The following is a 115,056-nucleotide window of genomic DNA, read 5'->3' on the forward strand; positions in this document are numbered from 1 at the left end:
GGCCCAGCCCGGACGATCAGGCGCGGTGAGAGCGCGCCGTGACCGGGACTCGCGTCACCTCCGATGCCGAGCCGGTCGGGCCGGGTGCCCGACCCGGAACGACACCGGACCGCACGCCGGGACGACGCACACCGGTCACGAGAACGAACGCGGGGGCGTGGACGCCACCCGTGACAACCACAGAATTCCCGCCGTCCGACAGGACGTGAGTGGGGCCGAGGAGTGCACCAGATCCATGGTGGAGCAGAACACCGACAACCCGAACAACGAAGAAGTCGCACCGAAGCGCCGAGGCCGCCTGTTCGGCAGCCGTCGCGCCCGGTCCACCGGCCTGGAGGCCCGTGGTGACGTCGACACCGACACCACGGACGTCGAGACGGTCGCGCTGACCGGCGACGCTCCGGTCACCGACGCCGATGCGGCCGACGAGACGGCCGCGCAGGGCACCGCTCCGGCGAGCGACGGGCCAGCGGCCCCCGAGGCGGCGGAGCACGGGTCGACCGACGACGCGGTGGCGGTCGCGGTCGAGCAGGTCCCCGCCGCAGCAGCGGAGCCCCAGGACGTCTCGACGGTCACGGGCAGCCAGCCCGTCGTCGAGGCCCCGGCGGACGACGCTGCGGCAGCCGCCGCACCCACCGCGACCGACCAGGTCGAGGCGGCCAGCGCGCCCGAGGCCCCCAGCGCGATGGCGACGGACGCCGACGACGTGAGCGGTGCCTCCCGGCCGGAGCCCGCCTCCGCTCCCGAGGCTGAGGAGCCCTTCGTGCCGAAGGCGACCAGCACCCTCAGCCTGATCTTCCACGCGCCGGTCCTGCCGGTCCTGCCGGTCCGCGCCGCACGCGACGAGGACGACGACGACGAGGACGACGAGCAGGGCGGCGGCCGCCGTCGCTCGCGCCGTCGGGGCAGCAGCGCGGACCGCCAGGAGCGCGGCGTCCGCGAACCGCGCGACCACCAGGAGCCGCGTCGCCGTGAGCCGGAGCTCATCACCGAGCCGCAGCGCATCAAGGGGTCGACCCGACTCGAGGCGAAGAAGCAGCGTCGCCGCGACGGCCGTGACGCCGGTCGTCGTCGCACGGTGATCACCGAGGACGAGTTCCTCGCCCGCCGCGAGAGCGTCGACCGCCAGATGATCGTCCGCTCAAGCTCGTCGAAGATCGAGATCGGGGTGCTCGAGGACAACGTCCTCGCGGAGCACTACGTCACCAAGTCGCACAACGTCTCGCTCATCGGGAACGTCTACCTCGGCAAGGTGCAGAACGTGCTGCCCTCGATGGAGGCGGCGTTCGTCGACATCGGTCGCGGTCGGAACGCGGTGCTCTACGCGGGTGAGGTCGACTGGAACTCGGTCGACACCGGGAACCACGGTCGCCGCATCGAGGCCGCGCTCAAGCCGGGCGACAAGGTCCTCGTGCAGGTCACGAAGGACCCGGTCGGGCACAAGGGTGCGCGTCTGACCTCGCAGGTCTCGCTGCCGGGCCGCTACCTGGTCTACGTGCCGAACGGCTCGATGAACGGCATCTCGCGCAAGCTGCCCGACACCGAGCGCGCCCGCCTCAAGAAGATCCTCAAGGAGGTCCTGCCGGAGCACGCGGGCGTCATCGTCCGCACCGCGGCCGAGGGCGCGACCGAGGAGCAGCTCACCCGCGACGTGCAGCGCCTGACCAACCAGTGGGAGGCGATCCAGAAGAAGGTGCAGAACGGGCACGCCCCGGTCATGCTGCACTCGGAGCCGGACCTCCTGGTCAAGATCGTGCGTGACGTCTTCAACGAGGACTTCACGAAGCTCATCATCGACGGCGAGGCCGCGCGCGGGACCATCGAGGACTACCTCGACGCCGTCGCACCCGACCTCAAGGACCGCGTGGCGATCTACGACGGCCCGGACTCGTTCGAGGAGTACCGCCTCAACGAGCAGATCGAGAAGGCGCTCGACCGCAAGGTCTGGCTGCCGTCCGGTGGGTCGCTCGTGATCGACCGCACCGAGGCCATGACGGTCGTCGACGTCAACACGGGCAAGTTCGTCGGGTCTGGTGGCAACCTCGAGGAGACCGTCACCAAGAACAACCTCGAGGCAGCCGAGGAGATCGTCCGGCAGCTCCGCCTGCGGGACATCGGCGGCATCATCGTCATCGACTTCATCGACATGGTGCTCGAGTCGAACCGCGACCTGGTGCTCCGTCGTCTCGTCGAGTGCCTGAGCCGCGACCGCACGAAGCACCAGGTGGCCGAGGTCACCTCGCTCGGCCTCGTGCAGATGACCCGCAAGAAGATCGGTGTCGGCCTGCGCGAGTCGCTCGACGAGGTCAACGCCAAGGTCAACGACAACAACGCGGACTCCGGCCCCTCGAAGGGCCGGCGCAAGGGCCGCAGCGGCAACGGCTCGACCGGTGGCAACGGCAACGGCAACGGCAACGGCCAGGGAGGCAACGGGCACGCTGGCAACGGCGGCTCCGGCAACGGGTCCTCCAGCCAGTCGTCGCAGGCGCACCAGATCACGGAGGACGTCAAGAACGCGCTGTCCCGGATCGCGGCGTCGACGCTGCCCCACGACGAGGCGTCGTCCGGTACGCCGGTGACCGGTGTGGCATCGCCCCGTGGGGGCGCCGCGACCCCGGACGCCGAGGCCGGGGTGTCGTCGGCTGCCGACGCACCCGCGTCGAGCGCTTCGCCGGTCTCCGCCCCCGAGCGCGGGTCGGAGCAGTCCGCCGGCGGGGGAGACCGTGACGGCGAGCAGTCGTCCGGCTCGAAGCGCCGCCGTCGTCGAGGCGGTCGTGGCGCCGGCAGTGCCGCACCCGAGCAGCGCGGTGGCGAGGAGGGCGGTCGCGAGGAGCGTGCGTCCGAGCGCGGTGCCGACGAGGCTCGCGCCGAGGCCCCCGTGCCCGAGTCGGCCCCCGCGCAGAGCACCGCTCCCGAGTCGCCCGTGCAGGAGTCGGCGCCGGCGAAGAGCGCACCGACCCGTCGTCGCGTGAGCTCGAGCGCTCCCGTCACCCCGACCGAGAACACCGTCGCGATCCTCGACATCCCGGTGGCCGTCACCAAGCGTGAGCCGCGCCCGACCCGGGACGACGCCGAGTCGCTGCTCGACTCCGTGCTCCAGGCGCTCCCGGAGCCGAAGCAGCCGGGGCAGGGCCGTTCGCGGTCGCGTCGGGTCTCGTCGCCGAGCATCAGTGCGCCCGCGTCGGCGGACGGCGACGGGCAGGACGACGGCTCCGTGATCGTGGGGAACTGACGTGACCGACGCGGGGGACCCGCACGGTCGGCAGCAGGACCGCGGGTACTACGGTGCGGGCTGGTCGCAGCCCGCACCGCCCGCGGCCGGGCCGTCCGGTGGTCAGGCCTGGTCCGGCCAGCCGGCGCCCGGTCAGCCGGGTGCGCAGGCGTGGTCAGGGCATCCGGGCGTGCAGGCGCCCGGTCAGCCGTGGCCCGGGCAGCCGGGCGGGCAGGCGTGGCCCGGGCAGCAGCCGCAGTACGGCCAGCAGCAGCCCCACGGGCAGCGGGGTCGGGCACGGGCGTCGCGGACGTCCGACCCGCGTCGGGCCTTCGCGCCGGGGGCGTCGGTCGCCAACACCACCGGTGCCCTCATCGCCGTCGTGTCGATCGTGCTCGTCGAGGTGGTCTCCGGCGTCCTCGGGCTGCTCGGCACGTCACTCGTGGTGCACCCCTTCTCGTCCTACGGCACGGGCGCGAGCCTGCTCGGCAGCTTCGTGTCCGGCGTGTTCGCCTCGCCCTTCCCGTTCTACGCGGGGGCGTTCCTGGCCCTGGCGTTCCTCACGCCGATCGCGCGGCGCAGCCCGCTGCCGACGGTGCTCCTCCGTGCCGTGCTCGCCGGTGCCGCCGGGACGGTCGCCCTGGCGCTCGTCGGGGTCTTCACGGGGTCCTACGCGGCGGTCCGGACCGGCTCGGGGGCGCGACTCGTGATCGACGTGCTCACCGGGCCCCTGCAGAACGGGATCCCGTTCACGCTCATGCTCCTCGCGACGTCGACCGTCGCATGGCTCTGGCTCGGGCGCCCGCGTGGTGGGCGTACTGCACAGGGGGCGGCCGGCGGTCGTCTGGGGGCGGTCCGTCCGGCGGACGCCGTGCCCCCGTCGACCGTGCAGCCCGCTCAGCAGCCGTACGGTGCGCAGCAGCAGCAGCAGCAGCAGCAGCAGCAGCAGCAGCAGCCGTACGGTCAGCGCCCCGACGACCGCTGGACGCCGCCGACGCGCTGACGCCGCTGCGGCCGGTGCGGTGCCGCAGCTGTGGCGCGTGCGCTGGCGCAGGTCCTGCTGACCACTGGTCGGCGATCGTGCAGCGCGACTCGCCGCCGACCAACCCGGAGCACGTCGCGCCACGACTCGACGTGGTTCGACGTGCTCGCGGTCGTGCGGACGCCGCGAGGCCCACGGGAGCAGCGCGCCCTGCTGGTACTGCCGAACCTCGCCGACCCGGCTGGCACGGCCGGCGACAGGCCGGCGGTGCGAGGCGTGGCGGTGGCGGGCCGCGCCTCCCGACCGATCACGCCGGACGGCTCCGTCACCGAGCGGTGGGGCGGGGCGTGGCGGCGGTGGGCCGTGCCTCCCGATCGGCCAGCCGGACCGGTCAGCCACACGGCGGGCGTGCGAGGCGTTGCGGGGGCGGACCGTGCCTCCCGGCCGACGCGCCCGGTCGACGCGCCCGGCCGACGCGCCGCCCGACGCGCCCGGCCTCACCCCGCCGTCGCTCCCGTTCGTCGCCCCACGGGGGAACGGCCCGGCGCGGTGCAGTCGGCACGAGCCCTGCGCCCCTGCTCCACGCGCACGTTCAGTGCGCGCGTCGGGCCTGCCCGCGCTTGTCGCGTTGCGGCACGCGCAGACCGCTCGCGATGAGCCGGAGCACCAGCTCGCGCCCGGTGACCGCCGTCGCGCCCGCAGCGACGAGTTCGTCGTAGCGCGACCGCGGCACGTCGTAGTGGTCGTGGTCGAACGCGCGGCGGGGGATCCCGGCGCGTTCGGCGAAGGCGTGGAGCTCGTCGTAGGATGCATCACTGACGAGGTGCGACCAGACGGTGTCGTGGGCGGGCCACGTCGGCGGGTCGATCAACACGGTCACGCGAGTCATCGTACGTGTGTCGCCGTTTGACCGGACCCGGGGGGATCGAGTATTCTCGATCCCTGGTGTCAGCGGGCCGTTCTGCCTGCGTCGCCGATCGGGCCCGGCCTCCGGGAGCCGCTCGTGCAGAAGTGGGCACCCGAGACTTCCCTCAAGCAGAGTACGTAAGGAATTCCACGTGGTTTACGCAGTAGTGCGCGCCGGCGGCCGTCAGGAGAAGGTCGAGGTCGGCACGATCCTCACGATCGACCGTGCCAAGGCCGACGACAAGGGCAACATCGACCTCGCCCCGGTGCTCCTCGTGGACGGTGACAAGATCACGTCGGCGGCTTCCGAGCTCGCGAACGTGACCGTCACCGCCCAGGTGCTCGAGGACCTCCGCGGCCCCAAGGTCGTCATCCAGAAGTTCAAGAACAAGACCGGGTACAAGAAGCGCCAGGGCTTCCGCGCTGAGCTCACCCGCGTCAAGATCACCTCGATCGCGTAAGGCGGGAGTAGAAGATGGCACACAAGAAGGGTGCGAGCTCCACTCGCAACGGTCGTGACTCGAACGCACAGCGCCTCGGCGTGAAGCGCTTCGGTGGCGAGGTCGTCAACGCCGGCGAGATCATCCTCCGCCAGCGTGGCACCCACTTCCACCCGGGCGCCAACGTCGGCCGTGGTGGCGACGACACGCTGTTCGCCCTCTCGGCCGGTTCGGTCGAGTTCGGCACCAAGGGCGGCCGCAAGGTCGTCAACATCGTCAACGCGTAACACCAGCGACGACAGACTCTGCGGGAGGGGCGGGCCACGTGCCCGCCCCTCCCGTTCTTTCGTGCACGACCAGCCGGCACCGCTGCGACACGTCGCGGTCCTGCTGCAACACCTAGGAGTGGACCCATGGCGACCTTCGTCGACCGCGTGACCCTGCACCTCACCGCGGGGAACGGCGGCAACGGCTGCGTGTCGGTCCGCCGTGAGAAGTTCAAGCCCCTCGCCGGCCCCGACGGCGGCAACGGCGGTGACGGCGGTGACATCGTGCTCGTCGCCGACCCGCAGGTGACGACCCTGCTCGGCTACCACCGGTCGCCCCACCGCTCGTCGCGGAACGGCCAGCCGGGCATGGGCGACATGCGCAGCGGTGTGAGCGGCGAGACCCTCGAGCTCCCCGTCCCGATCGGCACCGTCGTGCACGACGAGGACGGCGAGGTCCTGGCCGACATGACCGAGCCCGGCATGCGCGTCGTCGTGGCCCCGGGCGGTCAGGGCGGTCTCGGCAACGCGGCCCTCGCGACCACGAAGCGCAAGGCTCCCGGGTTCGCGCTGCTCGGCACCCCGGGGTGGACCGGTGACGTCAGCCTCGAGCTGAAGACGATCGCCGACGTCGCCCTGGTCGGGTTCCCGAGCGCCGGCAAGTCCTCGCTCATCGCCGCGATCTCCGCTGCGAAGCCGAAGATCGCCGACTACCCGTTCACGACCCTGACGCCGAACCTCGGTGTCGTCGAGTCGGGCGAGGTCCGCTTCACCGTCGCCGACGTCCCGGGCCTGATCGAGGGCGCGTCGGAGGGCAAGGGCCTCGGCCTCGAGTTCCTCCGCCACGTCGAGCGCTGCGAGGCGCTCCTGCACGTCATCGACTGCGCGACGCTCGACCCCGGCCGCGACCCGATCAGCGACCTCGACGTCATCCTGGGCGAGCTCGAGCGCTACCCGGTGCCGGAGGGGCAGACCCCGCTGCTCGAGCGTCCGCAGCTCGTCGCGCTCAACAAGGTCGACGTGCCCGAGGCAGCCGAGCTCGCCGACTTCGTCACCGCCGAGCTCGAGGAGCGCGGCTACCGCGTGTTCCCGATCTCGACCGCGTCCCGCAAGGGCCTGCGCGAGCTGACGTTCGCCCTGGCCGAGGTCGTCGAACAGGCCCGCGCCGCCCGTCCCGCCGCCCCCGAGCAGGAGCGCATCGTCCTCCGTCCGAAGGCGGTCAACGAGAAGCCCTTCACCGTGCGTGCCGAGGGCGGCGAGGAGCACCGCTTCTACCGTGTGCGGGGCGACAAGCCGGAGCGCTGGGTCACGCAGACCGACTTCACCAACGAAGAGGCCATCGGCTACCTGGCCGACCGGCTCGCGAAGCTCGGCGTCGAGGACGGCCTGTTCAAGGCCGGAGCCGTCGCCGGGTCCACCGTCGTCATCGGTGGCGACGGCGGCATGGTGTTCGACTGGGAGCCCACCCTGACCTCGACCGCCGAGCTCATCACGAGCGCCCGCGGCACGGACGCCCGCGTCGGCGGCTCGTCGCGCCCGACGCGCAACGAGCGCCGCGAGGAGTACTTCGAGCGCATGGACGCCAAGGCCGCAGCGCGCGCCGAGCTCGAGCAGGAGCGCGTGTCCGGGCTGTGGGCCGACGACGACAGCGACGAGCAGGACTGATCGAGGCATGACCGACACGCGCGCGCGCACCGACCTCGGCCCCGTCAGCCGGCGGCAGGACGTCCCGCGTGCGCGTCGGCTCGTCGTGAAGGTCGGTTCGTCGTCGGTCAGCGGCGACAACACCGGGCAGATCGCCGCGCTCGTGGACGCCCTGGCCGCGGCCCACGCGCGGGGCACCGAGGTCGTCCTCGTGTCCTCCGGTGCCATCGCGACGGGCTTCCCGTTCCTCGGGCTCGAAGGACGTCCGGACGACCTGGCGACCCAACAGGCAGCTGCGGCGACCGGGCAGAACGTGCTCATGTTCCGGTACCAGAAGGAACTCGACCGCCACGGCATCGTCGCGGCGCAGGTCCTGCTCACCGCAGGCGACATGCAGAACCCCACGCACCGGGTCAACGCGCAGCGGGCGGTCGACCGGTTGCTCGCGCTGCGGGTGCTCCCCATCGTCAACGAGAACGACACGGTCGCCACCCACGAGATCCGCTTCGGCGACAACGACCGACTCGCGGCGCTCGTCGCGCGGCTCCTCGGCGCCGACGCGCTCGTGCTGCTGTCCGACGTCGAGTCGCTCTACACCCGGCCGCCGGAGCACCCGGACGCCGAACCCATCGACGAGGTCCCGTTCGGCGACGAGCTCGCCGGTGTCACCTTCGGTTCGGCCGGCTCGGCCGGCGTCGGCACCGGGGGCGCGGGGACGAAGGTCGCCGCGGCGCGGCTCGCGGCCGAGGCGGGGACGTCGGTGCTCGTCACCGGCACCGCACTCGTGGACCGGGCACTGGCAGGGGAGCACGTGGGCACCTGGTTCCGCGCGGCGCCGCGGGGCTGATCGCGGGATCGTCGGCCGGGAGGCACGGTGCCGGTCCGGCAGGCCGGCCTCCCGGCCGTCTCCACAGGTGTGCCGTGGCCAGCGTCACGAGGCCGACAGCCGACCTAGTATCGGACCATGTCGCCGACCGCCACCGCCCTCACCCTCACCGACAAGCTGGTCGCGTCGCGTGCTGCCTCGACGGCGCTCGCCACGGCCACCACGGCGGTCAAGGACCAGGCGCTGCGCGCCGTCGCGGCCGCCCTGCGCTCCGGGACGGACGCGATCGTCGCAGCGAACCACGGGGACCTCGTCGCGGGCGAGGACGGCGGGCTGTCCTCGGGGCTCCTCGACCGCCTGCGACTGGACGCCGCGCGGATCGACGCCCTCGCGGCGGCGGTCGAGCACGTGGTCGGGCTCCCGGATCCGGTCGGCGACCTCGTGCGCGGGTCGCGCCTGCCGAACGGGCTGCAGCTCACCCAGGTCCGCGTGCCGTTCGGGGTCGTCGGTGCGATCTACGAGGCACGCCCGAACGTCACCGTCGACATCGCCGCGCTCGCGCTGAAGAGCGGGAACGCCGTCGTGCTGCGGGGCGGGTCGGCGGCGCAGCGCACGAACGCCGAACTCGTCGAGCGCATCCGCGGCGCGGTCGCCTCGGTGGGGCTGCCCGCGGACGTCGTGCAGACCATCGACGAGTTCGGTCGCCAGGGTGCGACCGAGCTGATGCGCGCGCGTGGACTCGTCGACGTCCTGGTGCCGCGGGGGAGCGCCTCGCTGATCCAGACCGTCGTGACCGAGTCCCAGGTGCCCGTGATCGAGACGGGCGCCGGTGTGGTGCACGTGTACCTCGACGCGACGGCGCCGCTCGAGCGTGCGATCGACATCGTGCTGAACAGCAAGGTGCAGCGGCCGAGCGTGTGCAACGCCCTCGAGACGCTCCTCGTGCACGAAGGGGCGGCCGAGCGGCTGCTGCCGGTGCTGGCGGACCGCCTCCGTGCCGCCGGGGTGACCCTGCGCGGCGACGACGCCACCCGGACGATCGTCCCCGGCGTGCTCCGTGCGACCGAGGCGGACTGGGCGACGGAGTCGATGGACCTCGACCTGTCGATCCGCGTGGTGCCGGACGTCGATGCCGCGATGGCGCACATCGCGCGGTGGTCGACACACCACACCGAGTCCATCGTGACGGACGACGTCGACACCGCCGAGCGCTTCCTGGCCGAGGTCGACTCGGCGGTCGTCATGGCGAACGCCTCGACCCGGTTCACCGACGGCGGCGAGTTCGGCTTCGGGGCCGAGGTCGGCATCTCGACGCAGAAGCTGCACGCCCGTGGGCCGATGGGGCTCCCCGAACTGACCAGTACCAAGTGGATCGTGCGCGGGCACGGACAGATCCGCGGCTAGACTGGGCGGCGACTTCCCACCCGATCGAACGGAGCACCGGACCGATGACCTTCCTCGCTGAAGCCGCTGAGCACGCCTCCGGGGTGCCCGCGTTCGTCTTCCCGATGTGCGGCGCGCTGTTCTTCACCTTCCTCGGGTTCGTGACCTGGAGCTTCCGCGACGTCGCGTACCGTCACTCGCACAAGTTCGAGGCCACCCGCCACCACGAGACGGGTGTCGACGAGTTCGGTCACACCAAGCTCTGACACGCCGCTCGATGCTGGAGAGCACGGGGCGCCCGCGCATCGGCGTGATGGGCGGCACGTTCGACCCGATCCACCACGGGCACCTCGTGGCGGCATCGGAGGTCGCCCGTGCGTTCGACCTGGACGAGGTCGTCTTCGTCCCGACCGGTCAGCCGTACATGAAGTCGGACGTCTCCGACGCTGAGCACCGGTACCTGATGACGGTCATCGCGACCGCGTCGAACCCGATGTTCACGGTCAGCCGCGTCGACATCGACCGTCCGGGGCCGACGTACACGGTCGACACGCTCCGCGACCTCCACGACCAGCGACCGGATGCGCAGCTCGTGTTCATCTCGGGCGCGGACGCCGTCCAGCAGATCCTCGACTGGAAGGATCATGATGGTCTCTGGGACCTCGCGCACTTCGTCGCGGTCACCCGTCCGGGCCACGACCTGAGCATCACCGGACTGCCCGAACGCGACGTGAGCTTGCTCGAAGTCCCAGCACTGGCGATATCCTCGACAGATTGCCGCGACCGGGTCAGGCGCGGCCACCCCGTGTGGTACTTGGTCCCGGACGGGGTCGTCCAGTACATCTCCAAGCACCACCTGTATCGGAGCGTTGCATGAGTTCGTCCGACGCGCAGCCGCCTCTCTCGCGGCGTGAGGCGCGCGAGCGGGAGCGTGCCGCAGCAGCGGGCGGTCAGCCCGTCACCCCGCCACCGACCGTCGCGGCACCGTCCGACCAACCCGAGTCCCGTCGACGGCCGGGGTCACACGTCGCGCCCTCGCCGAGCGGCCCGGCGCGGCCGGCCGTCCGACCCGCCTCGGGCAGCATCGACCCGGCGCCGCAGCAGGGCCCGGTCTTCCCCCTCGCTCCGGCACCGGCCTCGGCGACCGAGATCGTGCCGGGGACCGGCGGTCTCACCCGCCGTCAGCTCCGGCTGATGCGCGAGGCCGAGGGGCAGGTCGTGCAGCCCGTGCCGCTGCAGGCACCGACCCCGCAGTCGTCCGACCGCACCGTCCAGGACGTCATCGGGTCGGTCGACCACCTCGAGCAGGACGCCGAGCGTCCGCGGCCCGCCTCGGCCGACAGGGCGACGTCGGCGCGTTCCGCTCAGGTCCCGCTCGCCGCCACGCCGGTGATCGAGGCGTCCGCGGCCGCTGGTGCGTCCGGTGACGCTGCCCCCGCCGCGCGTGACACGTCCGCCGACGACACTGCCGCCGCCGACACCACCGCCGCCGACGCCCCCGAGCAGGACCCGGCCGAGGCCGACGTGCTCGACCCCGCGGCCGTGGCCCAGGCGACCGAGGCCGACGGGTCCCCGGACGCGATCGAACCCCTGAGCGAGGCCGCTGCGCACGCCGAGGAGCCCCGACGCCACAGGACGACCTGGGCCCCGCCGGAGAACGACGACACGGGTGCCGACGACACGGAGGCGCCCGACGCGGACGACGACGCTGCCCAGGAGTCGGCCCCGGCGCCGACGGCGTCGACCCCGGTCGTGTTCCCGCTGTCGCTCGACGACGACACGAACGAGGTGCCGGTCCAGCGTCCGACGCCCGGGACCGCGCGGCGGTCCGACGACGGCACCGACAGCAGGGGTGACGGTGCCGGCAGCGGAGGCGACGCGGACACCGATGCGCCGCGCGTCCCCGCGGCGTTCCGGCGGAGCCCCGAGCCGAAGCCGGTGACCACGGCCTTCGAGCCGCCGGCCGGCCACTGGACCCAGCAGGCCAGGGACACCGACGACGCCGAGGTGCACGACGTGACGGGCACCCGCCGCGTCGCCGTCCAGGACACCAACTCGATCGTGCTGCCGAGCTCCGCGCTGGCGGACCCCACCGGTGCGTTGAACGCCACCGGTGAGGTCATCCTGACCGGGTCGATCGACCTGCCGGCCTCGCTGTCGTCCACCGGTTCGCACCGTCCCATAGACGGGGCCGAGGTCGACCGTCTGCTCGAGCAGCACGACGAGCAGCCGGAGACCGACGCGAGCCCCGTCCGAGCGAGCCGCGCGATCTCGAGCCACACCTCGACCCGGCAGGTCGTGCTCGCCGCCGCGAAGCCGAAGGAGTCCCGGACGCCGGTCATCCTCGGTGTCACCGTCGGGGCCGTCGGCCTCGCTGCAGCGGGCGTCATCATCGTCGCCCTGCTCACCACCCACTTCGGCGGCTGACCGCCCGCCGGACCCCTCGTCGAACGTCACCCCGTCGCCCTGACCCGGCCCACCGGCCTGGTCGCTGTCGGCGGGGTGGCCTATGATCAGGACCCACCACACGGACCCGCAGAGCGCGGTGCCGACGACCGGAAGGACTCCGTGACCGCCTCCTCACGCGCACTGGAACTCGTGCAGATCGCCGCCCAGGCGGCCGACGCGAAGCAGGCCGAAGACCTCGTCGCCCTCGACGTGACCGGGCCGCTGCAGCTCACCGACGTGTTCCTGCTCGCGACCGGCCGGAACGAGCGCAACGTGCTCGCCATCGCGGACGAGGTCGAGGACCGCCTGATCGCCGCCGGCGCCAAGCCGCTCCGGCGCGAGGGCCGGACCGAGGGCCGCTGGGTCCTCATCGACTTCGGCGACATCGTGGTGCACGTCTTCCACGAGGAAGACCGCCAGTACTACTCGCTCGAGCGCCTCTGGTCGGACTGCCCGACGATCCCGCTCGAGCTGCCCGTCGACCACACCGCGTAGGCGCGACGCGCCCGGGTGACGGAGTCGATTTCGTCACCCGGCGTTCGCGTGGTGTACGCTTCCATGGTGCCGCCGGGAACGGTGAGCACAGCAAAGAAGTGAACATGGGTCTGTGGCGCAGCTGGTAGCGCACCTGCATGGCATGCAGGGGGTCAGGGGTTCGAGTCCCCTCAGATCCACCCAGACACGAAACCCCCGCCGGACATCCGGCGGGGGTTTCGTCGTTCCGAGGGGCTGGCAGTCGGCAGCTGCCAGCTGCCAGCTGGCAGTCAGCAGCCGGCCCGCCGGCGTCCGTCCGGGCCTCCCGGTCCCACTACGCTGTTGCGCATGAGCAACGACGCGCCCCTGGCCGGAGCCCCGCTGTCCGGATCCGCCCTGACGATCACCGCCGGCGGGTACACCGCCGAGATCGCCTCGGTCGGTGCGTCGCTCCGGACCCTCCGCGCCGACGGACGCGACCTGGTCGTGCCGTTCTCCGCCGACGAGGTCCGTCCGGCCTTCCGCGGCGCCGTCCTCGCGCCGTGGCCGAACCGGGTCGTCGACGGCCGCTACTCGTTCGGCGGGCAGGACCACGAACTCGCGCTGACCGAGCCGAAGCGGCACCACGCGCTGCACGGGCTCGTCGCGTGGACCGACTTCCGCACCGTGGCCCACGAGCCCGACCGTGCCGTGCTCGCCACGACGGTCCCGGCGCAGGAGGGGTACCCGTACCGTGTCGAGGTGCTCGTCGAGTACCGCGTCGACGCCGACGGCCTGCACACGACCGTCACCGGCACCAACACCGGTGGGGACGCGGCTCCGTGGGGGACCGGCCCGCACCCGTACCTCGTCGCCGGCGAGGGCCGTGTCGACGACTGGACCCTGACCCTGCCCGCCGCCGAGGTGCTCGAGGTCACCGAGGACCGTCTCGTGCCGACCGGCCTGACCCCCGTGCACGACGAGTTCGACCTGCGGACGGCGACCCCGATCGGCGAGCGGTTCGTCGACCACGCGTTCACCGGCTTCGACCGCGACGCCGAGGGACTGGCGACGATCGCGCTCACCGCGGCGGACGGCCACGGCGTCCGGGTGTCCTTCGGGCCGGAGTGCGGCTGGGCGCAGGTGCACACCGCCGACCACGTCGTGCCGGAGTACCACCGCGTCGGCCTCGCGGTCGAGCCGATGACCTGCGCACCGGACGCCTTCAACGCGGGCGAGGAGGCCGGGCTCGTCGTGCTGGCTCCCGGCGCCGCGCACGCCGCCTCGTGGACGATCGCCGCGGTCTGACCCGAGTGCGGGTCCTCGCGCGGCGGCTCGACGTCGCGCCGGACCTCGGTGCGCTGGCGGCCGCCACCACGTCCGACGTCGTCTGGCTCGACTCCGGGCTGCCGGAGGGTGCTCCGGAGGCCGCTCGCGGTCGCGCCCGGTGGTCGCTCCTCGCCCACACGGACGGGCCGTTCGCGACGCGGTTCCGGCACGAGGACCGACGCGCGGTGCTCGACGTCCCGCCCGCGGCACGGCGGTGGTTCGGGACGTCCCGGTCCGAGGACCGTCCGGCGTTCGCCGTGCTCGACGACCTGCTGACGCGGACACCGCTGCTCGACGCGCCGGTGCCCGGCTGCGGCTTCGCGCTCGGTTGGGTCGGGTTCCTCGGGTACGAGCTCGGCCGGGAGTCCGGTGGGCCCGACCGCACCGCGGCGCACGCGGACGCCGACCTGCGCTTCGCGGACCGGGCGCTCGTCGTGCACGCCGACGGTCGCGCCTGGGCGCTCGCCCTGGTGGCCGACGACGAACCGACGGCCAGTGCGGCGAACCGTGCGTGGCTGGCTGGGCCGCACACGGGACGGCCGCCGGCCGACGCGCCGGACGGTGCTCCGGGCCTCCAGACCGTCGCCGACGGACGCGTGTCCCGCGACGCGTACGAGGCCGCGGTCGAGGCGTGCCGCGCCGAGATCCGCGAGGGGAACGCGTTCCAGGTGTGCCTCACGACCGCCTTCGCGGTCGGCGCGTCCGGACGGGAGGCCCCGCTCGCGCCCGCCACCGACCCGCACCTGGTCGAGTACCTGCGACTGCGCCGTGCGGACCCCGTCCCGTTCGGTGCCTGGCTGCGACTCGGCCCGCTGCGGGTCGCCAGCCGGTCCCCGGAGCGGTTCCTGCGGGTGGACGCCGACGGCACGGTGGTCGCGGAGCCGATCAAGGGCACGCGGCCCCGCGACCCGGACCGGGGACGCGACGCCGCGGCGCGCGCGGCGCTCGCGGCGAGCGCGAAGGACCGCGCCGAGAACGTCATGATCGTCGACCTGCTGCGGAACGACCTGCTCCGCACGGCGGTGCCCGGGTCGGTGCACGTGGAGCGGCTCTGCGACGTCGAGACCTACGCGACCGTGCACCAGCTCGTGTCGACGGTCTCGGCCGTGCTGCCGGCAGGGGCGTCCCGTGCGGCCCTCGTGCGCGCTGCGTTCCCGCCCGGATCGATGACGGGGGCACCGAAGACCAGCGCGATGGCGATCGCCGACCGGCTCGAGGGGGCGCCGAGGGGCGTGTACTCGGGGGTCGTCGGGTACTTCTCGGCGGACGGCTCGGTCGACCTGTCGGTGGCCATCCGCACACTGGTGACGGTGCTGGACGACCGAGGTGCGGAACGGTCGCGGACGTTCGGGGCCGGGGGTGCGGTGACGTGGTCCTCGGTCGCGTCGGACGAGGCGGACGAGGTCGAGACGAAGACGCGGTCGGTGTTCGGGGCCCTGGGGATCACCGCCTCCTGGTGATGCCGGGCGTGTCGAACGGGTGTTCGACCACGGTGTCCACCGGATGTCGGACCCGGTTGACATCATCGAACACATGTTCGAATATGAGGGCATGCAGACGGCGGCCGCACTCCTGTCGCCCGGGCCCGAGGGGGCGACCGGGCCGGACGCCCCTGCTCGCCCGGACGCCCCTGCTCGCCCCGGGGGCCGGTCGGGGGCGGCCCGCCCGACCCGGCGCGTCGACCACCTGGGGGACGCCCGTGCTGCGCTCGAACGCATCACGGCGCTGCGCTCCCGGGTGTCCGAGATGGAAGCGCCCCGCGTCGACGTCCAGGGGCTCCCCACCGCCGACGCCCTGCAGCCGCTGCTGCCCGGCGGTGCGATCCGGGTCGGGGGCTCCTACGCCGTGCAGGAGTCCGTGCTGCTCGCCATGACCATGCTGCAGGCGGCCTCGGCCGAGGGGGCCTGGTGCGCCGTGGTCGGGGTGCCGTCCTTCGGGGTCGAGGCAGCGGCGGCGATGGGCATCGACCTCGAGCGGCTCGTGCTCGTGCCCGACCCGGGCGACCAGTGGCTCACGGTGACCGCGGCGCTCGCCGACGTGGCGCAGATCGTCCTGACCCGACCGCTCGGCCGGGTCGTGCCCGGCGACGTCTCCCGGCTGTCCGCGCGGTTGCGACAGCGCGGCGGAGCGCTCGTCGCCCTCGGGGCCTGGCCGGGTGCCGACGTCACGCTGCGGGTGAGCGGCTCGGTGTGGACCGGCATCGGCGACGGCCACGGGTACCTGGCGGAGCGGCGGGCCACGGTGACGGCGTCCGGTCGCGCGGGGGCCGGGCGTCCCGTCAGCGCCGACCTGCTGCTGCCGGCGGCGGACGGTGCGGTGCGACCCGCCGCACCCCTCGTCGCCCGGGCCGGTGGGACGGACACGGGCGCTCCGGGCAGCGTCGGCAGCGCGGTCGCCGACGGCGCAGGGGCGTCGCGGGTGCTCCGCCCGGTCGCGGTGGCCTCGTGAGCCCGCGGGGACGGGCCCGTGCCGCCTCGCCGCGCGGCACGACCCGGGGGACCGCCGGCGCCGGGGTGCCGGGGCGGGGAACCGTGCGCGCCGACGCCCTGGCGCGTGGCGGGGCCCTGCCGGAACCGCCGCCCGCGCGCACGATCGTGCTCTGGTGCCCGGACTGGCCGGTGATCGCGGCCGCCCGGGCTGCGGGGTCACCGCCCGAGCACCCCTTCGCGCTGGTGGCCAAGGGGCTGGTGTTCGCCAGCTCGGCCAGTGCACGGCAGCAGGGGGTGGTCCGCGGCCTCCGCGTGCGCGAGGCCCAGGCCCGCTGCCCGGAACTCGTGGTCGAGCCGTACGACGACGCGCTCGACCACCGTGCGTTCGAACCCGTCATCCGTGCGATCGAGGCGGCGGTCCCCGGGGTCGAGGTCCTGCGTCCCGGCACGATCGCCCTGCGCTCCCGGGGGCCGGCGCGCTACTACGGCGGCGAGCGGGCGGCTGCGGCGACGCTGGCCGGCATCGCCGCCGACCACGGTGCCCCGGGTGTGCGCGCCGGTGTGGCGGACACCCCGTTCGCGGCGGAGCAGGCAGCGCGGGCGCGCCCGGTGCGCCCGGGGGAGCGGGTGCGCATCGTGCCGGTGGGCGGTTCGGCCGCGTTCCTGGCGGACCTGCCGCTCGGGGTGCTCGGCGACCCCGACCTGGCGATGGTGCTCGGGCGGCTCGGCATCGCCACGCTCGGCGACTTCGCCGCGCTCGGCGACGAGCAGGTGCGCGACCGGTTCGGTGTCGCGGGGGCCTTCCTGCACCGGCTGGCGGGCGGCCGCGACCCGCGCGAGGTCGCCGCGCGGACGGTCCCGCCGGAGCTCCGGGTCGAGGCGTCCTTCGAACCACCGCTCGACCGCGCCGACCAGGTGGCGTTCGCCTTCCGTCGATCGGCCGACGACTTCGCCGCACGGCTGCGTGCGGCGGGACTCGTCGCGACCACGATCCGGGTGGGCATCGTCGACGAACGCGACCTGCTGCTCGAACGGACCTGGGTGCACCCGCGATGGTTCGACGCCGCCGACGTGGTCGACCGCGTGCGGTGGCAGCTCGCCGGCGGCGTGGACCCCTCCGGGCTCGAGGCACCCGTGGTCCAGGTGGTGCTCGAGCCGGTGGCGGTCGACGACGCGTCGAACCACGAGCGTGGGCTCTGGGGGACCGGGCCCGACGAGCGGGTGCACCATGCCCTCGCCCGGGTGCAGGGGCTCGTGGGGCACGAGGGCGTGGTCACCCCGCGGATCGGCGGGGGCCGCACGCTGGCCGAGCGGGTCGTGCTCGTGCCCTGGGGTGACGCCCCGGTGGGTGGCGAGCGGGCGCTGGCGACCGTCCGCGACCGACCGTGGCCGGGCAGGCTCCCGGGCCCGCCGCCCGCGACCGTGCTCGAGCGACCTCGTCCGGTGGACGTCGTGGCGGCGGGCGGCGACACCGTCGACGTCGACGTCCGTGGCGCGCTGACCGGGGTGCCGGAACGGTTCCGGGCCGAGGGCGAGCGCGGCGGCCGGTTCACGTCCGTGACCGCGTGGGCGGGGCCGTGGCCGCTCGTGGTGCGCTGGTGGGAGGCAGGCGGGCGGCGACTGCACCGGCTGCAGCTCGTCGACGACGACGGTCGGGCCTGGTACCTGGTGCTCGCCGACCACCGGTGGTGGGCCGAGGCGGTCGCGACGTGAAGGAGACCTGATGGGCTACAGCAACCCACCGATCCCGTGGTCGCAGTTCGAGCGCGCCCTGTCCGACAAGCGACCGGACAGCGCGCACGCCGGCGACGGCGGGGACAGCCCGGCGTGGTCGCGCAAGCGGTCCCGGTACGTTCCGCCGACACCCACGGCCGACGACGACGCCCCGGTCGTGCCGTACGCCGAGCTGCACGCGCACTCGACCTTCAGCTTCCTCGACGGTGCCAGCGGTCCGGAGCACCTGGTCGAGGAGGCTGCGCGGCTGCACCTGCACGGCCTGGCGCTGACCGACCACGACGGGTTCTACGGTGCTGCCCGGATGGCCGAGGTGGCCGAGGCGTACCCGACGGTGACGACCGTGTACGGCACCGAGCTGTCCCTCGGCCTGACCGAACCGCAGAACGGCGTCCCCGACCCGGAGGGCACGCACCTGCTGCTCCTCGCCGACGGGCAGGTCGGCTACCACCGGCTCGCGGCAGCCGTCACGCGGGCGAACCTGGCCGCCGGCGCCGAGAAGGGGCGGCCGCAGTACGACCTCGACGAGCTCGCGGCGCAGGCCGACGGGCACTGGCGGGTCCTCACGGGGTGTCGGAAGGGCACCGTCCGCCAGGCCCTCGAGCGCGGGGGCGAGTCGGCGGCGGACGAAGCCCTGCGGGCACTGCTCGACCGGTTCGGCACGGCCGGGGTGGTCGTCGAGCTGACCGACCACGGCGAACCGCTCGACACCGCCAGGAACGACGTCCTCGCGACGCTCGCGGCACGGCACGGACTGCCCGTCGTGGCGACCGGGAACGTGCACTACGCGACCCCGGACCGCTTCCCGGTGGCGACCGCGCTGGCGGCCGTGCGGGCTCGGCGCAGCCTCGACGAGATCGACGGCTGGCTCCCGGCAGCCCCGACCGCCCACCTGCGGTCCGGCGCCGAGATGGCCAGGCGCTTCGTCCGCTGGCCCGGGGCGGTCGAGACGAGCGTCGACCTGGCCGACGAGCTCGGCTTCCGCCTGCGGACCGCCAAGCCCGGGCTGCCGGACGTCGAGGTCCCCGAGGGGCACACCACGATGTCGTGGCTGCGCGAGCTCACCTGGCAGGGCGCCCGACGGTTCTACCCGGGCAGCGCCGACGGGGTCGACCCGGAGAAGCGCGAACGCATCGAGCGGGAGCTGTCCGTCATCGCGGACAAGGACTTCCCGGGGTACTTCCTGATCGTGCGGGACATGGTGCAGTACGCCCGACAGCGCGGCATCCTGTGCCAGGGGCGTGGCTCGGCAGCGAACTCGGCCGTCTGCTACCTGCTCGAGATCACCGCGGTCGACTCGATCCGGTACGGGCTGCCGTTCGAGCGGTTCCTGTCGGCGATGCGCGACGAGGAGCCCGACATCGACGTCGACTTCGACTCGGACCGTCGCGAAGAGGTGATCCAGTACGTCTACGAGAAGTACGGTCGGTTCAACGCGGCACAGGTCGCGAACGTCATCACCTACCGGCCGAAGGGCGCCGTGCGGGACATGGCGAAGGCGCTCGGGCACAGCCCCGGGCAGCAGGACGCCTGGTCGAAGCAGGTCGAGCGGTGGGGGTCGGTCACCGAGAGCCAGGACCACGACATCCCGGACACCGTGGTCGACATGGCCCAGCAGGTGCTCGGCTTCCCGCGGCACCTCGGCATCCACTCCGGGGGCATGGTGCTCACCGACCGGCCCGTGGGCGAGGTCGTGCCGATCGAGCACGCCCGGATGGACGGCCGCACCGTGCTGCAGTGGGACAAGGACGACTGCGCCTACATGGGGCTCGTGAAGTTCGACATGCTCGGGCTCGGGATGCTCGCGGCGCTGCAGTACTCGTTCGACCTGGCCGACGAGCACTGCGGGGAGCGCTGGGACATGCACTCGATCCCGAAGGAGGAACAGGGCGTCTACGACCAGCTCTGCCGCGCGGACACGATCGGGGTGTTCCAGGTGGAGTCCCGCGCGCAGATGGGCACCCTCCCGCGGCTGCTGCCCCGACGGTTCTACGACCTGGTGATCGAGGTCGCGCTGGTCCGCCCGGGGCCGATCCAGGGCGGCGCCGTGCACCCGTACATCCGGCGCCGGACGGGCGAGGAACCGATCACGTACATCCACCCGTCGCTCGAGCCGGTGCTCGAGCGGACGCTCGGGGTGCCGCTGTTCCAGGAACAGCTCATGCAGATGGCCATCGCGGTCGGCGGCTGCTCGGGGGACGACGCGGACCTGCTCCGGCGGGCGATGGGGTCGAAGCGCGGCCTCGAGAAGATCGAGCGGTTGCGCGAGAAGCTCTACGCGGGGATGGCGGCGAACGACATCCACGGTGCGGACGCCGACGCGATCTACGCCAAGATCCAGGCGTTCGCGAACTTCGGGTTCGCGGAGAGCCACTCGATCAGCTTCGCGCTCATCGTCTACGCGAGCGCCTGGATGCGGCTGCACTACCCGGGAGCGTTCCTGGCGGCGCTGCTCCGGGCGCAGCCGATGGGGTTCTACTCGCCGCAGACCCTCGTCGCCGACGCCCGGCGGCACGGGGTGCGGGTGTTGCGACCGGACGTCCTGTGCTCGGCGGTCGACGCGTCGCTGGAGCCCCTGCCCGACGGCGAGGGCGGTCCGACGGGGGCCGACGCGTGCCTGGCCGAGGAACAGCCACCCGTGCTGCCGTTCGACGGCTCGCTGCCCGACGACACCGCGGAGCACCGTCGCGACGGCGCCTTCGCCGTCCGCCTGGGGCTCGTCGAGGTCGCCTCGCTCGGCCGGCGGAGCGCCGAGGCGATCGTCGCGGAGCGCGAGGCGCACGGACCCTTCACCGACATGTCCGACCTCGCCCGCCGGGTCCGGCTGACGACGGCGCAGCTCGAGGCACTGGCCGCGGCGGATGCCTTCGCCGGGCTCGGCATCGACCGGCGCAGCGGCATGTGGTCGGCGGCGCAGGCGGCTGCGGAACGCCCCGACCAGCTGCCCGACACGCAGGTCACCGTGCAGCCGCCGCTGTTCGGGCAGATGACGAGCGGGGACGTCCTGATCGCGGACATGTGGTCGACGGGCATGTCGACCGACGACCACCCCGTGCACCACGTCCGACCACGACTGCGTGCCCGCGGGGTGCTCAGCGTGCAGGACACCGCGACGGCGGAGACCGGACGGCGGGTCGAGGTGGGTGGCATCGTGACGCACCGGCAGCGTCCGGCGACGGCGTCGGGCATCACGTTCCTGAACGTCGAGGACGAGACCGGGCTGGTGAACGTCATCTGCAGCGTCGGCGTGTGGGGGCGGTACCGGCGGGTGGCACGGGAGTCGCCGGCCGTGGTGGTGCGGGGGATCCTGGAGCGGTCGCCGGACGGCGTGGTGAACCTGGTGGCGGACCGGATCGAGCACCTGCCGCTGGCGGTGCGGACCCGGTCGCGGGACTTCCAGTGACCGGTCAGGACCCGGTCTGCTCGCGCACCACGGGGATGCGCACGGTGACCTCGAGGCCACCGGACCGGACGTTGCGGAGGGCAGCCGTGCCTCCCGACCGTTCCGCGATCGCGCGCACGATCGCGAGCCCGAGGCCCGAGCCGCCCGGCACCGGCACCCCGCCCGTCGCGGGGTCCGGGTCGCGACGCGAGGTCCGGGCCTCGTCCGGTCGGGTGAACCGGTCGAACGCGACGGGGATGAACGACTCGGGGACACCGGGGCCGTCGTCCGTGACCTGCAGGACGCCCTCGTCGCCCTCGACCCGCCACGACACGAAGACGCCGCCGCCGCGGGGGAGCGCCGCGACCGCGTTGCTCGCCGTGTTCGTGACGAGCTGCGCCATGCCGCCGGTGTCGAGGCGGAAGCGCGGTTCCGCGGTTCCGGCGGGGTCCGGGGTGCGCTCGAGGTCGAAGTCGACCGTGATGTCCTTCGTCGACGCGATGAGGCGCACCCGGTCGACGGCGGCCATGACCTCGTCGCCCAGGTCGCTCCAGGTGGTGGTCGGCTGCGCGCCGTCCTGTTCGCGTTCCTCGGCGTCCTCGATGCGTGACAGCGTGAGCAGGTCGTTCGCGAGCCGCGAGAGCCGGGCGACGCTCCGCTTGGCACGGTCGATGTGCGCCGCGAGCGCCGCCGCGTCGTCGCCGTCGAGCGAGGCGAGGTCGAGCTGGGTGGTGAGGATCGCGAGGGGCGTCCGCAGCTCGTGGCTGGCGTCCGAGACCATCTGGCGCTCGCGCTCCGTCACCTGGCGGGTGCGGGCGAGGAACGCGTTCAGCGTGGTGGCGAGCGAGGCCAGTTCGTCCTGTGCCGGACCGACCGGCAGCTCGGCGCGCTCGGGGGCGACGGAGAGCCGTTCGGCTTCGCGGCGCATCCGGTTCACGGGGCGGAGCGCGGCGGTCGCGAGGGCCCAGGACGCGATGCCGAAGGCGATGAGGATCGCGAGGCCGGTGAGCGACAGGGTCGTGGTGAGGTCGTCGACCACGATCGCCTCGGCCTGCGAGTTCCGTGCGGCGACGACGGTCCAGCGTCCGGCGGCGTTGACCGGGTGCTCGATGACGACCCGGTACTCCGACCCGGAGACGGTGATGAGCGACGTGCCCGACTCGGTCGACGTCAGGCTGCCGAGTGCCCGTTCGACCCGGGGCGGCATGGTGGACAGCCGGATCTGGCCGGAAGGTGCCACGACGGCGACGAGCTGGGCATTGCCCGGCGCGGACAGGTCGGGGTCGCTGTCGACCTCGAGCGTCGCCACGTACGGGTCGACGTCGGCGTCGAGCAGGGTCCGGGTGGCGCTCGCGACCACGCTGACGACCTGGAAGCGCATGACGAGCACGAGCAGCAGGATCACGACCGCGGCGATGGCCGTCGAGCCGATGGTGATGCGCGCGCGGAGCGAGAGCACCCGGAGCGGCCGGGGCAGCCCGCGACCGCCGCGCGCCGTCCCGGTGGTGGGTGCCGACCCGGTCACGCCCCGAGCAGGTCGAGCCGGTAGCCGCGGCCCCGGACCGTCGCGATGGCGACCGTCGCCTCGTGCGAGGTCAGCTTCTTGCGGAGGTACGAGATGTACTGCTCGACGACGTTCGGGTCGACGTGCTGCGAGCCGTCCCAGACCTCCTCGAGGATCTTCGGGCGGTCGACGACCGTGCCGACCGACCGCGCGAGCAGCCGGAGCAGGGCGAACTCGGTCGGGCTGACGGCGACGCGCTGGCCCTTGATCGAGACCCGTCGGGCCTCGGAGTCGATGGCGACGTCGCCGACCTCGATGACCCGCTGCCCGGCGGCCGACTCGCGGCGACCGAGCGCGCGGAGGCGGGCGGTCAGCTCGGCGAACGCGAAGGGCTTCGTGAGGTAGTCGTCTGCACCCGCGTCGAGTCCGAAGACCCGGTCGTCGACGGCGTCACGCGCGGTGACGAGCAGGATGCGCACGGGGTCCTCCCGCTCGCGGATCCGGCGGGCGAGCTCGAAGCCGGACATGCCCGGCATCATGACGTCGACGACCGCGAGGTCGAAGGCCTGCTCGCCGAGGGCGATGAGCGCCTCGACACCGTTCTCGACCGCCGTGACGCGGTACCCCTCTGCCGCGAGCCCACGCTCCATGAGCGCGCGCATCTCGTCGTCGTCCTCGACCACCAACAGGCGCATGATCGACCTCCTCGGCCCCCATCGTGGCAGGGAACGGGCACCAGTGGGCGGTTCCGGGTGGGAAGTCGCTGAATCTCGTCACAGTGACCCCGGTCCGTCGGCCGAGCGCACGGTGCCGCCGGCGCGTCACTCGGACGAGGGTAGGACGCTCCGTCCCGCAGAGTGGGGTATCGGCCCCTCGGGCGCCGCGTTGGTAGGCTCCGCACCGGACACGGCGTACCCGACGCAGTGTCCCGAGGGGGCACCGTGCAGGATCAGGAGAACCGTCCGTACCGTCCGGACGACAGCGTCCACCCGGCGATCGTCCGGTTGCACGTCGAGCTGGAGGCGGCACGGCACGGCATCGGCGTGCTGGGCGAACTGGACGACGCCGGGCGCGAGCGGGTCGTCGCCGAACTGCTGAGCGCGGTGCCGGACGTCGCGAGCCGCGCGGCCCACGAGGCCGGCGCCGAGCGAGCGGTCGCGACCATCCAGGGCTTCGGCGGGACGGGGTCCGAGGACCACGAGCCGACGACGGCGCTGTGGGACCGACTGGTGCTCACCGCCGTCGAGGCAGCCGTCGCCGTCGACGCTCCCGCTGCCGTCGACGCTCCCGCTGCCGTCGACGCTTCCGCTGCCGTCGACACGGACGCTGTCGCAACGGCGGCAGTGTCCGACCACGCAGCGCACCACGCCACGGCCTGACGGCGCCCCGCGCGCAGGCCTGGCCCGCGGCGGGCCTCAGTCGTCCTCGCCGAGCAGCTCCTCGCGCACGCGCCTGATGTCCTCGAGCAGGGCGCCGATCAGCACCCAGTGGCGCGAGTTCGGCCGGACGACCTCGAGCGGCGCCGTCAACGCGGGCTCGGTCGCCGTCGTGTCGTCCCCACCGGTGCCGGTGAAGCCGTCTCGCTCCGCGTGGTGCAGCCGCGTCGCCTCGACCCGTGCGCTGAGGGCCCGGACGTCCGCCCCGACGCGGGCGACCTCGGTCGCGATGCTCCCCACCACCGGGTCCGACCGGAGGTCCGGCGCGGTGTTGTCGCGGATCGCCCGGGTCATCCCGGTGACGCGCGTGACGAGCACGCGCAGGTGCTCGGCGATCGCCGTGTCGCGCTGCAGGATCGTCCGGTGCCGGCCGCCGCGCGGGTTCATCGTCAGCGACTCGCCCGCAGCGGTGAGCGATGCCTCGGCCCGCGCGTGCTGCTGTCGGAGCGCCCGCGCCTGCCGCAGGGCGTCGTCCCACCGGGCGGCGTCCCAGCCCTCGGTGAGACCGATCGCGATCCGCTCGAACGCGGCGGCGGTGTCGCGCGCGAGTCGGGCGACCGCGAGGTGCGCCGGCTCGAGCAGGACCGGCGGCACGATCACGGCGTTCACCGCCAGCGCGACGACCGCACCGATGACGGTCTCGAGGATCCGGTCGGCCGAGTAGTTCGGCGTGACGACCCCGGCGGTGAGCACGAGCATGCCGCTGATGCCGACCTGGGTGGCGGAGGTCGGGGTCAACCGGAGCGCCCAGCTCAGCAGGATCGCGAGCACGATGACGACGAGCACGACCCAGACCGAGTCGCCGAGCAGCAGGTGGAACGCGGTCGCGAGCACGACACCGAGCACCACGCCGGCGCTGCGCTCGAGCCCCTTGACGAAGGACTGGTTGATGCTCGGCTGCACGACGAGCAGCGCGGCGATCGCGGCGAAGGTCGGGAACGGTCCGTCGATGAGGACACGGCACAGCAGCACCGCGGCGACCACCGCGACCGCGGTCTTGACGACCTGCAGGAACGGCGTTCGGCTGGAACTGCGGAGACGCGCGACCGGGTTCACGTCGACCACGGTAGCCACCAGCCGCACGCCGAGCCGTGCACGATGGCGACGAATCCGCCGTGGCACGGTTGACTGGTCCCGTGTGGCCCAACCACGAGCGCGTCATCCCGCAGGCCTTCGCCGGCTCCGGGACCTCCGTCGTGGCCGCACGCGCGCACTCGGTCGAGCCGTCGGGCAACGGGTACCTCTACGGCTACGAGGTCGACACCGTGGACCGGGCCGGGCAGCGCGCCACCGTCCTGACCTACGTCGACACCGGTGGCGCTCACGACCAGAACAGCGCCATCGTCACCGACCCCGCAACCGGTGAGCCCGTCTCGGTCTGGGCCTACCCGAACGACCCGGGGTTGCCGGTGCTGCCGCAGGTGACGTACCGCGACGCCGTCGCCGAGCTCCTCGCGGGCCTCGGCATGCCGGTGACCGATCCGGTGCTGTCGGTCGCCGCCTACCGCCCGGGCAAGCGCGCGGTGGTGCGTGTCGACGCTCCGGAGCGCGTGCTCTTCCTGAAGATCGTCCGCCCGCACCGCGTCGCGCCGATCGTCGAGACCCACGAACAGTTCGTCGCGGCCGGGCTGCCGGTCCCGCGCGTGCTGTCGAGCCGGGGTGACGGGCTGCTCGTGCTCGAGCGCATCCGCGGCGTGCCCGCGGGGAGCCGGATCACCGAGATCGCCGACGACCCGCGGTTCGTCGCGTCCCTCGCCGCCCTGACCGGCCGCATCGCGACGGTCCCGATGACGCAGCAGGCGCGAGCCGACGCGATGGACCACGCGGACTGGCACCGCCGGACGCTCGTCGCCGCACTGCCGCAGGACGCCGCCGAGGTCGACGAGCTCTACGACGCCATCGGTCGCCGGTCCATCGGCTGGGGCGCCGCCACGAAGCAGGTCGTGCACGGCGACCTGCACCTCGAGCAGGTCTTCGTCGACGACGACGAGCCGTGGCGCATCTCCGGTCTGCTCGACATCGACACCGCCGGCTGGGGCTTCCCGGTCCGCGACGTCGGGGCGGTCGTCGCCCACCTGGTCGTCACCGGGCTGTGGCACCGGTCCCGCGGGGACGCGGAGCGCGGGGCCGCGGCCGAGCGGCTCGCCGACGCCGTCGCCCGCGACTGGGTCGCCCGGAACCCCGGGGAGGCCGACCGCATCGGTCCGGCGATCGGCGCGCAGCTCCTCGCCCACGCGGGCGGGCAGGCCACGACCGGGTCGGAGAACGGGATCCGGACGGCCCAGCAGCTGTTGGCGGCGACCCGCGCCGCGCTCGCCGAGGCGACGCCGACCGTGCCGTCGGACGGTGTGTTCCGTCCGCGGTCCGCACCGCAGGTCTGACCGGGCCGTCTGCCGGACGCGGCCGGGCAGGTGGCGGGGAGTCGCGCCTCCCGACCGACGTCGGTCCCGGCCACGTCGGGTCGGACGGGAGGCACGACGCGCGCGGGTCCCGTCGAGTCGCCTCCGTCGGGGGTGCGGGAGTAAACTGTGCGCAGCACGCACCGTGTCGTCGCGTGCCGCGTCGATTCCGGACGCGGCTGTCGGTCACAGAACCGACGCGGGGACCGGATCCGTGGGCGTCCGACGGGCACCACGTGCGTGCGACGGCGCCGGCTCCCGGCGCGGATCGTCGTGTCGAGCACCCGCGGGGTGCCGGCCGCACGAGCCGCAGGGGTCCACCGGACGTCCCACGACGGGACCGGCGCACGAGCGGGCCAGGGTGGCCCGTGGACCGGGGTCGCACCAGACGCCGGTCGAGGACTTCCCGCCACGACGGCGGCTCGCCCGTGCGGAACGGGCGCGAGAAGGAGGAGCGTTGGCTCGATCAGGCACCCGGCGAGCAGCCGGCGGGACGCGGACCGCGTCGCGCCGCACCCGGCCGCTGGACAACGACGGTGTCATCCCGGTGCTCGCCCGCGCGGTGCGCGAGGTCGAGGCCGCGGCGCAGCGCGGACCGCTCAAGGCGTCCAACCGGTCGAAGTTCCAGGCGGTGGCCCTGCTGATGCGCGAGGAGCGTGCGCGGGTCAAGGCCGACCCGGAGCTCACCGACGCGCAGCGTGCCGAGCAGCTCAAGCGTCTCGACGGTGTCGCCACGATCCTGGCGAAGACCGCGGCGCGCGACACCAGCGTGATCCAGCTGCTGACCGAGGAGGCCTCGGTGAGCGAGGCGACGCGGACGGTCAAGCGCGACATGATGATCGCCGGCGGGATGGAGCTGCAGCCCGAGGAACTCGTCATCGCGGCGGAGCCCTCGCCGGTCGTCGAGTCGCCCGTGCGCGCCGTCGTGCCGCAGGCGGTCGTGCAGCGGCAGCTCGCCAACCCGTTCCTGCCGCCGGACTTCGCCCTCGCCGACCAGCCCGTCGCGCACCCGCGTCGCCTGGCGAACTGGGAGCTGTTCGGTCCGCTGTTCAAGTCGTTCGAGTACGGCGCGGGCGGGGGAGCTGCGTCGATGCAGCTGCCCGAGCCGACGTCGCTGCACTCGCGCTCCGGCACCACCCTGATGAAGCACCAGGCGGAGCTCGTCGCCGCCGCGTCGCACGGGCACCGGACCTTCCTGCTCGCCGACGAGCCCGGCCTCGGCAAGACCGCGCAGTCGCTGCTCGCCGCCGACGCCGCGAACGCCTTCCCGCTGCTGGTCGTCGTGCCGAACGTCGTCAAGACGAACTGGGCGCGTGAGGCCGAGCGCTGGGTGCCGAACCGCACCGCCACCGTCATCCACGGCGACGGCGACGACCTGGACGGCTTCGCCGACATCGTCATCGTGAACTACGAGATCCTCGACCGGCACGCCGGGTGGCTCGGGTCCTTCGGGTTCAAGGGCATGGTCGTCGACGAGGCCCACTTCATCAAGAACAAGGAGTCGCAGCGCTCCCGGTTCGTGCTGCAGCTCGCCGAGCAGATCCGTTCGCGGGTGTCGTCGCCGCTGTTCATGGCGCTGACCGGTACCCCGCTGATCAACTCGGTCGAGGACTTCCGGACCATCTGGGAGTTCCTCGGCTGGATCGACGACAAGAAGCCCCGCGCGACGCTCATGAACGAGCTCGAGGACATCGGGCTCACCCCGGCCGACCCCGGCTTCTTCGTCGAGGCGCGCAAGGCCGTCATCGACCAGGGCATCGTCCGACGCCGCAAGGTCGACGTCGCCGCCGACATCCCCGCCCGACGCATCGCCGACATCCCGGTCGAGCTCGACGGTGACGAGGGCCGCTCGATCCGCGACGCCGAGCGGGAGCTCACTGCGAAGCTCGTCCGCCGCTACCACCAGGCGCTCGACGCCCGCACCGGGCAGGACCCGGTCGTCGGCATCGACCACAAGCTCGTCCGCCAGGTCGCGCGGTGGGAGCTCGAGGACCAGGACGCCTCGTCGACCGGCGAGAACGTGTTCTCGATGGTGCGGCGCATCGGTCGCGCCAAGGCGCAGCTCGCGGCGGACTACGCGGCGCAGCTCGCGTCGAACGTCGGCAAGGTCGTGTTCTTCGCCAAGCACCTCGACGTGATGGACCAGGCGGAGGAGGTCTTCGCCCGTCGGCACCTGAAGACCGCGACCGTCCGCGGCGACCAGACGCCCGCGCAGCGCACGGCCGAGATCGACGCGTTCGTGAACGACCCCGACGTGGCCGTGATCGTCTGCTCGCTCACCGCCGCCGGCGTCGGCCTGAACCTGCAGGTGGCGTCGAACGTCGTGCTCGCCGAGCTGTCGTGGACGTCGGCCGAGCAGACCCAGGCGATCGACCGCGTGCACCGCATCGGACAGGAAGAGCCCGTCACCGCGTGGCGCATCATCGCGGCGCAGACGATCGACACCAAGATCGCCGAGCTCATCGACTCGAAGGCGTCCCTGGCCGCCCGCGCGCTCGACGGCTCCGACGAGGAGATCGCCGACTCGGGCGACATCCAGCTCGACGCGATGGTGGCGCTGCTGACGGAGGCGCTCGGGGGCTGAGTGCTCGGGTGGGCGTGCTCGTGCGGGGTGCCATGTCGTACGCTGGCGCGAAGTGCTCCCGCACAACCAGAAGCGGCTCGAACCACGGAATTCCGTGGTTCGAGCCGCTTTCGGTTGTGCCGGGCGCCGGGTGCCGGGTGCCGCGTGCAGCGTGCCGCCTCAGATGCGCGACTGCACCTCGGCCAGGGACGGGTTCGTCGCCGTGCTGCCGTCCGGGAAGACCAGCGTCGGCACGGTCTGGTTGCCGCCGTTGACCTCGGCGACGAGCTCGGCCGTGCCCGGGGTGTGCTCGATGTCGACCTCGCGGAAGGGCACACCAGCCTTGGTCATCTGGTTCTTCAGCCGGGCGCAGTAGCCGCACCAGGTCGTCGTGAACATCGTGACGCCGCCGGCCTCGGGCACGAACGCGTCGCGGGTGACTGTCTCGCTCATGAGGCCCAGGCTAACCCCGTCGGTTCGGGGAACCCCGGTGACCCCTGGTAGACAGGAGCGCGTGACGGACACCCACCTCGAGATCGAGCGTACGTACGACATGCCCGAGGGCGACGCCCTACCGGACCTCGTCGGCGTCGGCAGCATCGCCCGGACGGAGCACCAGGAGCAGTTCGAGCTCGACGCCACCTACTGGGACACCGAGCGGTACGACCTCGTCGCGTCGCGCGTGACCGTCCGACGGCGCACCGGTGGCCCGGACGCCGGCTGGCACATCAAGCGCGCCGCGTCGGACACCGTCCGGCACGAGCAGCACTTCCCCCTGACCGAGGACGCCGACACGGTGCCAGACGAGGTCCTCGCCGCACTCTTCACCGAGCGCCGTGGTCGCGGCCTGCGCCCCGTCGTCCGCATCACCACCACCCGGGCGGTCACCCGGCTGCTCGACGAGGACGACGACCAGGTCGCCGAGCTCGCCGACGACCGCGTCGTCGCCCGACGCCTGGACGACCGGGCACCCGCGACCCCGCACACCTGGCGCGAGGTCGAGGTCGAGGTGGTCGAGGGCGTCGACGAGCAGGTGGCGCACGAGCTGTTCGCCTCGCTCGACGGGCGCTTCGCCGACATCGGCGCGCACCCCGCGGCGGTCACCTCGAAGCTCGCGCGGGGCCTCGAGGGTGCCCCCGCTGCGCGGCTCCGGACGGCGGAGAAGCCCGAGAAGCACACCGCCGCACGGGCACTCACCAAGCGCCTGCGCAAGCTGCGTGGGGCCCTGCTCACCCTGGAGGCACAGCTCCGGTCCGGCGCGGACGCCGACCTCCGCGAGACGGCCCGGACAGCCCTGGACATCGCCGCCGTGCTCGGCTCGTACCGTCCGGCCTTCCCCGCCACCTCGGCCGCCGACCGCGCCGCCGAGGCCGCTGCCTCCCTGGCCGCCGTGACGGCACGAGCCGCGTTGGCCGACTACCTCGTGGAGCGCCTCCCGTACGCGTCCACGCCGGCGCAGGACCTGCTCGTGGACGCGATGACCCGGGAGCGGGTGCTCGCCGCCACCCGTGAGCGCCGCGCCGTCGCGGTCGGCGAGGTCACGGCGTTCCTCCACTCGGAGCCGTACCTCGAACTCCTCGACGCCCTCGACGACGCGGTCGAGCGGCCGGCCCCGACCCCGTGGGCGCTGCGGTCACCGAAGCACGTCGCGCAGGACGTCTCGGCGATCGAGAAGCCCCGTGTCCGCGAACTCGTCCGGAACGCCGTCGGGGACGACGACGAGAGCGTCGGGCTCGTCGACCGCGAGGCCGCCGAGCGTGCCGCGACGGAAGAGGCCTGGCGGGCCGCGACGCGCGCCCGGGCGGCGATGGACGTCCTCGGTGACGACGCCTTCCCGCACGCGCTGTGGAAGCGGATCGGGGACGCCGCGGACGTGCTCACCGAGCGGGTGCGCTCGCTCCACGCCCTCGACGTGCTCCGCGTGCACTCCGGCATCGCCGAGCGTGGCGGCGAGGGCACGTTCGGCTACGGCGTGCTCGCGGGGGACCGTGTGCGGCTCGCCGAGGACTCCTACGACCAGGCGGTGCACGCGCTCAACCGGGTCTGAGCCCGGCAGCGCGCTACCGGCTGCCGGCCCCGCTCAGCCGGCGGCGATCGGCTCCGCGGAGGCCGCCGCAGCGTTCACGTCGGCCAGGCCGAGCACGTCGAGCAGCCAGGCGAGCTCGAACGCCCGCTCACGCCAGGAGTCGTACCGGCCGCTCACCCCGCCGTGCCCCGCGGCCATCTCGGTCTTCAGCAGCACCGGAGCACCGACTTCGCGGAGCTTCGCGGTCCACTTCGCCGGCTCCACGTAGAGCACACGCGTGTCGTTGATCGACGTCACGGCGAGGATCTGCGGGTACTGCACGTCCTCGCGCACGTTCTCGTACGGCGAGTACTCGCTCATGTACTGGTAGACCTCGGCGTCGTGCAGCGGGTCGCCCCACTCGTCCCACTCGATCACGGTGAGCGGCAGGTCCGGGTCGAGGATGCTGGTCAGCGCGTCGACGAACGGCACGGCGGCCAGGATGCCCGCGAAGCGCTCGGGCGCCAGGTTCGCGACGGCACCCATCAGCAGACCACCGGCGCTGCCGCCCTCGGCCACGAGACGGTCGGCGCTCGTCCGGCCGCTCTCGATGAGGTGCTCCGCGACCGCGACGAAGTCGGTGAAGGTGTTCTTCTTCGTCAGTGTCTTGCCGTCCTCGTACCAGTGCCGACCCATCTCGCCGCCACCCCGCACGTGGGCGACCGCGAAGACGACCCCACGGTCGAGCATCGACAGGCGCATGACGCTGAAGCCCGGGTCGATCGAGTGCTCGTACGAGCCGTACCCGTACAGGTGCAGCGGCGCCGGGGTGTCGGCATCGACCGCGTCGCGGCGCCAGACGAGCGAGATCGGTACCTTCGTGCCGTCCGGGGCGGTCGCCCAGTCACGCTCCTGCACGTAGTCGGCCGGGTCGTAGCCGCCGAGGACGGGCTGTCGCTTGAGCACCGTGACCTCGCCGGTCGCCAGGTCGAGGTCGCTGACCTCGGACGGGGTCACGAAGGACGTGTAGCCGATGCGCAGGGTCGGTTGCTCCCACTCCGGGTTGCCGCCGAGCCCCGCCGAGAACAGCGCTTCGTCGAAGGGGACCTCGTGCGCGTCGCCGTACCCGTCGCTCTCGATCGGGATGACCGCGACGCGGGGGAGCGCCTCGGCCCGGTACTCGAGCGCCAGGTGACCGGCGAAGGCGTCCACGGACTCGATTCGGCGCTCGGAGTGGTGCGCGACGACGACACGACGGTCGTGCTCCGAGGTCGGGTCGTCCGCGGGGACGTCGACGAGCTCGAAGTTCTCGGCACCGTCGTTGTGCAGTACCAGGAAGCGGTCGCTCCCACCGACGATGGCGTGCTCGATCTCGTACTCGACGCCGTCACGCCGCGGCCAGACGACCCGGAACTCGCCGGTCGGGTCGGCCGCGTCGAGCACCAGCGCCTCGGACGTGATCTTCGACCCGAGCTCGATGACGATGTACTGCGACGAGCGGGTGACGCCGACGCCGACCCAGTAGCGGTCGTCGGGCTCCTCGAACACCACGACGTCGTCGCCGGTGGCGCTGCCGACCGCGTGCCGCCAGATGCGGTCCGGACGCCAGGACTCGTCGACCGTCGGGTAGAACACGTACTGCCCGGACGGGTCGAAGGTGGCGCCCGATCCGGTGTCCGGGATCTCGTCGCCGAGGTCGGTGCCCGTCGTGAGGTCGCGCACGTGCAGCGTGTAGCGCTCGTCGCCCTCGACGTCCACGCCGTAGAGCAGGCGGGTGCCGTCGTCGCTGATGTCGTAGCTGCCGAGCGAGAAGAAGTCGTGCCCCTCGGCCAGGGCGTTGCCGTCGAGGACGACCTGCTCACCGGGCAGGGCCGCAGCGCCCTCGTCGACCCTGGGCGGCGTCCAGTCGTCCGGGCCGCTGATCGGCGCGCGGCACTGCACGCCGTACTGGCTGCCCTCGGCCGTGCGCGTGAAGTACCACCAGTCGCCCATGCGCACCGGCACGGAGAGGTCGGTCTCCTGCACGCGGTTCTTCACCTCGGCGAAGATGCGGTCGCGGAGGCTCGCGAGGTGCGCCGTCCGTGCCTCGGTCCACGCGTTCTCGGCCTCGAGGTGGGCGAGGGTCTCCGGTGACTCCTTGTCCCGCAGCCACTCGTAGTCGTCGACGAAGTCGATGCCGTGGTGGGTCCGCGTGACGGGCCGCTTGGCGGCGGTCGGCGGGGTGGCCTGGGCGTGCTCGCTGCTCACCACGCCACCCTATGCGCCCGGGCCTCGACACCTGCTCGCACGCGCTCGGTGAACGCGTCGAGCTCGGCCACCACCGCCGGCGCGATCCACGCTCGGCGCCGACGACGGTCGGTCACCGGTCGCAGGACCCCGGCCCGGCAGAGGTCGGCGACCGTGGTCTCGAGCAGCGGCTCGACCGGCCCCCTGGCGACGCCCTGCGCGACCGAGCGGCGGAGGAGGTCCTCGGCGTGGTCCTCGGTCAGGACGGCATCCTGCTCGAGTGCCCGCCCGAGCACCGCGTGCGGGCCGGAGGCGCAGGTCGTCGCCGCGCGGTCCTGCGCCACCTCGTCGAGCAGCAGACCCGTCACGAGCGCCTCGTCCGAACCGGTGCCCACGGCGATCGCCACCTCGCGGACCCACTCGTCGACGTGCCCGTCGCGGTACTGCGTCAGGTGACGGAAGTACCTGCCGCGCTCGGCGACCAGGACGGACGAGACCGGTGGGCTCGCCCGTCGCGTCGCTCCCCGACGGCGCAGCACCGCGGCGACGAGCGCGCGGCCCGTCCGACCGTTGCCGTCGGTGAACGGGTGGACCGACTCGAACTGCGCGTGTGCGATCGCCGCATGGGCCACCGGGTGCAGGTCGTCCCGCTCGAGGAACGCGAAGAGATCGCCCATGAGCGCGGGGACGAGGTCGGGCGGCGGCGGGACGTGGTCGGCGTCACGCGGTATGCGTTCGCCGCCGATCCAGTTCTGCACGGTGCGGTAGCGGCCGGCGTGCGGACCGTCCACGGGGTCACCGCGCAGCAGCCCGCGGTGCGCGTCGAGGAGCGCGCCCTCGTCGAGGTGGCCGGCCCCGGCTGCCCGGACCAGGCGCTCGAGGGCGTCCCCGGCCTGCACCATCGCCGAGGCGCTCGTGTTCGCCCGCACACCCACCATGGCCCGTGCGACGTCCTCGGCCGTGGCGTCCTCGTGCTCGATGCGCGAGGTCGCGGCCGCCTCGGTACGGGTGAGCAGCCGGTGCAGGGGATCGGGACCACCGTCGTCGTCGAGGGCTCGGAGCGCATCGAGGCTCCGGTCGAGCAGCGCCGCGGTCGCGTCGTCGGGCTCCCAGCAGGCGTCGGCGATGCGCGGTGGGACGGAGGCCGTGACGGTCGAGGTCGTCCGGACGTCGCGGTCGCCGCGGAGGGCGCTGCGCCACGGGCGGACGACGGTGCCGTGCGCGGGCCAGGTCGGTCGGGGTCGGGACACGGCGCCTCCTGGGGACTCGTCGATCGTGGGTGACGAGACGGTAGGACAGCCCAGCTCGCCGACACCAGGAATCCGGATTTCGCGGGCGAGGACGGTGGGCCGCCGTACCGTGGTGGCATGCGCAACTCGTTCGTCGTCACCGGGGCCCACGTCGTCCCCGTCACCGCTCCGCCCTTCGACGGGGGTGCCGTCGTCGTCGAGGACGGCCGCATCACCGCGGTCGGCCCCGACGTCGCGCCGCCGCCCGGCCTGCCCGTGTTCGACGCAGCCGGCGCCTGGCTCGTCCCCGGCTTCGTCGAGTCGCACGGCCACGTCGGCATCCACGAGGAGGCGAACGGCTGGGCCGGTAACGACACGAACGAGATGACCGACCCGAACCAGGCCGCGGTCCGGGCGATCGACGCGGTCGACATCGACGACGAGGGGTTCCGCGACGCGCTGTGCGGCGGCATCACGAGCATCGTCGTGAAGCCCGGGTCGGGCAACCCGATCGGCGGGCAGACCGTCGCCATCAAGACCTGGGGCGGGCGGACGATCGACGAGCAGCTCGTCTCCGACGCCGTGAGCGTGAAGAGCGCCCTCGGCGAGAACCCGAAGCGGGTGTACGGCGAGAAGGGGAAGACGCCGTCGACGCGGCTCGGCGTCGCCAAGGTCATCCGCGAGGCCTTCGTCGCCGCCCAGGACTACCGCACCGCGCGCGACGCAGCCGCGGCGAAGGGGGAGCCGTTCACCCGCGACCTGACGAAGGAGACGCTCGTCCGGGTGCTCGACGGCGAGCTCGCCTGGGACCAGCACGTGCACCGGCACGACGACCTCGCGACCGCACTCCGCCTGGCGGACGAGTTCGGCTACCGACTGGTCGTGAACCACGGCACCGAGGCCCACAAGATCGCGGGCCTGCTCGCCGAGCGCGACGTCCCGGTCATCTACGGCCCGTTGTTCACGAGTCGCTCGAAGGTCGAGCTCCGCGACCGCGGCATCCCGAACGTCGTGGCGCTCGCCGCCGCCGGCGTCCGGGTTGCGATCACGACGGACGCGCCGGTCGTACCGATCGCGATGCTGGTCGACCAGGCCACCGCGGCCGTGAAGGAGGGCCTGCCCTGGCAGACCGCGCTCGAGGCCCTCACGACGAACCCCGCGGACTTCCTCGGATTCGGCGACCGAGTCGGCCGCATCGCGCCGGGCTTCGACGCCGACCTCGTCCTGTGGGACGGCGACCCGCTCGCCGCGACCAGCCGCGCGACGCGCGTCTGGATCGAGGGCGCGTCCGTCTACGAGTGGGCCGACGGGACCGGCGTCACCACGCCGCGCTGGTGACCCGGTGACCGACTGGAGGCCCGTGGCGGCCCCGCCACGGGCCTCCAGTCCATCGGGGTCGGCTACTGCTCCCGGGACAGCAGGAAGTCGTTGATGCGCTCGGTCATCCGCAGGTCCATCGACCGCGCGACGCCGTTCAGCGACCGGATCGGCGCCGCCTGACGCACGCTCGACAGCAGCCAGAGGGCGTCGGCGGCCTCGAGGTCGGCCAGGGTGAGCAGCTCGTACGACGTCGCGATGCCCTCGCCCTCGGCGAAGCGGAAGACGTCGGCCTGCGTCGTCCCGGCCAGGATCCCGATGTCGGTCCGCGGTGTGACGAACCGCCCGTCGACCGACGCCACGAGGTTCGCGCGGGTGCCCTCGAGCACGTAGCCGTCGGTCGACACGAAGAGCGCGTCGTCGGCGCCGCGACGCTCGGCCTCGCGGAGCGCCGCCATGTTCACCGCGTAGGACAGCGTCTTCGCGCCCTGCAGCAGCCACGGCGAGGTCCGCTCGACGTCGTGCCGGTAGCCGCGGTCGAGCGTCACGACGGCGATGCCCTCGGTGCGTGCGGCGGACTGGTCGCCGGACGGCGCCGCGTAGACCCACCCGGTCGGACGTCCCGAGCCCTCGACGCCGCGGGTCATCACGGTCTTCGCGAACGCCTCGCGCACCGGGTCGAGCCGGGCGCACGCCGCCTCGATCGCCTGGCGCCACGCGTCGAGGTCCGGCGTCGGGAGGTCGAGCATCGCGGCGGACCGGACGAACCGAGCCAGGTGCGGTTCGAGTGCCTGCGGCCGACCGTCCACCACGGTGATGGTCTCGAACACCCCGTCGCCGCGGATCGCACCGAGGTCCTGCACCTGCAGGTGCTCCTCGAGCGGCTTCGCCCACGTGTACGCGTCGGCCTCGGGGTCGTGCGGGGCGGCGTCGCGCGAGGGCTGGTTGAGGACGGCGAGGACGGTGTCGGTCATGGCACCATCCAACCGCAGCGCCGGGCCGGGGGCGTCAGTCGCGGCCGGGGAGCGCGCCCATGAGCTTCCACACGGCGGGCGTCAGCTCGGGGTGCTGCAGGGCGATGCGGCGGAGCCGGTGGTACTCCTCACCGAGCTCGGTGCCCTGCCCGGAGGCCGGGTGACCCGCCCAGTGCGCGCTGCGCTGCCCGATCGCCGCGTCGAGCTCGACCGCGTCCGCCCGGAGGATGAGCACGACCTGCTCGTCGACGGTCGGGAGCGTGGGCATGAACTCCCACGGGTCCTCGCCCGCGCGGCTGCGGTGCTCGACGATCATCGAGATCTCCTCGGCGGCCTCGGCGCGCAGCACTTCGAGGCTGCGCCCGGTCCTGCGGGGCTCAGCCATGGTGCCCCCGCAGCCCGCCTGCCATGCCAGCGATCGTACGCCAGCACGGAGCGTCCACCGGACACGTCCGCCAGACTGGGGACCGTGACCGAACGCGACGAGACGAAGTCCCAGCACGCCCCGGTCGTGGTCGTCTACCTGCTCCGCGACGGCGCCGACGGCCCAGAGGTGCTGCTCGGCGAGAAGCGCCGCGGGCTCGGTTCGGGACGGCTGGTCGGGCCGGGCGGCAAGCGGGAGCCGGGGGAGCCGCCGGTGGCGGCAGCGGTCCGCGAGGTGGCGGAGGAGGTCGGCCTGCGCCTCGAGACGGCCGACCTGGAGGCGCGTGGCACGTTGGACTACCGGTTCCCGTTCCGTCCGTCCTGGTCCCAGGTCTCGGACGTCTACGTGTGCCGCCGCTGGCAGGGAGAGCCCTCGGGCAGCGACGAGCTGGAGCCGCGGTGGGTCCCGGTCGACGCGGTGCCGTACGACGCGATGTGGGACGACGCGCGCTACTGGCTGCCGGGGGTGCTGGCCGGCGGGAGCGTCCGGGCGCGCTTCACCTTCGCGGAGGACAACGCGACCGTCTCGGGCTTCAGCGGCGCAGGCGTCTGACGGGCGGCGCGGCCCACTGACAGGCGGCGCTGCCCACTCGCTATCTGCGCGGGGGTCTAGCGGGCGCCGGCGCGGCCCTGCTGCACGCGGGTGCTGCCGGTGCGCGCCTCCTCGGCGGCTGCCATGACGTCGGCGTCCCCGCTGCGGCCACCGAGCGGGCGGACGAAGAAGTCGACGATCCCGGCCGCGATCGCCCCGAGGACGGCGAACATCGCCCAGCCGACGAACAGTCCGGCGGTGTTCCGGCCGTCGGCGGGCGCGAGGAACACGCTCGCCGCGTAGAGCGCGGCCGCGATCACGAGGAACGCGACGACGGCGGTGACGAGGACGCGGTGCCAGGCGGTGCGCGGGTGCATGCCGATCAGGATACGCGCGGTCCGGGGAACGACCGAGCGGGGGACGGAGTCGCTCAGCGCTCGGCGTGCCGTCCGTGCTGGCGCTCCTCGGGCGCGGCGGTCCGCGTCGTGCGGGATCCTGCCGGGGACGGGCGGCGACCGGACGCGTCCACGCGGGGGACGGGACGGGTGCGCGGGCCGCTGGACGAGCCTGCCGGCCGACCCGGGCCGGACCGGTCCGCCTGCCGCACCACGGGGATGCGTCCGGTCGGGGTGGCCTCCTGTTCGAGCCCGTCCCGGCCGCCGGTGAAGACGTCGCCGGAGACGCGGTCGTCCTCCCAGTCGTCGCGCAGGACGCTCAGCGTGCCGGTCTCGGTCGAGGTCAGGCCGTGGCGCTCGAGCTCGGCGTCCCGCTGCTTGCCGAGGAACTCGCGGTTCGCGGTCTGCGCGTCCTGGAACATCGTCGTGCGGTCGTTCACGATCGCGGAGATCCGGCGGCGTTCCCACCACTGCTTGCCGAAGAACATCAGCACGAGCCCGGCGGCGGCGTAGCAGCCCATCGTGATGAGTCCACGGCCGAACCCGGGGCCGACACCGTAGATCTCGTGCTTGATCATGTCGACCATGCTCGAACCGACCACGACGTGGTTGAGCCACGCGAACGGCTCCGGCATGAACCACTTCGGGTACGCGCCGCCGGAGGACGGCATCGAGAGGAAGACGAAGCAGATCATCGCGGGTGCGGCGATGAACCGGCCGACGAAGTAGCTCAGACCGTTCACGGCGAGGCCGATCGCGACGATCCAGCCCCAGGCGATCAGGACGAGTTCGATCCAGTGCCCGTGGATCGCGCCGACGACGGGTCCGGCGAGCGTGTTCGTGATCAGGGAGATCACGAGGCCGCCGACGACGATCACGGTCATCCGGGTGCGGTGCCGCAGCGGGCCGCCCATGATGCCGATGAACATCGCGACCATGTAGCCGCCGATGCACCAGGCGAGCATGACGTACATCGCGACGGTGCCGTACTCGTCGTACGCGGGCAGCGGCGCGAGCTCGGTGACGGTCGGGGCGGCGACGCCGATGCCGGTGAGCACGGAACTCAGCGTCGCGGGGACGAGCGAGGCGACCTGGAACTGGTGGGCGCTGGCCTTGAAGACCTCGTTGGCGGACGGGTCGTACGCGACGGCCATCGTGCCGGCGAGGACGTCCTGCTTCGCCCGGGCGAGCGAGTCGTAGACGTGGAAGACGTACTCGCCGGGCAGGGCCTTGTCGACGGCGGCGACGAGCGTCGGGTCGCTGCCGACCAGCGCCACGGGGACGTCGTGCGGGTGCGGGGCGTGGAAGGCGAAGACGTAGCAGAGGCAGAAGCCGACGATGAAGAACAGCGGCATCCACAGCTGCAGCCCGATGAGCTGCAGCGAGGGGTGGAGCGTGCCGTACCAGCGGCGGTAGCGACTGATCTTCTGCGGCTCGGGCACCGGCGCCTGACGCACGCGTGCCGCGCGGTGACCGCTGCCACGACTGCCGGCGACCGGTGCGCCGCGGCGGGGCTTCGAGCCGCCGCGGGTCGAGGGGCGGGTCTGCCGGGGCTTCGGCGCGGACGACCGCGGCACTCCGTCGCGATCGGGGAGGTCGCTGTTCCTGGGGACGTCGTTCCGCGGCTCGCTCACTCGGCGCTCTGCTCCTTCTGCTGGTCGGAGCATCACGGTACGCCGAGGGCGCTCACCGTGCGCCGAGAGCTGATGGAGCAGGACCGGCCGCGGTCGCGGCTGCGCCGGACCGGCAACGCCCGGGTCAGGACCGGCTGCGGGACGCCTGGGCCGAGTCCATCGCGAGCTCCTCGGCGTCGAGCGTCACGAGCACGCGGCGCATGACCTCCTCGTCGAGGTTGCCCTTCTCACGCTCCTCGAGCACGATCTCGCGCCGCCGGTCGAGCAGCTCGCGCCGGATGTCCTGGATCTGGGCGCCGCGGAGACGGAGGGGGGCGTTGCGGTCCTCGACCTCCTCTTCCTCGGCGTCGCGGCGGAACGTCTCGGCCTGCCGTTCGAGACGGGCCTTCAGCCGGTTCACGACGCTGTCCGACGCCTCGGCGCCGTACTGCTCCGCCCACGCCGGTCGCCGCCGTTCGAGCAGGGCGATCGCGGCCTCGGTCGTGCGCTGGTTGAGGCGCATCTCGCTCCGGACGTCCGCCTCGCCCTCGGCCGGGTCCTGCACCTGCAGCGCCCGGATCACGAAGGGCAGGGTCAGCCCCTGCAGCAGGAGCGTGCCGACGGTGACCACGAAGGCGATCACGAAGATGGTGTCCTGCGCCTTGACGTCGACCGAGTTGCCGACGACGGAGACCGCCGCGGCGAGGGTCACCACACCGCGCATGCCGGTCCACGAGATGACGGTGAGCTCCCGCCAGTTCAGCTTCGGTTCGGCGGAACCGCGCAGCCAGCGCAGGGACGGGTGACCGCGGGACAGCCGGACGCGCAACGGTCGCAGCCACCGGCCGTTGAAGCGGTTGCGCACGTACGACTCGAACACGAAGAGCGGTCGCACGAGGATCACGACGACCAGGACGACGGCCGCCGCGGTGAGGGTCTGCGTCAGGCTGCGGTCGCTCTCGACGAGGTCCTGCACGACGGTCTTCAGCTGCAGGCCGATGAGCGCGAAGACGAACCCCTCGAGGATCACGTCCGCACTCGTCCACAGCGGGCGCTCCTGCAGTCGGGTCGCGTAGCCCTCCTTCGGCGAGTTGTAGCCGATGTACAGGCCCGCGGTGACCACGGCGATGACCCCGGACCCCGAGAGGTGCTCGGCGAGGACGTAGGCGACGAAGGGCAGCAGGATGCTCATGATCGTCTCGACGACCGGGTCGTTGATGCGCATCCGGATCCAGTGGACGGCGACCCCGAGCACGATCCCCACCGCGAGGCCGACACCGATCGCGAGGCCGAAGATGCCGAGGTCCTGCCAGATCGTCAGCGACGTACCCGCGGCGATGAGGGTGAAGACCCGCACGAGGGTGAGCGACGCGGCGTCGTTGATGAGGCTCTCGCCGGACAGCACCGTCATCACCCGACGCGGGAGCCCGAGCTTCCGACCGATCGCCGCGGCGGACACGGCGTCCGGCGGAGCGACCACGGCGCCGAGCAGGATCGCCGCCGGCCAGTCCATGTCCGGGATGAGGACGTACGCCGCGACCGCCACCGCGAGGGCGGTGACGATGACGAGGAAGATGCCGAGTCGTCGGATCTGCTTGATGGACTGCCGGAAGCTCTGCCACGACACGTCGAGGGCGGCCGAGTAGAGCAGCGGCGGCAGGACGACGGTGAGGATCACCTCGGAGTCGATCTCGATCTCCGGCAGGCCCGGCAGGAACGAGACCGCGAGCGCCACGGCCGTCACCAGCAGGGGAGCGGGGAGACCCTTCGCCCGCGCGAAGCCGGTCACCGCGAGTGAACCGATCAACAGGATGAGGAGTTCCGCGGTGTCCATGGGACTCATTCTCCCATCGACATGGTTCGCACCCTGAACGATCCCGCAGGCACGGTGAACGCGAGGTGAACGACAGGGTTTGCCACGAGGCCGATCGGCTGGGACACTTGCCCGCGGTGGACATCACACTCATAGTCGTCCTGGTCATCGCGTTGGCCCTCTTCTTCGACTTCACAAACGGTTTTCACGACACCGCCAACGCGATGGCGACACCGATCGCCACCGGTGCCATGAAGCCCAAGGTGGCCGTCACGGTCGCCGCGGTGCTCAACCTCGTCGGTGCGTTCCTCAGCACCGCCGTGGCGACGTCGATCTCGCACGGGCTGATCAACGAGGGCCCCGGTGGCGTCGCGATCACCCCGGAGATGATCTTCGCGGGCCTCATCGGCGCGGTCGTGTGGAACATGATCACGTGGCTGCGCGGTCTGCCGTCGTCGTCCTCGCACGCACTGTTCGGTGGACTCATCGGCGCCGCGATCGTCGGCGCCGGCTTCGACTCCGTGAACTACGCCGCGCTGCTGACCGTCGTGATCATCCCGGCGTTCCTGTCGCCCGTGATCGCCGCGCTGGTGTCGCTCCTGGCCACCCGCATCGCCTACCGCGTGACCCGCCGTCCGGTCTTCCCGAACGAGCGTGGTGGCTTCCGCATCGGCCAGGTGTTCACGAGCTCCATGGTGTCGCTCGCGCACGGCACGAACGACGCGCAGAAGACCATGGGCGTGATCACGCTGACGCTCATCGCCTCGGGGGCGCAGTCGGCGGACCAGGGCGTGCAGTTCTGGGTCGTCGTCGCGTGCGCGCTCGCGATCGCCCTCGGCACCTACACCGGTGGCTGGCGGATCATCCGCACCCTCGGCTCCGGCATCACGGAGATCCGCGCCACGCAGGGCTTCGCGGCGGAGGCGTCCACCGCGGCCACGATCCTGGCGTCGAGCCACCTCGGCTTCGCGCTGTCGACCACGCAGGTGTCGTCGGGCTCGATCATCGGTGCGGGCCTCGGCCGCCGCGGCTCGAAGATCCAGTGGTCGACCGCGGGCAAGATCGTCATCGCCTGGTTCATCACCCTGCCGGCCGCCGCGGCCGTCGGTGCCGTCGCGTCGGGGATCGCCCGGCTCGGCGTCGGGGGACTCGTCATCGACGCGGTCGTCGGTGCGGCCGTCATCCTCGGGCTCTACCTGTGGTCGCTCCGCAAGCCGCACGACCAGGCGGCAGCGATCGAGGTCGACGTGGCCGCCAACGCGGTCTTCACCCGCAAGGAGCTCCGCGACATGCAGCGCAAGAAGCGTGCCGCGCGGGTCGCCGAGCGCCGCGCCGAGCTCAGCCGCGAGCGCACCCTGCGCCGCATGGCCGGACGGAACGGAGGACGCCGCTGATGGGCATCGACTGGTTCGCATTCCTGACCGTCGCGATCGTCGCGGTCGTCGCCGCGTGCTTCGTGGTCCTCGTCTACTCGATCGGCCTCCGTCTCTGGAGCGCCGCCGACACCCGCGCCGGCAAGTACACCGTGAAGGACGACGGCACCGTCGGCCCCGCCACGGCCGGCTTCCCCCAGCCCGGCACCGTGCAGCCCGGCGTCCGCGCGTTCCGCGCGCTGGCCGTCGCGTGCTTCGCCGTCTCCGGCCTGGCCGTGCTCTACGGCATCTACCTGATCGTCCCGCAGTTCCACTGACGGTCGCGACCACCTGACGGACGGCAGGCCCGTGGCGACGCCGCCACGGGCCTCCCGTCCGTCGTCGGTCACCACGCGCGCCCGCCTGCCGGACCCGACCGACCGGACGGGCTAGCCTCGGACGGGTGACCGGCAACGAAGCACCACGAACGCGCACCGAGACCGACTCCCTGGGATCCCGCGAGGTCCCGATCGACGCCTACTGGGGCATCAACACCCTGCGGGCGCTCGAGAACTTCCCGATCACGTCGGTGCCGATCGCGGTGTACCCGGACCTCATCGAGGCGCTCGCGACCGTGAAGCAGGCCGCGGCCCGGGCGAACAAGGCGATCGGGGTGCTCGACGCCGAGCGCGCCGACGCGATCGACCAGGCGGCGCAGGAGGTCCGCGACGGGCACCTGCGGGACCAGTTCGTCGTCGACGTCGTGCAGGGCGGCGCGGGGACCTCGACGAACATGAACACGAACGAGGTGCTCGCCAACCGCGCCCTCGAGATCCTCGGGCGTGAGAAGGGCGACTACGCGTACCTGCACCCGATCGACCACGTGAACCGCAGCCAGTCGACGAACGACACCTACCCGACGAGCATCAAGCTGGCGATGATCCTCGGGGTGCGGCGGCTCACAGGCGAGCTCGAGCGGCTGTCGGACGCCTTCGCCGAGCGGGGCCGGGCCTTCCAGGACGTCCTGAAGATCGGGCGCACGCAGCTGCAGGACGCGGTGCCGATGACCCTCGGGCAGGAGTTCACCGGGTTCGCGCACACCATCCAGGAGGACGTGCTGCTCCTCCGCACCGTCTCCCCGCTGCTCGCCGAGACGAACCTCGGCGCCACGGCGATCGGCACGGGCATCACCGCCGACCCGCAGTACCGCGACGAGGTCCGTCGGCAGCTCCAGGTCGCGAGCGGGCTCGACATCGTCACCGCACCAGACCTGATCGAGGCGACGAGCGATGCCGGCGCCTTCATGACGCTGTCCGGCACGGTCAAGCGCAGCGCCGCCAAGCTCTCGAAGATCTGCAACGACCTGCGGCTGCTCGCGTCGGGACCGCAGGCCGGGCTCGGCGAGATCACACTGCCCGCGCGGCAGGCCGGGTCGTCGATCATGCCCGGCAAGGTCAACCCGGTGATCCCCGAGGTGGTGAACCAGATCGCGTTCGCCGTCGCCGGTGCCGACACGACGGTGACGATGGCGGCCGAGGGCGGTCAGCTGCAGCTCAACGCCTTCGAGCCGATCATCACGCACTCGATCCTGCAGTCGCTGCAGTGGATGGCGAGCGGGTGCGTCACGCTCCGGTTGAACTGCGTCACCGGGATCGAGGCGAACGAGGCGAAGCTCGCCGCGCAGGTCGACACCAACGTCGGCGTCGTCACCGCCCTGACGCCGTACATCGGCTACGCGGCCGCGGCGTCGATCGCCCACACGGCGCTGACCACCTCGACGCCGATCGCGACGCTCGTCACGGCGGCCGGGCTCATGGACGAGGACCAGGTGCAGCGTGTCCTGTCGCCTGCGCGGTTGTCGGGCATCGAGCTCGCGACGGGGGCGATCCCGGTCGTCACCGAGGAGATGCTGGACGCCGAGGCAGCGAGGGTCGCGCGCGAGCGCTGATCGGGTCGGGCGCTGTCGGCCCCGCGAAACGCAACGTCAGCGGCACTGCGCAGCGGGACAGCGCTGCGAGCAGTCGCCGACGTTGCGTCTTGCGGAAGCGCACGGAAGCCGGCGGCGCTGCCGCCTACGGCAACGGGGGCTCGCCGACCCGCACCTGGCGGGACATCGCGCGCAGGTGCTCCTCGGTCGGCGAGGGCTCCTCGTGCTCGTCCTCCGCACGCTGCTGCGCGGCGACCCGCACCTGGTGCGCCGCCGCGATGTCCTGGTCACGCCAGCGCGCGAGCGTGAAGTTCCGCGTGACGTCGCGCAGCGGGAGCCGGATCGACTCGTCCGCCTCGATGCCGGCGAGGAGCTGGCGCATCCGGATGACCTCGGAGTCGAGCTCTCCGCCGACCACGAGCACGAAGTTCGAGATGTACAGGTACACGAGCAGCAGGATCGCGCCGCCGAGCCAGCCGTACGCCCGGTTCCCGCCGCTGCCGACCGTCTCGACGTAGACCGAGAACCCCACCGTCGCCAGCGCCCACGTCACGATCGCGAACGCCGCTCCGGCGGACACCCACCGCAGCTGCGGGGTCTTCACGTTCGGCGTCGCGTAGTACAGCACGGCCACCATCACCACGAGGACGACCGCGAGCACGGGCCACTTCGCCACGTTCCACAGGTCGTCGATCCACGGCGCCCACCCGAGCTGTCGGACGATCGCCGCCGAGATCGTGGGCGTACCGAGCAGGATGACGATCGCGATCGCGCCGCCCACCATCACGAGCAGCGTGACGAGGAGCATCATGCTGCGGAACTTCCAGATCCGCCGACCCTCCTCGACCTCGTACGCGGTGTTCATCGCGCGACCGAACGCCGTCGCGTACCCGGAGAGCGACCACAGCGTCAGGACGAGCCCGATCGAGAAACCCACCCACGGGTTGTCGAGCGTCAGGAGCTGCCGCAGCGGTCCCTCGAGGTGCTGCGCGGTCTCCGGGCGGACGATGTACCCGAGCACCTGGACGATGTCGGTCAGGCTGTCGCCCTGCCGGTCGACGACGGACAGGGCCGACACGACCGCGAGCGCCGCGGGGAACACCGTCAGCAGGGCGAAGAACGTCAGCGAGGCAGCGGCGTCGACGACCCGGTGGCGGATCACGGAGTGGTAGGTGCGCCGGACGACCGCGCGGACGCCGGTCCGCTGCAGGTCGCGCGAGGCGCTGTCGGGCATGCGATGTACCGTACCCGACCCCATGACGGCCGGGAGGCGCGGGGCGGCACCGCCACGCGCCTCCCGGCCGTCGCCTGCTCGCGTCCCGTTCCGTGGTCCGGTGTCGCCGCCGTCGCGCAGCCCGCTGCCGATCAGTCCGCGAAAGCGACAGATGTCCGTCGACGGTCTGCGCGCATCTGTCGCTTCGGCAAGGGAGTCGCTCGTGCGGTCCCGGTCATGCGGCCCCTGCCCGGCCGCCGGTCAGTTCGCGTGCGGGTCGAGCGCGTCGTACCGGCGGAAGGACGGCACCAGCCGGAGGAGCAGCGCGACGAGGCCGATGATGAGCACACCGCCGATGACCGGCGGGTACGCGATGCCGGCCGCGACGACGAGCCCGGCGTACAGGTCGCCGAGTCGTGGACCGCCGGTCACGACGACGATGAAGATGCCCTGCAGCCGACCGCGCATCCCGTCGGGCGAGGCCGCCTGCAGGATCGTGTTGCGGAACACCGAGCTGACGTTGTCCGCACCGCCCGCCGCCGCGAGGAACAGCGCTGCGAGCCCGAGCGCGGGCAGGATCTCGACGCCGAACGCCTCGCCGGAGCGACCCCCGAGCAGGTGCGCGACCGCGATGACGACACCGAAGGCCGCGATCGCCCCGCCGTAGGCCGTGATCGCCCAACCGACCGCCTCGCCCTGGCGGCGCACGTGCCCGAGCGGACCGGAGAACACGCTCGACAGCAGGGCGCCGACGGCGTAGGCGGCGGTCAGGGTGCCGACCGTGATCGACCCGCCGCCGATGACGAGCGCGCCGATCGCCGGGAAGAGCACCCGCGGCTGCCCGAAGGTCATCGCGACGATGTCGAGCACGAACGTCATGGTGATGTTGCGGGAGCGCTTCAGGAAGCGCGCGCCCTCGACCAGCGAGCGCAGCCCGGGGCGGAGCGCGTCGTGCTCGGCCGCCATCCGCGGCAGGGTGAAGACGCCGAGGAACGCGAACGTGAAGAGCACGACGTCGATCGTGTAGGTCGGCGCGAACCCGACGCTCGCGATGAGGACACCGGCGATCGCCGGACCCACGGTGACCTGGAACCCGGACGCGATGCCGCCGAGGGCGCTCGCCGCGGGGAGCAGGTCGGTGCCGACGAGCCGGGGGACGATCGCCGAGCGGGAGGCGTTGCTCACGGTCGCGGCCACCGCGTTCACGGTCGCGAGGACGTAGAGGAGCGCCACGCTCTGCAGCCCGAGCCAGGCGTGCGTGGCGATGAGCGCGACCGCGGCCCAGGCGACGATCGCCGACACCAGGGCCACGAGCCGCCGGTCGAAGGCGTCGGCGAGCATCCCGCCGTAGAGCCCGGCGACGATCATCGGCACGAGCGCGATGACGCCGACGAGCGCGACCGCGAAGGTCGATCGGGTGATCTCGTACACCTCGAGGCCGACCGCGACGGTGGTCATCTGCGTGCCGATGCCGGCGATCGCGGTGCCGGCCCAGAGTCGCGCGAACGCGGGGGAGCGGCGGAGCGGGGTGAGGTCGGCGAGCAGGCGGCGGCGGGGTGCGGTGTCAGGTCGTGTCACGGTGGAACCATTCTGGTGCTCCTGCCGCGCGAGCGGGCGGAATCCGCACCGGCGCGAGCGCGAGCGGGCGCGTTCCGTCGTGATCGTCCGCCGAGCGTGACGGATCGGGCCCGTTCGCGGGGAGCGAGACATCCGCGCCGCCGAGGAGGCACCTGCACCCCACCTGGTTGACTGACCGGCATGACTGACCTCAACAGCAAGCCCGAGTTCGACGCCCCCGAGGGCCCGGCCCCCACCGAGCTCGTGATCACCGACATCGTCGAGGGTGACGGCGACGTCGCGCAGCCCGGCTCGACCGTCAAGGTGCACTACGCCGGCGTCGAGTACGAGTCCGGCGAGGAGTTCGACAGCTCGTGGAACCGCGGCGAGCCGATCGACTTCCCGCTCGCGGCGCTCGTCCGCGGCTGGCAGGAGGGCATCCCCGGCATGAAGGTCGGCGGTCGCCGCAAGCTCACCGTCCCGCCGGAGCTCGCCTACGGCCCGGCCGGCGGCGGTCACTTCCTGTCCGGCAAGACCCTCATCTTCGTCATCGACCTGCTCGGGGTCCGCTGATGCAGGTCGGCGCGCCCACCATCGAGCTGAACGACGGTCACCGCTTCCCGGAGCTCGGCCTCGGCACGTACGGGCTGAACGGCGACGAGGGCACCGCAGCGGTCGGCGCGGCGATCACGAGCGGCTACCGGCTGCTCGACACCGCGCTGAACTACGGCAACGAGGACGCCGTCGGTCGTGCCGTCCGCGAGTCCGAGGTCGACCGCGAGGACCTCGTCGTCACCTCGAAGCTGCCCGGCCGGCACCACGGCTACGACGAGGCGCACCGCTCGATCGACGAGACGCTCGGCAACCTCGGGCTGGACCGCGTCGACCTGTACCTCATTCACTGGCCGAACCCCTCGGTCGGCAAGTTCGTCGACACGTGGAAGGCGTTCGTCGACCTCCGGGACAGCGGCAAGGTCCGCTCGATCGGCGTCTCGAACTTCACGCCGGAGCACTTGAAGGCGATCATCGACGCGACCGGCGTCGCGCCGGCCGTGAACCAGGTCGAGCTGCACCCGTACTTCCCGCAGGCCGAGCTCCGCGGGGTGCACGCCGAGTACGGCATCGTCACCGAGAGCTGGAGCCCGCTCGCGAAGCAGTCCGAACTGCTCACCGAGCAGCCCGTGCTCGAAGCGGCGGCCGCCCACGGCGTGACGCCCGGCCAGGTCGTGCTGCGCTGGCACGTCCAGCTCGGTGCGGTCCCGGTGCCGAAGTCCGGCGACGCGGACCGGCAGCGCGAGAACCTCGACGTCTTCGGCTTCGAGCTGACCGACGACGAGGTCCGCGCGATCTCGGGCCTCGAGCGCGGCCGCCTCTGGGACGGCGACCCGGACACGCACGAGGAGATGTAGGGGCTGCCGCCCTGACGGACGGGAGGCACGTGGCGGGTCCGCCACGTGCCTCCCGTCCGTCACGCGTCGCGACGCCCCCGGTGGTCTCCCGGCGGGACTACACTGGACACCCCTGTTTCCCGAAGGGTGGCGTGTGTCCGAACCGACCGAGACCGACCGCGAACGTACCTACGTCGACGGTCTCTTCACCCGTCTCGACGAGCTGACGGCCGAGGCCGAGCAGCGCCTCGCCGAGACCCGCCGCCAGGCGGTCGGCGGCAACCACCAGAGCCGCAGCGAGCGCGACGCCTACGCACGCCTCTACGAGGACACGATCGCCACGCTCGACCGCGTCGGCGACCGCCTCGTCTTCGGTCGGCTCGAGGTGTCCGAGCCGGAGTCGCCCGACGACACGTTCCGGTACATCGGCCGCGTCGGCCTCCGCGACGTCGAGCACCGACCGCTCGTGCTCGACTGGCGCGTCCCCGGTGCGAGCGCCTTCTACCAGGCGACCGCAGCGCACCCGATGGGCATGCGCGCCCGCCGCCACCTGACGCTCGAGGGCCGCACGGTCGTGAACGTCGAGGACGAGGTCTTCGACGCGACCCTGTACGACGACGAGCGCACGCACCTGCAGGGCGAGGGCGCGCTGCTCGCGGCGGTCACCGCCGAGCGCACCGGTCGGATGACCGACATCGTCGCGACGATCCAGGGCGAGCAGGACCGCATCATCCGCTCCGCGCTCGAGGGTGTCCTCATCGTGCAGGGCGGCCCCGGCACGGGCAAGACCGCCGTGGCGCTGCACCGCGCCGCGTACCTGCTCTACACGCACCGCGACCGGCTCCGGGGCTCCGGCGTGCTCATGGTCGGGCCGTCCCCGGCGTTCCTGACGTACATCGAGCAGGTGCTGCCGTCGCTCGGCGAGACCGGCGTGGTGATGGCGTCGCTCGGGTCGCTGTACCCGGGCGTGCACGCGACGACGCACGACCACGGGGACGTCGCCGCGGTGAAGGGCTCGGCGCAGATGGCGTCGCTGCTCCGCCGTGCCGTCCGCTCCCGCCAGGTCGTGCCGACCGAGTCGGTCGTGCTCGACGTCGAGGGGGAGCGGCTCACGGTGCCGCCGCAGCTCGTCGCCGACGCCCTCAAGCGGGCGCAGGACCGTGGGAAGCCCCACAACGTCGCCCGGGTCACCTTCAACAAGATCGCCCTCGACGCGATGACCCGGCTGCTCGCCGACCAGCTGCGTGCCCGCGGCACGACGGTGGACGAGGCCGACGAGAAGGTCCTGCGCGAGGACATCCGCAGCTCGTACGACGCCCGGGTCCTGCTCAACACCGCCTGGCTGCCGCTCCCGCCGGAGAAGTTCCTCGAGGACCTCTACGCGCGCCCGAACTGGCTCGCCTCGCTGACGCCCGACTGGACCCCCGCCCGCCGGGCCCTGCTCCAGCGACCTCGCGGCGCCGGTTTCACGATCGAGGACGTCCCGCTCCTCGACGAGGCCGCCGAGCTCCTCGGCCCGTTCGACCCCACCGGCGGCGCCGCGAAGCGCGCCGCCAAGGCCAGCCGCAACCGCGACATCGAGAACGCCCGTCAGGCGATCGAGAACATGGGCGTCGAGGGCATCGTCTCCGCCGAGCAGGTCGCCGGGTCCTTCGCGGAGGGCGGCGACCCGCGCACCACGGCCGAGCGCGCAGCCGAGGACCGCGAGTGGACCTACGGGCACATCGTCGTCGACGAGGCCCAGGAGCTCTCGCCGATGCAGTGGCGGGTGCTCGCACGCCGCAACCCGCTGCGGTCGTTCACGATCGTCGGCGACATGGCGCAGGGCTCCTCGCCGGCCGCCGCGCGCACCTGGGACGACGTCGTCGGTGCCCTCGCGCGTCGCCGTCGTGGTCGCGCGCCCGTGGTGCCGCTCGACCACCGGATCGAGGAGCTCACGGTGAACTACCGCACCCCGAGGTCGATCGTGCAGGCCGCGGGTGCGTTCGCCGACGCCGCCGGGCTGGCGGTCACCAGGACCGAGGCCGTGCGTGACGGCGACCCGGTGGACCGCGTGTCGGTGCGCCGCGTGGCGCTGCTGGACACGGTCGCCGAGCGCGTCGAGGCCGAGCGCGGCCGGATCGGGTCGGGCACGATCGGCGTCATCGTCCCCGAGGCCGACGTCGCTGCGGTGCGCGAGCGCCTGGCGCGGACCGACGCGGACGTCCGGGGGCTCGGTTCGCCGCGACCGGGGTCGGTGACGGTCCTGACGGGGGCGGACGCGAAGGGCCTCGAGTTCGACGGCGTGCTGTTGGTCGACCCCGACCGGGTCGGTGCGGACGCGGCACGCGCCGCGGCCGCGGTGTACGTCGCGATGACGCGGCCGACGCGACGGCTGGTCGTGGTCGACGTCACCGACTGACGCGAGTCCGGCGGGAGCGGCGGCCGGCGGTCGCGCGGCGCTCAGCTGACGGGTTCGCCCTCGTCGCGCACGCGCGTGACGAGGGCGGCCCACGGGCCGTCGAGCTGGCTGCCGGGGATCGTGACGGTGGTGCGGGCCACGCTCACCGTCCAGGTGAAGTCGTCGGGCACCGCGTGCCGTCGCCGGACCGGGGCCTCGCGCGGGAGTGCGCCGACCAGGTCGTCCCAGGCGTCCGGGTCGTCGCACGAGTCGGTGTCGATCCGCCATCCCCGTGAGAGGCCGGCGAACCCACCACTGCGGCGGACGACGATCTGCATGCTCCGGTTCTACGCCGTCACGGACCGGTGAGCACGCCGACGCTCCGCCAGGCGTCCTCGACCGCGGCGTGCTCCGCCGAGCCCTGCCCGAACCGTGCCGCGGCGGCCTCGACGGTGACCCGGGCGAAGCCGGCGAAGTCGATGTCCTCGGTCGTCTCCGGCGAGGTCAGGGCGTCCCACCAGACGGCTCCGGCGCCCTGCCACGCGTACCCGCCGACGGCCGTCGCGGCGAGGAAGAACGCGTGGTTCGGGATGCCCGAGTTCAGGTGCACGCCGCCGGAGTCCTCGGTGGTCTCGACGTAGTCGGCCATGGTCGCCGGCTGCGGGTCCTTCCCGAGCACCGGGTCGTCGTACGCGGTCCCCGGCGCCCGCATCGACCGGAGTGCCACACCGTGCACGGCGTCGGTGAAGAGCCCCTCGCCGATGAGCCACGTGGCCTGGTCGGCGGTCTGCCCGGCGGCGTACTGCGCGACGAGCGAGCCGAAGACGTCGCTGACCGACTCGTTCAGCGCGCCGGACTGCCCCTGGTACGTCAGGTCGGCCGTGTACTGCGTGACGCCGTGCGCGAGCTCGTGGCCGATGACGTCGAGCGCGACCGTGAAGCGCCGGAACACCTCGTCGTCCCCGTCGCCGAACACCATCCGCTGACCGTCCCAGTAGGCGTTGTCGTAGTCCTGCCCGTAGTGCACCGTGGCGTCGAGCGGGAGCCCGGTGCCGTCGATCGACACCCGGCCGAACACGTCGAGCCAGAACGCGTGCGTCGCGCCGAGGCCGGCGTACGCCTCGTCGACCGCGGCGTCACCCGAGTTCGGGTCGCCCTCGCGCCGGACGACCGTGCCGGGCAGGGTCGTCGTGCCGTGGGCGTCGGCGACGGTGCGCTGCGGCGATCGGTCGACCGTGCCGCTGATGCCCTGCGGCCGGACGCGGTGCTCGTGCTTCGGTGCGGCGACGACGTCCATCTCGGCGAGGGCGGTGCGCGCCGCCGAGGCCGCGCGGGGGTGCTCCGACGCGGCGGCGACGGCGCGCAGCAGGTACGGCGGGACGACGGAGTGGCGACGGGTGGCGGTCATGGCGCCATGGAACCACCGACGACCGACGGCGGCGCGGTGCCTGCGCCGCTCGGGGCCGCCGGGGTGGCGTGGCCGGCACCGCTGGGGTGGTGCGGCTGGCTCAGTCCTGCCGGCGGTGCGCCACGAGCGCCAGGGCGTACGACTCCCACCACTGCCCGGCCGCTGGCCCGCCGTTGCACGTGCCGTCGCTCAGCCCGGGGGTCTTCACCCACAGCAGGGCGTCGAGGCGTGAGGACCCCCCGGTGACGTGCGGCGCCTGTCCGAGTCCCGCACCCTCGGGGTTGCACCAGGTCCCGCGCCACCCCTGCCCGTTCCGCGAGACGTCGATCACGAAGTGCGGGTCGCCGCCGATCGCGTCCGCCAACCGGTCGGCGTACGCACGTTCCGAGTCGACCCGGTAGAAGTTCGAGACGTTCGTCGCGAAGCCCTGCGTCCGGTCCACCCCGGCCTGCCGCAGCCACCGTGCCATCGTGGCGACGGGCACCCGGTCCTCGTTGCCGCCGTCGAGGTACACCGTGAGCCCGTGCCCGGAGAGCTCGTCCACCGCGCGGTCGAGCAGCCGCAGCCGGTCCTGGCCGAGGCGCTCGCAGACGTGGATCTGCGCGATCGAGTCCGGTTCGACGAGCACGACCGCGTGCGACCCCGCCATCGCCCGGACGGCCGACCGCACCCACGGCAGGTAGGCGTCCTCGGCGGTGCCGCCCGCGGAGTAGCTGCCGCAGTCGCGGTCCGGGATCGCGTAGAGGACGAAGACGGGTGTGCGGTGCTGCTGCTCGGCGCTCCGCACGACCCGCCGGACGACGGTGCGGGTGGCCGACTCGGAGGGGTCCGTCAGCCAGGTCGCCACCGGCTGGTCCGCGATCTCGTCGATCTGGGCGGCGGTGGTGCGCTCGCCGTCCGCCCGCGCGTCCGCTGCGCGGCGGGCCGCCTGGTTGTCCTGTTCCGGTTGGCGCGCCAGGCCGCCCGGGAACGCCGCCGCGGCCGACTCGCGAGCGGCGCGCGGCGTCTCCGTGCCCGCACCACCACGTCCACCGCCGTCCGGTCCGGTCACCGTGCTGAGCACGAGCGCAGCGACGGCCACCGCGACGACGGCTCCCACGGCGAGCACCGCCCACTGTCGTCGTCCGCTGCCCCTGGTGCGGTCGTCCGTCCCCTGCTCCGGCATGCGTCCATGCTGGCAGGAGGGCACGGCGTCGTGCCAGCGTGGCCCGGCGTCCGCCCAGGTGGAGCGCGGCCCGCTGCCAGGAGCCGGCAGTGATACTGACCGGATGTTCCGGAAGCTCCTGCTGCTCGCCCTCACCGCCGGCTACGCCTGGGTGATCTGGCGGATGACGCTGACGCCGCGGGTCTTCACGCACGCGCAGGACGAGCTCGTGCTGCACGTCATCGCCTGGCTGCAGCAGCTGCCGCACGGCGCGTGGTTCAGCTACGACCGGGTCGAGTTCCTCGCGAACATCGGCATGTTCGTCCCCGTCGGGATGATCGCGGCGCTGTGGCTCCCGCGCCGCTGGTGGCTGCTGGGTGCCGTGGTCGCGGTCGCGTTGTCGGTCGGCATCGAGCTCGCGCAGGCCGTGTTCCTGCCCCACCGCGTCGCGGACCCGCGGGACGTCCTGTCGAACGGCCTCGGCGGGCTGCTCGGCGCCACGCTCGTCGGGCTCGTCCGCAGCCTGCTCCCGGTGCCGCGACGGCAGCGGCTGCGTGCCCGCACGGTCTGATCTCTGGTAGTCTCGTCCGGTTGCCGTCGAACGGCCGCGGACAAAGAGCGCCCATGCATCAGGCATGAGCACCGCGCAACGGACAGGAAGGGGATCATCCATGGCACTTGACGCAAAGGTCAAGCAGGAGATCATCGAAGAGTACGCGACCCACCCGGGCGACACCGGATCCCCCGAGGTCCAGGTCGCCGTTCTGACGCGTCGCATCAACGACCTGAACGAGCACCTCAAGGAGCACAAGCACGACCACCACTCGCGTCGTGGTCTGCTGCTCATGGTCGGTCAGCGTCGCCGTCTCCTCGGTTACCTCTCCGACGTCGACATCAGCCGCTACCGTGCGCTCATCGAGCGCCTCGGCCTGCGTCGCTAGTCGACTCGCAGACACTGCGTGACCGAACGCCCCGGTCCTCCTCGTGAGGACCGGGGCGTTCCTCGTTCCCCGCCTGCCGAGGGCCGGGAATGGTTGCGTCGCGGACGCGGTTCGGTAGGCTGTTCATGCAAACGCATCGAAAGTCGGGAATCGCCATGACCACCATCGCCGTCGTCTCCGCCGGGCTCTCCGAGCCCAGCTCCACCCGCCTGCTCGCAGACCGGCTCGCCGCGTCAGCGGTCGCCGCCGTCTCGGCGGACCAGCCGGGAGGCACGGTGGACGTCCGCCACGTCGAGCTGCGTCCGATCGCCCACGAGATCGTCGACGCGATGCTCACCGGGTTCGCCGCACCGGGCCTCGCCGCCGCCCAGCGCACGGTACTCGAGGCCGACGCGCTCGTCTTCGTCACCCCGGTCTTCACCGCGGGGATCAGCGGTCTGGCGAAGTCGTTCCTCGACGTGCTCGACAAGGACGGCGTGACCGACCTGCCGGTGCTGCTCGCCGCGACCGGGGGGACCGCACGGCACTCGCTCGCGATCGACCACGCCCTGCGCCCGGTGTTCGCGTACCTGCGCGCCGCGGTGGTGCCCACCGGCGTCTTCGCCGCGACCGACGACTGGGGGAGCGAGGCGGACTCCGCCGCACTGGACGCACGCATCCACCGGGCCGGGGCCGACCTGGCCTGGGCGATCCGGGCCTCCCGGCGGACGCCGCAGCAGGACGCGCTCGCCGCGCCGACCGACTTCGCGTCCCTGCTCGGTGGCCTCGGCCACTGAGCGGGCCACCCCCGGACGCCGGTCGATCAGTACCAGTGCGGGTTGACGCTCATCTCGTGGTTCCACGCCGCGCAGGGGGAGCCGTAGGCGTCGTGGATGTACGCCAGTCCCCAGTTGATCTGCGTCGCCGCGTTCGTCCGCCAGTCCGCCCCGGCGACGCCCATCTTCCTCGCCGGCAGTGACTGCGGGATCCCGTACGCGCCGCTCGAGGCGTTGAGGGCGTTGGCGCGCCAGCCGGACTCCTGGTTCCAGAGGGACACCAGGCACGAGAACTGGTCGCCGCCCCAGCCGTAGGCGCCGATGGCGCCGCGGGCGTAGGCCTGCGCTCCGGCCGGGTCGACGGTGACCCCGCCCGTGCTCGGGTAGGACGTGTCCGAGCCGCCGCTCGTCGGGGCCGGCGAGGACGGCGACGGCACGGCAGCGGCTGCTGCTGCTGCCTCGGCGGCGGCTCGTTCGCGCGCCCGCTGCTGGGCGGCCTGCTGCGCGGCGACCTGCACGCCGAGCTCGTACTGCTGCTCGGTCGCGGCGGTGGTGTCCTTCAGCGCGGCCAGTTGTGCGTACAGCTCGTCGCTGTGCTGCTGCGTGTCCGCGACGGCCCGTGCGGCTGCGTCGGATGCCGAGCGGGCCGTGGCGGAGCGCTGCTCGGCCGCGGCGGCGAGGCTGCTCCGCTCGGACTCGGCGCGCTCGGCCTGGTCGTGCAGCGACTCCGCGGTGTGGCCGGCGACCGAGGCGTCCTCGAGCACGCCCTGCCACGTGCTCGAGAGCTGGGCGACCGCGCCGAGCTGGTAGAGCAGCTGGTCCGGGTCCTGCGTGGTGGCGATGCGGGTCGTCATGGCGTTCTGGCTGCCGTCGCGGTAGAGCGTCGCGGCCAACTGCCCGGCTCGGTCCTGCGCCTGGGCGGCGGTGCGCTCGGCGTCGTCGGCCTGGGTCCGCAGGGTCGAGGCGGTCTGCGTCGCCGAAGCGAGGTCCGCCTCGGCGCGGTCGGCGGCCGCGGAGGCGTCGAGGGCTGTCTGCGACTTCGCGGCGGCGTCAGCCTGCACCGACTGCAGCGCCGCCTGCACCTTCGTCGCCTCGGCGGCGGCGGCCGCCTCGTTCCCCTTCGCCTGCTGCACGTCCTGCCAGGTGGGGTACTGCGTCGTCGCGGCGTCCGCGGGCAGGACGGTGACGACCGGTGCGACGAGCGCGCCCACGACCACGGCGGTCGCGACGAGCACGGACCGGGAGGGGCTGGTGCGCATGGCGGCAGGCTACCGGGGACACGCCCGTTCGCCAGGAGCAACACCCGCCCGGCGCCTGAGGACTGGTAAAGTCCTCATCGTCCGGGGACCGTTCTCCGGGCGTCACGCTCCGGACGTCACACTCGCGGAGCTGGCACACAACACTGCGCAGACCGGGCACGGAGCTGGTCATCGGTGGTGGCTCGCGGGCCGTTCGGAGTCCCGAGTGCTTCTACTGCTGGCCAGACATGCGCCCCGACCTCTCGGCGCGCACGCACCACGAGTGCCGTCGCCCAGGTCTGCCGAACACGTCAAGGAGGCACCCTTTTGGAGGGTCCCGAGATCAAGTTCGCCGAAGCCGTCATCGACAACGGCAAGTTCGGCAAGCGCGTCGTCCGGTTCGAGACCGGCCGCCTCGCACAGCAGGCCCAGGGCGCGGTCGCCGCGTACCTCGACGAGGAGACCATGCTCCTCTCGGCCACCAGCGCCGGCAAGCACCCGCGTGAGGGCTTCGACTTCTTCCCGCTGACGGTCGACGTCGAGGAGCGCTCGTACGCCGCCGGCAAGATCCCCGGCTCGTTCTTCCGTCGCGAGGGCCGTCCGAGCACCGAGGCGATCCTCGTCTGCCGGCTCATCGACCGGCCGCTGCGTCCGTCGTTCGTCGACGGCCTGCGCAACGAGGTCCAGATCGTCATCACCGTCCTGAGCATCGCGCCGGACGAGTTCTACGACGCGCTCGCGATCAACGCGGCGTCCGCGTCGACCCAGATCTCCGGTCTGCCGTTCTCCGGCCCGATCGCCGGTGTGCGCCTCGCACTGATCGGTGACCAGTGGGTCGCGTTCCCGAAGGCCTCGCAGCTGGCCGACGCCGTCTTCGACCTCACCGTCGCGGGCCGTGTCGTCACCGACGAGCAGGGCAACGAGGACGTCGCCATCATGATGGTCGAGGCCGAGGCGACCGAGCACGCCTGGGGTCTCATCCAGGGCGGCGCGACCAAGCCCGACGAGGCGATCGTCGCGCAGGGCCTCGAGGCGGCCAAGCCGTTCCTCAAGGTCCTGGTCGAGGCGCAGGCGAAGATGGCCGCGCAGTCGGCCAAGGAGATCCAGGACTACCCGGTCTTCCCGCCGTACGCGCCCGAGGTCTACTCCGCGGTCGAGGCACTCGCCCTCGACGAGCTGAAGGACGTCTACCAGATCGCCGGCAAGGTCGAGCGTCAGGACAAGGACGACGCCCTGAAGGCCCGCGTCAAGGAGGCCGTCGCCGCCAAGGTCGAGGCCGGGGAGCTTCCCGACAGCGCCGTCGGCCAGGTCGGTGCCGCCTACAAGTCGGTCACGAAGAAGGTCGTCCGCGGCCGCATCCTGACCGAGCAGGTCCGCATGGACGGTCGCGGCCTCGCCGACATCCGTCCGCTCGACGCCGAGGTCGCCGTGATCCCGCGCGTCCACGGTTCCGCGGTGTTCCAGCGCGGCGAGACGCAGATCCTCGGCGTCACCACGCTGAACATGCTCAAGATGGAGCAGCAGATCGACTCGCTGTCGCCCGTCACGAAGAAGCGCTACCTGCACCACTACAACTTCCCGCCCTACTCGACCGGTGAGACCGGTCGTGTCGGTTCGCCGAAGCGTCGCGAGATCGGGCACGGCTTCCTCGCCGAGCGCGCCCTCGTGCCGGTGCTGCCGTCGCGCGAGGAGTTCCCGTACGCCATCCGCCAGGTGTCCGAGGCGCTGAGCTCCAACGGCTCGACGTCGATGGGCTCGGTCTGCGCGTCGACCCTGTCGCTCCTCAACGCCGGTGTGCCGCTGCGCGCCCCGGTCGCGGGCATCGCGATGGGCCTCGTCTCCGACACCGTCGACGGCCAGACCCGCTACGCGGCGCTGACCGACATCCTCGGTGCCGAGGACGCCCTCGGCGACATGGACTTCAAGGTCGCCGGCACGTCGGAGTTCGTCACCGCGATCCAGCTCGACACGAAGCTCGACGGCATCCCGTCGTCGGTCCTCGACGCCGCGCTGAAGCAGGCCAAGGAGGCCCGCTCGGCCATCCTCGGTGTCCTCAACGAGGCCATCGACGGACCGGACGAGATGGCCGACACCGCCCCGCGCGTGATCTCGGTCAACATCCCGGTCGACAAGATCGGCGAGCTGATCGGCCCGAAGGGCAAGACGATCAACGGCATCCAGGACGAGACCGGCGCCGACATCTCGATCGAGGACGACGGCACCGTCTACATCGGCGCCGTCGACGGCCCGTCGGCCGAGGCCGCACGCGCCCAGGTCAACGCGATCGCGAACCCGACGAACCCGGAGATCGGGGACCAGTTCCTCGGCACGGTCGTCAAGATCGCGACGTTCGGTGCCTTCGTGTCGCTGCTCCCGGGCCGCGACGGTCTGCTCCACGTCTCCGAGGTCCGCAAGCTCGCCGGTGGCAAGCGTGTGGAGAACGTCGAGGACGTCCTCGGCGTCGGCCAGAAGGTCCTGGTCGAGGTCACCAAGGTGGACGACCGCGGCAAGCTGTCGCTCGCGCCGGTCGTCGCGGACGAGGTCGACACCGAGGGTCGCGAGGGCCACGAGAAGCACACCGAGGACAACGCCGAGGGTTGATCCCTCGCGCCTCGCGCTGCTGACACCGCAACGGCCGCCGCTCCTGCTGGAGCGGCGGCCGTTGCCGTGTGTGCGGCGCTCGGCGGGCGCGAGACTCGGGCTGCGCGACGGTTCTCGGGCCTGGGAGCACGAGAACCGTCGCCGACGCCGAGACTCGGCACCCGGGGCGCCTGCGGGGTGCGTCAGGCGGCGGGCGTCTCCTGCGTGCCGGTCAGCTGCGCGCGGCCGAGCAGGTGCTCCCGGAGCAGGAAGCCGACGACGGCCGGGGTGGCGTCGGCGGGCGCCTCGAGCACCGGCACGTCGAGTGCGCTGACGGTGAAGACGTAGCGGTGGGGTCCGTGGCCGGCGGGCGGTGCGGCGCCGAGGAAGGTGTCGGTGCCGTACTCGTTGCGGCGGCGCAGTGCCTCGGCGGGCAGCAGCGCGTCGTCGGTCCCGGCGCCCTGCGGGAGCGAGGTGGTCGACGCCGGGACGTCCGTCAGGCTCCAGTGCCAGAAGCCCGAGCCGGTCGGGGCGTCGGGGTCGTACACGGTGAGGACGTAGCTCTGCGTGCCCTCGGGTGCGCCGGACCACTCGAGCGCGGGGGAGCGGTCCTCGCCGCCGACGTCGGAGCCGCGCGCCCAGTCGGGCAGCGCGCCACCGTCGGCGAAGTCGGGGCTCGTCAGGGTGAACGTGGGGACCTCGGGGAGGTTCCAGTTGGGGTCGTTGGCCATGCGTTCCAGCCAACACCCGCGGCCTGTCCCGAGGGTGGGACGGACCGGGTGGGACGGACGGGAGGCGCGTGGCGGCGCCGCCCCGCGCCTCCCGTCCGCAGCGTGCGCACGCGCGTGCCGTGGCCGGTGCGCGGTCCACGTTCCGTACGCGAGAGCGACAGGCCGCCGCGAACCGTCCGCGGAAGCCTGTCGCTTTCGCGGAGACGACCCGCGGGGAGGAGCTGCGGAGCGGTCCGCGGCGGGGGAGGACCCCTGGCGACGCCGAGGTGCCAGCGAGGTCAGCGCGTGATGACGCGCTCGACGACCCGCCCGAGCGCTGCCGTCGCGGCGATCGCGTCGCCGGCGTACGCACCGGCCATCACGCCGTCGCGCGCGAGCATGAGTTCGTCGGCACCGTCGCCCGGCATCGGGTGTCCGGCGCGCTGCAGCAGCGCGAAGAGCTGTTCCGTGTACCAGTCACGGTGTGCGGCGACGACCTGGCGGACCGGGTCGCGGGGGTCGTGGTACTCCGCAGCCGCGTTCAGGAAGGCGCAGCCGCGGAAGTCCGGGCGTCCGACGTCGTCGGAGACCGCTGCGACCCAGGCGCGGACGGCTTCCACCGGGGAGGCTGCCTCGTCGACCAGTCGCGTGAACGCCTGCTGCACCCGCTCGTCCTGCGCGCGGATGTAGGCCAGGATCAGGTTGTCCTTCGACCCGTAGTGCTTGTAGAACGTCGCCTTCGTGACGCTCGCCTCGGAGATGAGGCGGTCGACCCCCACGCCGCGGATGCCCTCCTCGTAGAAGAGCTTCGACGCGGTCTCGAGGATGCGGACCTTCGCGCCGCCGGAGCGGGGAGTCGGGGGGACGCTCGACCCGCCCGGCGACGCGAGGTTCGTGCTCGGGCCCGGGAGACGCTGGACGGTCGGTTGGGGGGAATCGACCGTCACAGCGCTGCTCCTCGGACTCATCGGCTCCGCGGGGGAGTGGGGGGACTCCGCCGCGCAGGACTGATGTCCCGAGCCACCGGGTCGGAATCTAGGGGGGGCTTCCGACCCGATGTGACGACTGTACCACAGGGAGGACAGACAGACGAGTCTTTCTATCCTCCTCGTCCGTACCCCACTTCGAGGTACGCGCCGTGAGGCTGTGGAAACTGGATGGCGAGCCCTGACGGGTCAGTAGGCTCTCCTGCGATGAACCAGCCAGTGCCGTTGCCGCTCGAGGCCCAGGACACGTCCTTCCTGACGTCCGGTGGTGCCTTCGTCCGTCGATCCGTGCTGCCGTCCGGTGTCCGGGTCCTGACCGAGTCGGTCCCGGGAGCGAGTTCGACCAGCCTCGGCTTCTGGGTCGGTGTCGGTTCCCGCGACGAGCGCGAAGGCCAGTTCGGGTCGACGCACTTCCTCGAGCACCTGTTGTTCAAGGGCACCGGACGACGCAGCGCACTCGACATCGCCATCGCGTTCGACTCCGTGGGCGGTGAGCACAACGCCGCGACCGCCAAGGAGTACACCTGCTACTACGCCCGCGTCCGGGACACCGACGTCCCGATGGCGGTCGAGGTGATCGGCGACATGGTCACCGGCTCGGTGCTCGACGCGGATGCGTTCGCGGTCGAGCGCGGCGTCATCCTCGAAGAGCTGGCGATGGCCGCCGACGACCCGGCCGACGTCGCGGGCGAGGCCTTCTTCGCCGCGGCCTTCGACGGGCACCCCCTCGGCAGGCCCATCGGCGGGACGCCCGAGAGCATCCGTGCCGTCGGGCGCGACGAGGTGCTCGACCACTACCGCGAGCACTACGCGCCGAACGGCATCGTCGTCACCGCGGCCGGTGCCGTGGACCACGACCGCTTCCGCGAACTCGTCGAGCGCGTGTTCCGCGACGCCCCGAAGGCCTCGCCGCTCGCCCGACGGACGCCGCAGACGGTGGCCGACCCCGCCGTGGCGCGCCTCGCGGTCGCGCACCGCCCGACCGAACAGGTCAGCATGCTCCGCGGCTCCCAGGGCCTCGACCTGCGCGACGACCGCCGCCCGGTCCTCAGCGTGCTCAACGCCGTGCTGGGCGGTGGCATGAGCTCCCGCCTGTTCCAGGAGGTCCGCGAGCGCCGCGGTCTCGCCTACGCCGTGTCGTCCTTCGCTCCGGCGTACCTCGACAACGGCGCGTTCGGCGTCTACGCGGGCTGTGCTCCGGACAACGTCGCCGGTGTCGTCGAGATCATCGACGCCGAGTTCGCCCGCATGGTCGACGACGGCATCACCGAGGACGAGCTCCGCCGCGCCAAGGGGCAGATCGAGGGTGCCCTGACGCTCTCGCTCGAGGACTCCGACGCGCGCATGACGCGGCTCGGGCGATCCGAGCTCGGCACCGGTGAGTTCACCGACCTCGGTACCGCGCTGCAGCGGGTCGACCGGGTCACCACCGGCGACGTGCTCGACCTGGCGCGCGACCTGCTCACCCGGCCGACCATCACCTCGGTGGTCGGTGCCGTGCAGCGGGACGAGCTCGCAGCGGCCCTCGGCGTCGGGGGGTGACGGACGTGTCGCACTACCTGTACCTCGTCCGGCACGGTGAGCACCAGGACGCCGAGCACGGGCTCCGTGACGGCAAGCTCTCCGAACGCGGGAAGCGTCAGGCGGTGCTCGTGGCCGACCGGCTCGGCGGGGTGCCCTTCGACGGTGTGTACCACTCGCCGCTCGACGCCCCGAGCGAGACGGCGGCGTACCTCGCGCAGCGGCTGCCCTCGATCCAGCCCGAGCCCTCGACGCTGCTCTTCGACTGCATCCCGTCCGGGCCGACACCGGACATGCCGCACGCCTACCAGGGCTGGTACGGCGGTGTGACCGAGGAGGAGATCGTCGCCGGGCAGGCCCAGATGGGCGACGCCGTGGCCGAGTTCTTCACGCCGGCGCGGGAGGACCGCCACGACCTGCTCATCACCCACAACGCGGTGATCGGCTGGTTCGTCCGCGAGGCCTTCCAGGCCCCGGAGTGGCGCTGGATGGGCACGAACGTGGCGCACACCGCGCTGACGATCATCCGGATCCGCTCCGCGAAGCCGGCCGAGGTGGTCACCCTCAACGACCTGGCGCACCTGCCGGTGGAGCTCCGCACGGGGCTGCCGGTCGAACAGCCCGTCTAGCGTCCCGCCACGGACCGGGGCACGGGTCCGGCCTGGAGGCGCGACACCGGTCAGCGCACCGGCAGGCGGTACCAGGCGGTCGCGTTCGGGTTGTCGTTGAACGCCGCGACGCGCCGGTAGCCGCGGCTCCGGTACATCGCACCCGCGGCGACGAGCGAGTCGTTCGTGTCGAGGACGACACTGGTGGCGCCGAGGTCGCGCGCGGCGCGCTCCAGGGCGTCCATCACCGCGGTCCCCACGCCCCGACCACGCCCGGCGGGGGAGACGTAGACGTGCTTCACCTCGAACCACGCGTCGTCGCGCTCGTCCGCGTCACCCGGATGAGCAGGGATCCGTCGCAGCCCGCCGCAGCCGACCGGGCGGGACCCGTCGTCGTCCACCTCGTACGCCACCACGAACACGCCGTCCGGCGCCGTGAACTCGACGGCCGGGGTGCGCTTCCGCGAGTACGAGCCCTGCGCGCTCGGGAACGTCGCCTCGCGCTCGTCGAGGTAGGCGTCGAGCAGGGCGTCGACCTCGGGCGCGTCGGCGGGGACGGACCTGACCTGGAGCGGCATGCGTCGATCCTAGGATGGAGCCCATGGTCACTCCCGTCGCCGTCGTCGGCGCCACCGGTCGTCTCGGGGGCCTGGTGGCCTCCGTCGTGGAGTCGCTCGACGGCTTCGAGCTCGTCGCGTCGCTGTCCTCGCGGGACGCCGCGCACGAGGCCCCGCCGTCGGTGTTCGGCGGGGCGACCGTCGTCGTCGACGTCACCGTCCCCGCGCTGAGCCCCGCGATCGTCGAGCACGCCCTGGCGAGCGGCGCGAACGTCCTCGTCGGGACCTCGGGCTGGTCGCTCGACCGCCTGGCGACGCTCCGCGCCGGACTCGAGGCACGACCCGACCAGGGTGTCCTCGTCGTCCCGAACTTCTCGATCGGCTCGGTGCTCGCGACGCACCTCGCCACGATCGCCGCGCCGTGGTTCCCGTCCGTCGAGATCGTCGAGACCCACCACGCGGGCAAGGTCGACAGCCCGTCGGGGACCGCCGTCCGGACCGCCGAGCTCATCGCGGACGCCCGCCGTGAGGTCGGACCCGTCGACGCCCCGCACGTCGACCAGCGTGCCCGTGGGCAGCAGGTCGCGAGCGTCCCGATCCACTCGCTGCGTCTGCCGGGCGTCACGGCCGTGCAGGACGTGCTGCTCAGCGGCCCGGGCGAGACCGTCACGATCCGCCACGACACGACGGACCACGTGGCGTACGTCGCCGGCATCCGAGCCGCGTTGTCCGCCGTGGTCGGTGCCCGCGGGCTGACCGTCGGGCTCGGCAGCGTCCTCGGCATCGGTCAGCCGTGACCTCGGCCTGGCGGTCCCTCCGCTCACCGTTCTGGGGTGCGGCGCTGATGACCCTGCTGCTCGCGCTCTACATCGGACTCGTCGGGCAGCGTGCGGTCGCGTTCGTGCAGACCGGCCAGCCGATCGGCATCGCCATCGGCGTCGCGCTGTTCGTCGTCGCCGCGATCGGCGCGCTGCTGCTCGTGCTCGAGGTCCGCTTCGGCCTGCGCATCACCCGGCTCGGGGCCCGGCTCGAGCAGGAGGGCGCGACCCCGGACGAGGTCGTCCCCGTCCGCCCGTCGGGCCGGCCGACCCGGGACGCCGCCGACGAGCTGTTCCCGCGCTACCGGGACGCGGTCGAGGCCGACCCGGAGGACTGGCGTGGCTGGTACCGCCTGGGCATCGTCTACGACGCTGCCGGCGACCGCAAGCGGGCGCGGGCGGCGATGCGGACCGCCCTGGCGAAGGCGACGGCGACCCGCTGACGGACGGAAGGCCCGTGGCGGTGTCGCCACGGGCCTCCCGTCCGTGGGGTCGTCGGGTCGTTCCGGTCGTCGGGTCGTTCCCGTCGTCGGGTCAGAAGGCGGCGTCGACCGCGTCCTCGGCACGCTCGTACCGGAACCGGTAGCCGGACCCGGTGAGCTTCCGAGGCACCATCCGCTGGCTGGAGAGCAGCATCTCGTCCGCCGCCTCGCGGAGCAGCGTGCGCAGGGCGAAGGCCGGCACGCTGAACAGGTAGGGGCGGTGCAGGTCGTCGGCGACACGACGGGTGATGCGGTTCGACACCGCGGCCTCCGGTCCCGCCAGGTTGACGGGCCCCCGCACATCGGCGGCGTCGGGGCTGGTCGCGAGGTGCACGATCGCGCCGACCTCGTCGTCGAGCGCGATCCACGGCCAGAACTGCCCGCCGGTGCCGAGCTTCCCGCCGAGCCCCGCCTTCGTGAGGGGGACGAGGGGTGCGAGCGCGCCGCCGCCCTGCCCGACCACGATGCCGGTGCGGAGCAGGACGACGCGGACGCCCTCGGGGGCGGCGGTCGCGGCGGCCTCCCACTTCGTGCAGACGTCGGCGAGGAAGCCCGTGCCCGCCTCGGCGTCGTCGTCGAGGACGTCGACGGGACGGTCGCCGTAGACGCCCGAGGCCGAACCGGACAGGAAGAGCGCCGGCGGGTTCGCGGCGTGGCGCATCGCCTCGACGAGGGTCTCCGTCGCCTGGACCCGCGAGTCGAGGATCTGCTGCTTGTAGGACGCGGTCCACGGCAGCTTGCCGATGTTCGCTCCGGCGAGGTTGATCACGACGTCGGCGCCGTCGAGCACCGCCGGGTCGAGCGGCCGGGTGCCGGGGGACCAGCGGAACGCGCTCGCGGTGCGGGGTTCGCTGCGGGTCAGCGTGGTGACGTGGTGTCCGGCCTCGCGCAGGGCACGGACGAGGGGGGTCCCGATGAAACCGGACGCACCGGCGACGAGGATCGAGAGCGGCTGGGTCGACATGGGGGCCACGGTACTCAGCCGGCTCCGGGCTTCGCCGCGTGGTCCCGCCGCTTGGTGGACGTAGGCTCTCCGTGTGAGCGAGACCGTGCAGCCCGATCCCACCGTCCCCACCCCGGCCGTGCCGACTCCCTACGAGGACCTGCTGCGTCGGGTGCTCGAGGAGGGCACGCCGAAGGGCGACCGCACCGGCACCGGCACGCGCAGCATCTTCGGGGCGCAGCTCCGCTACGACCTGTCGCAGGGCTTCCCGCTGGTCACGACCAAGCGGGTGCACTTCAAGTCCGTGGCGTACGAGCTGCTCTGGTTCCTGCGCGGCGACGGCAACGCCCGCTGGCTGCAGGAGCACGGCGTCCGCATCTGGAACGAGTGGGCGGACGAGGACGGCGACCTCGGCCCGGTGTACGGCGTGCAGTGGCGCTCGTGGCCGACCCCGTCCGGCGAGCACGTCGACCAGATCGCCCAGGTCATCGAGCAGATCCGCACGAACCCGGACTCCCGGCGACTCATCGTGTCGGCGTGGAACGTCGCCGACGTGCCGGAGATGGCGCTCGCCCCGTGCCACGCGTTCTTCCAGTTCTACGTCAACGACGGCAAGCTCTCGTGCCAGCTGTACCAGCGGAGCGCGGACATGTTCCTCGGTGTGCCGTTCAACATCGCCTCGTACGCGCTGCTCACCCACATGATCGCCGCACAGACCGGGCTCGAGGTCGGCGACTTCGTGTGGACCGGCGGCGACTGCCACGTGTACGACAACCACGTCGAGCAGGTCCGCGAGCAGCTCTCCCGCACGGCGTACGCGTACCCGACGCTGGAGATCGCCCCGCGCGACTCGATCGACGACTACGTGTACGAGGACTTCACCGTCGTCGGGTACGAGCACCACCCCGCCATCAAGGCCGCGGTCGCCGTCTGATGGGCTGGACCGAGCCCGTCCGTGGCGTCGGCATGGTCTGGGCCCGCACGGCGTCCGGGGTCATCGGTGCCGACGGGGGCATCCCGTGGCACGTGCCCGAGGACCTCGCGCACTTCCGGCAGGTCACCGGTGACGGGGTCGTCGTGATGGGCCGGCGCACCTGGGACTCGCTGCCACCGCGGTTCCGGCCGCTGCCCGGGCGGCGGAACGTCGTGCTGACGCGGGACGCCTCGTGGTCGGCCGAGGGCGCCGAGGTCGTGCACGACCTGGCGACCGCACTCGACACCGACGAGCACGTGTGGGTGATCGGCGGGGGAGCGGTGTACGCCGACGCGCTGCCGTTCGCCGACCGGGTGTCCGAGACGATCGTCGACCTCGAGGTCCCGGGCGACACCCGTGCACCGGCGCTCGGCGACGCGTGGGAGCTCGCCGACGAGGGACCGTGGCAGGCGTCCCGCGTCGACGGCACCCGCTACCGCTTCCTGGAGTGGCGCCGCCGCGCGTAGCGCGGGGCGGCGCGGGGTCCGCGCCCGCGGTGCCCGCGCCCGCGGCGCGGGGTGCTCGCGCACAACCGGGAGCACGACGCGCCACGCGATCCCGTGGCGCGCGGTGCTTCCGGTTGTGCACCGCGCCAGCCCACGGCGCCCCACCTGCCGGGCCGCGGGTCGCCGCACGCGTCGAGCCGCGCCTCCCGGCCGCAGCCGCGCCTCCCGACCGTCCGCGAGCCGCGCACCGTCCGACCGGACGGCGGTCCCGGCGCACATCCCCGGTACGCTGGTGCGCGTGTCCCCGCGTGAGAATCCCTTCGGTCAGGTCCTCGTCGCCCTCGTGACGCCGTTCACGGCCGACGGCGAGGTCGACTGGCCCGGCGTCGAGCAGCACATCGACGACTGCATCACCGCCGGCGCCGACGGCATCGTCGTCACCGGGACGACCGGTGAGACGAGCACGCTGACCGACCCCGAGAAGCTCCGGCTGGTCGAGGTCGGCAAGTCCGTCGCCGCGGGCCGCGCGAAGATCATCACCGGCGGTGGCTCGAACGAGACCGCGCACGCGATCCACCTCTACAAGCAGAGCGAGAAGGCCGGCGCCGACGGCGTGATGATCGTCACGCCGTACTACAACAAGCCGACGCAGTCGGGCGTCCTCACGCACTTCCGGATGATCGCCGACGCCACCGATCTGCCGGTGATCCTGTACGACATCCCGGGTCGCACCGGCATCCCGATCACGTACGAGACCATCGTGCGGGCGTCGCACCACCCGAACATCCTCGCCGTGAAGGACGCCAAGGGCGACTTCGCCGAGGTCTCCCGGGTGCTGAACAACACCGACCTCATGTACTTCTCCGGCGACGACACGAACGTGCTCCCGCACCTGTCGATCGGTGCGACCGGTCTGATCGGCGTCACCGCGAACATCACGAGCACGCCGTACCGCACGATCGTCGACGCCGTGAACCGCGGCGACCTGGCGACCGCGACCGCCGAGCACAAGCGCGTCGAGCCGCTCGTCCGCGCGATCATGACGCACGTCCCCGGCACCGTCGCCGCGAAGTACGTCCTGCACGGGCTCGGCCGCATCGGGAGCCCGCGCGTCCGACTGCCGCTCGTCGGCCCCGAGGACACCGAGGCCTACGCCATCGAGACCTCTCTCGAAGCGGTGCGGGACATCCCCGGCGCCGACTTCTCGAACTTCCGCCCCGACCGCAACGCGGCGGCCGGCGGCGCACTGCCGAAGGTGCCAGGCACCACACGTTAGGAAGACCGCGGCGCCGCAGCGCGTCGCACGACAGTCAGGACCGAATGCCCACCCAGCTCTCCACACCGCAGCCGCTCGAACCCGGCACCCTCCGCGTCATCCCCGTCGGGGGCCTCGGCGAGATCGGTCGCAACATGACCGTCTACGAGTTCGACGGCAAGCTGCTGATCGTCGACGCCGGCGTGCTCTTCCCCGAGGAGCACCAGCCGGGCGTCGACCTCATCCTCCCCGACTTCGGGCCGATCCGGGACCGCCTCGACGACGTCCTCGGTGTCGTGCTCACCCACGGGCACGAGGACCACATCGGCGCCGTCCCGTACCTGCTCAAGCTCAAGGCCGACATCCCCCTGATCGGCTCCACGCTGACCCTCGCGCTCGTCGAGGCGAAGCTCAAGGAGCACCGGATCAAGCCCTACACGCTCGTCGTGCAGGAGGACCAGACCGAGCAGCTCGGCCCGTTCCACCTCGAGTTCGTGGCCGTGAACCACTCGATCCCGGACGCCCTCGCCGTCGCGATCACCACCCCGGCCGGCCGCGTGCTGCACACGGGTGACTTCAAGATGGACCAGCTCCCGCTGGACGACCGCATCACCGACCTCCGCGCCTTCGCCCGTCTCGGCGAGCAGGGCGTCGACCTGTTCCTGCCGGACTCGACCAACGCCGACGTCCCCGGGTTCACCGCACCCGAGCGCGACATCGGACCGGTGCTCGAGAACGTCATCTCGCGCGCCCGCAAGAAGGTCGTCGTCGCGAGCTTCTCGTCGCACGTGCACCGCGTGCAGCAGGTCCTCGACGCCGCCGCCGCGACCAACCGCAAGGTCGCGTTCATGGGTCGGTCGATGATCCGCAACATGAACATCGCCGCCGAGCTCGGGTACCTCCGGGTGCCGGACGACGTACTCATCGACACGAAGAAGGCGAAGAACGTCCCCGACGACCAGATCGTCTACATGTCGACGGGGTCGCAGGGCGAGCCGATGGCCGTGCTCGCGCGCATGGCGAACCTCGAGCACCAGATCGAGATCGGCGAGGGCGACACCGTCATCCTCGCGTCGAGCCTGATCCCGGGCAACGAGAACGCCGTCTACCGGGTCATCGACGGCCTGACGAAGCTCGGCGCGAAGGTCGTGCACAAGGGCAACGCGAAGGTGCACGTCTCCGGACACGCGTCCGCCGGCGAGCTCCTGTACTGCTACAACATCCTGCGTCCGCGGAACGTCCTGCCCGTGCACGGTGAGCACCGTCACCTGTACGCGAACGCCGACCTGGCGATCCAGACGGGCGTCCCGCCGCGCAACGTGATCCTCGGGCAGGACGGCATCGTCGTCGACCTCAAGGACGGCGTGGCCAGCGTCGCCGGCCAGCTCGACATCGGCTACGTCTACGTCGACGGGTCGACCGTCGGCGAGATCACCGATGCCGACCTCAAGGACCGCCGCGTCCTGGCGGAGGAGGGCTTCATCTCGATCTTCTGCGCCGTCGACTTCACGACCGGCCAGTGCGTGGTCGGCCCGGAGATCCAGTCCCGCGGCTTCGCCGAGGACGACTCGGTCTTCGACGACGTCCGCCCGCAGATCGCGAAGGCGCTCGCCGACGCGGCCGGCAACGGCACGCGCGACGCACACGCGTTCCAGCAGGTCGTCCGCCGCACCGTCGGCCGCTGGGTGAACACGAAGCACCGCCGCCGTCCGATGATCGTCCCGGTGGTCATCGAGGCGTAGGCACCCGTTCTGCACCCGGCCAGGAGGCTCGGCGCGCGTTCCCCGGGAACGCTCGCCGAGCCTCCTGGCCGTTGCCGTCGCGTCGCGGCTCCGGGGACGGCGTCCGGCTCGGCCGGGCGGCCACCCTGCGTCATCCCTCAGGCTGATGCTCCCTCGGTATGTCAGCCAATACCGTCCGAGGGTGACCGTCCTGCGTCGCTGGGTGTGGCCCGGCCTGAAGTTCCTCGTGTTCGCCGCCATCGCGGTGTCGCTCGTGCGCCTCGCCTTCTTCGCGGCGCAGCCGGACGACACCGAGACGCTGCCGACGGCGCAGCTCGAGGACCCGACCGTCACCGTGCAGACGGGCGACGTCGTCAACGACGTCGAGGCGACCGGGACGATCGAGTCCGTCGCGTCGACGCCGGTGCGTTCGACCGCGGAGGGCACCGTCAACAAGGTGTTCGTGACGAACGGCACGCAGGTCCAGCAAGGAGCACCGATCATCGACCTGCGGGTCGAGACGCCCGCGACGGGGACGACCGAGGACGGTGAGCCGCTCCCCGCGACCGTGACCTTCGCGACCGTCGTCGCGTCGTCGTCCGGCACCGTCTCCGGACTCGACCTCGTGGCGAAGCAGCCCGTCGCGATCGGCGACACCGTCGCGCGCGTCGCCCCCGAGGCGTACCGCGTCACCGCCACCCTCAAGGCAGCGCAGCTCTACCGGTTGACGTCGCGTCCGTCGGAGGCGACCGTGACGATCACCGACGGGCCGGCGCCGTTCACCTGCACGAACCTCTCGCTCAGCTCCGCTGCGGCCTCGGGCAGCACCGCGACACCGGGCACCGAGGGCACGGAGGACGCCCCGGCGACGGGCGGTGGCGCGACGCAGCTGCGGTGCGACGTCCCGGGCGACGTCACCGTGTTCCCCGGGCTCGAGGTCACGGTCGCCGTGTCCGCCGGGTCCGCCGAGGGCGTGCTCACCCTGCCGACCACCGCCGTGCAGGGGACGGCCCAGCGCGGTGTCGTCACCGTGGTCGACGACGAGGGGAAGCGCTCCGAGCGCCAGGTCACCCTCGGGCTCAACGACGGCGAGACCGTCGAGGTCACGGACGGACTGGCCGAGGGCGACACGGTCCTGCAGTTCGTCCCCGGCAAGGAGGCGAAGCCCGACGAGGAGTCGACCGAGGACGGGACGGTGACGGGCGGATGAGCCTCGTGCACGTCCGCGACCTGCGGAAGTCCGTCGTCCTGCCGGACGGCTCGACGCTCGAGATCCTCCGCGGTGTCGACCTCGACGTCGCGGCGGACAGCCGTGTGGCGATCGTCGGCCGCTCGGGGTCGGGCAAGTCGACGCTCCTCAACGTCCTCGGCCTGCTCGACACCCCGACCGACGGGCTGCACGAGTTCGACGGGCAGGACGTCGGACGCGCCGGGTCCGTCCGACGCGATCGCGTGCGCGGCGCGGACGTCGGGTTCGTCTTCCAGCAGTTCAACCTGCTCCAGGGCCGCACCGCGGTCGAGAACATCGAGGTCCCGTTGCTCTACGCGACCGGCCGGGCGTTCTGGTCGCGCCGACGCCTGGCCCTCGAGATGCTCGACCGGGTCGGCCTGGCGGATCGCGCCGACACGCAGCCGCACCGGCTCTCCGGTGGTGAGCAGCAGCGGGTCGCCATCGCCCGGGCGCTCGTCCGGGCTCCCCGGCTCATCCTGGCCGACGAGCCGACCGGAGCGCTCGACGTCGACACCGGACGGGTCGTCATGGAGCTGCTCGAGACCGTCGCGGCCGAGACGGGCGCTGCGCTCGTCACCATCACGCACGACGCAGCGGTCGCGGCGCGGGCGGACGTCGTGCACCGCATCGACCACGGACTCGTCGTCGACGACGTGGACGTCGCGACCGGGGCGGTGGCGGCGTGAACCGGCTGCTCACCACGGTCGTCGGGACCGTCGTCGAGTCCTGGCAGGAGCTCCGCGTGCACCGTGGCAGGGTCGTGCTCAGCCTGATCGGGGTCACCATCGCGGTGGCGTCGCTGGCGGTCGTCGTCGGCTTCGGAGCACTCGCGGAACGGGTCACGGCGGCCTTCAACGAGCAGTACGGCGGGCGACCGGCGACGTACCAGGTCACCGGGACGTCCTCCGCTGCCTCCGCCGCCGCCTCCTCCGCAGGGGACGGCACCGGGGCAGCAGCGGCCGCGGACGCCGACGCCCTCGACCGGGAGCTCCGCGCCGGGGCCGAGCGCTACCACGTCCGCTTCGCGACCGAGGCCTCCTGGACCCAGCGCCCGGTGCAGTTCCCGGACGGGGTCACCCTGGCGCAGGGCGTCACGGTCGACCCCGCGTACGCCGAGATGCACCGCGTGCGCGTCGACGACGGTTCCTGGTTCACCGAGGACGACCGGGATCGCCTCGCGCCGGCGCTCGTCGTCAACCAGGCGTTCCTGGACCGACTGGGCAGCCCGGACGTCGTCACGCACCCGGTCGTGCGCCTGCCGGGGACGCCCGACGTCACCGCCGTCGTGATCGGACGGTACGTGTCGTCGGAGTACGACACCGAGCCGATGTTCTACCAGCTCGCGGACTCCGTCGCGACGGCGAACGCGGTGGCCTCACCCGACGACGGCTCGCAGCGGCTCTTCGAGGTCTGGGTGCCCGAGTACGACGGCAAGGCGGTGGCGACGCGCATCGCCTCGGACGCGGAGCGGGCACTCGGGCCCGGGTGGACCGTCGACGCGACCCGTTCCGACGCGGCCGGTTCGGTCGACGGCGACCCGCTCGGCGCGTTGCGCTGGGTGATCGCGGGGGTCGCGGTCCTGGTCCTCGTGCTCGGTGGGCTCGGGCTCCTCAACGTGTCGCTCGTGAGCGTCCGGCAGCGGATCCGTGAGATCGGCATCCGTCGCGGCGTCGGTGCGACCGCCGGGCGGATCTTCGTGGCCGTGCTGCTCGAGAACGTGCTCGGCACGCTCGTCGCCGGTGCTGTCGGGGTGATGGTCGGCGCGGCGGTGCTCGGCAACGGGACGGTCCGTGGCCTGATCACGAACGGGGTCGACGTCGGGGGAGCACCGTTCCCGGTGGAGGCGGCACTGATCGGGGTCGGCTCGGCGTTGCTGGTCGGGGCGCTCGCCGGGTTCCTGCCCGCGATCGTGGCGGTGCGGGTCAAGGTCATCGACGCGATCCGGTACTGACCGCGCAGGGCGTCCGGTCGGCGCGTCCGGTCGGGGCGCGCGCATCTGCCCGGCGTCCGCCACGGGTCGGGTGCGCGCGCGTGGGGCGTCAGGTCGCGGCGGGGCATCCACGGAATGTCCCGAGCGGGGATTAGGCTCCGTCGCATGGCCGGAGGCACCAAGTCGACCACGCGCTCGCGCGCGTCCACGTCGTCCCGCGGGAGCGGGTCGCGCGGAACGTCGCGCACGCAGGCGACGACGAAGAAGCTGCCGCAGGCCGCACCCACCCCGGTGTTCCGCGAGCAGAACCCCGTCGTGACCGCCTGGCTCGCGATGGCGCACGGCGTCGGCGCGCTCTTCCGCCTGCTCGGCAAGGAGACCCTCGCCAAGGACGAACGACGAGACGGCTTCCCGTTCCTGCTGTTCGTGCTCGCGCTCGCGGGCGGGGTCGTCGAGTGGCTCAACCCCACGAACCCGCTGTCCGTCACGCTCGACGCCTACACGTTCGGCGGGCTCTTCGGGCGGCTGGCGGTCGCGCTGCCCGTCATCATGATCGTCTTCGCGGGGTGGCTGTTCCGGCACCCCGCATCGGTGCACGACAACACCCGGATCGGCATCGGTCTCGGCCTGATGCTGGTGTCCATCGCGTCGCTCTGCCACGTGTTCGGCGGGCAGCCGAGCGCGTCCGACGGCATGGTCGCCCTCGCCGCCGCGGGTGGTGTGCTCGGCTGGGTCGTGATCAGCTGGTTGGTCGCGGTCGCCACGGTGTGGGTCGCGGTGCCGGTCGCGGTCGTGCTGCTCGTGCTGTCGCTCTTCATCATCACGAAGACCCCGCCGAACAAGACCGGTCGTCGCCTGCACGAGCTGTACGCGTACCTGTTCGGTGCGCCAGCTCCCGCGGCAGAGGACGACACCGTCACCGAGGCCGACGCTGCCCCGGCCGCGCCACGAGCGCGCACGTCGAAGCGGCGCACGAAGGACCAGACCGACTTCCCGCTCTTCGAGGACCTCGGGTTCGAGGACGAACAGCGCGCCGACGGCGGGGACGACCCCGCGAGCACCGTCCCCTGGTGGCGACGGAACAAGTCCGGGCGCGAGGAGGACCCGGCGTACGACAGCCCCGTGCTGCCCGCGTCGGCGACGCAGGCTGCCCCCGGTGCCGGTGCCGGTGCCGGTGCCGGTGCCGGTGCCGGTGCCGGTGCCGGAGCGGCTGCGAGTGCGGCTGCCCCTGCCGGGAGCCCGAACGCGGGCGCCGCTGCCGGCCTCGTGGACCACACGCCCGCGGTACCCGCCTCGGTCAACCTCAACGACTCGGTCGAGCACGACGCCGTGCACGGCGAGCAGCAGGTCGAGCAGGACCTCGCCGTCGCCGAGCAGGCCCTCCGCGACTTCGGCACCCCGGTGCCCGAGCAGCCCGCGGCGGTCGCCCGACCGGATGCCGGAGTCTCCCCGGTGGTCTCGCCGACCGCGCCCGAGCCCGAGACGGCCGACGACGGCCTGCCCGCCGCCACCGCCGCCGACGAGGACCCGGCGGCTCCGTACCGCCTGCCCGCGGCGACCACGCTCAGCGCCGGCACCCCCTCGGTCGCCAGGAGCCAGGCGAACGACGACATCGTCGCGGCGATCACCGGCGTGCTCACCGAGTTCAAGGTGGACGCCAAGGTCACGGGCTTCTCCCGCGGGCCGACGGTCACGCGCTACGAGATCGAGCTCGGCCCCGGCGTGAAGGTCGAGCGCGTCACCGCGCTGTCGAAGAACCTGTCGTACGCGGTCGCCTCGAACGAGGTCCGCATCCTGTCCCCGATCCCCGGCAAGAGCGCCATCGGCGTCGAGATCCCGAACACGGACCGCGAGATCGTCTCCCTCGGTGACGTCCTGCGGTCCGGCGCCGCCACCAAGTCGAAGCACCCGATGACCATCGGCGTCGGCAAGGACGTCGAGGGCGGGTTCGTCGTCGCCAACCTGGCGAAGATGCCGCACCTGCTCGTCGCGGGGTCCACGGGCTCCGGCAAGTCGGTGTTCATCAACTCGATGATCACGTCCCTGCTCATGCGCGCGAAGCCGTCCGAGGTCCGCATGGTCCTCGTCGACCCGAAGCGCGTGGAACTGTCGATCTACGCCGGGGTCCCGCACCTCATCACGCCCATCATCACGAACCCCAAGAAGGCCGCCGAGGCGCTGCAGTGGGTCGTGAAGGAGATGGACATGCGGTACGACGACCTGGCGTCCTTCGGGTTCCGGCACGTCGACGACTTCAACAAGGCCGTCCAGAACGACGAGATCGTGCTGCCCGCCGGCAGCGAGCGGAAGCTCAAGCCGTACCCGTACCTGCTGGTCGTCGTGGACGAGCTCGCGGACCTCATGCTCGTCGCCCCCCGCGACGTCGAGGAGTCGATCGTCCGCATCACCCAGCTCGCCCGTGCCGCCGGCATCCACCTCGTGCTCGCCACGCAGCGCCCGTCGGTCGACGTCATCACCGGTCTCATCAAGGCGAACGTCCCGTCGCGCGTCGCCTTCGCGGTGACGAGCGTCACCGACTCGCGGGTCATCCTCGACCAGCCGGGCGCGGACAAGCTCATCGGGCAGGGCGACGGGCTCTTCCTGCCGATGGGCTCGTCCAAGGCCGTCCGCGTGCAGGGCGCCTGGGTGCAGGAGAGCGAGGTCGCCGAGGTCGTCGCGCACGTCACGCGGCAGGCCCGGCCCGAGTACCGGCAGGACGTCCAGGCGGTGGTCGAGCGCAAGGAGATCGACGCCGACATCGGCGACGACCTCGAGCTGCTCCTCGCCGCCGTCGAGCAGGTCGTCTCGACCCAGTTCGGCTCGACGTCGATGCTGCAGCGCAAGCTCCGCGTCGGCTTTGCGAAGGCGGGTCGCCTGATGGACCTCATGGAGTCGCGCGACATCGTCGGGCCCTCCGAGGGCTCGAAGGCGCGCGACGTGCTCGTCACGCCCGACCAGCTCCCCGGGGTGCTCGCGAAGCTCCGCGGCGAGGAGCCGCCGGCTGCCGAGGCGCCGTCGGCGCGGCCTGGAGGCACCACACTCGTCGACGGGGCCGGCACCGGTCCGTCCGCCGTCGGCTCCGGGGCCCCTGCCGCGCCCGGCGCGTCGGGCCCGGGTGGACAGGACGACGACCGCTACGGCTCGGACCCGGTGGCGGACATGACCCGCGGGTACCCTGAGGTCGAGGACGACGGCCCGGACGAGGACGCGTGGGGACTGACGGGCAGGGAGTGAGCGACATGACGAGCTCGGAGACCACACACGGCGCCCGGTTCCCGTGGCGCGGACGGCTGATCCGCAAGGGCGAGGGGCCGGCGTCGACCGCCAACGTGGCGAACGTCATCACCGTGGTGCGCATCCTCATGGCGCCGCTGTTCTTCGTGATGCTGCTCGCCGACGGCGGTCAGGACACGTCGCTGCGCGTCTGGGCGGCCGTCGTGTTCGTCGTCGCGATCGTGACGGACAGCGCGGACGGCATCATCGCCCGACGCCAGAACCTGGTGACGGACTTCGGCAAGCTCGTCGACCCGATCGCCGACAAGGTCCTGATCGGCGGCGCCCTCGTGGCGCTGTCGATCCTGGGCGAGCTGCCGTGGATCGTCACCGTGCTGATCATGGTGCGGGAGATCGGCATCACCGTGTTCCGCTTCGCCGTGCTGTCCGACCGGGTGATCCCGGCCAGCCGTGGCGGCAAGATCAAGACCGTGCTGCAGGCCGTCGCGATCACGCTCGCACTCTTCCCATGGTGGAACGTTGTCGGTGACCTGGCGCACTGGGTGAACGGCATCCTGATGACCGCCGCGCTCCTGGCGACCCTGCTCAGCGGCGCGGACTACCTGTGGCAGGCATGGAAGCACAACCGCAGCGCGGCGTGAGCACCGCCGACGGTCCCGCGCAGTCGGACCCGGCAGCGGATCTCGCTCGCCGCGTCGTGGCGGCCCTCACCTCCCGCGGGGAGACCGTCGCGGTCGCCGAGTCCCTGACGGGCGGGCTCGTGGTGTCGGCGCTCGTCGGCGTCCCCGGCGCGAGCGCGGTCGTCCGGGGTGGGGTCGTCGCGTACGCCACGCCCGTCAAGGCGTCGGTGCTCGGCGTCGACGCCGACCTGCTGGCCGCCGACGGCGCGGTCGACCCGGAGGTGGCGCGACAGATGGCATCGGGGGTGCGGACCGCGCTGGCGGTCGACGGCGTCCCCGCGACGTGGGGGATCAGCACGACCGGGGTCGCCGGCCCGGACCCGCAGGACGGCAAGCCGGTCGGGACCGTCTTCGTCGGCATCGCATCCGCGGAACGCAGTGTCGCGGTGGAGTTGCACCTCGAGGGGGACCGGGCAGCAATCCGGTCCGCCACCGTCTCCGAACTCCTGGCACGGATGACGACCGAGGTCGACAGCGGGGAATAGGTCCTGTTGCCACTGGGTTACATCCCACGCAATCTCCAGCAGAGCGGCAGCCGACGTGGTTAGCATGCTGCGAACGGCAACGCTACTGTTGCTGAACCCGACCCCGGTCACCCGGACCAGGCGGGCGCGGAGACGACAGGAAGGAGGAGTCCACATGGTTCTCGTTCGTCAGGAGATCGGCGACGTGCTTCGGGACTTCCGCTTGCAGAAGGGCCGGACCCTCCGTCAGGTCGCATCCAAGGCCAGCGTCGCGCTCGGGTACCTCAGCGAGGTCGAGCGCGGTCAGAAGGAAGCGAGTTCGGAGATCCTCGCCTCGGTCGCGGACGCACTCGACACCCCGATCTCGACCATCATGCGTGAGGTGGGCGACCGTCTCGCAGTCGTCGAGGGACTCACCCCGGTCCCCGACACGCTGCCCGACGAACTCGTCGCCGAGTTCGACAACGACCTCGCGGTGCGCTGACGCACCACCCATCGACCGCCCTCGCCGGACTCCCGGCGGGGGCGTTCGTCGTTACGCTGGTCCGATGCGCGTGAGTGAGTTCTGGCGAGCCGTCGACCAGGTGTTCGGCGAAGCCTACGGGGCCGTCGTGTCCCGCGACGTCGTGCTCGAGGAGCTCGGAGGACGCTCGGCGGCCGATGCGCTCGACGCCGGTGTCGACGCCAGGCGGGTGTGGGAGGCGCTCTGCGACTCGCAGGACGTCCCGCTCGACAAGCGGCACGGCAAGGGCCTGGCGGAGCCGCGCGACTGAGTCCGCCGTCCGAAACTGTGTTCGGCGTGTTGCTCGAACGCGTGTTCGATCGGTGCTAGGTTCCTGCACAACGGCGCTGACCCGGACCCTCGTCCACAGATCGCGCGGCTGCAGGCAGTGATGTCGGTGGCCCGCCCTAGGTTCGAGGGCATCGGGAACAGCCCGAAGCCTTGTCGCCGAACACCAGCCCTGCACCACCGGCTGGGGTGGACGCGACAGCCTACAGGCGGCCGACACCGAGCACGAAGGAGCACCCCATGCCATCACCCGCAGACCGCGAGAAGGCCCTCGAGACCGCACTCGCCCAGATCGACCGGCAGTTCGGCAAGGGGACGGTCATGCGTCTCGGCTCGGACGAGCGCGCACCGGTCGCCACCATCCCGACCGGGTCCGTCGCACTCGACGTCGCGCTCGGCATCGGTGGCCTCCCGCGCGGCCGCATCATCGAGATCTACGGCCCGGAGTCGTCGGGTAAGACGACCCTGACGCTGCACGCCATCGCCAACGCCCAGCGCGCCGGTGGCATCGCGGCCTTCATCGACGCGGAGCACGCGCTCGACCCCGAGTACGCGAAGAAGCTCGGTGTCGACATCGACGCCCTGCTCGTCTCGCAGCCCGACACCGGTGAGCAGGCGCTCGAGATCGCCGACATGCTCGTCCGGTCGGGCTCGATCGACCTGATCGTCGTCGACTCGGTCGCCGCCCTGGTGCCCCGCGCCGAGATCGAGGGCGAGATGGGTGACTCGCACGTGGGTCTCCAGGCCCGCCTCATGTCCCAGGCCCTGCGCAAGCTCGCCGGTGGACTGAACCAGACGCAGACCACGATGATCTTCATCAACCAGCTGCGCGAGAAGATCGGCGTGTTCTTCGGAAGCCCGGAGACGACCGCCGGTGGTAAGGCGCTCAAGTTCTACGCGTCGGTCCGCCTCGACATCCGCCGCATCGAGACGCTGAAGAGCGGGACCGACGCCGTCGGCAACCGCACCCGCGTCAAGGTCGTCAAGAACAAGATGGCTCCGCCCTTCAAGCAGGCCGAGTTCGACATCCTGTACGGTACGGGCATCTCGCGTGAGGGCTCGCTGCTCGACTTCGGTGTCGACCACGGCATCGTGAAGAAGTCGGGTGCCTGGTACACCTACGACGGCGACCAGCTCGGGCAGGGCAAGGAGAACTCGCGGTCCTTCCTGATCCAGAACGCGGACATCGCCGCCGAGATCGAGGGCAAGATCCTCGCGAAGCTCGGCGTGGGTGGCGCCAAGGCCGATGCTCCGGTCGAGTCGATCGCGCCGAAGCTGGCGGAGCGCAAGGGCGCGTGACCGGCGCAGACGACCACGACGAGGGCCTCGCTCCGGTCACCGACCTGTTCGGGGCGCGGTCCCGTCGTGGTCGCCGCACGGCCCCGGTCGACCTGGAGCCGGTCGACCTGGAGCCGGTCGATCCGGAGCCGGTCGGATCGCACCCGACCACGGAGCACGCAGGCGCGAGGGACGTCCATCGGTCGTCCGACGACGACTGGGCACCCGACTCGATGCTGCTCGGCGACGACGAGCGGCGGTTCGCACCCGTGCTCAGCCGCGTGCGGTCGGGCGACGCCGACACCGACGCCGACGCCGACGGCGACGGCGATGACGGGAACGTGGCCGAGGCAGCGACGGACGCTCGCGACGAGGACGGTGCGACCGTGCCGTCGGCGATCCCCTTCCGCGGGCAGCAGCCCGAGGCCGAGTGGGTGTCCCCGGTGGTCGGCGACGGTTCGGGCCGGAGTGCACGTGCCGAGCAGCACGGGTACGACGACGACACCGCGGACGCTGCGACCGCATCCGTGTTCGCCATCGCGAGCGGCGACGAGATCGACCCGGCCGACGCCCCGCGACCCCTCGACGAGCAGCGCGCCGACGCCGAGCGCGTCAGCATGCGGGCGCTCGGTCGCAAGGGGGTCAGCGAGTCGGAGATGCGTCAGCTGCTGACGAAGCAGGACCTCGACGGCGACGTGGTCGAGCACGAGGTCGCGCGCCTGGTGCGGGTGGGCCTGCTCGACGACGTGGCCCTCGCGACCGACCTGGTCGACCGACTGCACGAGCGCAAGGGCCTCGGGCGTCAGGGCGTCGTCGCCGAGCTGCGCCGACGCGGGATCGACCAGGCAGCGATCGACGCGGCGCTCGACGCAGCGGCGGACGACGCGGACGACGAGTTCGTGCGGGCGAACGAGCTCGCCGAGAAGCGCGCACGCCAGCTCCGTGGTCTCGACCGTGCCACCGCGGAACGGCGGCTCAGCGGGTTCCTGATGCGGAAGGGCTACGGCGCGGGAGTCGTCCGCGTCGCCGTGGAGCGGGCACTCGACGGCCCGCCGCGCCGCTCACCGTCGGGCGGCGGTACCGTCCGCTTCGAGTAGCGGCACCGGGCTCGCGCGGTCAGGTCCGCCATGCCGATCCGTGTCCGGTACGGGCCGCCTCGACGGGCCTGAGGTCGACCTACACTGGGGGGATCATGGCCACCGTCGAAGCCCGCCCCAGAACCTACGAGGTCCGCACCCACGGGTGCCAGATGAACGTGCACGACTCGGAGCGCCTGAGCGGGTCGTTGCAGGCCGCCGGGTACGTCGCGGCGGACGACGGTCAGGCGGACGTGGTCGTCATCAACACCTGCGCCGTGCGCGAGAACGCGGACAACCGGCTCTACGGCAACCTCGGGCAGCTCGCCGGCATCAAGCGCGAGCACCCCGGCATGCAGATCGCGGTCGGTGGGTGCCTGGCGCAGAAGGACAAGGACGTCATCCTCGAGAAGGCGCCGTGGGTCGACGTCGTCTTCGGGACGCACAACATGGGGTCGCTGCCGACCCTGCTCGAGCGGGCGCGGCACAACGACGAGGCGCAGATCGAGATCCTCGAGGCGCTCGACGTGTTCCCGTCGACGCTGCCGACCAAGCGCGACTCGACGCACAGCGGCTGGGTGTCGATCTCCGTCGGGTGCAACAACACGTGCACGTTCTGCATCGTCCCGTCCCTCCGCGGCAAGGAGAAGGACCGCCGCCCGGGCGACGTGCTCGCCGAGATCCAGGCGCTGGTCGACGACGGCGCGATCGAGGTCACGCTCCTCGGGCAGAACGTCAACTCCTACGGCGTCGAGTTCGGCGACCGTCAGGCGTTCGGCAAGCTGCTCCGCGCAGCCGGGCAGATCGACGGACTCGAGCGAGTGCGGTTCACGAGCCCGCACCCGGCCGCCTTCACCGACGACGTCATCGACGCGATGGCCGAGACGCCGAACGTGATGCCGCAGCTGCACATGCCGCTGCAGTCCGGGTCGGACCGCGTCCTCAAGGCGATGCGGCGGAGCTACCGGAGCGAGCGGTTCCTGGGCATCCTCGACCGTGTGCGGGCGAAGATCCCGCACGCCGCGATCTCGACCGACATCATCGTGGGGTTCCCCGGCGAGACCGACGAGGACTTCGAGGACACCCTGCGCGTGGTCGAGCAGTCGCGGTTCGCCTCGGCCTTCACGTTCCAGTACTCGATCCGGCCGGGCACACCCGCGGCGACGATGCCCGACCAGCTGCCGAAGGAGGTCGTGCAGGAGCGATACGACCGGCTCATCGCGCTGCAGGACCGCATCACGGCCGAGGAGCACGCGAAGCAGGTGGGTCGGAGCGTCGAGGTCCTCGTCGCCACGGGCGAGGGCAAGAAGGACGAGACCACCCACCGTCTGTCCGGCCGCGCCGAGGACTCGCGCCTCGTGCACTTCGCCGTGCCGGACGGGTCCGAGGTCCCGCGTCCCGGCGACGTCGTGACCGTCGAGGTCACGCGGGCCGCGCCGCACTTCCTCATCGCCGACGACGAGGCACCGCTGCGCATCCGCCGGACCCGTGCCGGCGACGCCTGGGACCGGGCACAGGCCGAGAGCTGCGGCGTGCCGACCCCGTCCGCTCCGGGCGCGGGGCCGCGACCGGTCTCGCTGGGCCTGCCGAGCCTCCGTGTCGGACGCTGACGCGGCGGCCACCACGGCCACGGCGGGCGGACGGAGTCAGGAGGGGACCCCTGACCTCATCGCGGTCGTCGGTGCGACCGGCACCGGCAAGTCCGAGGTCGCGCTGGCCCTCGCCGAACAGCTGCGGTCGAGTGGCCGGCCCGCCGAGGTCGTGAACGCCGACGCCATGCAGCTCTACCGTGGCATGGACATCGGGACCGCGAAGCTCCCGCTCGAGGACCGGCGGGGCATCCCGCACCACCAGCTCGACGTCCTCGCGGTCACCGACGAGGCGAGCGTCGCGGCGTACCAGCGCGACGCACGCGCGGACGTCGAGCGCATCACGGCGGACGGCGGCACCGCGGTGCTCGTCGGGGGCAGCGGGCTCTACGTGTCCGCCGTCCTGTTCGACCTCGCGTTCCCCGGCACCGATCCGGAGCTCCGCGCCGAGCTCGAGCGCGAACACGCCGAGCACGGACCGAACGCGCTCCTCGCGCGCCTGCGCGCACTGGACCCGGTCGCGGCGGCCGACGTCGACGCTCGCAACCCTCGGCGTCTGATCCGAGCCGTGGAGATCGCGAGCCGGTCCGAGGTCGTGACCCCGCGCCTCCCGTCCGCGCCCCGCGCATGGCGACCCGCTCGGGTGCTGCACCTGCACCGCGAGCGGAGCGGACTCGTCGCGTCGCTGCACGCGCGCGCCGAGCGCATGTTCCGCGACGGGCTCGTCGACGAGGTGGAGGCGCTCCGGGAGGACGGCCTCGAGGACGGTCGCACCGCGCGCGCCGCGATCGGGTACTCGCAGGCGCTCGACGTGCTGCACGGTCGCGCCACGACGGCCGAGGCGGTCGAGGCGACGGCGGTCGCGACGCGCAAGTACGCCAGGCGGCAGGTGTCCTGGTTCAAGCGGTACGACGCCGAGGTCGTCGACATCAGCGGCGCCGACGTCGCGGGGCTGCAGGCGGTGGCCCGTAGGATCGTGCCGTGACCGAGCTGCACTTCACGAAGGGCCAGGGGACGGGCAACGACTTCGTCCTGTTCGCCGACCCGGACGCCACGGTCGACCTGACCCCCGAGCGCATCCGCGCCATCGCCGACCGACGCTTCGGTGTCGGGGCCGACGGGGTCATCCGGGCCGTGCGCTCGGACGCGATCCCCGAGGGCCGCGCCCTGGTCGCCGTCGAGCCGGCCGCGACGTGGTTCATGGACTACCACAACGCCGACGGCTCGGTCGCGGAGATGTGCGGGAACGGCATCCGCGTGTTCGCCCGGTACCTGACCGAGTCCGGACTCGTCGACCTCGCTCCGGGTGAGACGCTCACGGTCGGGAGCCGCAAGGGGCTCGTCGACCTGCAGCGCACCACGAACGGCTTCTCGGCGGACCTCGGGCGCTGGGGGCTCGGCATCGAGGGTGGCGGAGCGAACGACGTGACCGTGCGGGCGAAGGAGCTCGACGGCGCACGACCCGGACTCGGCATCGACGTCGGCAACCCGCACGTCGTCGTGGCCGTGGCGACGGAGGACGAGCTCGCCGAGGTCGACCTGACGTACGTCCCCGTGCTCGACCCGGCTCCGGCGGCGGGCGCGAACGTCGAGTTCGTGCTGCCGGGTGACCCGCTCGTCAAGGACGGCGTGGGGGAGATCACCATGCGCGTGCACGAGCGGGGGAGCGGCGAGACGCTGTCCTGCGGCACCGGTGCGGTCGCTGCGGCGCTCGCGACGCGGTACTGGGCGGGACCTTCGGCGCCGGACACCTGGCGGGTGCGGGTGCCGGGCGGGGTCGTCACGGTCCGGATGTTCGCGGCCGAGGACGGCGAGCACGTCGCCCTGGCGGGGCCGGCGGAACTCGTGTTCTCGGGAGACCTGACGGTCTGACGCAGTCGCGCAGTCGCGCAGTCGCGCAGCCGTGCAACCGCGCAGACGCTCAGTGCGCCGCCCTACTCGGCGGTACGGTGCACCCGGATCACGCGGAACCCCTTGTCCGTCGACGCCCGTGCGACCTGGAAGCCGTCGCCGAGTGCGCCGCCGAGCCACCGCTGCAGGGAGTCCCCGCCGAGGTCCTTCGACACCACCAGCCAGGCGTCCCCACCGACCTCGAGCCGGGGCAGCCAGGTCAACAGGATCGCGTGCAGTTCGTCCTTGCCCACACGGATCGGCGGGTTCGACCAGATCGTCCGGAAGCGCAGGTCCGCGGGGACGTCGTCGGGCAGCCCGACCGTGACGTTCGACAGCCCGGCAGCGGTGGCGTTGCGTCGCGCCAGGTCGAGGACGCGCTCGTTGACGTCCACACCCCACACCTGTGCCTCCGGTGACCCGAGCGCCATCGTGATGGCGATCGGCCCCCACCCGCAGCCGACGTCGAGCAGCGCGCCCTCGGACGCGGGGGGCGGCACCGAGCCGAGCAGCACCCTCGTGCCGCGGTCGACGCCGTCCGGGCTGAAGACCCCGGCCGCCGTGGACAGCGTGAGCGGTCGCCCGGCGAGCGTGACGTGCACCTGGCGCTCACGGATCTCCGACGACGGGTTCGCGGAGAAGTAGTGCTCGTTCGCCATGGAAGAACCGTACCCGGGAGCCCGTGTGTCCCGGGCGTGGCGGCGGTACCCTGTGGAGAAGATGACGGAAACCACCATGAACGACGGACGATCCGACGACAGCGCCGAGGGTGTCGTGGAGCGCGTCCTCCGCAATGCCGAGACCCGGGCCACGTCGGCGATCTTCGCTCCGGCCCAGGCCATCCAGACACGATCGGTCGACGAGCACGGCTGGTCCGGCGACGGCGACCAGTACGAGCGCGAGGACCGCGCCGCCCTGCGCCGCGTCACCGGCCTCTCCACCGAGCTCGAGGACGTCACCGAGGTCGAGTACCGGCAGCTCCGGCTCGAGCGGGTCGTCCTGATCGGCGTGTACCCACAGGGTGACGCCCAGGATGCCGAGAACTCCCTGCGCGAGCTCGCCGCCCTGGCCGAGACCGCGGGTGCGGTGGTCCTCGACGGACTCCTGCAGCGCCGACCCACCCCGGACCCGGCGACCTACCTCGGCAAGGGCAAGGCCGAGGAGCTCGCGATGGTCGTCAAGGCGACCGGCGCCGACACGGTCGTCGCGGACACCGAGCTCGCGCCCTCGCAGCGCCGTGCGCTCGAGGACGTCGTGAAGGTGAAGGTGATCGACCGCACCGCGGTGATCCTCGACATCTTCAGCCAGCACGCCACCACCCGCGAGGGCAAGGCCCAGGTCGAGCTCGCGCAGCTGCAGTACCTGCTGCCGCGTCTGCGTGGTTGGGGTGAGTCGATGTCCCGCCAGGCCGGTGGTCAGGTCTCCGGTGGTGCCGGCATGGGCTCGCGCGGACCCGGTGAGACCAAGATCGAGCTCGACCGTCGTCGCATCAACACGCGGATGTCGAAGCTCCGGCGGCAGATCGCCGGCTTCCGCCCTGCCCGCGAGGCCAAGCGCGCCGACCGACACCGCAACGAGGTGCCCAGCGTCGCCATCGCCGGGTACACGAACGCCGGCAAGTCCTCGCTGCTGAACCGCCTGACGAGCGCGGGCGTCCTGGTGCAGAACCAGCTGTTCGCGACCCTCGACGCCACCGTCCGCCGCACCGAGAGCAGCGCCGGCCGGGAGTTCACGTTCGTCGACACGGTCGGCTTCGTGCGGAACCTGCCGCACCAGCTGGTCGAGGCGTTCCGCTCCACCCTCGAGGAGGTCGGCGAGGCCGACGTCATCGTGCACGTGGTGGACGGGTCCCACCCCGACCCGGCGGCGCAGCTCGCGACGGTCCGCGACGTGATGGGCGACGTCGGTGCACGCGACATCCCCGAGGTCGTCGCGTTCAACAAGGCGGACCTGATCGACGAGGCACAGCGCCTCGTCCTGGTCGGACTCGTCCCGGACGCGGTGTTCGTGTCCGCCCGGACGGGCGAGGGGGTCCCGGAGCTCCTCGCCGCGATCGAGGCCCGACTGCCCGAGCCGGACGTCGAGCTCACCGTGGTGATCCCGTACGACCGCGGCGACCTGGTGTCGTCGCTGCACGACGCCGGCGCGGTCGAGACGACCGACTACGTCGAGGACGGCACCCGCCTGCGGGTGCGCGTCTTCCAGCGCCAGGTCGCGGAGCTCGACCCGTACGTGGTCGCGCCGGTCGCGACCGCCTAGTCCCCGGACCCCCACCGGGACGGACGGGAGGCGCGGCGCCGGCTGGCACCGCGCCTCCCGTCCGTCGTCGGCCGCGTCCCGACGCCGGGTCGGCTCGCGCACGACAGCAAGCAGCCCGCGCCACGGACTTCCGTGGCGCGGGCTGCTTCCCGTTGTGCTGCTGCCGATGCGTCAGACGGAGCGGAGCACCGCGACGACCTTGCCGAGCACGGTGGCCGCGTCGCCGAGGATCGGCTCGAAGGCGGAGTTGCGCGGAAGCAACCACGTGTGGCCGTCGCGCTGACGGAAGACCTTGACGGTCGCCTCCTCGTCGAGCATCGCGGCGACGATGTCCCCGTTGTCCGCGGTCTGCTGCGAGCGGACGACCACCCAGTCACCGTCGCAGATCGCCGCGTCGATCATCGACTCTCCGACGACCTTGAGCATGAAGAGGTCACCGGTGCCGACCAGCTGTCGGGGGAGCGGGACGATCTCGTCGACGTGCTGCTCGGCCGTGATCGGGACACCGGCGGCGATGCGTCCGACGAGGGGGACGAGGGTCGTGGCGTCGACGTCCGGGGTGTCGACGTCGGGGGTCGGCTCGTCGACGAGTACCTCGAGCGCGCGGGGGCGGTTCGGGTCACGCCGGATCCAGCCGCCGAGCTCGAGCTGGCCGAGCTGGTGGGAGACGCTCGAGAGCGAGGAGAGGCCGGCGGCGTCTCCGATCTCCCGCATGCTCGGCGGGTAGCCCCGGCTGGCGATCGACGCACGGATCGCGTCGAGGATCGCCTGCTGCTTCGCCGTCAACGGCTTCTGGACCCGCAGTTCGTCCGCCACGTCGTCTCGCCCTTCGTCGGTGCCGGGCGGTCGGGCAGGAATGTCGGTGGTCCCCGCTTGACTCGTCCCAGTCGATCGAAACAGTATCCGACCGCATCGGGCCGGACAAACACCTGTTCGAGCGTGTCGGCAAGAAATCCTCCACAAAACCCTTCCTGGGACTTGTGCGGGGTAGCATTCGAAACTATGTTCGGTACACGACTTCGGTTCCTCCGAACGGGAAGGCAAGAACGACATGAGCACCATCGCCATCGCTGACCAGCGCACCGCGACGCCCGCCGTCCGTACGCGCCTGCGCATCACGCGTCGCGGCCGCATCGTCCTGACGACCGTCGCGGCCCTCCCGGTCTTCCTGGTCGTCGCCCTCTCCGTGCTGAACGGTGGACAGGCCTCGGCCGGTGACTCGTCCCGCGCCGGAGCCCCCGTGCACTTCGAGACCGTCACGGTCCAGCCGGGTGAGACCCTGTGGCAGCTGGCGGAGGAGACCGCACCCCAGGCCGACCCGCGCGACTTCGTGCAGGACGTCGTGAGCCTCAACGCGCTCGACGGCTCGACGCTCCAGGCCGGCGAGCAGATCGCGATCCCGGCCAAGTACACCGCGGGCGACTGACCGGATCGGCGCTCGCCTGACCACCGTCCGGACGGCCGGTCGGCGCTCGGTGGCCGCGGCCTACGATGGATCGGTGGACACCACGCTCGAAGACCTTCCGATCCGTGACGACCTCCGCGGGCAGAGCCCGTACGGCGCTCCGCAGAAGCACGTGCGCGTGCAGCTCAACGTCAACGAGAACACGCATCCCGTGCCCGAGGACGTCGCCGAGGATATCGTCGCCTCGATCCGGCAGGCCCTGACGACCGTGAACCGCTACCCCGACCGTGAGTTCACCGAGCTCCGCGAGTCCCTCGCCGGCTACCTGAACGGCGGTCTCCCCGCTGATCAGCAGCTCACCCCTGCGAACCTCTGGGCGGCGAACGGGTCGAACGAGGTCCTGCAGCAGCTGCTCCAGGCCTTCGGTGGCCCGGGCCGCTCGGTGCTCGGGTTCCCGCCCACCTACTCGATGCACTCGATCCTCGCATCCGGTACCGGCACACGCTGGATCCCCGCGCAGCGCGACGACGAGTTCCGCATCTCGCCGGAGACCGTCGTCGCGGCGATCGCCGAGCACCGGCCGGACATCGTGTTCCTGTGCGGGCCGAACAACCCGACCGGAACCCCGCTCGACATCGAGACGATCCGCGCGGCGTACGACGCCACCGACGGCATCGTGATGGTGGACGAGGCCTACGCCGAGTTCATGCCCGCCGATGCCCCGAGCGCGATCACGCTGCTGCCCGGCCGTCCGCGGCTCGTGGTCTCGCGAACGATGAGCAAGGCCTTCGCCTTCGCCGGGGCTCGCGTCGGCTACCTCGCCGCCGATCCCGCCGTGGTCGACGCCCTGCGCCTGGTGCGCCTGCCGTACCACCTGTCGGCACTGACCCAGGCGGCGTCGGTCGCCGCGCTGCGGCACGCTCCGGCGATGCTCGCGATGGTCGACGACATCAAGCAGCAGCGCGACCGAATGGTCACGGAACTGCAGGCGATGGGGTACCGCACCTACGAGACGTGGTCCAACTTCGTGCTGTTCGGCGGGGTGGCCGATCCGAACGCCGCGTTCGAGGCCCTGCTCGACCAGGACGTCATCGTCCGCGACCTGGGGATCCCGAACCACCTGCGGGTGAGCGCGGGGACCGAGGAGGAGACCACCGCGTTCCTCGACGCCATGCGCCGCGTGGCCGCCGACCAGCCGCCGGTTAGGGTTGAGGCATGACCGCCCGCACCGCCTCGATCAGCCGGAGCACGAGCGAGTCGAGCATCGAGCTCTCGCTCGACCTGGACGGCACCGGCTCGTCCGACGTCTCGACGAGCGTGCCCTTCTTCGACCACATGTTGACGGCCTTCAGCAAGCACTCGCTCATCGACCTGCGGGTGCGCTCGACGGGCGACACCGACATCGACGTGCACCACACCGTCGAGGACACCGGCATCGTGCTCGGTCAGGCGCTGAAGCAAGCCCTCGGCGACCGCGCCGGCATCGGTCGCTACGGCGATGCGCTCGTGCCGCTCGACGAAGCCCTGGCGCAGGCCGTGGTGGACGTCTCCGGTCGTCCGTACCTCGTGCACTCCGGCGAGCCCGAGGGCTTCGCGTTCCACCGCATCGGCGGGCACTTCACCGGCTCGATGGTCCGGCACGTGTTCGAGGCGATCACGTTCAACGCCGGCATCACCGTGCACGTCCGCGTGCTCGGTGGCCGTGACCCGCACCACATCGCCGAGGCCGAGTTCAAGGCCTTCGCCCGTGCGATGCGCCGCGCCGTCGAGCTCGACCCCCGGGTCGACGGCATCCCGTCCACGAAGGGGAAGCTGTGACCGCGAAGCCGAACGTCGTCGTCCTCGACTACGGATCGGGCAACGTCCACTCCGCGGCGAAGGCACTCGAGCGCGCCGGTGCCGAGGTCACGCTGACCGCCGACAAGCAGGCCGCGCTCCGAGCGGACGGGCTGCTCGTGCCGGGCGTCGGCGCCTTCGCCGCCGTCGTCGACCAGCTCGAGGGTGTGCGCGGCGGCGAGATCGTCGACCACCGCCTGGCCGGCGGTCGACCGGTGCTCGGCATCTGCGTCGGCATGCAGGTCATGTTCGCCCGGGGCGTCGAGCGCGGCGCCGACGTCGAGGGGCTCGGCCAGTGGCCGGGCACGGTCGAGGAGATCCAGGCCGAGGTCCTGCCGCACATGGGCTGGAACACGGTCGAGGCCCCCGCGGACTCCGTGCTCTTCGACGGCCTGCACGACGAGCGGTTCTACTTCGTCCACTCGTACGGCGTGACGGACTTCCCGCTCGACGCCTACGGTCCGTTCCGGGCGCCGCGCCTGACCTGGGCCGAGCACGGGCAGCGGTTCGTCGCCGCGGTCGAGAACGGTCCGCTGACGGCCACGCAGTTCCACCCGGAGAAGTCGGGGGAGCCGGGTATCCGGCTGCTCCGCAACTGGGTCGACTCGCTCTGAACCGGCCGTCCACCGGGCGCACGCTCGCCCGACGGACGCGAGCCGCGCCTCCCGGCCGCAACGACCACCGCAACGACCACCGCAACGACCACCGCAACGACCACCGGAACGGCCGCAGCGCTCGGCCCGACCACCGGGACGGCCGCACCACACCCCACCGAGAACCGACAGGACCATGACCGACCTCACCGCGACCCCGCCCCTCGTCCTGCTGCCCGCCGTCGACGTCGTCGACGGCCAGGCCGTCCGCCTCACCCAGGGTGAGGCCGGCAGCGAGACCTCGTACGGCGATCCCGTCGCCGCGGCGCGCACCTGGCGCGACCAGGGTGCGGAGTGGATCCACCTCGTCGACCTGGACGCAGCGTTCGGGCGGGGGGACAACCGTGCGGTGATCGCGAAGGCGATCCGCGAGGTCGAGGGCGTCTCCGTCGAGCTCTCCGGCGGCATCCGCGACGACGCGTCACTCGAGGCGGCGCTCGCCACCGGCGCGGCCCGCGTGAACCTCGGGACCGCCGCGCTCGAGCAGCCCGAGTGGGCGGCGCGCGTGATCGGCGAGTACGGCGAGCAGATCGCGGTCGGCCTCGACGTGCGCGGCACGACCCTGGCGAGCCGCGGCTGGACCGAGGACGCCGGTGACCTCTGGGAGGTGCTCGACCGGCTCGAGGCCGCCGGGTGCGCCCGCTACGTCGTGACCGACGTGACGAAGGACGGCACCCTGCAGGGACCGAACGTCGATCTGCTCCGCGAGGTCTGCGACCGCACCGACCAGCCCGTGGTGGCCTCCGGGGGGATCTCGACGCTCGACGACCTCCGTGCGCTGCGCGAGCTCGTGCCGCACGGCCTCGAGGGCGCGATCATCGGCAAGGCCCTGTACTCCGGCGCGTTCACGCTGCCGGCCGCGCTCGACATCGCGTCCGAGTAGTCGGCGTGGCGGGCATCTCGAACGGCCGCGGCACCGGGCCCGAGGCTCCGGAGCCGGGCGCGCACGACGACGCCCACACTCCGGGCGGCGCCGCGGACTCGGCGGGCAACCCGTGGGCCGGACGGACGTTCGACGCCCACGACGACGCCTACGCCGACGACGACGGCCTGGCGGACCCGGCGCTCGTCGCGGCGATCTCGGCCCTGCAGCAGGGCGGGTCGCAGCGCGCGGTCGTCGAGGCCCTGCGCGGCGCACGGCTGCTCATCCCGCTCGTCGCCGAGGCCGGTGACGTCGGGCACACCGCCGAGGGAAAGCTCGTCGACAAGACCCAGGAGCTGTCGATCGTCACGGTCGCCGGTCCGGACGGGCGCAGTGTGATGCCCGCCTTCACCTCGGCCGAGGCGATGCGGTCGTGGGACGCCACCGCCCGACCGGTGCCGGCGGACTCGCGTCGCGTCGCGATGGCCGCGGCGAGCGAGGAGACGCAGCTCGTCGTGCTCGACCCGACCGCGCCGACCGAGTTCGTGCTCCGTCGCCCGGCGGTGTGGGCGATCGGGCAGGACCTGCCGTGGACCCCGTGCTTCGAGGACGCCGAGGTCGGGCAGGCGTTCGCCGCGTCGGTCGTCGAGGAGCCCGCCGTGGCACGCGTCGAGCTGTCGCCGGGCGATCCGCTCGGGCGCTTCGCCGGTGCGGAGCTGACGGTCGGGCTGGCGCTGCACCCGGGGCTCGACCAGGCCGCGGTCCAGGCGCTCGTCGGACGGCTGCAGCAGCGGTGGACGGCGGACGCCGTCATCGCGGACCGGGTGGACAGCATGCGCGTCGCGCTGCGGCCAGCCTGACGCACGACCGACCGGGCGGCCGGGAGGCGCGGTGCAGCCCCGTCCCGTCCGCTGCGGTCCGCGCGGCGGTGCGACCGGGGCCGCCGGCGCCACGCCGGTACGATGACCGGGTGAGCACGAACCCGACGACCACCCCCGGCACCGCGCAGACCCCGGTCGGCCCCACCGGTCGGCCCGTCCGGCAGTTCCCGGAGCCCGCGCCGCTCGACGGCCACGGCCCGGCTCGCATCATCGCGCTCTGCAACCAGAAGGGCGGCGTCGGCAAGACCACGACGTCGATCAACCTCGGCGCCGCGCTCGCCGAGTACGGTCGCAAGGTCCTCGCGGTCGACTTCGACCCGCAGGGTGCCCTGTCCGCCGGGCTCGGGGTCCGCACCCACGACGTCCCCACCGTCTACGACCTGCTGATGGGTTCCGTGAAGGACCCGCGCGAGGTCATCCGCCAGACGAACGTGCCGCTGCTCGACGTCATCCCGGCGAACATCGACCTGTCCGCCGCCGAGGTCCACCTCGTCAACGAGGTCGCCCGCGAGCAGATCCTGGCGAGCGTCCTGCGCAAGGTCTCGAACGACTACGACCTCATCCTGGTGGACTGCCAGCCCTCCCTCGGCCTGCTCACGGTCAACGCCCTGACGGCGGCGCACGGCGTGCTCATCCCGCTCGAGTGCGAGTTCTTCGCGCTGCGCGGTGTGGCGCTGCTGATCGAGACGATCGACAAGGTGCGGGACCGGCTGAACCCGGCACTGCGGCTCGACGGCATCCTGGCGACGATGTACGACTCGCGCACACTGCACTCGCGCGAGGTCATGGAGCGCGTCGTGGAGACGTTCGACGACAACGTGCTCGACACGGTGATCAGCCGGACGGTGAAGTTCCCGGACGCGACGGTGTCTGCGCGGCCCATCACGCAGACGGCGCCGGAGCACGCCGCGGCGCACGCCTACCGCGCGCTCGCCAGGGAGCTCGTCGAGCGTGGCGCCGTCGCCTGACCCGGCACCGACGTCGGCTGACACGACGACGCCGGCGGGCACCGCGACCGCGCCCGGGTTCCGGGTCCGGCTGCGGAACTTCGACGGCCCGTTCGACCTGCTGCTCTCGCTCATCACCAAGCACGAGCTCGACATCACCGAGGTGTCGCTCGGCGCGGTCACGGGGGAGTTCATCCAGTACGTGCGACAGGCCGAGTCCGCCGACGAGCTCGACGAGGCCAGCGAGTTCCTCGTCGTCGCCGCCACCCTGCTCGACCTGAAGATCGCCGGACTCCTCCCGCAGGGCGAGCTCGTCGACGCCGAGGACGTGGCGCTGCTCGAGGCCCGCGACCTGCTCTTCGCGCGCCTCCTGCAGTACCGGGCGTTCAAGCAGGCCGCGGAGTGGTTCGGGGAGCAGTGGCAGCAGGAGTCCCGCCGGCACGTCCGCCGGGTCCGGCTCGAGGAACGGTTCCGCGCCCGCACCCCTGAGCTCGTCTGGACCCTCTCGGTGCAGGACTTCGCCGCGATCGCGACGCTGGCCTTCGCGCCGCGGGAGATCCCGACCGTGGGTCTGGACCACCTGCACGCCCCCCTCGTGAGCATCCGGGAGCAGGCCGCGATCGTCGTCTCGATCCTCCGCACCCGGGCCGACGAGGACGTGTCGTTCCGCGAGCTGGTCGCCGGCGTCGCGGAGACGGGTATCGTTGTGGCTCGCTTCCTGGCGATCCTGGAGCTGTACCGGAACGCGTCGATCTCGTTCGAGCAGTTCGAACCGCTGGGGGAGCTGACACTCCGCTGGACCGCCGAGGACTGGTCCGACGAGAGCCTCGCGAACCTGGGAGCCGACTATGACGGATGACGTACGCGCCGCCGCGTCGAGCGCCGAACCCGGGGGAGCGGACGAGGTCGCCGACGCCCGCGCGGTCGAGCTGGAGCTGCACGACCAGCACACCGCCCGCCCGGACCTGCCCGTCGACCGGCAGCTCGAGGCGATCCTGATGATCGCCGACGAGCCGCAGTCGCTCGTCTCGCTCGGCGCCGCGGTGGGTGCGCCCGTGCCCGCCGTGCGTCAGGCGATCGAGCGACTCGTGGCCGACTTCGACGGCGTCGACGGCACGGTCCGCCGTGGCTTCGAGCTCCGCGAGGTCGGTGGCGGCTGGCGGTTCTACGTGCGGCGCGAGCTCGACGACGTCGTCGAGCAGTTCGTCGAGGCGGAGCGTCCGGCCCGGCTGTCGCAGGCCGCGCTCGAGACCCTCGCGGTGGTCGCCTACAAGCAGCCGATCACCCGCTCACAGATCGCCTCGATCCGGGCGGTGAACGTCGACGGCGTCGTCCGGACGCTCGTCGCGCGCGGCCTCATCGAGGAGTCGTTCACCGACGCCGAGACCGGCGCGATCAACTACGTCACGTCCGACCTGCTGCTCCAGCAGCTCGGCATCAACTCGCTCGACGAACTGCCGCTGATCTCGCCTCTCCTGGAGGACGGCGCGGACGGTTTCGGGCACAACGAAGGGATCCCCGATGGCCGCGTTTGAGGACGAACGACGAGGTGGGTCCCGAGGGGGATCCGACGGACGCTCCGGCGGGTACGGTCGCGGCTCCGACCGGTCCGGCTCCGGTCGGCCCGGAGGCGCGGGGCGCGATCGCGACGCCGGCTCCGGCCGCGCCGGTGGCCGGTCGGGCGACGACCGCGGCGGCTACCGCGGACGCGAGGAACGCCCGGCAGGTGGCGGCGACCGCGGTGGGTACCGCGGGCGTGACGACCGCGCCGGTGGTGACCGTGGCGGGTACCGCGGCGGCTCGGACCGCTCGGACCAGGGCGGGTACCGGGGGCGGGACGACCGGTCCGGTGGCGACCGCGGTGGGTACCGCGGGCGTGACGACCGGTCCGGTGGCGACCGCGGTGGGTACAGCGGCGGCTCAGACCAGGGCGGCTACCGGGGGCGTGACGACCGTGCCGCTGGCGAGCGCGGTGGCGAGCGCGGTGGCTACCGCGGCGGCTCGGACCAGGGCGGCTACCGGGGGCGCGACGACCGCGCCGGTGGCGAACGCGGTGGGTACCGCGGGCGTGACGACCGGTCCGGTGGCGACCGTGGTGGCTACCGCGGCGGCTCGGACCAGGGCGGGTACCGCGGTCGTGACGACCGATCCGGTGACCGTGGCGGGTACCGCGGGCGGGACGAACGACCCGGTGGTGACCGCGGCCGGTTCGTGAGCCGCGACGCGGACCAGCGCAGCAACGACCGCGGCGGGTTCGTCCGTCGCGAGGACGACCGCTCCGGTGGGTACCGCGGCCGTGACGAACGTCCCGGTGGCGAGCGCTTCGGCGGCTACCGCGGGCGTGACGACCGGTCCGGTGGCGAGCGTGGCGGGTACCGCGGGCGCGATGACCGGTCCGGTGGCGAGCGCTCCGGCGGCTACCGCGGCCGTGACGACCGTTCCGGCAGCGAGCGCGGTGGGTACCGCGGGCGTGACGACGACCGGCGCGGCGCAGACCGTCGTGACGCCGGTCGCCGACCGGACCGCGGCGCCGATCGGCGCGACGACCGCCGTGACCCCGCACGCGAGGACCGCCGCGCCCCCGACGGCCGACCGAGCACCGTCTGGCACAACGGCCGCCGCTACGTCGGCGGCACGACCACCGCACGCAACGGCGACCGGCCGGGCACGGGCGGCCGGGGGCGCATCCCGAGCGGCACCGAGCGCGGGACGACGCCGCGGCCGGAGGGCGCGCGTGACGACCACGGCATCCCCGTCGAGGGCACGCCCGAGCGGCCCATCATCCCGGACTGGGACGCGGACGAGGCGGGGTCGCGTGCCGGGGGTGCGCCGAGCCTCCAGGCCGACGGTGAGCGGCTGCAGAAGGTGATCGCCGCTGCGGGCGTGGCGTCCCGACGGGTCGCGGAGAACCTGATCGTCGAGGGGCGCGTCACGGTGAACGGCGAGGTCGTCGAGGCCCTCGGACGCCGCGTCGACCCCGAGACCGACCAGATCGCCGTGGACGGCGTGCCGGTGCAGGTCGACAGCTCACGGCGGTACGTGCTGCTCAACAAGCCCGTCGGGATCGTGTCGAGCCTGCAGGACGAACGCGGTCGACGCGACCTGTCGGAGTTCGTCGACCGGTACGAGGAACGCCTGTTCAACGTCGGTCGGCTCGACGCCGAGACGTCGGGGCTGCTCCTGCTGACGAACGACGGCGACCTGGCCCACGTGCTGGCCCACCCATCGTTCGGCGTGACGAAGACCTACATCGCCAAGGTCGCGGGCAACGTGAACCCGGCGACGGTGCAGCGGCTGCTCGAGGGCGTGGAGCTCGAGGACGGTCCGATCGCCGCCGACAAGGTGCGTCTGCTGGAGTCCGCCCGCGGTGAGTCCCTGGTCGAGATCACCCTGCACTCGGGGCGCAACCGGATCGTGCGACGTATGCTCGACGCGGTCGACCACCCGGTGATCGAGCTCGTGCGTCGCTCGTTCGGGCCGCTGCAGCTCGGATCGCTGCCGATCGGCAGGGTGCGGGAGCTCTCCACCGTCGAGCTCGGTGGGCTCCTGCGCATCGCCCGTGAGGCGAAGGCTCCGGCACAGGGCGACACCGACGAGGAGACTGCCGACTGACGCTCGGTAGGCTGGAGCCCGTGACCGACGCCCCCGCCCCGCTCGCCGAACCGGACATCGACCGGCGGCTGCGCGGACCCGTGCGGGTCGTCGGTGCCGGGTTGCTCGGGGCGTCGATCGGGCTCGCCCTCCGCGAGAAGGGCGTCGACGTCGTGCTCGACGACGTCTCGCCCGCGGCGCTGGCGCTCGCCGTCGACTACGGCGCTGGCCGGCGCCCGGCCGAGGGTGACGAGCCGGAACTCGTCGTGGTGGCGGTCCCGCCGGACGTGGTGGCGACGGTCGTCGAGCGCGAGCTCGCGGCCCACCCGCACGCGGTCGTCACCGACGTGGCGAGCGTGAAGACCGGACCGCTCGAACGACTGCTGGCGTCGGGCGCCGACGTCAGCCGGTACATCGGCTCGCACCCGATGGCCGGTCGTGAGCGCAGCGGACCGACTGCGGCACGCGCCGACCTGTTCGTCGGCCGCCCGTGGGTGATCGCCGGTCACGACGCGATCTCTTACCAGCGTGCCGCCGTCGTCGAGGACCTCGCGCTCGACGTCGGTGCGACCGTCGTCCCGATGGAGCCGCAGTCGCACGACCTCGCCGTCGCGTACGTGTCGCACGCGCCGCAGCTGGTGTCGACCCTGATGGCCGCGCGGCTGCAGGAGGCCCCCGACGGGTCGCTCGACCTGGCGGGCGGGGGTGTCCGTGACGTGACACGCATCGCCGCCAGCGACCCGGGTCTCTGGGTACAGATCATCGGGGCGAACGCCGCGAACATCCGGCCGGTGCTGTCCGACCTGCGCGACGACCTCGACCGGGTCCTCCACGCACTCGACGACCCCGACGGCCAGGGGTCGCCGCGGACGATCGCCGAGACCATCGCCGCCGGCAACCGCGGGGTCGAGCGGCTGCCCGGCAAGCACGGCACGACCAAGCGCTTCGCCCAGGTGGTCGTCCTCGTCGACGACACCCCGGGGCAGATTGCCGCGCTCCTGCAGTTCATCGGGGAGATCGGCATCAACCTCGAGGACATGCGCCTCGAGCACTCACCGGGCGCACCGATCGGCATCGTCGAGGTGTCGGTCGTCCCCGAGCAGGAACAGCGACTCGTCGAGGAACTCGAGGGGCGCGGATGGAGGATCGCAGCAGCATGGGCCTGAACGACGACACGCACGTCACGCCGAACGACTCCGGCGTCACCGGGGGCGCCGAGGGGCCCGACTCCGGTCTGCCCACCCCCACCCCGGGCGACGGTGCGGCCGGTGGCGCCGACGGCGGTGCGCTCGGCGGACCTGCCGGTGGCCTGGGTGTCCCCGGCGGGGAACCCGGCTCGACGAGTGCCCCGGTGCCGTCCGGCCTGCCGCAGGGCGCGTTCGTCGCGAAGACCGTCATCGCGGTCGACGGCCCCGCCGGCAGTGGCAAGTCCAGCGTCTCGCGCGCAGCGGCCCGAGCCCTGGGCTTCGGGTACCAGGACACCGGCGCGGCCTACCGGGCTCTGGCGTGGCACGCACTGCAGCAGGGCGTGGACCTCGACGACGCCGCTGCGGTCGTCGCCAGCTGGGACACCTTCGACTACACGATCGGCACCGACCCCGACGACTACTTCGTCCGCGTCGGCGACACCGACGTGACCGAGGCGATCCGCACCCCCGAGGTCACCGCGGCGGTCGCGCACATCGCGAAGCTGCCCGAGGTCCGCGAGAAGCTCGTCCAGCTGTTCCGGCAGGTCATGCGGAAGGCCGACGCGCAGGGCATCATCACCGAGGGACGCGACATCACCACGGTCGTCGCACCCGACGCCGAGGTCCGCATCCTGCTGACCGCCGACGAGTCGGTTAGGATGGCTCGGCGCTCGGCAGAGGTCACCACGCAGTCGGCCGCCGAGACCTCTGCCGCACTCGCCCGTCGAGACGCGGCGGACGCGAAGGTCGTCGACTTCATGAACGCCGCAGACGGTGTCACGACGCTCGACTCCACCGACCTCGACTTCGACCAGACCGTCCAGGCGGTCGTCGACCTGGCCCGAGCGGCCACGCACTGACGCACGACCGGGCGCCGTCCGGTCACCACGACCGGGTCGCCCGGTCACCACGGCCGGGGAACCGGCCCGGCCGGCACCGGCCACCGACACCGCGGCTCCGGTCGCACACGAGGAAACCCACCATGGCCCAGCAGGACAGCCACGACAACGACGACTTCCCGGAGTACGACGACGCGCTCGGCGAACGGCTCGCCGGACTCGACGACGCCGAGGCGGAGCAGCGTGCGAACGCGCTCCGCGTCGGGCTCGACGAGTACGAGCTCGACGACGAGGACGTCGCGCTCCTCGACGCCGGGGAGCTCGGCGAGGACGGCGTCCACTACCTGCCCGCGTACCCGGTGCTCGCGATCGTCGGGCGTCCGAACGTCGGCAAGTCGGCGCTCGTCAACCGCATCATCGGCCGCCGCGAGGCCGTCGTGCAGGACGTGCCCGGCGTCACCCGCGACCGCGTGAGCTACAAGGCCGAGTGGAACGACAAGCGCTTCACGCTCGTCGACACCGGCGGGTGGGAGCCCGACGCCCGCGGCATCAACGCCTCGGTCGCCGCGCAGGCCGAGGTCGCGGTCGACCTCGCCGACGCCGTGCTCTTCGTCGTCGACGTCACGGTCGGCATCACCGCCACCGACGAGCACGTCGTGAAGATGCTCCGCGGGACCGACCGACCGGTCATCGTCGTCGCGAACAAGGCCGACGACGACCGCCGTGACCTCGACGCCTTCGAGCTGTGGAACCTCGGACTCGGCGAGCCGCACCCGGTCTCCGCGCTGCACGGCCGCGGCGTCGCGGACCTGATGGACCTCATCATCAAGACGCTGCCCGACACGTCGGCCGTCGCCAAGCAGGAGGTCGGCGGACCCCGTCGCGTCGCGATCCTCGGCCGCCCGAACGTCGGCAAGAGCTCGCTGCTCAACAAGGCGGCGGGCGAGGAGCGCGTCGTCGTCAACGACCTCGCGGGCACCACCCGCGACCCGGTGGACGAGCAGATCGAGCTCGGCGGCCGCGTCTGGCGCTTCGTCGACACCGCCGGCATCCGGAAGCGCGTGCACCTGCAGCAGGGCGCGGACTTCTACGCATCGCTCCGCACCACCGCTGCGCTCGAGAAGGCCGAGGTCGCCGTCGTCGTGCTCGACGTGACCGAGCCGATCTCGACGCAGGACCTCCGCATCATCGACCTGGTGCTCGAGTCCGGTCGGGCGCTCGTCCTGGCCTACAACAAGTGGGACCTGCTCGACGACGATCGACGTCGCTACCTCGAGCGCGAGATCGAGCAGGACCTGGCGCACGTCGCCTGGGCCCCGCGCGTCAACATCTCCGCCCGGACGGGCCGTCACCTCGAGAAGCTCGTGCCGGCGCTCGAGACCGCGCTCGAGTCGTGGGACACCCGCATCCCGACCGGCAAGGTCAACGCCTTCATCGCCGAGCTCGTGCAGGAGCACCCGCACCCGGTCCGCGGTGGCAAGCAGCCCCGCATCCTGTTCGGGACGCAGGCGTCGAGCCAGCCGCCGACGTTCGTGCTGTTCACCTCGGCGTTCCTCGACCCGCAGTACCGCCGCTTCATCACGCGTCGCCTGCGCGAGGTGTGGGGCTTCGACGGCACCCCGATCAACGTCAACATGCGGGTGCGCGAGCGCCGCAAGCGCACGTAACGGTCGGTCGACGACGTGGCACGGCGAGCACGGTTCGGATCCCTCGGGGTCCTGCTGGCGCTCGCCGTCGTCGTCTGCGCGCTCGGCGCCGCCTGGCTCGTCAGCGGGGGCGACGACGGGTCGCGGACCGGCCGTCCCACGGACCGGCCGTCCGCGTCGGGCCCGATCGAGGTGTCGAACGCCCTCGGCGTTCCGATCCCCGGCGCTGCGGTCCGACAGGAGATCCCGCGGAGCGTCGAGGACTGGATCGACCGCGTCCTCCCGGTGGCCGGCTCGGTCACGCCCCTGGTCAGCGGGGTCACCGCGAGCATCCGGGTCGAGCGCACCGACGAGTCCACCGTGGCGGTCCGGGTCGACGGACTCGCCGTCCCGCCCCGAACCCGCGCGGTCCGTCTCGTCCTCGCTCCGGACGCGACGCCCGACGTCGGCGCACTCGCGCATGCCGCTTCCGTCACGACGATCCCCGTCGACGGGGATGCGTCGGGTGGCTTCTCGCTCGTCACCGATGCCTCGGCGCTCCAGGCGGACACGCGCTCCGCTGCCCTGGTCGACGACGAGACCGACCAGATGCTCGGCGTCGCACTGCTCGTCCCCGCCGACTGACCTCGGCTTCGGGCCCGGGGACGGTGCCGGCGGTACTCCGCGCCGAGTACCGGCCCGGCCGGGAGGCGCGGCCCACCGCCGTCCTGCCGCTCCCGTCCCAAGGTGGCGACGTCCGCCGCCTGCAGCCGGGGCCATCCGGGCGGGCGCAGGCCCGGCCGCGGGGTGGGCCCCTGGCCCGGGCCCGCGGCCGTGGCCCGAGTCGCGGGCACTGACCCGCCCACACTCGCAACTGCCGCCGGGGTCCCCACTCGACCGCAGACGCTCGAATCGTATGACCATTGGAGCGCCCGACGCGTCGACGCCGTCCAGGGCAGGGCAGGGCAGGGCCGGCGTCGATCGACGTCGATCACCCGCACGCGCCTCCCGGACGTCCTTCCGGGAGGCGCCGGATACGGCACCATGGAGATGTGTCGCTCCCCGTCCTCGCCGACCGTCTCTGGTGTCGGCTGCACCTGGACCGCCTGGCCGGTGGTCGGCAGGCCGACTACGTGATCCGCGAGGACATGCTCGCCCACCCGGACACGGTCCGGTCCTTCCGGTGGATCCGATGGCTGCTCGTCGCCGAGACGGCGGTCGGACTGGCGGCGATCGTCGTCGCCGTGCTGCTCACCCGCGCGGGGGAGACGGTCGCGTGGGCGGTCTGGTTCCGGGCGACCGTGGTGCTCCTCATCACGCTGACGCTCTACGTGTTCGCGTGGCGGGCGCAACTCGGCTACTACTGGGCGTACCAGCGGCTCCGGCTGTTCAGTCGGATCTTCCCGGTCGTGACCCTCGTCGTCGCGGCGATCCCGGGGCTGTACCCGTTCTGGATGGTCATCGAGCAGATCCTGTTCTCGCTGCTGATGATCGGCATCGGGGACGTGCTGACGAGCGACCACATGCGAGCGACCTTCCCGAAGCCGGTCCGAGCGACCAGGGGACAACGGGGGCCAGGCACACCGCAGTGAACGGGAGCATCGTCGGAGCATGACGACGAACAGCCTCCCCGGCGGAACCTACGACCTCGGTGACCTCGAGGTCACCCGCCTCGGCTACGGCGCGATGCAGCTCGCCGGCCCGCACGTCTTCGGCCCGCCAGCCGACCGCGACGAGGCCGTCCGGGTGCTGCGGACGGCGGTCGACCTCGGCATCACCCACATCGACACCGCCGACTTCTACGGCCCGCACGTCACGAACGAGATCATCCGTGAAGCCCTGCACCCGTACCCGGAGCAGGTGCACATCGTCACCAAGGTCGGCTCGCGCCGCAACGACAAGGGGCAGTGGCCAACGGCGCGGAAGCCCGAGCAGCTCGTCGAGGACGTCCACGCGAACCTCGACCGCCTCGGCCTCGAACAGCTCGACGTCGTCAACCTCCGGGTCGGCGGGTTCGACGCCCCGGAGCCGGGCAGCATCGCGCCGCAGTTCGAGGCGCTCGCCGAACTCCGCCAGCAGGGCAAGATCCGCCACCTCGGACTGTCGACGGTGACGGGCGCGCAGCTCGTCGAGGCCCTGACGATCGCGCCCGTGGTCTGCGTGCAGAACATGTACAACGTGGCGCAGCGTGGCGATGACGACCTCGTCGACCTCACCGCAGCCGAGGGCATCGCCTACGTGCCGTACTTCCCGCTCGGCGGCTTCTCGCCGATCCAGTCCGAGGCGCTCGACGCCGTCGCGGAGCGGCTGGGGGAGTCGCGGCTGTCGGTCGCCCTCGCTTGGCTGCTCCAGCGGTCGGACAACATCCTGCTCATCCCCGGCACGTCGTCCGTCGAGCACCTGCGGCAGAACGTCGAGGGCGCGGGCATCACCCTGCCCGCCGACGCGATCCGCGAGCTGGACGCGATCGGCGCCGCCTGACCCGAGCGTCGCGGGCCTGCGGAGCTCGGCCAAGCGGGCAAGGCCGGCACCAGCGCCGGCGCGCACCGTCGTCCACACAACCGGAAGCACGTCGCACCACGGGAATCCCCGGCGCGACGTGCTTCTGGTTGTGCGGGAGCACGCGACACCACGGGACGGCCCCCGGACCCGGGCGGCCCCGCCGATGGCCGGTCGCGGGCGTCAGGCCACCGTGGCGAGCGCGAACGGCAGCACGGCCGACGCACCCGCACGCCGGAGCTCCCGCCCGGCGACGGTCACCGTCCACCGGCTGTCCACCAGGTCGTCGACGAGCAGCACCGGCCCCTGGTGCGACGCCAGCGCCGCAGCCAGCGCCGTGTCCACCACGAAGGTGTCCCACACCCCGGCCAGCCGGTAGGCGCTGTTCGTCGCACCGTCGCCGCGGGGCTCCCCGCCGCTCCGCCCGAGTGTTCCAAGGAACTGCAGCCGCCCGATCGAGGCCAGCGCCTGCGCCAACGACCCGACGAGCTCCGGCCGCGACCGCGAGGACATCGCCACGACCGCGGTCGGACGCTCGGCCCACGGCCAGTCCTTCAGCGCCCGGATGCACCCGTCGACCAGCTCGCGGGACACGGGACCGTCCGGAGTCGCGGCCGAGAAGAGCGCGCGGAGCGGTCCACCCCAACCGAGGTCGGTGAGGCGCGCCACGGCCCGGCCCGGCTCGACGAGCTCACCTGCCGGGATCTTCCCCTTCACGGGGACGCCGAGCGAGGACATGCCGGACGGCCACTGCGCACGGGGTGCGATCTCGACGCCGACCCTGTCGAGCGCGGCGGCCGCACCGGACGCGTCGGAGTCGGACACCGACGTCGGGTACCAGACGCCCGCGCAGTTGTCGCAGCGCCCGCAGGGCTCGGCGGACGGGTCGTCGAGGTCCTGCTGCAGCAGCTGCATGCGGCACGCCGACGTCGACTCGTAGGTGAGCATCGACGCGGCCTCGGCCTCACGTGCGGCGGCGACCCGCTCGTACCGGGCGGCGTCGTACTGCCACGGCTGCCCGGTCGACACCCAGCCGCCGGCGACACGGTGCACGGCCCCGTCGACGTCGAGCACCTTGAGCAGGAGCTCGAGCGTGGAGCGCTTGATGTCGACCAGGCCCTCGAGCGCGACCGTCGACATCGCCGTGTCGGTGGAGAGCGCGCCGAGCACGGCGGAGGCGCGGGCCTCGGTCGGCATCGACGCGCTCGCGAAGTACTGCCAGATCTCGCGGTCCTCGCGCCCGGGCAGCAGCAGGACGTCGGCGTTGTCCGTCGCACGCCCGGCGCGGCCGATCTGCTGGTAGTAGGCGACGGGCGACGAGGGTGCGCCGACGTGCACGACGAACCCGAGGTCCGGCTTGTCGAAGCCCATCCCGAGCGCACTCGTGGCGACGAGCGCCTTGAGCTCGTTGCCCTTGAGCTGCTGCTCGAGCTGCTCGCGTTCCTCGGTGTCGGTCCGCCCCGTGTAGGCGCGGACGGCGTACCCGTTCTCGCGCAGGAGCCGGGCGATGTCCTCGGCCCCGGACACGGTCAGCGTGTAGATGATACCGCTGCCGGGCAGGTCGCCCAGGTGCGCGAGCAGCCACCCGAGTCGCTGCCGGGCGTCCGGCAGGGTGAGGACACCGAGCCGGAGCGACGCCCGCGCCAGGGAGCCGCGGATGGTGAAGACGGGGGCGTCCGGACCCGCGGTGAGCTGCTCGGCGACGTCCTCGACCACGCGCTCGTTCGCGGTCGCCGTCGTCGCGAGCACGGGGACGCCCTGGGGGAGCGAGCGGATGAGCTCGGCGAGTCGGCGGTAGTCCGGGCGGAAGTCGTGACCCCAGTCGGAGATGCAGTGCGCTTCGTCGACGACGAGCATGCCCATCCGCGCGATCAGCGTCGGCAGTTGCTCGTCGCGGAACCGCGGGTTGTTGAGCCGCTCGGGGGAGACGAGCAGCACGTCGACCTCGTCCCGTGCCAGGGCGGCCTGGGTGTCCGCCCACTCGTGCGCGTTCGCGGAGTTGATCGACACCGCACGGACGCCGGCCCGGGCTGCCGCGGCGACCTGGTCGCGCATCAGGGCGAGCAGCGGCGACACCAGCACGGTCGGCCCGCCCCCGCGACGGCGCAGCAGCAGGGTCGCGAGGAAGTACACGGCCGACTTGCCCCACCCGGTGCGCTGCACCACGAGGGCGCGCTGCCGGTGTTCGACCAGGGCCGAGATCGCCTCGAGCTGTCCGGGGTGGAAGACCGCGTCCGGTCGCCCCGTCAGCGCGGCCAGGGCCGCCTGCGCCTCCGCAGCGATCTCGGCGGACGGCGGAGCCGCCGCGGGAGCAGGCGAGCCGACGGACGAACCGACACCGAGAACAGACATGCCCCCATGCTGTCAGCACCCGCCGACGGAACGCGCCCCGTCCCTCCAGGCTGTGGACGAGAAGGCCGCTACTGGTAGGTGATGAGCGACGGCGTCGGCTGCACGTCCGCCATCGTCTGCTCCGGCGACAGCATCGGCGTGTCCTCGTCGAAGAAGTTCTTCCAGCCCCAGTGCACGCCCTCCGGTGCGTCCTGGTGCAGTGCCTTCCACGTCGCCTGCTTGTCGGGCTGCGAGCCCTGCCCGTCGACGTGGATGAGCACGTCGAGCTCCGGGTGCGACTCGAGCGACGAGCGGTCCTGGATCATCGACAGCCGGAACTGGTGCAGCACGAACGCCTTCGGCGGCAGGCCCTTCGACCGCACCAGGTCGGCGAGCCACGACGAGACCTCGTTCACCTCGGACGCGGAGACACTCCCGATCTGCTGCAAGGGCACCTGGTCAGCGGTCAGCCGCCACTCCGGGTCGAGCGCGAGCCACACGTTCGGCTTCGCGAGCAGCGCCTCGTACCGCTTCGCCTGGGACAGGAAGTCCGACCGCCCCGGCTGCAGGTCGAGGATGACCGGCATCCCGGCGTCCGTCGCCGCGTCGACGTAGGGCTCCAGCGTCGACGCCGGCAGCTCGGTCGAGTAGTCGCCGTCCGCCCCGGCGTCCCCGGCAGCGACGGTCGCGATGACCTCCATCGCCGGCGTCACCGGCTCGTCGCCGAGCCCGTCGTACTCCTTCGCCATGCCCTCGGCGCGACGCACGGTCGCCGCCGGGTCCTGCTCGCCCAGCACGCCGAGCACCGGCGCGCCGGGAGCGCCGTACAGCGCGACGTAGCGGTGTCCGTCGAAGGGGCGCTGCCCGCCGTGCGGCAGCTGCCAGCCGCTCTCCGCTGCCCGGACCGTCCACTCCGGGTCCGGCAGGTCACCGAACGCCGACCCGACCAGCACGGTCGGGTGCTCCGCGCGGTCGTGCAGCGTGGACACGACGTCCGGGGCGGCAGCCGGGTCGGTCACACCGTCCGGCATCGCGACCACGCGGGCGCCGGCTGCCTCCGCCGTCGCCACGGCCGCGGCATCCGCCCGCCGGTCCGCCACGACCACGGTCGCCGGACGGGAGGCATCGGTCGCCTCGGGCGCGTCCGTACCCTCCGGCGCGTCCTGCTCGGGCACGTCGGTGTCGACCGACACGTCGCCCTCGGCCTGGTACCAGTCGGCCCCGAGTCGGCGGAGCTCGCCGGCCACCCGGTCGCCGCCGTCCGTCAGCAGCAGCGGCACGTGGGCGGCCTCCGCGGCGCTCGCCGCGTCTCCCACCGCCTCCGCGTCAGAGGCGGACGCCACGACCGCACCGGGAGCCGACGCGAAGAGCGCACGACTCGCGGCGACGGACCGCGCCGACGGGTCCGACTGCGCCACGACGGCCACCGAGTCGGCGGACGAGCGCGTCAGCTGCGCGACCGTCGGGGAGTCGTCGTGGGCGGTGCAGCCGGCGGCACCGAGCAGGAGCCCGGAGACCGACAGCGCGAGCAGGACACGGGTGGGACGAGCGGAACGCATCCGATCCACCCTACGAGGGTGCGTCACGACACCCTGTGAACGCGACAGGTGTCGTCTCGTAGACAGGGTGCATGCCAGCTGCGCCGGACGACCACCCGACGATCGGGGCGGTGGTCGCCCCCGAGGTGCACTGCGCGACCCTCAACCTCAGACGCCGGGTACCGCACGCACCCGGTCACCCGGACGCGTGGGAACGTCGCCGCGACGCCGTCGTCGCGCTCGTCACCAGCGAGCAACCGACGGTGCTGGCCGTCCAGGAGGCACTGCTCACCCAGACCGCCGACCTCACCGCCCGCCTCGGGTCGCGCTGGGAGCCCGTGGTCGTCGGCCGCGGCGCGCGCGGCGGTGGCGAGGCGGTCGGGCTGTTCCTCGACCGGGAGCGCCTCGACGTCGTCGAGCGGCGCACCTGGGCGCTGTCCCGCACGCCGTCACGTCCTGGTTCCCGGTCGTGGGCGACCGCCTTCCCGCGGCACGCCGTCGGCGCCGTCGTCGCGGACCGCTCGACGGGGCTCCGGTTCCTGGCCGTCGCGACCCACCTCGACGTCGCGTCGCCGTGGGCACGGCTGCGCGGCGCGCAGCTGCTCGGGCGGATCGTCCGCGAGCGCGGGCTGCCGGCCGTCGTCATGGCCGACTGGAACTGCCCGGCCGGGTCGGCGCCGTGGCGCGCACTGGCGGAGGCGGGGGTCGTCGACAGCTGGGGACGAGCCTCCCGGCAGGTGGGGGCGGCGTACGGGACGTACCCGCACTACCGGGCGCCGCGTGTCGGCGGCCGGCGGATCGACGGGGTGCTCGTCACCGAGGACGCCGTCGTCGAGCAGGTCGCGGTCAACGTCCGCCGACCGGGCGGCGTCTGGCCCTCCGACCACGCGGCCGTGCAGGCGGTCGTGCGGTGGGCCTCGTGATGCGCTCGCTCGGGCTGACCTTCCTGCGCCGGCGGTTCCTGCCGGCCGACGTGGTGCGGGTCCTGACGCTCCTCAGCATCCCCGTCGCGACGATCGGGTGGGGGAGCACCTCGTTCGCGGTGATGTCGCTCGCGCTGTTCGGGGTGGTCCTGCCGCGGATGCTCGGACTCCGGCCCGCGTTCGACCTGGCGGTCTGCGTGCTGGTGCTGGTCGCCGGGTGGTCGAGCGCCCTCGAGTGGTACACCTCGGTGTTCCTCTGGGACAAGCTGATCCACGTCGTGCTGACCGGGCTGCTCGCGGCACTGCTCGCCGTGATCGCCGCGGACCTCCGGCTCGTGCCGCACGCACCGGACGCCGGGCGCGTGACCGTGTCGCTCCTGGTGTTCACCCTCGGGCTCGCGATCGGGTCCGTGTGGGAGATGTGCGAGTGGCTCGGACACAACTACGTCGACTCGAAGATCTACGTCGGGTACGACGACACGATCGGCGACCTGGCCGCCGACGGACTCGGCGGGCTGCTCGTGGGGCTCGTGCTGCCGTGGCTGGCGGCGGAGCGTGACGTGGTGCAGCCGCCGTCGCGGTCGTATCCGCGCTCGCTGCGGGGCTGACGGTCCGGCCAAGCCGGTCGCTCCCGTGGAGGTGGCGACGCGCCGTGGCGCGAGCAGGGTCCGGCGTCCGCTATGCTTGACGGGCTGCTCGCGCTCCGGTCGGACGCGGGTGGTGGAACACCGGCAACGGGGTTCCGAGCCTCTCGGGGCTCGCGGGCTGTGGCGCAGCTTGGTAGCGCACTTGACTGGGGGTCAAGGGGTCGCAGGTTCAAATCCTGTCAGCCCGACCGAAGGAAGCATGGCGGAGGGGTCGTCGCGAAGACATGGTGAGTGTTCGTCGCGCAGGTCTGCTCGACGCGCTCGTCTTGAAGTCGCGACCATTGCACGGGATCACGGTGCGGGAGTCGCCAGTGCTCGCGCCCGGACATGTTGATCTGAGACGGCTCACCGTGGTCACCGGTTTGCACGGAGCCGGCAAGTCGTACCTGCTCGCCGTCATTCGCGAGGCGTTGCCGCGGTGGCAGAGTGGCTGGTCTCTTCCTCCCGTGAGTCGCTGGGACGCGGCAGACTTCGTCGGGTCGTATTCCTTGACAGTCCGGCCTCCTGACGACGCACGCACTTCGGTTGCACCTGTCGAATTCCCACTTGAACGGGTGGATTACGTCTCACAGTATTCCGCCGCTTTGCGTGATCTCACCGTCACCGCAGTCAGCTCGGACGTCGTGATGGGATCGCTCATCACGGCGGCTCAGGATTACTACTTCGAGGCGTCAGAGGCTCGAGACGTCATGCGGGCTCACGGCTCGCAAGCCCTCGGAAAACGTGACCTCGAAGCACTCGGGCGCATCACGGGCCATCGCTACGAGGAGTTGGCCATCGCCATCGTCGACACCGAAGGCGAGCGTCTCCCGTTGTTCCACGGCAGCAGGGGCGGCAGGGAGTTCACGACCTTCACCATGAGCCGCGGTGAGTACTCCGCGGCGTACACGCTTTGGTTGCTCCGAGAAGCGGAGGCGAACGAGGTCGTGCTGATCGACGAGCCGGAGACATTCCTGGCCGGCCCGGCGCACGTCCCGCTGATCGAGGAGATCGGGCGTTTGGCCGCCAGTAATGGTTGCCAGGTGATCGTCGCGACACACTCGACGCAGATCATCGAGCACGTCCCGGTCGAGGCGCTGCGCCTTGTCCTTACAACGGGCGGCGGGGCGATCGTGACTGACGACGTCGATGCGCCGACCATCCTCCGTACGTTGAAGAGACCGTCCAGCGGCGTGACAGCTGTCGTCTTCGTGGAAGACGAACTCGCCGCTCGTCTGGTACGAGCGATCATCGATCGTTTTGCGGCGCATGTGCGCTCGAGCGTCGACGTCGTGCAGGCCGGCGGGGAAGCGGCTGCGAAGGCGGCAGCCAGGACGTTGGGGAATTCAAGGAGGCTGCGCGCGACCGTCGTCCTCGATGCCGACATGCGGAGAGCGTCTTCGGATGCAGCGGAGTACTACCTGCCAGGCGCCGCAGCTCCAGAAGTCGAACTCCTCAGGATGCTCCAAGAGCAACCCGACCAGTTGGCGACCATGTTGGGTGTCCGTACCTCCGGCGTTGCGATGGCGTGCGCAGCAGCCGCCCTCGGGGATCATCACAGGGCGTTCGGCAACATCGCTTCTGCTGTAGGGGTGTCCGAGGAACGACTCCTCGACGCAGCCATCTCGATCTGGCTCGAGCGCTTGCAGGAAGACCCAGCGCTCGTGGATCTGGTCGAGATGATCACGTTCCTCCCGGCGACGTGAGGTGCCTCGTGACCGCCGAGACTCTGTGGGTTCTCGGCCGCTCCTGTTCGCAGGCTCCTCGTCACGGATGTCCGGCATCACGGCGGCGGCGCGACGCCAGCACTGCTGGCGCCTGAGTAGGAACCGGCAGCGCATCTCGCTGCGTTACGCTCCCGCCATGCTCTGGGGGAGACGACGAACGCTGACCGCCGCCGTGACGGCCACCACGCTGACGGCGGTCCTGCTGGTCAGCGGCTGCTCGGCGAACGTCGACGCCGGGACCGCGGGCGCTGCCCGAGCCGAGCACGAGCTGTCCGAGCTCCGCGGTGTGCGGTCGGTGCGCGGTTCGGGCACGAACAACCTGCCGTTCGCGGGGACGGTCCAGGTCACCGTGACCACCGACGACGACCTGTCCGACGCCGACCTGCGACGGGTGACCCACGAGGTCGGACGGTGGATGCACGACGCCACTACCGCGGGGACGACCTACAGCGCCTCGGTGGAGGCCGACGGGTTCGACTTCTCGGTCGAGGGGCGCGCGGCCGAGAACGACCAGCTGCTTGCCGTCGTCGACCGGCTCCGGGGCGACGACCGTTGGCTCGGCGGGAAGGTCACGGCTCCGGCCGGGTCCGGCACCTGGCCGGGCTCGGTCGGACTGGACGTCCGGGAGCGCGCCGACCTGGTGCGCGGCTGGGGAGCGGTGCGTGAGGCAGCCGACGCTTCGGGGTGGCGATCCCCGACGCTCACCGCATCCCACTGGTCGACGCCGCCGACGGACCGCTTGCCGTCCGACGAAGCAGACCTCCAGATCTCCGACCGGATCGCCGGGACCGACGACAGCACCGGGACCGACGACACCGTCGGCGACCCGACGCCGGAGATCACCGCGTACGAACGTGTGCTCGCCGCGCACGAGGTGACGCGGGCCTCCGTCACACCGGGTCGGCTCCGCCTGCACATGACGGACCTCGCCGATCTGGGGGACGCGACCGCGATCGCGCAGCAGGCAGCGCCGGACGCGCAGGTCATCGTGGACGGCGGCATCGTGACGAAGGACGAGCCCCGGGGCGAGGACGACCTGCCCGACGCTGCCGACTACGCCGAAGCGGACCGCCTCGCGGCGGTCGCCGTCCGGTCGGACGTCACCGCGGTGTCGCTCACGCCGACAGTGGTCGACGTGACGGTCGACGACCCGGACCAGGTCCTGGCGACTGCGACGGCGCTCGCCGCCGCTGCTCCGGCTGCTCCGGTGGAGTCGATCCGAGTCGGCCCGCGGGACGTCACTGACGGTGCCGACGATGCTGCTGACCGGGACGATGCAGGCGATGCGGATCGCCTGTCGGTGAACGGTTCCCCGGCGCTGCTGGGCACATCGATCCAGGTCGGCACCACGCTCCGGGGCTTCCTCCCCGCGTCGTCGGAGCAGTTCAGCACGAAGCAGTCGGTGACGGCGACGCTGTCCGACGTCGGCCAGGTGCCGGCGTTCGTCGCGGCCCTGCGACCGGTGCTGCCGGACGGCACCGGACTGCACGTCCGTCTCGCCGACCGCGGTACCGGCAGCATCACGGACCTGACCCTGCACGACGGGGAGCTGACGGCTGTGCCGCTCCGCGAGGGCGAGGTACGGGGCGGGGACCGCACCGACCTGGAGCGCGCGTTGCAGGACGCCTGGAACGGCTGAACCGGACAGTCTTGCTCGACCGCGGCAGTCAAATTGCTCGCTCTTCGCTTCATGCCCGAGGCAGACGACGAAGGGGCCCTCTACTGAGAGCCCCTTCGTTGTTCGTTAGCTCAAGGTGGCCAGCGGGGCCGCGAGGACCCCAGCTCCAATCGCCCAGATGGTTTCGAGCAGGTATTGCCAGAACTTCCTTGAGGTGTTGGTCGTGCTGTTGGTAATGCGCTTCTGGATTACATCCATGAGCTGCTCCTTCCGCTTGCTAAAAGGGCGTTCACTGAGAAGGCGCGCAAGAGCAAGGATCAGGACCACCGCCAGCCACACTGCGCCGAGCCCGATGCTTTGGTTGGGCTCGCTGGCACCTTGAACCAACGACTCGCTCACCTTAGCTGAATGGACAGGTGACGGATCCGAGACGACGGCTCGGCGAGCCGTCCTTCGACAGCGACGTCGACTCACTTTGTTCGACTTGTAGCGCTTCATGCTGCCTGAGGAGTGCCTCGAGTCTTCAGTCCTGCGCTGCGCGCCCGTCCCGGACGGCGCGCACGACCTGCGCCACCGCGACCACAACGACCGCCGCGGCGACGACGCCAGCAATCCACGACCCCGTCACGCCGAGCAAGGGACCGCTCGTGCAGGAGCTCGTGGCCTCGCCCGGCGCGGCGTCGGCACACGAGGTCTGCTGGGTGACGGCGAGGAGCAGCGCCGGCACCGCCGTGACGAGTGCCAGCACGACCCACGCGATCGCTCGGTCCACCGCCTGCTCCGTCCGCTCGCGTGCTCCGGTGCGATCAGGCTCCCACGCCTCGGAACGACGCACCGTCTCGATCCCGCAACGTTCCGGATCACGTTTCTCGGACGTACGCGCGCCGTCCAGGCGTTCTCCCGGTTCCGTGACCTACGGTCGCCGGAAGCGCGGATGCGTGAACTCTCCGGATCGGTCGAAGGATCGCTCACCACAGAAGGTCGGTCCTCGATGACGACCACCCCGCTCGCCCCCGGTTTCACCCGGACCCGACCCGGTCCCGGTAGCCGCAACGGCACGTCGACCTACTCCGCGCTGCTGGCGCAGGTGAAGGAGAACGGCCTGCTCCGACGGCGCACCGGCTTCTACTGGTCCCTGTTCGGCAGCCTGGTCGCCGGCCTCGCACTCGCCTGGGTGGCGTTCGCGTTCCTCGGTGACTCGTGGTTCCAGCTGATCGTGGCGGGAGCGCTCGGCGTGATCTTCACGCAGTTCGCGTTCCTGTCGCACGAGGCTGCACACCGTCAGGTCTTCGCGTCGCAGAAGTGGAACGACCATGCCGGCCGGTGGCTCGGGACGTTCCTGGTGGGCTTGAGCTACTCGTGGTGGATGAACAAGCACACGCGTCACCACGGCAACCCGAACACCGTCGGGAAGGACCCGGACATCGCCCCGGACGGCATCCGGTTCCTGCCGGAGGACGCCGCGGCGGCGAAGGGCCCGCTGATGCGGACCTTCCTGCGGTTCCAGGGGTGGCTGTTCTTCCCGCTGCTCACGCTCGAGGGGCTCAACCTGCACCGGTACGCCGTGACGTCGATCGTCACGGGTTCCGGCACGAAGGCCGACGTGCGGCACCGCTGGCTCGAGGGCGGCATGCTCCTCGCCCGGTTCGGCATCTACCTGACGGTGGTGTTCTGGTTCCTGCCGTTCGGGATGGCGTGCGCGTTCCTCGGCGTGCAGCTGGCGGTGTTCGGCGTGATGATGGGTGCGTCGTTCGCACCGAACCACAAGGGCATGCCGACGATCGCGCACGATGCGAAGGTCGACTTCTTCTCGCGGCAGGTGCGGACCTCGCGCAACATCCGCGGCGGCTGGTGGGTGTCCTTCCTGATGGGTGGGCTGAACTACCAGGTGGAGCACCACCTGTTCCCGTCGATGCCGCGTCCGGCGCTGAAGCAGGCCCGCCTGCTGGTGCGGGACCACTGCGACACCCTCGACGTGCCGTACACCGAGACGACGCTGCTGCGGTCGTACGGGATCGTCGTGCGGTACCTCAACCGGGTCGGGCTCGCCGCCCGTGACCCTTTCGCCTGCCCGATGGTCGCGCAGCTCCGCATCCACTGACACGACCCACGACGCAGTCCCCGGACGGGAGGCGCGACACCGGACCGGTGGCGCGCCTCCCGTCCGTCGTCTGCGTGCGGCTGCGTCGATGTGCAGCTGCGTCGACGCGCCGCTGCGTCGACGTGCGGCTGCGTCCACGTGCGTGTGGCGGACGGAGCGCACCGGCGCTGTCCGGTTGCGCACCACAACGCCCGCGCCGGACTGCGTTCGGGGGACAAGAACGGCCCGAGAAGCCCGTTTCCTGGGGAAATGCTCGACTCGGAACGGGGGACGTGACGAACCTCGGTGTCAGCCCGTCTCATCCGTGAACAGCATCCGCTGGGAACGAGTCCCGGCGGGCACTCGAAGGGAGCATCCAATGGCTGACACCACCACCACCTCGACCACTCCGGCGACCGCTTCGGCGGCGTCGCGCTCGGCCGTCCAGAACGGTTCGGGCACTGCGGGCAAGACCACGATCGACGACACCGTCGTGTCGAAGGTCGCCGGCATCGCCGCGCGTGAGGTCAACGGCGTGCACTCGCTGGGCGGCGGCGCCGCTCGTGCGATCGGCGCGATCCGCGACGCGATCGGTCAGCGTGACCACGGTCAGGGCGTCAAGGTCGAGGTCGGCGAGAAGCAGGTCGCCGCGGACGTCGTGATCGTCGCGGAGTACCCGGTGTCGCTGCAGCAGGTCGCGGA

At 72.4% G+C, this 115,056-nt stretch carries 104 protein-coding genes and 2 tRNA genes (1 of these 106 cut by a window edge); 78 read left to right on the forward strand and 28 right to left on the reverse strand.

What is annotated here, in order from left to right:
* Positions 1 to 235 precede the first annotated feature (235 nt).
* Entirely contained in the window at positions 236 to 3,232 is a 2,997-nt protein-coding gene (locus ACIPEQ_RS07735) for an Rne/Rng family ribonuclease (RefSeq protein ID WP_402714734.1), read from the forward strand.
* Between the two features lies 1 nt (position 3,233).
* Complete coding sequence (locus ACIPEQ_RS07740) at positions 3,234 to 4,214, forward strand: hypothetical protein (protein WP_402714735.1); 981 nt, start codon at positions 3,234 to 3,236, stop codon at positions 4,212 to 4,214.
* A 571-nt stretch (positions 4,215 to 4,785) separates the two neighbouring features.
* Here ACIPEQ_RS07740 and ACIPEQ_RS07745 read toward each other — a convergent pair.
* Entirely contained in the window at positions 4,786 to 5,073 is a 288-nt protein-coding gene (locus ACIPEQ_RS07745) for a DUF4031 domain-containing protein (RefSeq protein ID WP_402714736.1), read from the reverse strand.
* Positions 5,074 to 5,251: 178 nt separating this feature from the next.
* On the opposite strand from ACIPEQ_RS07745, the gene rplU reads away from it, so the two are divergent.
* The 15 genes from rplU to ACIPEQ_RS07820 all read left to right on the forward strand — a co-directional run bounded on the left by rplU (position 5,252) and on the right by ACIPEQ_RS07820 (position 21,454).
* Positions 5,252 to 5,560: a 50S ribosomal protein L21 gene (gene rplU, locus ACIPEQ_RS07750; protein WP_066653169.1), complete on the forward strand. Its 309-nt coding sequence runs from the start codon at positions 5,252 to 5,254 to the stop codon at positions 5,558 to 5,560.
* A 14-nt stretch (positions 5,561 to 5,574) separates the two neighbouring features.
* On the forward strand, positions 5,575 to 5,826 hold the full coding sequence (gene rpmA, locus ACIPEQ_RS07755; RefSeq protein WP_022905368.1) for a 50S ribosomal protein L27: 252 nt from the start codon (positions 5,575 to 5,577) through the stop codon (positions 5,824 to 5,826).
* 126 nt (positions 5,827 to 5,952) lie between these two features.
* Positions 5,953 to 7,470 carry a GTPase ObgE gene (obgE, locus tag ACIPEQ_RS07760; protein WP_402714737.1) on the forward strand — a complete coding sequence of 506 codons (1,518 nt, stop codon included), beginning with the start codon at positions 5,953 to 5,955 and terminating at the stop codon, positions 7,468 to 7,470.
* Between the two features lie 7 nt (positions 7,471 to 7,477).
* A complete protein-coding gene (gene proB, locus ACIPEQ_RS07765) occupies positions 7,478 to 8,296 on the forward strand; it encodes a glutamate 5-kinase (RefSeq protein WP_209677935.1) in 819 nt (272 codons plus the stop codon).
* Positions 8,297 to 8,413: 117 nt separating this feature from the next.
* On the forward strand, positions 8,414 to 9,679 hold the full coding sequence (locus tag ACIPEQ_RS07770; RefSeq protein ID WP_402714738.1) for a glutamate-5-semialdehyde dehydrogenase: 1,266 nt from the start codon (positions 8,414 to 8,416) through the stop codon (positions 9,677 to 9,679).
* 44 nt (positions 9,680 to 9,723) lie between these two features.
* Positions 9,724 to 9,924, forward strand: a complete 201-nt coding sequence (locus ACIPEQ_RS07775) for a hypothetical protein (RefSeq protein ID WP_058728434.1) — start codon at positions 9,724 to 9,726, stop codon at positions 9,922 to 9,924.
* Between the two features lie 11 nt (positions 9,925 to 9,935).
* Positions 9,936 to 10,535 carry a nicotinate-nucleotide adenylyltransferase gene (gene nadD, locus ACIPEQ_RS07780; RefSeq protein ID WP_402714739.1) on the forward strand — a complete coding sequence of 200 codons (600 nt, stop codon included), beginning with the start codon at positions 9,936 to 9,938 and terminating at the stop codon, positions 10,533 to 10,535.
* Entirely contained in the window at positions 10,532 to 12,085 is a 1,554-nt protein-coding gene (locus tag ACIPEQ_RS07785; protein WP_402714740.1) for a hypothetical protein, read from the forward strand. The genes nadD and ACIPEQ_RS07785 overlap by 4 nt, the downstream gene beginning before the upstream one ends.
* Before the next feature lie 141 nt (positions 12,086 to 12,226).
* Positions 12,227 to 12,601: a ribosome silencing factor gene (gene rsfS, locus ACIPEQ_RS07790; RefSeq protein ID WP_066653181.1), complete on the forward strand. Its 375-nt coding sequence runs from the start codon at positions 12,227 to 12,229 to the stop codon at positions 12,599 to 12,601.
* Between the two features lie 106 nt (positions 12,602 to 12,707).
* A tRNA-Ala gene (locus ACIPEQ_RS07795) sits at positions 12,708 to 12,780 on the forward strand.
* Between the two features lie 148 nt (positions 12,781 to 12,928).
* Positions 12,929 to 13,867, forward strand: a complete 939-nt coding sequence (locus ACIPEQ_RS07800) for an aldose 1-epimerase family protein (RefSeq protein WP_402714741.1) — start codon at positions 12,929 to 12,931, stop codon at positions 13,865 to 13,867.
* On the forward strand, positions 13,846 to 15,348 hold the full coding sequence (locus ACIPEQ_RS07805) for an anthranilate synthase component I family protein (RefSeq protein ID WP_402714742.1): 1,503 nt from the start codon (positions 13,846 to 13,848) through the stop codon (positions 15,346 to 15,348). Before ACIPEQ_RS07800 ends, ACIPEQ_RS07805 begins: the two co-directional genes overlap by 22 nt.
* A 73-nt stretch (positions 15,349 to 15,421) precedes the next feature.
* Entirely contained in the window at positions 15,422 to 16,336 is a 915-nt protein-coding gene (locus tag ACIPEQ_RS07810; protein WP_402714743.1) for a hypothetical protein, read from the forward strand.
* An 83-nt stretch (positions 16,337 to 16,419) separates the two neighbouring features.
* Entirely contained in the window at positions 16,420 to 18,030 is a 1,611-nt protein-coding gene (locus ACIPEQ_RS07815; protein ID WP_402714744.1) for a DNA polymerase Y family protein, read from the forward strand.
* 10 nt (positions 18,031 to 18,040) lie between these two features.
* On the forward strand, positions 18,041 to 21,454 hold the full coding sequence (locus ACIPEQ_RS07820) for an error-prone DNA polymerase (RefSeq protein ID WP_402714745.1): 3,414 nt from the start codon (positions 18,041 to 18,043) through the stop codon (positions 21,452 to 21,454).
* A gap of 4 nt (positions 21,455 to 21,458) precedes the next feature.
* Here ACIPEQ_RS07820 and ACIPEQ_RS07825 read toward each other — a convergent pair whose 3' ends face one another.
* A complete protein-coding gene (locus tag ACIPEQ_RS07825; protein WP_402714746.1) occupies positions 21,459 to 22,958 on the reverse strand; it encodes a sensor histidine kinase in 1,500 nt (499 codons plus the stop codon).
* Positions 22,955 to 23,632 carry a response regulator transcription factor gene (locus tag ACIPEQ_RS07830; protein WP_066653196.1) on the reverse strand — a complete coding sequence of 226 codons (678 nt, stop codon included), beginning with the start codon at positions 23,630 to 23,632 and terminating at the stop codon, positions 22,955 to 22,957. Before ACIPEQ_RS07830 ends, ACIPEQ_RS07825 begins: the two co-directional genes overlap by 4 nt.
* Positions 23,633 to 23,878: 246 nt before the next feature.
* On the opposite strand from ACIPEQ_RS07830, the gene ACIPEQ_RS07835 reads away from it, so the two are divergent.
* Positions 23,879 to 24,316 (forward strand): hypothetical protein, encoded by a 438-nt coding sequence (locus tag ACIPEQ_RS07835; RefSeq protein ID WP_402714747.1) that lies wholly within the window; start codon positions 23,879 to 23,881, stop codon positions 24,314 to 24,316.
* Positions 24,317 to 24,352: 36 nt separating this feature from the next.
* Here the strand turns inward: ACIPEQ_RS07835 and ACIPEQ_RS07840 are convergent, their stop codons facing one another.
* Positions 24,353 to 25,429, reverse strand: a complete 1,077-nt coding sequence (locus ACIPEQ_RS07840; protein ID WP_402714748.1) for an aromatic acid exporter family protein — start codon at positions 25,427 to 25,429, stop codon at positions 24,353 to 24,355.
* Positions 25,430 to 25,509: 80 nt separating this feature from the next.
* On the opposite strand from ACIPEQ_RS07840, the gene ACIPEQ_RS07845 reads away from it, so the two are divergent.
* A complete protein-coding gene (locus ACIPEQ_RS07845) occupies positions 25,510 to 26,754 on the forward strand; it encodes a phosphotransferase enzyme family protein (protein WP_402714749.1) in 1,245 nt (414 codons plus the stop codon).
* Between the two features lie 475 nt (positions 26,755 to 27,229).
* Complete coding sequence (locus tag ACIPEQ_RS07850) at positions 27,230 to 29,356, forward strand: DEAD/DEAH box helicase (RefSeq protein WP_174234671.1); 2,127 nt, start codon at positions 27,230 to 27,232, stop codon at positions 29,354 to 29,356.
* Between the two features lie 159 nt (positions 29,357 to 29,515).
* On the opposite strand, the gene ACIPEQ_RS07855 is transcribed toward ACIPEQ_RS07850, so the two are convergent.
* Positions 29,516 to 29,788, reverse strand: coding sequence for a mycoredoxin (locus tag ACIPEQ_RS07855; protein ID WP_126890265.1), 273 nt, complete (start codon positions 29,786 to 29,788; stop codon positions 29,516 to 29,518).
* Between the two features lie 61 nt (positions 29,789 to 29,849).
* On the opposite strand from ACIPEQ_RS07855, the gene ACIPEQ_RS07860 reads away from it, so the two are divergent.
* The gene (locus ACIPEQ_RS07860) at positions 29,850 to 31,382 is read left to right on the forward strand and encodes a CYTH domain-containing protein (protein ID WP_402714750.1); all 1,533 of its coding nucleotides are present in this window, start codon (positions 29,850 to 29,852) and stop codon (positions 31,380 to 31,382) included.
* 33 nt (positions 31,383 to 31,415) lie between these two features.
* On the opposite strand, the gene ACIPEQ_RS07865 is transcribed toward ACIPEQ_RS07860, so the two are convergent.
* Positions 31,416 to 33,587, reverse strand: coding sequence for a S9 family peptidase (locus ACIPEQ_RS07865; RefSeq protein ID WP_402714751.1), 2,172 nt, complete (start codon positions 33,585 to 33,587; stop codon positions 31,416 to 31,418).
* Positions 33,584 to 34,816 (reverse strand): Fic family protein, encoded by a 1,233-nt coding sequence (locus ACIPEQ_RS07870; RefSeq protein WP_402714752.1) that lies wholly within the window; start codon positions 34,814 to 34,816, stop codon positions 33,584 to 33,586. Before ACIPEQ_RS07870 ends, ACIPEQ_RS07865 begins: the two co-directional genes overlap by 4 nt.
* A gap of 117 nt (positions 34,817 to 34,933) precedes the next feature.
* Between ACIPEQ_RS07870 and ACIPEQ_RS07875 the strand changes: the two genes are divergently transcribed.
* Complete coding sequence (locus ACIPEQ_RS07875; protein ID WP_402714753.1) at positions 34,934 to 36,133, forward strand: amidohydrolase; 1,200 nt, start codon at positions 34,934 to 34,936, stop codon at positions 36,131 to 36,133.
* 62 nt (positions 36,134 to 36,195) lie between these two features.
* Here the strand turns inward: ACIPEQ_RS07875 and ACIPEQ_RS07880 are convergent, their stop codons facing one another.
* Both ACIPEQ_RS07880 and ACIPEQ_RS07885 read right to left on the reverse strand, forming a co-directional pair.
* Positions 36,196 to 37,086 (reverse strand): aminodeoxychorismate lyase, encoded by an 891-nt coding sequence (locus ACIPEQ_RS07880; protein ID WP_402714754.1) that lies wholly within the window; start codon positions 37,084 to 37,086, stop codon positions 36,196 to 36,198.
* A gap of 34 nt (positions 37,087 to 37,120) precedes the next feature.
* Entirely contained in the window at positions 37,121 to 37,471 is a 351-nt protein-coding gene (locus ACIPEQ_RS07885; protein ID WP_126890271.1) for a tryptophan synthase subunit alpha, read from the reverse strand.
* A gap of 84 nt (positions 37,472 to 37,555) precedes the next feature.
* On the opposite strand from ACIPEQ_RS07885, the gene ACIPEQ_RS07890 reads away from it, so the two are divergent.
* Positions 37,556 to 38,062 (forward strand): 8-oxo-dGTP diphosphatase, encoded by a 507-nt coding sequence (locus ACIPEQ_RS07890; protein WP_161972560.1) that lies wholly within the window; start codon positions 37,556 to 37,558, stop codon positions 38,060 to 38,062.
* Positions 38,063 to 38,118: 56 nt separating this feature from the next.
* Here ACIPEQ_RS07890 and ACIPEQ_RS07895 read toward each other — a convergent pair whose 3' ends face one another.
* From ACIPEQ_RS07895 to ACIPEQ_RS07905, 3 genes are all read right to left on the reverse strand, one after another.
* Positions 38,119 to 38,418, reverse strand: coding sequence for a hypothetical protein (locus ACIPEQ_RS07895; protein WP_209677962.1), 300 nt, complete (start codon positions 38,416 to 38,418; stop codon positions 38,119 to 38,121).
* Positions 38,419 to 38,471: 53 nt separating this feature from the next.
* On the reverse strand, positions 38,472 to 40,070 hold the full coding sequence (locus tag ACIPEQ_RS07900; RefSeq protein ID WP_402714755.1) for an ABC transporter permease: 1,599 nt from the start codon (positions 40,068 to 40,070) through the stop codon (positions 38,472 to 38,474).
* A 124-nt stretch (positions 40,071 to 40,194) separates the two neighbouring features.
* Positions 40,195 to 41,883 (reverse strand): sodium:proton antiporter, encoded by a 1,689-nt coding sequence (locus ACIPEQ_RS07905; protein WP_126890275.1) that lies wholly within the window; start codon positions 41,881 to 41,883, stop codon positions 40,195 to 40,197.
* Between the two features lie 116 nt (positions 41,884 to 41,999).
* On the opposite strand from ACIPEQ_RS07905, the gene ACIPEQ_RS07910 reads away from it, so the two are divergent.
* The 3 genes from ACIPEQ_RS07910 (at position 42,000) to ACIPEQ_RS07920 (ending at position 45,162) form a co-directional block, all read left to right on the forward strand.
* The gene (locus ACIPEQ_RS07910; RefSeq protein WP_250366590.1) at positions 42,000 to 43,256 is read left to right on the forward strand and encodes an inorganic phosphate transporter; all 1,257 of its coding nucleotides are present in this window, start codon (positions 42,000 to 42,002) and stop codon (positions 43,254 to 43,256) included.
* The gene (locus ACIPEQ_RS07915) at positions 43,256 to 43,552 is read left to right on the forward strand and encodes a hypothetical protein (RefSeq protein WP_402714756.1); all 297 of its coding nucleotides are present in this window, start codon (positions 43,256 to 43,258) and stop codon (positions 43,550 to 43,552) included. The genes ACIPEQ_RS07910 and ACIPEQ_RS07915 overlap by 1 nt, the downstream gene beginning before the upstream one ends.
* A 125-nt stretch (positions 43,553 to 43,677) precedes the next feature.
* Complete coding sequence (locus tag ACIPEQ_RS07920; protein ID WP_402714757.1) at positions 43,678 to 45,162, forward strand: aspartate ammonia-lyase; 1,485 nt, start codon at positions 43,678 to 43,680, stop codon at positions 45,160 to 45,162.
* 124 nt (positions 45,163 to 45,286) lie between these two features.
* Here the strand turns inward: ACIPEQ_RS07920 and ACIPEQ_RS07925 are convergent, their stop codons facing one another.
* The gene (locus ACIPEQ_RS07925; protein ID WP_126890278.1) at positions 45,287 to 46,375 is read right to left on the reverse strand and encodes a YihY/virulence factor BrkB family protein; all 1,089 of its coding nucleotides are present in this window, start codon (positions 46,373 to 46,375) and stop codon (positions 45,287 to 45,289) included.
* Between the two features lie 240 nt (positions 46,376 to 46,615).
* On the reverse strand, positions 46,616 to 47,932 hold the full coding sequence (locus tag ACIPEQ_RS07930) for an MFS transporter (RefSeq protein WP_250366594.1): 1,317 nt from the start codon (positions 47,930 to 47,932) through the stop codon (positions 46,616 to 46,618).
* Positions 47,933 to 48,112: 180 nt separating this feature from the next.
* Here ACIPEQ_RS07930 and ACIPEQ_RS07935 point away from each other — a divergent pair, with 180 nt between their 5' ends.
* The 3 genes from ACIPEQ_RS07935 to ACIPEQ_RS07945 all read left to right on the forward strand — a co-directional run bounded on the left by ACIPEQ_RS07935 (position 48,113) and on the right by ACIPEQ_RS07945 (position 51,700).
* Positions 48,113 to 48,484, forward strand: a complete 372-nt coding sequence (locus ACIPEQ_RS07935; RefSeq protein ID WP_250366595.1) for an FKBP-type peptidyl-prolyl cis-trans isomerase — start codon at positions 48,113 to 48,115, stop codon at positions 48,482 to 48,484.
* A complete protein-coding gene (locus tag ACIPEQ_RS07940; RefSeq protein ID WP_402714758.1) occupies positions 48,484 to 49,320 on the forward strand; it encodes an aldo/keto reductase in 837 nt (278 codons plus the stop codon). Before ACIPEQ_RS07935 ends, ACIPEQ_RS07940 begins: the two co-directional genes overlap by 1 nt.
* Before the next feature lie 133 nt (positions 49,321 to 49,453).
* Entirely contained in the window at positions 49,454 to 51,700 is a 2,247-nt protein-coding gene (locus tag ACIPEQ_RS07945) for a HelD family protein (RefSeq protein ID WP_402714759.1), read from the forward strand.
* Between the two features lie 41 nt (positions 51,701 to 51,741).
* On the opposite strand, the gene ACIPEQ_RS07950 is transcribed toward ACIPEQ_RS07945, so the two are convergent.
* From ACIPEQ_RS07950 to ACIPEQ_RS07960, 3 genes are all read right to left on the reverse strand, one after another.
* The gene (locus ACIPEQ_RS07950) at positions 51,742 to 52,017 is read right to left on the reverse strand and encodes a protealysin inhibitor emfourin (protein WP_354026758.1); all 276 of its coding nucleotides are present in this window, start codon (positions 52,015 to 52,017) and stop codon (positions 51,742 to 51,744) included.
* A 17-nt stretch (positions 52,018 to 52,034) separates the two neighbouring features.
* A complete protein-coding gene (locus ACIPEQ_RS07955; protein ID WP_402714760.1) occupies positions 52,035 to 53,087 on the reverse strand; it encodes a M4 family metallopeptidase in 1,053 nt (350 codons plus the stop codon).
* A 100-nt stretch (positions 53,088 to 53,187) separates the two neighbouring features.
* On the reverse strand, positions 53,188 to 54,252 hold the full coding sequence (locus ACIPEQ_RS07960) for a glycoside hydrolase family 6 protein (RefSeq protein WP_402714761.1): 1,065 nt from the start codon (positions 54,250 to 54,252) through the stop codon (positions 53,188 to 53,190).
* Between the two features lie 103 nt (positions 54,253 to 54,355).
* Between ACIPEQ_RS07960 and ACIPEQ_RS07965 the strand changes: the two genes are divergently transcribed.
* The 3 genes from ACIPEQ_RS07965 to ACIPEQ_RS07975 all read left to right on the forward strand — a co-directional run bounded on the left by ACIPEQ_RS07965 (position 54,356) and on the right by ACIPEQ_RS07975 (position 55,948).
* On the forward strand, positions 54,356 to 54,802 hold the full coding sequence (locus ACIPEQ_RS07965; protein ID WP_402714762.1) for a VanZ family protein: 447 nt from the start codon (positions 54,356 to 54,358) through the stop codon (positions 54,800 to 54,802).
* Positions 54,803 to 54,902: 100 nt separating this feature from the next.
* Positions 54,903 to 55,172, forward strand: a complete 270-nt coding sequence (gene rpsO / locus ACIPEQ_RS07970; protein ID WP_058742593.1) for a 30S ribosomal protein S15 — start codon at positions 54,903 to 54,905, stop codon at positions 55,170 to 55,172.
* Between the two features lie 155 nt (positions 55,173 to 55,327).
* Positions 55,328 to 55,948, forward strand: a complete 621-nt coding sequence (locus ACIPEQ_RS07975; RefSeq protein ID WP_402714763.1) for a CE1759 family FMN reductase — start codon at positions 55,328 to 55,330, stop codon at positions 55,946 to 55,948.
* A gap of 26 nt (positions 55,949 to 55,974) precedes the next feature.
* Here the strand turns inward: ACIPEQ_RS07975 and ACIPEQ_RS07980 are convergent, their stop codons facing one another.
* A complete protein-coding gene (locus ACIPEQ_RS07980) occupies positions 55,975 to 57,186 on the reverse strand; it encodes a coiled-coil domain-containing protein (protein WP_402714764.1) in 1,212 nt (403 codons plus the stop codon).
* Positions 57,187 to 57,492: 306 nt separating this feature from the next.
* Between ACIPEQ_RS07980 and ACIPEQ_RS07985 the strand changes: the two genes are divergently transcribed.
* On the forward strand, positions 57,493 to 59,766 hold the full coding sequence (locus ACIPEQ_RS07985; RefSeq protein WP_126890288.1) for a polyribonucleotide nucleotidyltransferase: 2,274 nt from the start codon (positions 57,493 to 57,495) through the stop codon (positions 59,764 to 59,766).
* Positions 59,767 to 59,948: 182 nt separating this feature from the next.
* On the opposite strand, the gene ACIPEQ_RS07990 is transcribed toward ACIPEQ_RS07985, so the two are convergent.
* Together ACIPEQ_RS07990 and ACIPEQ_RS07995 are read right to left on the reverse strand one after the other, a co-directional pair.
* Positions 59,949 to 60,476, reverse strand: a complete 528-nt coding sequence (locus ACIPEQ_RS07990; protein ID WP_402714765.1) for a YbhB/YbcL family Raf kinase inhibitor-like protein — start codon at positions 60,474 to 60,476, stop codon at positions 59,949 to 59,951.
* Positions 60,477 to 60,754: 278 nt separating this feature from the next.
* Positions 60,755 to 61,402 (reverse strand): TetR/AcrR family transcriptional regulator, encoded by a 648-nt coding sequence (locus ACIPEQ_RS07995; protein WP_402714766.1) that lies wholly within the window; start codon positions 61,400 to 61,402, stop codon positions 60,755 to 60,757.
* 246 nt (positions 61,403 to 61,648) lie between these two features.
* Here ACIPEQ_RS07995 and ACIPEQ_RS08000 point away from each other — a divergent pair, with 246 nt between their 5' ends.
* Positions 61,649 to 62,983: a M16 family metallopeptidase gene (locus ACIPEQ_RS08000; RefSeq protein ID WP_402714767.1), complete on the forward strand. Its 1,335-nt coding sequence runs from the start codon at positions 61,649 to 61,651 to the stop codon at positions 62,981 to 62,983.
* 5 nt (positions 62,984 to 62,988) lie between these two features.
* Complete coding sequence (locus ACIPEQ_RS08005; protein WP_126890292.1) at positions 62,989 to 63,591, forward strand: histidine phosphatase family protein; 603 nt, start codon at positions 62,989 to 62,991, stop codon at positions 63,589 to 63,591.
* A gap of 50 nt (positions 63,592 to 63,641) precedes the next feature.
* Here the strand turns inward: ACIPEQ_RS08005 and ACIPEQ_RS08010 are convergent, their stop codons facing one another.
* Positions 63,642 to 64,148, reverse strand: a complete 507-nt coding sequence (locus tag ACIPEQ_RS08010; protein ID WP_402714768.1) for a GNAT family N-acetyltransferase — start codon at positions 64,146 to 64,148, stop codon at positions 63,642 to 63,644.
* 23 nt (positions 64,149 to 64,171) lie between these two features.
* Between ACIPEQ_RS08010 and dapB the strand changes: the two genes are divergently transcribed.
* Together dapB and ACIPEQ_RS08020 are read left to right on the forward strand one after the other, a co-directional pair.
* A complete protein-coding gene (gene dapB, locus ACIPEQ_RS08015) occupies positions 64,172 to 64,924 on the forward strand; it encodes a 4-hydroxy-tetrahydrodipicolinate reductase (protein WP_402714769.1) in 753 nt (250 codons plus the stop codon).
* A 47-nt stretch (positions 64,925 to 64,971) separates the two neighbouring features.
* Entirely contained in the window at positions 64,972 to 65,388 is a 417-nt protein-coding gene (locus ACIPEQ_RS08020; RefSeq protein WP_402714811.1) for a tetratricopeptide repeat protein, read from the forward strand.
* 91 nt (positions 65,389 to 65,479) lie between these two features.
* On the opposite strand, the gene ACIPEQ_RS08025 is transcribed toward ACIPEQ_RS08020, so the two are convergent.
* Positions 65,480 to 66,391, reverse strand: a complete 912-nt coding sequence (locus tag ACIPEQ_RS08025; RefSeq protein WP_402714770.1) for a TIGR01777 family oxidoreductase — start codon at positions 66,389 to 66,391, stop codon at positions 65,480 to 65,482.
* A gap of 73 nt (positions 66,392 to 66,464) precedes the next feature.
* Here ACIPEQ_RS08025 and ACIPEQ_RS08030 point away from each other — a divergent pair, with 73 nt between their 5' ends.
* From ACIPEQ_RS08030 to dapF, 17 genes are all read left to right on the forward strand, one after another.
* Entirely contained in the window at positions 66,465 to 67,304 is an 840-nt protein-coding gene (locus ACIPEQ_RS08030) for a thymidylate synthase (RefSeq protein WP_402714771.1), read from the forward strand.
* Positions 67,304 to 67,810: a dihydrofolate reductase gene (locus tag ACIPEQ_RS08035; RefSeq protein ID WP_402714772.1), complete on the forward strand. Its 507-nt coding sequence runs from the start codon at positions 67,304 to 67,306 to the stop codon at positions 67,808 to 67,810. Before ACIPEQ_RS08030 ends, ACIPEQ_RS08035 begins: the two co-directional genes overlap by 1 nt.
* 277 nt (positions 67,811 to 68,087) lie before the next feature.
* Positions 68,088 to 69,065 (forward strand): 4-hydroxy-tetrahydrodipicolinate synthase, encoded by a 978-nt coding sequence (gene dapA / locus ACIPEQ_RS08040; protein WP_209678003.1) that lies wholly within the window; start codon positions 68,088 to 68,090, stop codon positions 69,063 to 69,065.
* Positions 69,066 to 69,109: 44 nt separating this feature from the next.
* Positions 69,110 to 70,786, forward strand: a complete 1,677-nt coding sequence (locus ACIPEQ_RS08045; protein ID WP_402714773.1) for a ribonuclease J — start codon at positions 69,110 to 69,112, stop codon at positions 70,784 to 70,786.
* A 181-nt stretch (positions 70,787 to 70,967) separates the two neighbouring features.
* Complete coding sequence (locus ACIPEQ_RS08050) at positions 70,968 to 71,975, forward strand: efflux RND transporter periplasmic adaptor subunit (RefSeq protein WP_402714774.1); 1,008 nt, start codon at positions 70,968 to 70,970, stop codon at positions 71,973 to 71,975.
* Positions 71,972 to 72,682, forward strand: coding sequence for an ABC transporter ATP-binding protein (locus ACIPEQ_RS08055; RefSeq protein WP_402714775.1), 711 nt, complete (start codon positions 71,972 to 71,974; stop codon positions 72,680 to 72,682). Before ACIPEQ_RS08050 ends, ACIPEQ_RS08055 begins: the two co-directional genes overlap by 4 nt.
* On the forward strand, positions 72,679 to 73,947 hold the full coding sequence (locus tag ACIPEQ_RS08060; protein ID WP_402714776.1) for an ABC transporter permease: 1,269 nt from the start codon (positions 72,679 to 72,681) through the stop codon (positions 73,945 to 73,947). Before ACIPEQ_RS08055 ends, ACIPEQ_RS08060 begins: the two co-directional genes overlap by 4 nt.
* A 144-nt stretch (positions 73,948 to 74,091) precedes the next feature.
* Positions 74,092 to 77,160: a DNA translocase FtsK gene (locus tag ACIPEQ_RS08065; RefSeq protein ID WP_402714777.1), complete on the forward strand. Its 3,069-nt coding sequence runs from the start codon at positions 74,092 to 74,094 to the stop codon at positions 77,158 to 77,160.
* A 5-nt stretch (positions 77,161 to 77,165) separates the two neighbouring features.
* On the forward strand, positions 77,166 to 77,801 hold the full coding sequence (gene pgsA, locus ACIPEQ_RS08070; RefSeq protein ID WP_209678014.1) for a CDP-diacylglycerol--glycerol-3-phosphate 3-phosphatidyltransferase: 636 nt from the start codon (positions 77,166 to 77,168) through the stop codon (positions 77,799 to 77,801).
* Positions 77,798 to 78,325, forward strand: coding sequence for a CinA family protein (locus ACIPEQ_RS08075; RefSeq protein WP_402714778.1), 528 nt, complete (start codon positions 77,798 to 77,800; stop codon positions 78,323 to 78,325). Before pgsA ends, ACIPEQ_RS08075 begins: the two co-directional genes overlap by 4 nt.
* Positions 78,326 to 78,479: 154 nt before the next feature.
* A complete protein-coding gene (locus ACIPEQ_RS08080) occupies positions 78,480 to 78,788 on the forward strand; it encodes a helix-turn-helix domain-containing protein (protein ID WP_058725115.1) in 309 nt (102 codons plus the stop codon).
* Positions 78,789 to 78,852: 64 nt separating this feature from the next.
* Positions 78,853 to 79,077 carry a DUF3046 domain-containing protein gene (locus ACIPEQ_RS08085; protein ID WP_126890305.1) on the forward strand — a complete coding sequence of 75 codons (225 nt, stop codon included), beginning with the start codon at positions 78,853 to 78,855 and terminating at the stop codon, positions 79,075 to 79,077.
* 257 nt (positions 79,078 to 79,334) lie between these two features.
* Positions 79,335 to 80,393: a recombinase RecA gene (gene recA / locus ACIPEQ_RS08090; protein WP_066653287.1), complete on the forward strand. Its 1,059-nt coding sequence runs from the start codon at positions 79,335 to 79,337 to the stop codon at positions 80,391 to 80,393.
* Positions 80,390 to 81,469: a regulatory protein RecX gene (locus ACIPEQ_RS08095; protein ID WP_402714779.1), complete on the forward strand. Its 1,080-nt coding sequence runs from the start codon at positions 80,390 to 80,392 to the stop codon at positions 81,467 to 81,469. Before recA ends, ACIPEQ_RS08095 begins: the two co-directional genes overlap by 4 nt.
* Before the next feature lie 95 nt (positions 81,470 to 81,564).
* Entirely contained in the window at positions 81,565 to 83,058 is a 1,494-nt protein-coding gene (gene miaB, locus ACIPEQ_RS08100) for a tRNA (N6-isopentenyl adenosine(37)-C2)-methylthiotransferase MiaB (protein ID WP_402714780.1), read from the forward strand.
* A complete protein-coding gene (miaA, locus tag ACIPEQ_RS08105) occupies positions 83,045 to 84,022 on the forward strand; it encodes a tRNA (adenosine(37)-N6)-dimethylallyltransferase MiaA (RefSeq protein WP_402714781.1) in 978 nt (325 codons plus the stop codon). Before miaB ends, miaA begins: the two co-directional genes overlap by 14 nt.
* Complete coding sequence (gene dapF, locus ACIPEQ_RS08110) at positions 84,019 to 84,909, forward strand: diaminopimelate epimerase (protein WP_402714782.1); 891 nt, start codon at positions 84,019 to 84,021, stop codon at positions 84,907 to 84,909. Before miaA ends, dapF begins: the two co-directional genes overlap by 4 nt.
* A 62-nt stretch (positions 84,910 to 84,971) precedes the next feature.
* On the opposite strand, the gene ACIPEQ_RS08115 is transcribed toward dapF, so the two are convergent.
* The gene (locus ACIPEQ_RS08115) at positions 84,972 to 85,586 is read right to left on the reverse strand and encodes a class I SAM-dependent methyltransferase (protein WP_402714783.1); all 615 of its coding nucleotides are present in this window, start codon (positions 85,584 to 85,586) and stop codon (positions 84,972 to 84,974) included.
* Positions 85,587 to 85,647: 61 nt separating this feature from the next.
* Between ACIPEQ_RS08115 and hflX the strand changes: the two genes are divergently transcribed.
* Positions 85,648 to 87,186: a GTPase HflX gene (hflX, locus tag ACIPEQ_RS08120; RefSeq protein ID WP_209678038.1), complete on the forward strand. Its 1,539-nt coding sequence runs from the start codon at positions 85,648 to 85,650 to the stop codon at positions 87,184 to 87,186.
* A gap of 171 nt (positions 87,187 to 87,357) precedes the next feature.
* On the opposite strand, the gene lexA is transcribed toward hflX, so the two are convergent.
* The gene (lexA, locus tag ACIPEQ_RS08125) at positions 87,358 to 88,002 is read right to left on the reverse strand and encodes a transcriptional repressor LexA (RefSeq protein WP_402714784.1); all 645 of its coding nucleotides are present in this window, start codon (positions 88,000 to 88,002) and stop codon (positions 87,358 to 87,360) included.
* 235 nt (positions 88,003 to 88,237) lie between these two features.
* Between lexA and ACIPEQ_RS08130 the strand changes: the two genes are divergently transcribed.
* The 16 genes from ACIPEQ_RS08130 (at position 88,238) to ACIPEQ_RS08205 (ending at position 103,493) form a co-directional block, all read left to right on the forward strand.
* Positions 88,238 to 88,612 (forward strand): LysM peptidoglycan-binding domain-containing protein, encoded by a 375-nt coding sequence (locus ACIPEQ_RS08130; RefSeq protein WP_209678040.1) that lies wholly within the window; start codon positions 88,238 to 88,240, stop codon positions 88,610 to 88,612.
* Positions 88,613 to 88,685: 73 nt separating this feature from the next.
* A complete protein-coding gene (locus tag ACIPEQ_RS08135; protein WP_402714785.1) occupies positions 88,686 to 89,810 on the forward strand; it encodes a histidinol-phosphate transaminase in 1,125 nt (374 codons plus the stop codon).
* Positions 89,807 to 90,409 carry an imidazoleglycerol-phosphate dehydratase HisB gene (gene hisB / locus ACIPEQ_RS08140; RefSeq protein WP_126890315.1) on the forward strand — a complete coding sequence of 201 codons (603 nt, stop codon included), beginning with the start codon at positions 89,807 to 89,809 and terminating at the stop codon, positions 90,407 to 90,409. Before ACIPEQ_RS08135 ends, hisB begins: the two co-directional genes overlap by 4 nt.
* Positions 90,406 to 91,041, forward strand: coding sequence for an imidazole glycerol phosphate synthase subunit HisH (gene hisH / locus ACIPEQ_RS08145; protein WP_126890316.1), 636 nt, complete (start codon positions 90,406 to 90,408; stop codon positions 91,039 to 91,041). The genes hisB and hisH overlap by 4 nt, the downstream gene beginning before the upstream one ends.
* 175 nt (positions 91,042 to 91,216) lie before the next feature.
* On the forward strand, positions 91,217 to 91,963 hold the full coding sequence (gene priA, locus ACIPEQ_RS08150; RefSeq protein ID WP_250366623.1) for a bifunctional 1-(5-phosphoribosyl)-5-((5-phosphoribosylamino)methylideneamino)imidazole-4-carboxamide isomerase/phosphoribosylanthranilate isomerase PriA: 747 nt from the start codon (positions 91,217 to 91,219) through the stop codon (positions 91,961 to 91,963).
* 5 nt (positions 91,964 to 91,968) lie between these two features.
* The gene (locus tag ACIPEQ_RS08155) at positions 91,969 to 92,802 is read left to right on the forward strand and encodes an SseB family protein (protein WP_402714786.1); all 834 of its coding nucleotides are present in this window, start codon (positions 91,969 to 91,971) and stop codon (positions 92,800 to 92,802) included.
* A 110-nt stretch (positions 92,803 to 92,912) separates the two neighbouring features.
* Complete coding sequence (locus tag ACIPEQ_RS08160; RefSeq protein WP_126890319.1) at positions 92,913 to 93,791, forward strand: ParA family protein; 879 nt, start codon at positions 92,913 to 92,915, stop codon at positions 93,789 to 93,791.
* A complete protein-coding gene (locus tag ACIPEQ_RS08165; RefSeq protein ID WP_402714787.1) occupies positions 93,775 to 94,629 on the forward strand; it encodes a segregation and condensation protein A in 855 nt (284 codons plus the stop codon). The genes ACIPEQ_RS08160 and ACIPEQ_RS08165 overlap by 17 nt, the downstream gene beginning before the upstream one ends.
* A 139-nt stretch (positions 94,630 to 94,768) precedes the next feature.
* Complete coding sequence (gene scpB, locus ACIPEQ_RS08170; protein WP_233422397.1) at positions 94,769 to 95,305, forward strand: SMC-Scp complex subunit ScpB; 537 nt, start codon at positions 94,769 to 94,771, stop codon at positions 95,303 to 95,305.
* Positions 95,306 to 96,626: 1,321 nt separating this feature from the next.
* The gene (locus ACIPEQ_RS08175) at positions 96,627 to 97,382 is read left to right on the forward strand and encodes a pseudouridine synthase (RefSeq protein ID WP_402714812.1); all 756 of its coding nucleotides are present in this window, start codon (positions 96,627 to 96,629) and stop codon (positions 97,380 to 97,382) included.
* Between the two features lie 20 nt (positions 97,383 to 97,402).
* The gene (locus ACIPEQ_RS08180; protein WP_402714788.1) at positions 97,403 to 98,527 is read left to right on the forward strand and encodes a prephenate dehydrogenase; all 1,125 of its coding nucleotides are present in this window, start codon (positions 97,403 to 97,405) and stop codon (positions 98,525 to 98,527) included.
* Positions 98,528 to 98,712: 185 nt separating this feature from the next.
* On the forward strand, positions 98,713 to 99,408 hold the full coding sequence (gene cmk / locus ACIPEQ_RS08185; protein ID WP_402714813.1) for a (d)CMP kinase: 696 nt from the start codon (positions 98,713 to 98,715) through the stop codon (positions 99,406 to 99,408).
* Positions 99,409 to 99,530: 122 nt separating this feature from the next.
* Positions 99,531 to 101,054, forward strand: a complete 1,524-nt coding sequence (der, locus tag ACIPEQ_RS08190; protein ID WP_126892306.1) for a ribosome biogenesis GTPase Der — start codon at positions 99,531 to 99,533, stop codon at positions 101,052 to 101,054.
* Positions 101,055 to 101,069: 15 nt separating this feature from the next.
* Positions 101,070 to 101,657, forward strand: a complete 588-nt coding sequence (locus tag ACIPEQ_RS08195; protein WP_402714789.1) for a hypothetical protein — start codon at positions 101,070 to 101,072, stop codon at positions 101,655 to 101,657.
* Positions 101,658 to 102,064: 407 nt separating this feature from the next.
* A complete protein-coding gene (locus ACIPEQ_RS08200; RefSeq protein ID WP_250366628.1) occupies positions 102,065 to 102,604 on the forward strand; it encodes a hypothetical protein in 540 nt (179 codons plus the stop codon).
* A gap of 19 nt (positions 102,605 to 102,623) precedes the next feature.
* Positions 102,624 to 103,493: an oxidoreductase gene (locus ACIPEQ_RS08205; RefSeq protein ID WP_402714790.1), complete on the forward strand. Its 870-nt coding sequence runs from the start codon at positions 102,624 to 102,626 to the stop codon at positions 103,491 to 103,493.
* 201 nt (positions 103,494 to 103,694) lie between these two features.
* Here the strand turns inward: ACIPEQ_RS08205 and ACIPEQ_RS08210 are convergent, their stop codons facing one another.
* Together ACIPEQ_RS08210 and ACIPEQ_RS08215 are read right to left on the reverse strand one after the other, a co-directional pair.
* Positions 103,695 to 105,863 carry a RecQ family ATP-dependent DNA helicase gene (locus ACIPEQ_RS08210; RefSeq protein WP_402714791.1) on the reverse strand — a complete coding sequence of 723 codons (2,169 nt, stop codon included), beginning with the start codon at positions 105,861 to 105,863 and terminating at the stop codon, positions 103,695 to 103,697.
* Between the two features lie 68 nt (positions 105,864 to 105,931).
* Positions 105,932 to 107,401, reverse strand: coding sequence for a hypothetical protein (locus ACIPEQ_RS08215; RefSeq protein WP_402714792.1), 1,470 nt, complete (start codon positions 107,399 to 107,401; stop codon positions 105,932 to 105,934).
* A 71-nt stretch (positions 107,402 to 107,472) separates the two neighbouring features.
* On the opposite strand from ACIPEQ_RS08215, the gene ACIPEQ_RS08220 reads away from it, so the two are divergent.
* The 5 genes from ACIPEQ_RS08220 (at position 107,473) to ACIPEQ_RS08240 (ending at position 112,295) form a co-directional block, all read left to right on the forward strand.
* Positions 107,473 to 108,303, forward strand: a complete 831-nt coding sequence (locus ACIPEQ_RS08220) for an endonuclease/exonuclease/phosphatase family protein (RefSeq protein ID WP_402714793.1) — start codon at positions 107,473 to 107,475, stop codon at positions 108,301 to 108,303.
* Positions 108,300 to 108,911 carry a hypothetical protein gene (locus tag ACIPEQ_RS08225; protein ID WP_209823370.1) on the forward strand — a complete coding sequence of 204 codons (612 nt, stop codon included), beginning with the start codon at positions 108,300 to 108,302 and terminating at the stop codon, positions 108,909 to 108,911. Before ACIPEQ_RS08220 ends, ACIPEQ_RS08225 begins: the two co-directional genes overlap by 4 nt.
* A 153-nt stretch (positions 108,912 to 109,064) precedes the next feature.
* Positions 109,065 to 109,138 (forward strand) — tRNA-Pro (locus tag ACIPEQ_RS08230).
* A gap of 162 nt (positions 109,139 to 109,300) precedes the next feature.
* Entirely contained in the window at positions 109,301 to 110,635 is a 1,335-nt protein-coding gene (locus ACIPEQ_RS08235; protein ID WP_402714794.1) for an AAA family ATPase, read from the forward strand.
* A gap of 157 nt (positions 110,636 to 110,792) precedes the next feature.
* Positions 110,793 to 112,295 carry a hypothetical protein gene (locus ACIPEQ_RS08240; protein ID WP_402714795.1) on the forward strand — a complete coding sequence of 501 codons (1,503 nt, stop codon included), beginning with the start codon at positions 110,793 to 110,795 and terminating at the stop codon, positions 112,293 to 112,295.
* A 105-nt stretch (positions 112,296 to 112,400) separates the two neighbouring features.
* On the opposite strand, the gene ACIPEQ_RS08245 is transcribed toward ACIPEQ_RS08240, so the two are convergent.
* On the reverse strand, positions 112,401 to 112,673 hold the full coding sequence (locus ACIPEQ_RS08245; RefSeq protein WP_402714796.1) for a hypothetical protein: 273 nt from the start codon (positions 112,671 to 112,673) through the stop codon (positions 112,401 to 112,403).
* Positions 112,674 to 112,797: 124 nt separating this feature from the next.
* Positions 112,798 to 113,046, reverse strand: a complete 249-nt coding sequence (locus ACIPEQ_RS08250) for a hypothetical protein (RefSeq protein ID WP_402714797.1) — start codon at positions 113,044 to 113,046, stop codon at positions 112,798 to 112,800.
* Between the two features lie 219 nt (positions 113,047 to 113,265).
* Here ACIPEQ_RS08250 and ACIPEQ_RS08255 point away from each other — a divergent pair, with 219 nt between their 5' ends.
* Positions 113,266 to 114,375, forward strand: a complete 1,110-nt coding sequence (locus ACIPEQ_RS08255) for an acyl-CoA desaturase (protein WP_250366636.1) — start codon at positions 113,266 to 113,268, stop codon at positions 114,373 to 114,375.
* 358 nt (positions 114,376 to 114,733) lie between these two features.
* Positions 114,734 to 115,056, forward strand: partial view of an Asp23/Gls24 family envelope stress response protein gene (locus ACIPEQ_RS08260; RefSeq protein WP_402714798.1) — the 5' portion only. The gene runs 142 nt beyond the window's last position; 323 of the gene's 465 nt are visible here — the first part of the coding sequence; the start codon lies at positions 114,734 to 114,736; its stop codon lies beyond the right edge, outside the window.

Origin of the sequence: Curtobacterium sp. NPDC087080 (assembly GCF_044745105.1) — a bacterium.
Taxonomy (GTDB): domain Bacteria; phylum Actinomycetota; class Actinomycetes; order Actinomycetales; family Microbacteriaceae; genus Curtobacterium.

Bases quoted from the DNA above. Each gene is read 5' to 3' on its own strand.
- ACIPEQ_RS07735 (WP_402714734.1), top strand. From the start codon at position 236: ATGGTGGAGCAGAACACCGACAACCCGAACAACGAAGAAGTCGCACCG.
- rpmA (WP_022905368.1), top strand. From the start codon at position 5,575: ATGGCACACAAGAAGGGTGCGAGCTCCACTCGCAACGGTCGTGACTCG.
- obgE (WP_402714737.1), top strand. From the start codon at position 5,953: ATGGCGACCTTCGTCGACCGCGTGACCCTGCACCTCACCGCGGGGAAC.
- proB (WP_209677935.1), top strand. From the start codon at position 7,478: ATGACCGACACGCGCGCGCGCACCGACCTCGGCCCCGTCAGCCGGCGG.
- ACIPEQ_RS07770 (WP_402714738.1), top strand. From the start codon at position 8,414: ATGTCGCCGACCGCCACCGCCCTCACCCTCACCGACAAGCTGGTCGCG.
- ACIPEQ_RS07775 (WP_058728434.1), top strand. From the start codon at position 9,724: ATGACCTTCCTCGCTGAAGCCGCTGAGCACGCCTCCGGGGTGCCCGCG.
- nadD (WP_402714739.1), top strand. From the start codon at position 9,936: ATGCTGGAGAGCACGGGGCGCCCGCGCATCGGCGTGATGGGCGGCACG.
- ACIPEQ_RS07785 (WP_402714740.1), top strand. From the start codon at position 10,532: ATGAGTTCGTCCGACGCGCAGCCGCCTCTCTCGCGGCGTGAGGCGCGC.
- ACIPEQ_RS07800 (WP_402714741.1), top strand. From the start codon at position 12,929: ATGAGCAACGACGCGCCCCTGGCCGGAGCCCCGCTGTCCGGATCCGCC.
- ACIPEQ_RS07810 (WP_402714743.1), top strand. From the start codon at position 15,422: ATGTTCGAATATGAGGGCATGCAGACGGCGGCCGCACTCCTGTCGCCC.
- ACIPEQ_RS07820 (WP_402714745.1), top strand. From the start codon at position 18,041: ATGGGCTACAGCAACCCACCGATCCCGTGGTCGCAGTTCGAGCGCGCC.
- ACIPEQ_RS07830 (WP_066653196.1), bottom strand. From the start codon at position 23,632: ATGCGCCTGTTGGTGGTCGAGGACGACGACGAGATGCGCGCGCTCATG.
- ACIPEQ_RS07855 (WP_126890265.1), bottom strand. From the start codon at position 29,788: ATGAGCGAGACAGTCACCCGCGACGCGTTCGTGCCCGAGGCCGGCGGC.
- ACIPEQ_RS07875 (WP_402714753.1), top strand. From the start codon at position 34,934: ATGCGCAACTCGTTCGTCGTCACCGGGGCCCACGTCGTCCCCGTCACC.
- ACIPEQ_RS07880 (WP_402714754.1), bottom strand. From the start codon at position 37,086: ATGACCGACACCGTCCTCGCCGTCCTCAACCAGCCCTCGCGCGACGCC.
- ACIPEQ_RS07885 (WP_126890271.1), bottom strand. From the start codon at position 37,471: ATGGCTGAGCCCCGCAGGACCGGGCGCAGCCTCGAAGTGCTGCGCGCC.
- ACIPEQ_RS07895 (WP_209677962.1), bottom strand. From the start codon at position 38,418: ATGCACCCGCGCACCGCCTGGCACCGCGTCCTCGTCACCGCCGTCGTC.
- ACIPEQ_RS07905 (WP_126890275.1), bottom strand. From the start codon at position 41,883: ATGGACACCGCGGAACTCCTCATCCTGTTGATCGGTTCACTCGCGGTG.
- ACIPEQ_RS07915 (WP_402714756.1), top strand. From the start codon at position 43,256: ATGGGCATCGACTGGTTCGCATTCCTGACCGTCGCGATCGTCGCGGTC.
- ACIPEQ_RS07925 (WP_126890278.1), bottom strand. From the start codon at position 46,375: ATGCCCGACAGCGCCTCGCGCGACCTGCAGCGGACCGGCGTCCGCGCG.
- ACIPEQ_RS07935 (WP_250366595.1), top strand. From the start codon at position 48,113: ATGACTGACCTCAACAGCAAGCCCGAGTTCGACGCCCCCGAGGGCCCG.
- ACIPEQ_RS07940 (WP_402714758.1), top strand. From the start codon at position 48,484: ATGCAGGTCGGCGCGCCCACCATCGAGCTGAACGACGGTCACCGCTTC.
- ACIPEQ_RS07950 (WP_354026758.1), bottom strand. From the start codon at position 52,017: ATGCAGATCGTCGTCCGCCGCAGTGGTGGGTTCGCCGGCCTCTCACGG.
- ACIPEQ_RS07955 (WP_402714760.1), bottom strand. From the start codon at position 53,087: ATGACCGCCACCCGTCGCCACTCCGTCGTCCCGCCGTACCTGCTGCGC.
- ACIPEQ_RS07960 (WP_402714761.1), bottom strand. From the start codon at position 54,252: ATGCCGGAGCAGGGGACGGACGACCGCACCAGGGGCAGCGGACGACGA.
- ACIPEQ_RS07965 (WP_402714762.1), top strand. From the start codon at position 54,356: ATGTTCCGGAAGCTCCTGCTGCTCGCCCTCACCGCCGGCTACGCCTGG.
- rpsO (WP_058742593.1), top strand. From the start codon at position 54,903: ATGGCACTTGACGCAAAGGTCAAGCAGGAGATCATCGAAGAGTACGCG.
- ACIPEQ_RS07975 (WP_402714763.1), top strand. From the start codon at position 55,328: ATGACCACCATCGCCGTCGTCTCCGCCGGGCTCTCCGAGCCCAGCTCC.
- ACIPEQ_RS07980 (WP_402714764.1), bottom strand. From the start codon at position 57,186: ATGCGCACCAGCCCCTCCCGGTCCGTGCTCGTCGCGACCGCCGTGGTC.
- ACIPEQ_RS07990 (WP_402714765.1), bottom strand. From the start codon at position 60,476: ATGGCCAACGACCCCAACTGGAACCTCCCCGAGGTCCCCACGTTCACC.
- ACIPEQ_RS08000 (WP_402714767.1), top strand. From the start codon at position 61,649: ATGAACCAGCCAGTGCCGTTGCCGCTCGAGGCCCAGGACACGTCCTTC.
- ACIPEQ_RS08010 (WP_402714768.1), bottom strand. From the start codon at position 64,148: ATGCCGCTCCAGGTCAGGTCCGTCCCCGCCGACGCGCCCGAGGTCGAC.
- dapB (WP_402714769.1), top strand. From the start codon at position 64,172: ATGGTCACTCCCGTCGCCGTCGTCGGCGCCACCGGTCGTCTCGGGGGC.
- ACIPEQ_RS08020 (WP_402714811.1), top strand. From the start codon at position 64,972: ATGACCCTGCTGCTCGCGCTCTACATCGGACTCGTCGGGCAGCGTGCG.
- ACIPEQ_RS08025 (WP_402714770.1), bottom strand. From the start codon at position 66,391: ATGTCGACCCAGCCGCTCTCGATCCTCGTCGCCGGTGCGTCCGGTTTC.
- ACIPEQ_RS08035 (WP_402714772.1), top strand. From the start codon at position 67,304: ATGGGCTGGACCGAGCCCGTCCGTGGCGTCGGCATGGTCTGGGCCCGC.
- ACIPEQ_RS08045 (WP_402714773.1), top strand. From the start codon at position 69,110: ATGCCCACCCAGCTCTCCACACCGCAGCCGCTCGAACCCGGCACCCTC.
- ACIPEQ_RS08055 (WP_402714775.1), top strand. From the start codon at position 71,972: ATGAGCCTCGTGCACGTCCGCGACCTGCGGAAGTCCGTCGTCCTGCCG.
- ACIPEQ_RS08065 (WP_402714777.1), top strand. From the start codon at position 74,092: ATGGCCGGAGGCACCAAGTCGACCACGCGCTCGCGCGCGTCCACGTCG.
- pgsA (WP_209678014.1), top strand. From the start codon at position 77,166: ATGACGAGCTCGGAGACCACACACGGCGCCCGGTTCCCGTGGCGCGGA.
- ACIPEQ_RS08080 (WP_058725115.1), top strand. From the start codon at position 78,480: ATGGTTCTCGTTCGTCAGGAGATCGGCGACGTGCTTCGGGACTTCCGC.
- ACIPEQ_RS08085 (WP_126890305.1), top strand. From the start codon at position 78,853: ATGCGCGTGAGTGAGTTCTGGCGAGCCGTCGACCAGGTGTTCGGCGAA.
- recA (WP_066653287.1), top strand. From the start codon at position 79,335: ATGCCATCACCCGCAGACCGCGAGAAGGCCCTCGAGACCGCACTCGCC.
- miaB (WP_402714780.1), top strand. From the start codon at position 81,565: ATGGCCACCGTCGAAGCCCGCCCCAGAACCTACGAGGTCCGCACCCAC.
- ACIPEQ_RS08115 (WP_402714783.1), bottom strand. From the start codon at position 85,586: ATGGCGAACGAGCACTACTTCTCCGCGAACCCGTCGTCGGAGATCCGT.
- hflX (WP_209678038.1), top strand. From the start codon at position 85,648: ATGACGGAAACCACCATGAACGACGGACGATCCGACGACAGCGCCGAG.
- ACIPEQ_RS08130 (WP_209678040.1), top strand. From the start codon at position 88,238: ATGAGCACCATCGCCATCGCTGACCAGCGCACCGCGACGCCCGCCGTC.
- hisB (WP_126890315.1), top strand. From the start codon at position 89,807: ATGACCGCCCGCACCGCCTCGATCAGCCGGAGCACGAGCGAGTCGAGC.
- priA (WP_250366623.1), top strand. From the start codon at position 91,217: ATGACCGACCTCACCGCGACCCCGCCCCTCGTCCTGCTGCCCGCCGTC.
- scpB (WP_233422397.1), top strand. From the start codon at position 94,769: ATGATCGCCGACGAGCCGCAGTCGCTCGTCTCGCTCGGCGCCGCGGTG.
- der (WP_126892306.1), top strand. From the start codon at position 99,531: ATGGCCCAGCAGGACAGCCACGACAACGACGACTTCCCGGAGTACGAC.
- ACIPEQ_RS08205 (WP_402714790.1), top strand. From the start codon at position 102,624: ATGACGACGAACAGCCTCCCCGGCGGAACCTACGACCTCGGTGACCTC.
- ACIPEQ_RS08210 (WP_402714791.1), bottom strand. From the start codon at position 105,863: ATGTCTGTTCTCGGTGTCGGTTCGTCCGTCGGCTCGCCTGCTCCCGCG.
- ACIPEQ_RS08215 (WP_402714792.1), bottom strand. From the start codon at position 107,401: ATGCGTTCCGCTCGTCCCACCCGTGTCCTGCTCGCGCTGTCGGTCTCC.
- ACIPEQ_RS08220 (WP_402714793.1), top strand. From the start codon at position 107,473: ATGCCAGCTGCGCCGGACGACCACCCGACGATCGGGGCGGTGGTCGCC.
- ACIPEQ_RS08240 (WP_402714795.1), top strand. From the start codon at position 110,793: ATGCTCTGGGGGAGACGACGAACGCTGACCGCCGCCGTGACGGCCACC.
- ACIPEQ_RS08255 (WP_250366636.1), top strand. From the start codon at position 113,266: ATGACGACCACCCCGCTCGCCCCCGGTTTCACCCGGACCCGACCCGGT.